This is a genomic window from Flavobacteriales bacterium (assembly GCA_016715895.1).
Lineage (GTDB): Bacteria > Bacteroidota > Bacteroidia > Flavobacteriales_F > PHOS-HE28 > PHOS-HE28.
On record JADJXH010000003.1, the window covers coordinates 739,239 to 853,380 of the forward strand.

Sequence of the window (114,142 nt, forward strand, 5' to 3'; positions counted from 1 at the left end):
GCGCAGTGAATGCGGGCTGACCGATCACCGCCCAGGTGGCTCCGCCGTCCGTGCTGCGCCACAGCTCGTCGGCCGCGCTCATCAGCACGATGTCCGGGTCCGTCGGATGGATGCGGACGGCGCTCACGGCGCCCACGAGCAGGTCCGGGGTCACATGCTCCCAGTTCACGCCCTGGTCGACGGTCTTGTACAGGCCGCCGGATTCGGTGCCGCAGAAGAGGATGTCGGGGTCGGTGAAGCTGCGGTCGTGACAGTACACATTGGCCTGTTCGCTCAGCGGTGTCAGGCTGCCATCGGCCTTGAAGTGGATGTCAGGCCCCACGAAGGTCCAGCCGGCCCCTCCCCCTTTGGCACCGCCTCGTTCCGCCCTGATCTGCGCCGTGCGTTCTTGGCGCTCCTCAGGCGACAGGTGCTCCACCCTGCCCTGGGCGTTCAGCCGGGCCTGGCCGGCGCTGACCCAGCGCTTCAAGTACTGGGTGTGCACGGTCTTCTCGACCGGATGGGTGGCGGACCAGTCCTCATAGGCGGCCAACACGGCATGCATGTCCGCATCGGATGCGTACATCAGCCGGGCCCAGTCCGGAAGGTCCGGATCATGGGTACGCAACGGTTTCAGGTGGCTTTGTGCCACAAGGGAGCCGGCCAGCAGAACGAGGAAGAGCGGCAGGCCGCAGGGAACGAAAGAGCGCATGGCCGAAGGTCGGGTCGCCGCCCGATCCCGGCAAGCGGCTCAGCAGGCCTTGAGGGTGTTCAGCAGCAGGCTGGTGATGGTCATGGGCCCCACGCCGCCGGGCACGGGTGCGATCCACGAACAGCGCGGGGCCACCGCGTCGAAGTCGACATCGCCGACCAGGCGGAAGCCGCTCTTCCGGGAGGCATCGGGGATGCGGTGGATGCCGACGTCCACCACGATGGCACCCTCCTTCACCATGTCGGCGGTGATGAACTCCGGCTTGCCGATGGCCACCACGAGGATGTCGGCCTGGCGGGTGATGGACGGCAGGTCGGTGGTGCGGCTGTGGGCCAGGGTGACGGTGCAGTTGCCGGGGTAGGCGTTGCGGCTCATGAGGATGCTCATGGGGGTGCCCACGATGTGGCTGCGGCCGATGACCACGCAATGGCGTCCTGCGGTCTCGATGTGGTAGTGCCGCAACAGCTCCACGATGCCGCTCGGGGTGGCGGGCAGGAAGCCGGGCTGGCTCAGCACCATGCGGCCGAGGTTCTCCGGATGGAAGCCGTCGACATCCTTCCTGGGATCGACCGCCAGGGTCACCTTGTCGGCGTCGATGTGGGCGGGAAGCGGCAGCTGCACGATGAAGCCGTCGAGCTCCTTGTCCTTGTTGAGCTGCTTCACGCGGTGCAACAGGTCCTCCTCGGTGATGGTCTCGGGAAGGGTGATGAGGGTGCTTCGAAAGCCGACTTCTTCGCAGGCCTTCACCTTGCTTTCCACGTAGGTGCGGCTCGCACCATCGCTGCCCACCAGCACGGCGGCGAGGTGCGGCGGGCGTCCCCGGCGGGCCTTGACGGCGGCGGCCTCTTCGGCGATCCGCGCGCGCAGGGCCTCGCTGCAGCGCCTGCCATCCAGCAACTGATGGGCCACCACCTCCGACATGCCACAAGGGTACGAGATCCCGGTAGTTCGCCGGAACGGACCCGGAGGGATGGCCTGGTCTATCGTAATAGCCGGAGCTGGAGAGGCGCCACGTCGCCGGCTCGGTGCACGCGCAGCACGTAGGCGCCAGGGGCCAGGGCCGTGGCGTCAAATCGCCAGCGGTCCGCGCCGTGTGGCATCATCGGGACGGGAAGGACACGACCGCTTCCGTCCACCACATCAAGGCTCAGCACGGGGGCCGTGCCCGGGCTCAGCACCAGGTCCACCGGACCGTCCGCCGGATTGGGCACCAGCACGGCCGTGGCGCTGTGTCGCAGGTCCACGGCCACCACGCTGCTCAAGGTGGAGCTGCCGTCCAGGTCGCTCTGGCGCAGGCGGTAGTACAACAGCACGGGCGGGGCCTCGGCGTCGAGCGCCTCGTAGTGCATGGTCGTCTGCGCATCACCCGCACCGGCCACGTGCGCCACCACGTTCCATTGCTCCAGGTCCTCGCTGCGTTCCACGGCAAAGCCCGCGTTGTCCTGCTCACTGGCCGTGGCCCAGGTCAGCCTCACGCGGGAGGGACCGATGGCCTCCGCGGTGAAGTGCAGCAGCTCCACGGGCAGCGGTGTGCTGAGGATGTTCGTCGTCCCCAGCGTGAACCGCCGGTTGTTCTGCAGCGCGCTCACCGCGGCGAAGCGGTACATCCCGCCCCCATCGTTGATCGCGCCGCTGATGGGCGTTTCATCGGCGAAGAGGCCATCGTTGTCGGTGTCGACCAGCAGGCGCAGTTCCGAGGTGGTCACGGAACCGAGACCGTTCAGGTCGAAGCTCATGTCCACGTTGCCCACGTTCACGGCGCTGCCGACCGCATCCACTTCGCTCACACGCCACACGCGCTGCCAGCGGCCCTGCACGCCGGTGGGCAGGTCGCCCACACCCCAGGTACCGAGAGCACCGCCATCATGGCCCCACAGCATGAACTCGTTGTCCTGAAGACCTGAATGGGCCGCCTTGTCGATGAGCACGATGCCACTTCCGCGACCGGCTGTCTGCAGGTCGCCCGCGTTCGTGCGCCCCAGGCCGGCCACATCATGGTCGTGGTCGCCATTGCCGGCGTCGTCCTCGTTGTAGATGTCGCCTGTGGCGAGGCTCCTGCCGTACTTGGCGGCCAGGTAGTTGTTCACGAGCAAGCGCTGTGTGGCGTTCAACCGAGCGTTGAAAGCGATCACCTCAGCGAGGTCGCCGTTCACCACGCGGCCGGTGGTGCCGCGCTCGTTGCCGATGTACAGCGGGTGGTTGTTCGTCTGCGGCGTCTTGCTCTCGTTGTCGGTGTGTATGCTCCCCGCGTTCTTGTACACATCACGCCCAACGGTGGTGTTGTAGCTGTACTCGATCACATCGAACGCGGTGGTGGTCACCTGCCCGCCGGCCGAGCTGGGGAAGGTGCGGGTGCCGTCCGTATAGTAGGTCGGGGTGTGCACATTGCCGTCCAGGTAGCTCAGCATCTCGTAGTTCTCCTGGGAGTCGTTCCCCTTCACCATCCAGGCGTTGTAGTCCTTCAGCAGGTCGGCCGTCACCACGATGAAGAAGTGCCAGGCCGTCAGGTCGATGCTGCTGTGGTCGGCCACCCAGAGCTGGTCGTCGCTGCCGTCGAAATCGAGCGAGGGGTACCCGTTCACCGAACCGGTCACGTAGGCCGGCGTGGCGGTGGGGATGGTTCCGGGCAACACGGCGTGGTTGGCGTTGCCGCTCTGGTCGTTCCATTGGCTCACCGCCCCGCTGCTGTGGGTGACGCCGGCATCGGCACGCAACCAGAGCACATTGGTGGCACTGGTGCCCACGCCGCCGGGACCGGTCTGGGCGCACAGCATGGTGCTGCACAGCAGGAAGGGAATGGTGATGGCGCGCATGGGTCGGCTTCTTCGCGGACCCTCCTACGCGCGATGGATGGGGCAGGTTATCCTGAGCGCGAGCCAGGAGGCCACACCCCCTGGGCGACCCACATGCTCCTCCAGGAAGACCTCCAGAGACAGACCTCGATCCCGGCGAATGCCCGGTCATGGCGGTCGTGGGTCACCATGCAGGTGCATCCGGCATCCGCCGCCGGGAAGCACCGGAGGCCATTCCGTTACCCTTGATGCGCAGGATCATCAAGGAGCTCCTCGCAGAGCCAGCATCGAAAAACGCTACAGAAGGCCGCGCTCCTTCAGCCCGGTGATATGCGACAGGTGGTGGCTGCTGTGCCACACGTACAGCTCCAACGCCTCGGCCAGGCTGATCTCGCGGTTCTGTTCGGGGTGCATGAAGATCCGGTCCCAGTCCGCATCAGCCATGGCCCGCATCAACACGGACCAGCGCGCATGCACCCCGCTGATGATGGACAGCGATGGTCCGATCGGCAAGGTGCGCGCATCCACGTGCTCCGCCCAGAGCGCCTCCTTGTAGGGTTTGATCACCGGACGGTCCTCGGTGAGCGCCAGTTTGAAGCGATGCAGCGACTGGGCATGGCTGTCCGCGATGTGGTGCACCAGCTGGCGGACGGTCCAGCCGCCAGGGCGGTAGGGCGTATCCAGGTCGGCGTCGGACCAGCCATCCAGCGCTGCCTCCAGGTCCACCGGGAACCGCTCGATGCGGGCGATCAGCTCCTCCCTGCGTTCAGGCGTGGAGGCCTTGGTGCCACGAGCGAAACGGCCCAGGGGGTACTTGAAGGCCTCGAGGGGATCGGTGGGGGCGGACATGGTGCAAAGGTGCGCTACCTCCGCACCACCATATGCTTCAGCAGGAAGTCCTCCGGGAGCAGAACCTCGTACTTGTAGCTGATCTCGTTATTCATCCTGTCCCAGGCGAAAAAGAGGCCCAAAGGGATGAATAAAATGATCAGCACGCTCAGCATCTGCTTCACCCGAACCATCAGATCCAGCCGGTCGGCCATCATCTGATCATCTCATTTTCTGATCATCTGATCACTATCTACTCATCCACGATCGCCTGCACCAATGATCACCGGCGCATCCCTTGCATCGCTTGCATCTGCTTCATCATGTTCTGCATCTTGCTCTTGTCCCCCATCATCTTCATCATCTTCCGCATCTCCTCGAACTGCTTCATCAGCTTGTTCACCTCCTCGATGCCACGGCCGCTGCCCATGGCCAGACGGGCGCGGCGCGAACCATTGATGAGGGACGGGTTCTTCCGCTCGGCCGGTGTCATGCTCTGGATGATGGCTTCGATCCCCTTGAAGGCGTCGTCCGGGATGTCGACGTTCTTCAGCGCCTTGCCGACGCCGGGGATCATGCCCATGAGGTCCTTCATGTTCCCCATCTTCTTGATCTGACCGATCTGCTCCAGGAAATCGTCGAAGCCGAACTGGTCCTTCGCGATCTTCTTGTTCAGCTCGCGCGCCGCCTTCTCGTCGAACTGCTCCTGCGCACGCTCCACCAGGCTCACCACGTCGCCCATGCCCAGGATGCGCCCTGCCATGCGGTCCGGGTGGAACTCGTCCAGCGCCTCCATCTTCTCGCCGGTGCCGATGAACTTGATCGGCTTGTCCACCACGCTGCGGATGCTGAGCGCCGCACCGCCGCGGGCATCGCCGTCGAGCTTGGTGAGCACCACGCCGTCGATGTTCAGGCGTTCGTTGAACGTCTTCGCCGTGTTCACCGCGTCCTGACCGGTCATGGCGTCCACCACGAACAGCGTCTCCTGCGGCTGGATGGCCTTCTTCACCCGGGTGATCTCGTCCATCATGGCCTCGTCCACCGCCAGGCGGCCGGCGGTGTCCACGATCACGGCGGTGAATCCGTGCTGCTTGGCGTAGGCGATGGCGTTCTGCGCGATGGCCACAGGGTCGGTGTTGGCCCGCTCGCTGTACACGGCGATGTCGAGCTGCTTGCCGAGCGTTTCCAGCTGGTCGATGGCCGCGGGGCGGTACACGTCGCAGGCCACCAGCAGGGGGCGCTTGCCCTTCTTGCGGATGTGGTTGGCCAGCTTGCCGCTGAAAGTGGTCTTGCCCGAACCCTGCAGGCCGCTCATGAGCACCACGGTGGGGTTGCCGCCCATGTTGATGCCGGCCGCCCGACCGCCCATGAGCTCGGCGAGCTCGTCGTGCGTGATCTTGGTGAGCAGTTGCCCAGGGCTGATGCTCGTCAGCACGTTCTGCCCCAAGGCCTTGGCCTTCACGCGGTCGGTGAAGTCCTTGGCGGTCTTGTAGTTCACGTCGGCATCGAGCAGCGCCCGGCGGATCTCCTTCACGGTCTCCGCCACGTTGATCTCGCTGATCTGGCCCTGGCCCTTGAGGACCTTGAACGCCCTTTCGAGCTTGTCACTGAGGTTCTCGAACATCGTTCATCCGGTAAGGACCGCGAAGGTAGGGGTGTGGTTGCAAGCCCCCATTCCAAGCCGGGGTAGGTTCGTTGCGTAGGTCAGGGTCCAAGTCTCCAAGCTCGCGTAACCTCTCCGGCACTTCAGCGTCCTTCCCTTCAAAGACCACGTTCATGGAACAGTTCCTGGCCCTCGCCCTGGTCCCTGTCTGGCTTGGCATTCCAGCCAAGACAGGTTCCGGAGAACGAGCACCAACGGGATCCCTGCCCGGCATCTATGGCGTTCGCGGCTGTGCTGAGGACGCCACCGGCGCGGCATGTGTCACGCTGACCATCAGCGCGGACGGCGGCTACACCTTTGTCGACGGCTCGGATCCATCAAACCCCATCGAACAGCACGGCCAATGGCGGGTGGAGGGTCGCACGCTTCGGCTGCGTTACGCCGACAACGAGCAGGTGTGGACGTTGGACAAGGACCAGCCCTGCCTGCGCGCGCGCTTCGGAATGCGCTTCGAGCGTCTGTGCCGTTTGGAGGAGTGCCCCTGAACGGTTCCGTGGAACGGCGCTGATCGATCTTTGTCCATGCGCACGCTGTTCGTTCCACTTGTGATGGCCGGCTTGGTGGCCTGCACATATTCGACCGATGCAGCGCTCGCCCCGCCAGAGCCGGTCCCAACCAGGGAACTGGCTCAGACCATCGCCGCCCTGGATAGCGCCCTCTTCGCCGCCTTCAACGCCCACGACGCCGCGCGGCTCGGCACCTGGTTCACACCGGACCTGGAGTTCTACCACGACAAGACCGGCCTCGCGGGCTACGACAGCACCATGGCCAACTTCCGCGGCCTCTTCGCGCGCAACGCGGATACCGGTCTTCGCCGCGAACTGGTTCCGGGCAGCTTGGAAGTGTATCCGCTCGGTGAGTTCGGTCTGCTCGAGGTGTGCAAGCACCGCTTTTGCCACACCGAGAACGGAAAGCAGGACTGCGGCACCTTCAGGAACATCATGATCTGGCGCAAAGAGGGCGACGGGTACAAGGTCTGCCGGGTGATCAGCTACGATCACTGAGCACGCTGCCTGCACCTGCATCTACATTTCGGCCATGCCCAAGTTCCTTCCAGCGCTCGATGAACGCCTGTCGGAGTTCATCCGGAGCCAGCGCATCTTCTTCACCGGCACGGCGCCGCACAAGGGCCGGTTGAACGTGTCGCCGAAAGGGCTCGACACCTTCCGTATCCTCTCCCCCACCCGCGTGGGCTACCTGGACCTGACAGGCAGCGGCAACGAAACGGCCGCGCACCTGCTGGAGAACGGCCGCATCACCTTCCTGTTCTGCGCGTTCGAGGGACCGCCCCTGATCGTACGGCTCTACGGCCAGGGACGAGCGGTACTTCCGCAACACACCGAATGGCAGGCACTGCGCCCCCACTTCGGCCCGCCGATGCAGGGTGAACGGCAGCTCATCATCGCAGAGCTGGAGAGGGTGCAGACCTCCTGCGGCTTCGGCATTCCACATTATTCCTTCCAGGAGGACCGGTCACAGCTTACGGAGTGGGCGGCCCACAAGGGGCCGGAAGGGCTGACGGCCTACCGCCGGGAGAAGAACATGCGCAGCATCGACGGGGCCTCCACGGGATGGGAAGGATGATCTGGCGAACGACCCGCGGTCTGCGCACAGCACGGCCGCACCTGCGGCTCATTCTCCTCGTCGTTTCCGTGTGGTGCACATCCGACCGATCCGACGGTCAGGTGCTGCTCGACACCCTCACCTGGACGGACAGCGTGCGCCACCGAACGGTCCCCGTGGCCTTCTACCATGTGGACCGCGACACCAAGGGTCTGCCGGTGGTGCTCTTCAGCCACGGGTACAACGAGAACCGGCCGGGCGCCTACCTGCGGTACAGCCATCTGGCCAGGGCCATGGCCCTCTCGGGCTGGTTCGTGGTGAGCGTACAGCACGAACTGCCCACGGACGAGCGCCTTCCCTTGGAGGGCGTGGCACAAGTGGTGCGCCGGCCGAGCTGGGAACGCGGTGTGGCCAACCTGCTCTTCGTGCTTGACCGGCTGCGGCGCTCACGTCCCGACCTGAACCTGGAGCGGCTGACGGTGATGGGCCACAGCCAGGGAGGGGACATCAGCATGCTGTTCGCCAAGGAGCACCCGGATCTGTTGGAGCGAGTGATCTCCCTGGACAACCGCCGCATGCCGCTGCCCCGCACGCACAGGCCTCAGGTGTGCAGCATCCGCAGCAGCGACCAGCCTGCGGATCAAGGTGTTCTTCCCGGTGCAGAGGAAGCACACGACCTGGACATGCGTGTGCTCATGTCCACCGTGCCGCACAACGCGATGGACGATGGTGCGTCCCCGGAGCAGCGCAAGGAGCTCACGGAGCTGATCACGAGACTGCTGAACAGCGAAGCCTCGGCCCGTTGACCCGTCGACCTTCGGTCAGCGCACCCTTCCTCCGGCCAGGCGCTTCGTGACCAAGGGCGGCCGCTTGTCCCGCAGGAACACCCACTTCGTCTCCGTGCTGTCCGCAGGGGAGAAGCGATACCCATCCCCGTCGTAAGCCTTGATGCGGTCGGCCTCCAGGATGCGGTGTTGCAGGATATAACGCGCCAGCGCACCGCGCTGGAACTTCACATACACCTGCAGGGACTTGTAGCCGCCCGGCGCCTTGTCCTTGAACTCGGGTGTGATCACACGGGCACCGAGCCTGCCGAGCCGCGCGGCCTTGCTGTACTCGGCGGAGGCCAGGTTCACCACCACATCGGAGCCGGACCGCTCCAGATCGGCCCTCAGGACCTCGGCGATGCGATCATTCCAATAGGCATACAGGTTCCTGGCCTTGCCGACACCGAAGGTTGTGCCCATCATCAGGCGGTAGTCCTGCATGAGGTCCAACGGCCGAAGGACGCCGTAGAGCCCGCTGAGGATGCGCAGATGGTGCTGCCCGAAGTCAAGGTCGGCTGCGGAGAGCGACCTTGCATCCAGGCCGCGGTACACCTCGCCGTTGAAGGTGAACACTGCGGGGCGGGCGTTCTTCGGGGTGAAGGGTGTCGACCAGCGCTCGTACCGCTGTCGGTTCAGCTCGCCCAACGCGGGGCTCAGGTCCATGAGGTCGGCGAGTTTCTTCGCGCTAAGCGTCCGCAGCTTGTTCACCAACGGGAGGGCGTGCTCCAGCAGCGCGGGTTGGGTGGCCCCTCGGATGACGGGTGTTTCCTTGGCGAGGTCCTTGGCGGGCGAAAGCAGTACGAGCATGCTGGCCAAAGTACGGCCCATGGCAGCGGTCGGCGAGGTCTCCAAGGCCGTCAGGGGGTCGGTTCCGAGGGTCGGTGTAACCTTTCGGGGGATCCGGCGACTATCTGTTCGGAACACCCCAGGACCGTGAGCGACGCGAAGCAGACCTCCTTCATGCAGGCCTACAAGGACTGCCACGGTCCGTTCCTTCGGTACTGTTCGGCCATCGCGTACGGGCGCATGGATGTGCAGGACCTGGTCCAGGACGTGTTGTTGTCCGCATACCAGCAGTTCGACCGTATCGAGCGGAAGGACCAGTTGCTGCACTACCTGGTACGGACCGCACGGAACCGTGCCGCCAGCGCGTGGAAGCTGGGCCGGCGATCGGCCGACCTGTGCGAACGGCAGGCGGCGCGCCTGCAGCAGCACGGTGCCACACCTGAGCAGCTGGTCGATGTGCAGTTGCTGTACAGGGCCTTGGACCAGCTGCCTGCGCAGCAGCGCGAGGCCCTGGTCCTGTTCGAGGTCTCCGGCCTCAGCATGGCCGAGATCGCGGTGATCCAGAACTGCGCGGAGGGTGCGGTCAAGACCCGCGTGAGCCGGGCCCGCGCCGCTCTGAGGGGCCGGTTGGACGGTCGTCCAAAACTCCCGGTGGCCGCAACCCTGCAATTGCTGATCCTTCTGCTCCCATGAACCCACGCGCCCACGACGGGATCGACCTGCACCTGCTGCGTGACCTTCCCGAGGAACTGAGCCTCGAGCAGGTGGAGCGATTCATCATAACCCTGCCACCCACCCAACCGCCCGGATCCGGGTCGGGGGGATCATTCTTCAAACTCAACTCCATCCTCATGAGCACTGCAGGCCTCCTCCTTGTCGGACTGAGCATTCATCTGTTCACCAGTGGCGGTGCGGCATCCCCATCGCCGAGCGCTCCGGCGGACCTGGTCTCGCCCGCCACGGTGTTCGATGCCCCGGCGACCGTGCTGCCCACCGAGGCCAAGCCGCAGCAACAACCTCGGCCTGCGCCGTCCGTGGCGCTCGCAGCGCCCGCCCCGACCCCCGAGGCTGATACGCCCCCTGATCCCGCTCCTGTTCCCGATCCCGTTCCTGCCTCCGCGCCCGCCCCTGTGCAGGGTCCGATCGCAACGGACCCGGCGGTCGTCATCGCGGAGCCCATCAAGGAAGGAGATGCCCGCCGATACGACCTGAGCGGGTTCACGGCGGTGCAGGTGCGCGGCAGCATGGACGTGGTGCTCGAGCAAGGTCCGTACGAAGTGGTGGCCGAGGGCGACGAGGATGTCCTGGACCGGCTGAGCATCCTGATGGAAGGGCAGGTGCTGCGCATCGCCAACGGCGGTAAGTCAAGCCGCAACGGCACTTGCAATGCGTCCGGAGCCCAGGTGCGCGTGCGGATGCCGCAGGTGTCGGAACTGGAGGTGTACGGCTCGGGTGGGATCACGGCCGGAGCCATGACCGCCAATGGGCCGCTGCGCTTGCTGCTGCAGGGCTCGGGCAGCCTTGTGATGGGCTCCGCCCTGGGGGCCGCTTCGCTGACGGTGGACCTGGCGGGCTCCGGCGATGTGCGATGCGGCGCCATGGACGTGAGCGGTACCACCGCGGTGAACCTGAGCGGAAGCGGCGATGTGGTCCTGGAAGGCCGCACAGCACGGCTGTCGATCGATCTGGCCGGTTCCGGCGATGTGGATGCGTCGGGTGTGGAAAGCACCGGGACCACGGCCACGCTGGTGGGATCGGGCGATATTCTTCTGGGCCGGACGGGACCGTTGGAGCAACGCATCACCGGTTCCGGTCGGATCGAAGTGCAAGGGAGCCCTGGCGGCCATGCGCCACAAGGGGAAGGTTCACGGTCCTACTAGGCCGCTGGCCACGCGTCCACCGCCGGGCTCCCCACACTTCCGGTGCGATCCCATCATCGCACGGGACCGAACGAAGGACCATTCCGGGCTCAACGACCGCGTTGGCAGGGCTGGCATGCGCCCCTGCGCCAAGGGTTCTCATTCCCCGACCCTACCATACCATCCGGTCCGATGCCATGAGCGGAAGGTTCCGGTGCACGGCTGAAGCCGCAGCTGCCGACCGCTCGTCCGACCCTCGCCACCCCTCGCCAACGCGCTGCAGGAGCGCACCCGGCTTCACCTGAACGGACCGGTCCGATCGGCAGGGGTCGGGGCGACGGGGCCGCCACGCACCCTCAGGAAGGATGGAGCAGGTCCTCGCCTGGGGCGCTCGCACGGGTTCCGCACGACCTCCCATCGCGCCCATGTTCGTCGATGAAATCGCAGGTCCGGTCGAACGGACGTATCCAACGGCGCCGGCCCGCGTACGACCGATCGAGCAGAAGCACATACGCGATGGGGGGATCACGACTCGGGAGCATGCTGGCGATGCGGTTCAGGACCGCGCTCGTGGCGACCACGCTGGCCGCGTCCTGCCCTGTAGCGGCCACGCACATCAGCGGCGGCGAGATCTTCTACGAGTGCCTCGGGAACAACCAGTACGAGGTGACGCTCATCGTCTACCGGGACTGTTTCGGGGTCCAACTGGACAATGAGGTCGACCTGGTCTTCGACAGTCCCTGCGACAGCTTCACCGTGACCCTGGACACTCCCAACCCGGTCGAGCTGTCACAACTCTGCGACCTCGAACTTCCGAACAGCACCTGCAACGGCGGCACGCTGCCGGGCATCGAGCAGTACACCTACACCACGGTGGTGACACTTCCGCCATGCGACCACTGGACGATGGGCTGGATCGGCCGGAACCGCAACGCCGCAGTGGCCAATCTGGTGAACCCGGATGATGAGGCGATGTACATCGCCACCACGCTCGACAATACGGTGGACCCTTGCGACAACAGCCCGGTGCTGACCAACATCGCCAGCCCTTACGTCTGCCTGAACTATCCGGTGACGTACAGCTACGGTGGCTATGACCCGGACGGCGACTCCCTCAGCTATGCCCTGGTGGATGCGCTGGACGAATTCGGTCAACCCATCGCCTACGTGGCGCCCTACACCGGTGCGCAGCCCATCAGTGGCATCACGATCGACCCCGTCACCGGCCTGCTGAGCTTCACCCCGATGCTGGCCGGCAACTGGGTGGTGGTGGTGGAAGTGAGCGAGTGGGACTCCCTGGGCAACCTCATCGGCACGGTGATGCGCGACATGCAGTTCATCGCGTATCCCTGCGCGAACGTTCCTCCGGACCCGGCCACTGGGACCATTGGCGGCTTCACCGGTGCGGCCGTGCAGACCGGCGCCAACAGTGTGGAGGTCTGTGAGTCAGGTTCGTTCTGCATGTCCTTCGACATCGCCGATATCAACGCGGCGAACGTGCTGGAAGCCACCACCAACCTTCAGCAGAACCTGCCCGGAGCCACCTTCTCCTACACGGGTACCAACCCGATCACGTGCACGGTCTGCTGGAACGGTCAGCCCGGCACCTCCGGGTTCTTTCCCTTCATCGTGCAGGTGAACGATGGTGCCTGCCCGATCCCGGCCGTACAGACCTACGTATACGCCATCACGGTACTGCCGGGCATGGCGATCACCGTGGATACGCAGGATGAGAGCTGTGCGGGGAACCTGGACGGACAGGTGACCGTGAACGTCACCGCCGGCACCGGACCGTTCCAATACACCTGGGCCGGTCTTCCGGACACCACCTCGACGATCCAGGTGGGCGCCGGTGTCTACGCCGTGACGGTCACCGACGCCAACGGGTGCATCTCCCAACCCACTTCGGCGGTGGTGAACGCACAGGCCCAGCCGAACCAGGCCAATGCGGGCGCCGATCAACTGGGCTGCCTGGGCGCGTTGCCGGTCACCCTGAGCGGCACGGTGACCAACGCCACCGGCGGCATTTGGAGCGGAGGTCAGGGCACCTTTGCCGGAACGGGCCTGAACGTGACGTACCAGCCCACGGCGGCCGAACTGGCCTCCGGCGGGGTCGACCTTCTGCTCACCACCACGGGCAACCCCTTGTGTGCGGCCGATGTGGACACGGTGCACGTGGTGCTGAGCGATGACCTGCTGAACGCCAGCGTGACGGGATCGGACGCCTTGTGCAACGCCACGGCCACGGGCACCGCGTCCTTCCAACCGGTGCTACCGGGCATGAGCTTCGTCTGGAACGCGCCTGGCGCGCCCACGACACCCCAGGTGAGCGGCCTTCCCGCGGGCACGTACGGAGTGACCGTGACCGACGCTGCCGGCTGCGATACGACCCTGAGCATCACCATCGGCCAGCCGGACGCGCTCATCCTGGGCGCACTGAGCGTGGTGGATGAACCGTGCGCCGGCCTGGGCGGTGGGAGCATCAGTGCCACCGTGAACGGCGGTACGGCCCCGTACACCTACGCGTGGAGCCAAGGGGCCACCACCCCGTCCGTGAACGTGGGCGTCGGCACCTATACGGTCATCATCACCGATGCCAACGGCTGCACCCCGGTGAGCGGTTCGGCCACGGTGAACGCCACCGCACAGCCCAACCAGGCCAACGCAGGCCCCGACCTCGTGGGCTGCCTGAACGAACTTCCGGTGACGCTCACCGGGACGGTGACCAACGCCACGGGAGGCACATGGAGCGGCGGCACCGGCACCTGGTTGAACAACGGGCTGACGGCCACCTACATGCCCAGTGCTGCAGAGGTGCAGCAGGGCGGTGCGGCCCTCCTCCTCACCACCACCGGCAACCCGGGCTGCCCGCCCGATGTCGACACCGCCGTGGTGATCATCAGCAAGAGCTTTCTGAACGCGGGCCTTTCCGCCACGGCCACGAGCTGCCACGACGGCGCCGATGGCACGGCCCTGTTCACACCGAATGACACCAGTTTCAGCTACCTGTGGAACGATCCCGGCGCACAGGCCAGCAACCCGGCCACCGGACTTGCGGCCGGCACCTATGCGGTCACGGTCACCGATGTGCTGGGCTGCGACACGACCATGAGCATCACGATCGCGGAGCCGGCACCGCTGCAGGCCACGCTGACCCAGAGCGGCGATCCGCTCTGCGCCGGCGGGAACAATGGATGGGCCACGGTGAGCGCATCCGGCGGAACACCGGGATACACGTACCAGTGGGACGCGGCGGCGAACAGCCAGATGGGCCCGACCGCCAATGGGCTCGGCGCAGGCACCTACGGGGTCACCGCCACCGATGCCAATGGATGCACCGTGCAGCTGAGCGCCCAGCTCGGGGCTCCGCCGCCGATCCAATTGACCGCCCAGGCACCGGACACGGTGTGCGTGAACGTGCCCGTACCCCTTACCGCACAGGCGTTCGGAGGAACGGGCAACCTCCTCATCAGCTGGAGCGGCATCGGCGTGGGCACCCAGTTAACGCATGCCTTCAGCACCTCGCAGAACGTGGTGGTGACCGTGGTGGACGCGAACGGATGCAGCGGGCCCACGGTGACCCTCCCGGTGACCGTGCTGGATCTGAACGACGCGCAGCTGATCACCGCCGGATCAGGCACGGTATGCCCGGGCGATACGACCACGGTCTCGGCGCAGGTGATGGGGTATCCCTCGTCCGTACAACTGAACTGGCCTCAACTGGGCGTGGCGGGGCCAGGCCCGCACAGCGTGGTGGTGAACACGGACATGACCCTGACGGTGACCGCCACGGACCAATGCGGCAACACGCTGCAGGCGGTGGTGCCGCTGCAGGTGGATGAACCACCGGTGTTCACCCTGCCGGCGATCTTCGCTGAAGGGTGCGCGCCATTGACGGTGCAGTTCCCGGACACCCTGGTGAGCGGCAACCTCACCTATCTGTGGGATTTCGGCGACGGTGCGACGTCCGCCGCTCCGGCGCCCGTTCATACGTTCCAGGCGGGCACCTTCGGCGTAAGCCTCACCGTGACCACGGCGCTGGGATGCAGCAGTACATCGCCCGCGCCGGGCCTGGTGATCGCGCACGCTCCGCCCACCGCCGCCTTCGCCGCGAGCACCACGAGCACGGACATCGACAACGCGCTGATCCACTTCACCGACGGCAGCACCGGTGCGATCACCAGTTACGCCTGGGACTTCGACGACGGCACCACGAGCGACCAGCAGGACGTGTCGCACCAGTTCATGGATGTGGGCCTCTTCAATGTGGCACTGGTGGTGATGGACGTGCAGGGATGCAGCGACACGGCGTGGGTGACGGTGGAGGTGACGCCGGACCACGAGGTGGTGATCCCCACGGGCTTCACCCCGAACCCCGGCGGTGGCGGTGGTGGCGGATACGATCCGAACGACCTGAGCAACGATGTGTTCTACCCCTTCGCCCGCTTCGTGGACGACTTCCGGATGCGGATCTACAACCGCTGGGGTGAGCTCATCTTCGAGAGCCTCGACATCCAGCGCGGCTGGGACGGCTACTACCGCGGCCAGCTCAGCCCACAGGACGTATACGTGTACCAGGTGTGGCTGCGCTTCGTGGACGGCAAGGAGCGGCAGCTCGTGGGCGACATCACCCTGTTCCGATAAGCGAAGCGCATGAAGCGAAGCCTACCCCTCCTGCTCGCGCTCGCACCGGCCGTGCTTTCCGCACAGGACCCGCAGCTGTCGCAGTTCTTCGCGGCACCGATGTACCTGAACCCGGCGTTGACCGGCAACACGTACCAGGACCGCATCGCCATGAACTACCGGAACCAATGGCCCAGCGCGGTGGTGAACGCCTTCCAGACCTATGCGGCGAGCTACGAGCACCGGTCTCAGAAGCTCAACAGCGGTTTCGGGGTGATGGCCATGCGGGATGTGGCGGGCGCGAACGGCCTGTCCTTCACGCAGGTGGCCGCCGCCTACAGCTATGAGGCCCGCATCAACCGAAAGCACGCGGTGCGCGGGGGGGTGCGCGCGGCCTGGACCAACCGCAGCTTCGACCCGAACAGCTTCCTCTTCGCCGACCAGGTGATCCGCGACAACGCGGCCACCAGCATCGAGAGCGGTTTCGTGCAGCAGGTGAGCTACATGGACCTGAGCGCTGGAGGCCTGTACTACAACGAGCGCTTCTGGGCCGGCTTCAGTGTGAACCACCTCAACAGGCCGCAGCAGTCGCTTTTCCTGAACGGTGATGCCCGGCTGCCCATGCGCACCAGTGTGCACACGGGCTACCGCTTCCCGTTGGACGGACAGCGTATGGCCTACAGCAGCACGGTGGGCACCTTTGCCACCCACTACAAGGCCCAGGGCAAGTGGGACCAGTTCGACGTGGGGTTCTACGTGGACCACGACAAACTGCTGGCGGGCATCTGGTACCGCGGCATCCCCGGGCTGAAGGCCTATGCCCCCGGATATCCGAACAACGACGCCGTGGTGCTGATGGCGGGCTACGAGACCCCGTTGCAGCTGCGCATCGTGTACAGTTACGATGTCACCATCAGCTGGCTCGACCGGTCCAGTGGTGGCGCGCATGAGGTAAGCCTCACCTACGAGTGGCCGCGCAAGACCAAGGCACGCAAGCACAAGATCGTGCCCTGCCCGAAGTTCTGACCAGCGCTACATACGTGCGGCCAGGGTCAGGTAGAAGGACCGGCCCATGCCCGGCATCAGGCCGGGGCCCGGATAACCGCCCGCGCGGCGCGTGGCATAGACCGCGTCCAGAAGGTTGTTGACCCCGGCCGACAGGGTCATGTGAGCGTCGAAGGTCCACGTCGCACTGGCATCCACGACGGAGTAACCCGGGATCCGGCCCGCCGTGGCGTTCGCGCTCGGTGCTTCCGTATTGGTCGCGTTGGTGTACACCGCATCGATCACGCTGCCTTTGGCGGCCAGTGAGAAGCGTCGGTGGCGGAAGGTGATGCCCGGCCTGAACAGATGGCGCGGCGCATACTCGACCTGGTTGCCGCGCACATCGAACGCCGCATCGCTGTCCATGGCCGGATCGTCCCACCGCACATAGCGGGCATCGACGAAGCCGTAAGCGAGGGCGATGGCCAGGCTCGATCGGCCATGACCGTTCGTGCCGCGGCAGAGCCCCAGAACGTCCACCTCGGCATAGGCTTCCACACCCTGGCTGCGCGAGGCGCCCAGGTTGGTGCGAACGTTCACCCCGTCGCGCACCACGGTCCCCACCCGATCATGGATGTGCAGCAGAAAGCCGCCGATGTCGAAGCTCACCGACGAGCCGAGGGAGCCACGGAAGCCGGCATCCACGTTGTACCCGCGCGTGTCGCGCAGATCCGGATCGATGAGGTCGGTGGTGGCGGATGGCGTGAGGTCGCCATAGAGCACGGGGCGATAGCCCTGGCTGACGTTGGCATAGCCTTGCATGGTGGCCGTGGCACGCACCTGCACGCCGAGGCCGAGCAGGGCGACCTGTCGGGCACGTTCGCCACTGTCCACAAGGCCCGTGGCGCTGATCCGCCCGTCGACCCGTGAGGCGATGTGTTCCACACGCACACCGGGCACCACCGCAATGCGGTCGGTGAAGGGCAGCATCACCTCGACGTGGGCCGCGGCATTCCGGGTCCCGAGATCCAGGTCGCGGCCGAAGTCGCCGACGATGTCCACATCGGCATCGGAGCCGGTGGTGCCCGTTCCGAGCTGCTGCCGATGGGCGACGGCCTGGAAGTAGCGCAGCCCTGCGGCCACATGGGCCTGTCTCCGGAGGAAGGGGAGACCGCGACGGATCCGGGCCTCCACCCCAGCGTTCGCATAGCGGTCCCGGTCCACCTGCCGCGGCGCGTAGGTCCCTGTCGCCCGGTCAACCGTATCAGGGATGTTCACGGCGCGCATGAAGCCGACGCTGTTGCGTTCGGCGAGCGTACCGAAGACCTTCACATCCATCACCGTACGGTCGTCCGGACGCCATTCGGCGGTGAGCGCGGCCACGTTCCACGGCAACAGCATCCAGTTGCGGGCCCGATCGGACGCACGTGGATCCACCTTCAACTGCGCATCGGTGAGGCCGCCGGGCTGCTGCTGCACCACATCGGACCTCGTGTAGGACAACCCGATGCGGAGGTTCCTGGTCACGGCATAGCGCAAGCCCGTATGGGCCGTGGTGGTGCGGTACCGGCTGTTGGCCCTCCAGCCCTCGGCCTGGCGGTGGTGCACGAAGGTGTAGTGCTCCACACGGCCCTTGGTGCCGCCGAGCGCCGCATAGGTATCCGTGAGTCCGAAGGAGCCGACCGTCTGGCGGAGCTCACCGGCCAAAGGCCGGTCAGGAGCGCCCCGCTTGAGCACGAAGTTGACCAGTCCGCCGAATTGCGGGCCGAAGGCCAGCGATGCGGCGCCGCGCACCACCTCGATGCGCTCAAGGGCCTCCATGGGCGGGGTGTAGTAGGCCTCCGGATAGCCGAAGGGGTCCGCGCTGATGTCGTGGCCGTCCTGCCGCAGGTTGAACTCCCAGCTCCGGTTGGGGCTGAGGCCGCGCGCCGCGATGCCGAGCTGGATGCCGCTGCCGTCGTTCTCCCACACGGTGATGCCAGGCACCTTGGCGAACACCTGGCGGCCGTGGTTGAGCGCGAGGTCGGCGTCCAGCGCCGCCGGTGCGATGATCTCTGTGCGCCTGGCCGCCAGAATGAGAGCGCCAAGCGTGTCGTCGGCGGGACGGATGCCCGTGCGGTGAACGCTCAGCACATCGAACGGTCGGAGCTCCAGGGTGCGCACGGTGTCCGGGTGTTGCGCGTGCACAGCGAATGGCAGCAACAAAGCCGCGGGCAGGGCGCGGAAAAGGTCCCGATCGATCATGGACGCAAAGCAGCCCTGGGTCGCGACGGCCCACAATACCATGATCGGGGGAGATGGTCTTCGCAGCAGAGACCGAAGCGGGCCGGGTCACATCCGCTCGGGCACCTCAATGCCCAGACACCACATCGCCCTCTTCGTCACGTTGGCCACCACCCGGCTCAGGTCAAGGCGGAAGGCGCGCTTGGCGGCATCCTCCTCCTTGATCACGGGCACGCTCTGGTAGAAGCTGTTGTAGGCCTTCACCAGTTCGTAGGTATGGTTGGCCAGGGCGGAGGGATCCAGCTTGGTGGCCGCCTCGTCCAGGACGGATGGCAGGTGGTGCAGCAGCTTGATCACCGTTCGTTCCTCGGGGAGAAGCGCCGATGTGCCCGTGTGCTCATCCCGCTGGGACGGGACAGGTCGTACCCAAGTGCCCATGCCTTCCGCTTTGCGCAGCAGGCTGCGGATGCGGGCATAGGTGTACTGGATGAAGGGACCCGTGTGTCCCTGCAGGTCGATGCTGGCGGCGGGATCGAAGAGCATGCGCTTCTTCGGGTCCACCTTGAGCAGGAAGTACTTGAGCGCGGCCAGGCCGATCATCTCGTACAGCGCCGCCTTGTCCGCCTCGGTGAAGTCGTCCAGCTTGCTGAGCTCCTCGCCCATGCGGCGTGCCTCGGTCACCACCTCGTCGATGAGGTCGTCGGCGTCGACCACGGTGCCTTCGCGGCTCTTCATCTTGCCGCTGGGCAGGTCCACCATGCCGTAGCTGAGGTGGAAGAGCTCATCCGCCCAGGCGAAGCCCAGCTTCTTGAGGATGATGAATAGGACCTTGAAGTGGTAGTCCTGTTCGTTGCCCACGGTGTAGATGAGCTTGCTGAGGCCGGGAAACTCCTCGAAGCGCTTGATGGCCGTGCCGATGTCCTGCGTCATGTACACGCTGGTGCCATCGCGGCGCAGCAGCACCTTCTCGTCGAGGCCCTCGGCGGTATTGTCCACCCACACGGCGCCGTCCTTCTCATAGAACACGCCCTTCTTCAGGCCCTCGAGCACATCGGCCTTGCCCAGCACGTAGGTCCGGCTCTCGTAGTAGTTGCGGTCGAAGTCCACTCCGGCGCGGGCGTAGGTGGCGTTGAAGCCTTCGTACACCCAGCCGTTCATGGTCTCCCACAGCGTGCGCACGGCGGGGTCATTGGCCTCCCATTGGCGGAGCATCTCCTGCGCCTCCAGTAGGATGGGCGCGGTCTTCTCCGCTTCCTCCTTGGTCTTCCCTCCTGCCACCAGCGCCTTGATCTCCGCCTTGTAGGCCTTGTCGAACTCCACGTAGTACTTGCCCACGAGCTTGTCGCCCTTCAGGCCGCTGCTCTGCGGGGTCTCGCCATGGCCGAACTTCTGCCAGGCCAGCATGCTCTTGCAGATGTGGATGCCGCGGTCGTTGATCACCTGCACCTTCACCACCTGATCGCCCGTGGCTTCCAGGATGCGGCTCACGCTCCAGCCCAGGAAGATGTTGCGCAGGTGCCCCAGATGCAGCGGCTTGTTGGTGTTGGGACTGGCGTACTCCACCATCACCTTCCGGCCCGTGGCGGGGAAGCTGAGGATGTCGCGCCCGCCCGCCTCCCGCACGAAGCCCGTCCAGTAGCTGTCAGCGATCACCAGGTTGAGGAATCCCTTGATGACATTGAAGCGGACCACGACGGGCTCTTCCCGCATCAGGAACCCTCCGAGCTCGTTGGCCAGGGGCTCGGGCCCTTTGCCGCTCAGCTTGGTGAAAGGGAACACGTTCATCGTCACATCCCCCTCGAACTCAGGGCGGGTGGACTGGAAGCCGACCTGGTGAAGGGGGATCTCCTTGTCGTACAGCTCTTTGAACGCACGCACCACGACCGGTCCGAGCCGCATCAGCAGGGGGTCCTTCGTCATGGCCGCGAAGATCGCGGTTGCCCGCTACGTGCCCAACAGTGGGAGGAAGTTCTCAGCCAGCATGCACCGCACGCTCCCTCCACCCACGGCCTCGATGGTGGGCACCGGAACGGGCACCAGCTGTCCATGGGCTTCCAACGGCCGCCGCTGGGATGGGGTGAGCGCCTCGAAGGCCGAGGTGGAGAGCAGGATGAACGCCCCCTTCGGTGAGCGCAGCTGCAGCAGGTTGCCGACATACCGGTGCATCTGATCCAGGGTGATCGGCACCAGCACCTTGCCCGCGCGCTCCAGTTCCGCCTGCACATCCTCACGATCCACCGGATAGGGCATCGCCTCCTGGCACACCACCGCGAAGCCTTCACCGATGCTCATCACCACATTGGTGTGGTACACGGGCTGGCCGGCAAGGGTGCCGTCCATGGTGGCCAGGAAGGGCACCTGATGACCATCCATGACACCGCACCACATATTCAGACCACGCTCACTGGTGCGCGGGGAGAGCGCCGCATAGGCCACGTTGCGCCCACGGTCGAGCACGAGGCTCCCGGTGCCTTCCAGGTAACGATGCGCCTGTTCCAACGCGCTGAGGTCGACCGACCGGTCCACGCGGAACCCTTCGCGCTCCAAGGTCCGGACCAAGGAAGGGTCGCGCTCCCTTCGACGGCTCGGCGTGCACATGGGGTACAGCACCACCGTTCCGTCGGCGTGGGTGCTGAACCAGTTGTTGGGGAACACGGCGTTGGGCGCCGTGGGATCCACAGGGTCGAGCACCGTGGTGCCGATGCCGCACCGGTCCAGCGCATCCAGCAGTCCATCGAACTCCTCTTCGGCCAGGCGCCGGAACTCAGGGTCGTTGACCACCTGCTGGAAGGCGTTGCTCTCCGCCGTCTCCGGGTCGGGAGCGAAGCCGGTGGGGCGCACCAGGATGACCGCGGAAGCGGCCTGCGGCCTGGGACCGGTCCTCCCCTGTTCCCGGGGCCCTCGGGTCATGTGCCCTGTGCTCATGCGTCGGTGAGCGCGCCTGCCCAGAGGTCAGCGTCCGCGCAGGATGGGGAAGAGCGGCTCCAGCACACCGAGCACGGCCTCGGCCATGGCGTTGTTGGTGTCCAGCGCCGGGTTGATCTCCACCACGTCCAGCGTGGCGGTCTTCTGATCGCGACAGAAACCGCTGAGCAGGGTGCTCGCTTCGTCAAGCGACAACCCGTGCGGAACGGGTGTGCCGGTGCCCACGGAGATCGAGGGATCGAGGCTGTCGACATCGAAGCTGATGTGCAGCCTGTCACAGGCGCTGAGGTGGGCCAGGGTCTCCCGGACCACGGCGTCGGCACCTCGTTGGCGCAGGTCATCCACGGTGATCACCTTGATGCCGTACTCCGTAATGATGGCCTGCTCCTCCGGTTCGTAGTCGCGCAGGGCGATGAAGACCAGGTCGCTGGGCAGCAGCTTGGGGCTGCTCACGCCGATCTTCCGCAGGCGGTCCCACGTGTCCATGGTGAACACGCGCGGACGGTTGCGGCCCTTCTTCTCGATGTGCATGAGCAGGGCCAGGGGCATGCCGTGCACGTTGCCGCTCGGTGTGGTCCACGGGCTGTGCAGGTCAGCGTGCGCATCGATCCAGACCACCCCGAGCCGGTCGTTGGGGAAGGCCATCTTGGTGCCGCTCACCGACCCGATGGCGATCGAATGATCGCCTCCGACGACGATGGGGAAGGTGTTGTTCCTCAGGTACCTGTACACCTCGTACGCCAGATCGCTCTCAAAGCGGATGAGGCCGTCGATGTGGTGGGCGTTCGGGGAGTTATCGTCCTCGTAGAGCACATCGTTCTCGTCGCGGAGGATGCTCTCCTCGGCATGGCCGAAGAGCTCGCTGCCCAGCTTCCAAGCGGCCACACGCAGCGCGGCCATGCCCATGCTGGCGCCTCGTTTGCCCGCACCGATCTCCGAGGCCGCTTCGATCAAACGCAGTTCCATGGGTGAATGGGGACGGCACCAAAGGTAGGCGCGTCGCTTAGGCCTCCTCCTCCACCGGCTCGAACGGTGCGCAGGCCGGCTCGTCCTCCACGGCCGCAGCCTCCTGCTCGATCACCACGGGTGCGGGTTCGGGAAGGCGCATCGCGAAGAGCTGCTCTTCATCGGTGAGGCAGAGCAGGAGCGTCAGGGTCTGTACGGGCCACATGTTCGGCGAACGGGATTTGAGGGGGGTGTCCAAGCGCCCAGCAGTCCGTTGCCTGCACGGCCGGAGCGGCGGCCATGCGGGGCAAAGATGACCGATGAACACACCCCTTGTCAAGATGAATGCCCGTTTTTCATCGACGAACCCCTCCTCCTCGCGACGAAGGACGATCCCCGGGTTCGCATCTTCGCGGCGATGCCACGCGCTCCCCTCCTCTTTCTGGCCACGATCTGTGCGGGTGCGGTACAGGCCCAGACCTGGCATGGCCCGCGGCTGGGCCTGGGCATGGCCACGGTGAACGCCGGGCAGTTCCTGGCGTGGACCGGCCTGCCCAAGTTCGGTCCCATCGGCGGCTACAGCTTCGACTTCAAGATGAACGGGCAGGTGAGCCTGATGGTGGAGCCAATGTACGTGGCCAAGGGCAGCCTGGTGCAGGCCGCGCAGTTCAGGCAGACCACCCGCACCACGCTGCACTACGTGGAGCTGCCCTTCGTGCTCAAGGTGTCGGTGAACAAGAACCCGCAGGGCCTCTTCCTAGGCGGCGGCCTGGTGCCGGGCTACCTGCTCAGCGGGCGCGAACAGGTGACCCAGGATGGCCAGGAGCTGATCGACCGCGGCATCAACACGGAGAACATCCGGCGCACGCAGTTCAGCATCTGCCTGGGCTTGGGCTGGGAGAAGGGTCCCTTCGAGCTCGAGGTGCGCGGCACCAACAGCATCACGCCGTTCGACACGGTGGTGCGGCGGCAGAACCTGGTGATCGGCCTTCACGCCACCTTCCGCTTCCGCCCCAAGCCGAAGGACGAGGCCCCGGAGGACGAGGAGGAACCCACCGAGGACGACTACTACGAGAAGGACGGCGGCAAGCGCAAGTGACCGGCCGCGATCTTCCGGATACCTTGCCGCGATGCCCTTCACCACCGCCTCCTCCCCCACGCGCGTTCCCTTCGCCGAGAACCCGCTGCTCAAAGCCTTCGCCGGTGCGTTCGCGCTGATCTGGGCGTGGACCTTCATCGGCACCACCGACCGCGCCAACTGGATCACCGAGAACGCGCTCACCATCCTGTTCGTGGGCGGCCTGGTCCTCACCCACCGCCGCTTCCGCTTCAGCGACCTCAGCTACACCCTGATGTTCGTGTACATCCTGCTGCACGTGTATGGCGCCATGTACACCTATGCGGAGAACCCGCTGGGCTACTGGCTGCAGGACCTCTTCGGCAGCGCGCGGAACCACTACGACCGCATCGTGCACTTCAGCTTCGGCTTCCTGCTGGCCTACCCGATGCGCGACCACTTCAGGAACCACTTCCAATGGCCGACCTGGGTGTGCTGGGTGCTGCCGGTGGAGATCACCATGAGCTTCAGCGCCGCCTACGAACTGATCGAGTGGGCCGTGGCCGATGTGTTCTTCCCCGCGCAGGGCCACGCCTACCTGGGCTCGCAGGGCGACATCTGGGATGCGCAGAAGGACATGGCCCTGGCCTTCAGCGGTGCGGTGCTGGCGATGGTGCTGTGGAGCGCCGCCAGGCGGCTGACCCAGAGCTCTCGAAAAGGGTGAAACTGAGCTTATAGCCTGAATACCATCCCCCCCAGCACGAGAACGATCACAAGCGCATGGATCGCAAGGAATGCGACACCAACGAGATTCCACCCGCGTCGATCGCCCCGCCGGATCGCGCTCATGGCTCTGCCCCCGGCCCAAGCGACCGATACGACACCAACCAGCAACTGGACGAATAGAAGGATCGGTTGGCCCACGAAATGCGCGGGGCCAAGGGCCGGTTCTCCGGTAGCTTCCGTGGTCCTGATGACCTCCTCCGCCGGAAGCCAGAACCCGAGATAGAGGACGAGCGACGTGAGCATGATCGACAGCACCGTGCTGAGCAGCACAGCCTTGAGAGGATGTAGGTCAGGTCGGAGGAGGCGCAACATCAGATGTACCGCCAACCCATGATTGGCCAGTAGGAATCCGGTGCCGAACAGGAACAACAGGATGAGGACGGCCAGCATGTGTCACACCTTCGTCCGCACCTGGTCCCAGCGTTTCACCTGCCACACCACGGTGCCGGTGGCCAGGTGGTTGCCACTGCGGTCATGGAGTTCCACGGTGCTGCTGTGCTCCACGGCCGCCTGATCCTGGAGCGGTCGCACCACCTCGTCGGCGATCGCTGCGGCGCTCGGCGCACAGCGGGCCACTGCGGCTTGCTTCGCCTGGTAGTGGTACTGCATGTGCAGGCTGCGCATGATCAGGCGGTACTGCCTGGGATCGAGCTGCTCCAGCACGCTAAGCCCGCTACACATCTCGGCGGCCGTGGCCAGGCAGCAGGCATGGATGCCCTTGATGTGGTTGCGGTTGATGCGCCAGTACGGGATGTGCACGCTGATCCCGCCTTCCGGAAGCGGCACCACCTTGAAGCCGTGCGGCCGGTTGAAGGGGATCATCCACGGCAGCAAGGCATTGAGCTTCCAGCGCGTGAACGCGGACGTGCGGGCCTGAGCGAGGAAGGTGGGCAGGTGCATGGCGACTAACGTGAGGGCAAGAGGGAATGGTGGAGGGGCGGGAAGGAAGAAGGAACAAGTAAGAAGAACCAAGGAACAAGAGGGCTCACGACACGGTGAAGACAGGATCGAGCACAGATGATGACTAAGCCTGAAGCCAACATGGAGTTATTGATCCGGCATCGATATAGCGGACGATCGGCACGATCTGTGGATCTTGCCGAGGCATGCGCGAGAACGACTCCAGGAAGCTGTCGATGCCCGAGCTCAATGAGCGTCGTAGGCAGGCGGTGCAATGCAGGCTCAAGGGCATGGGCCTGAAGGAAACGGCCGAACTCTGTGGCATGTCCCGCAACACGGTGAACGAAGCTTGGCAACGGTACAAGGCCGGTGGCTGGAAGGCCATTCGTGTGTGGAAGACCGGTCGCCCGGTGGGCAAGGGACGCATCCTGACAAGTGAGCAGGAGAAGGAGACACAACGGCTGATCCGTGACAGAACGCCCGATCAGTTGAAAATGCCTTATGCGTTGTGGAACCGGCAAGCGGTGCGCGAGCTGATCGAGCGGCGCTACGACCGCAAGCTGGCCATACGCAGTGTGGGGCTCTATCTGGAGCGCTGGGGATTTACGCCGCAGAAGCCACTGCGCAAGGCCTACGAGCAGCGACCGGAGGCGGTGCGCAAGTGGCTGCACGAGGATTATCCGGCCATCCGTGCACGTGCCAAGGCTGAAGGTGCCGTGATCCACTGGGGCGATGAGACCGGTCTGCGCAGTGATGACGTTCGCGGGCGCAGCTACTCCCTGCGAGGCCACACTCCCGTGGTCAGGGTGAACCACAACCGCCACGGCTGTTCGGTGATCTCCACGGTGACCAATCGCGGGGAAATGCGCTGGATGGTCTTCAAGGGCGCACTGAACAGCAGCATCCTGATCGGCTTTCTGAGAAGACTGGTCAAGGATAGCGACAACAAGGTGTTCCCTGATCTTGGACAACCTCAGGGTCCACCACAGCAAGCCGGTCAAGGAATGGCTCGAGGAGCATCTGGAGAGCATCGAGGTCTTCCACCTGCCGAGTTATTCGCCCGAACTCAACCCGGTGGAAGTAGCGAACGCAGCGCTGAAGGATGCCGTCACCAAGCACGCTCCAGCACGCAAGAAGGGGCAGCTTGAACTCTTCACATCACGCTTCCTGCGTTCCCTCCAGCGACACCCCAAGCGCATCATCGCACTGTTCCAGAAAGACACCGTTCGTTACGCAGCCTGAGTCCAGATCATGAATGCCGGATCAATAAAAGTGGTCAATTCCTGCGGGCGCTCCGCTCTTCAGCGGTTCGTACAGCAGTGGCGAAGATCGCGACCAATTCAGAAGCCTCCTGCCTGACGGTGGACACCCATGGGAGGTCCGGATGGAGGCGAGCTCCGTGAATGATGCGAAGTGCCATGTGGGCCTCGCGAAGCTCCTTGAACACGATCTTGATCTTGTTGGTGAAATCACGGTGGCTCGCGCCGCCTTGGCTCTCCGCATAGTTCAGGGCCGCAGACCCGCTCGCCCGTAGCAACTGGTCCGCATAGAACCGGCCGGCCGGGGTACCCGGCATCTTCTCGGTCACCAACACACCGGACACGGCGAACCTTTCCAGTCGGGTCTCCAGGTCTTTTTGTTTCTTCTCCATGGTCGATCACTTCATTTCCACCCTTCGCATCCGGTCCTGTGGTCCGATCCGATCGGGCAGCGAACGCATCAGGCCGGTCGTGGCGGTCAGTTCTTCGATCTTCCCCCTTTGTCCTTTGTCCTTGGTCCTTCCTTCTTCCTATGGTCCAAGGATCCGCGCGATATCCGGAGGAAAATAGGCCGGTCCCTTCATCACCTTGCCATCGTCACGGCGAATGGGTCGGCCGTCGGCGCCGAGCTTGCTCATGTTGCTGCGTTGGATCTCGCGGAACACCTCGTCGATCTTGTGCTCCAGCCCATGCTTGAGCAAGGTGCCGCAGAGGATGTAGAGGATGTCGCCGAGGGCATCGGCCACCTCCACCAGATCGCCGCGCAGGGCCGCCTCCAGGTACTCCTCGTTCTCCTCGCGGATCAGCTTGTAGCGCAACAGGGCGTCGCGGTCGCCGATGGCCGCTGTGGGTGCCTCGGCATTGGGGATGCCGAACGCGTCGTGGAAGCTGCGCACGTGGCCGATGGCCTCGGCGAGGGTGAGGGGAACGGAAGGGGTGCTCATGCGATCGAAGGTAGAGGCTCCGGCAGGACGGGTTCTTCACGAATGCGGAAACCACCCCGTACCCCTCCTTGTGCGGAGCAGCGAGCGATCGCTGCTCAGGAGGGGGCTTGATCCCGTGAACGCCCCTCCTGCGCGTGGAACGCTCCACGTCGACCCAACACGTCTTCGCGTGCCTGGCTTTGCAGGCGAAGCGATCTCCCCGGTAGAGATCGGATCACAGGCCAGGGAGATCGCCACGCATCCCTTCGGGCTGCTCGCGATGACGGCAAGGGAAGTGATCGCTGCTCAGGAGGGGCTATTGCATGAACGCCCCTCCTGCGCGTGGAAGGCTCCACGCGCCGGGCAAGGAGGGGTCAGGGGAGGTTTCACCTCAGTCATGCCGCATTCTTCATGAAAGCGGAAACCACCCCGTACCCCTCCTTGATGGGAGCAGCGAGCGATCGCTGCTCAGAAGGGGGCTTGAGCTGAGTGCTCATGCGCCCCAACGCCGAGGGCCGCCCCGCGATCGCGAAGCGGCCCCTGACCCATGTTGTGCACAAGCCTATCGTGCCACCTTCACCGCCTTCTTCACCACGAAGCTGTCGTTGAGGTACAGCGTGACGTGGTAGGTGCCGGGCGCGAGATCCGTGGTGGTCCAGTCGTGGGTGTAGGCACCGGCCTCACGCATGGCCTCCTCCAGCACCTCCAGCCGCTTGCCGCTGGCATCGCTCACCTCCAGCCGCGTGCGGCCCGGCGTGGCCAGTGTGTACCGCAGCTGCGTGTGGTCCGCCACCGGGTTGGGCACGATGAACAGATCGGTGCGCAGGGCCTCGCCTGCACCTGCGCCCGCCCCTGCCCCTGGGCTCATGCTGCGCCCATCCGTGCTGCCGTGGTCCGCGCAGCAGCTCGCCAGGTCCTGCTGCACGGCCGCCAGTTGGTCCTGCAAGGTGCTGATGGTGGTCTGCTGCTCCTTGAACGCCGCCACGAGCAACGGGATCATCGCCGTGTAATTGATGCCCTCCACATCCATTTCCGGATGCACCACATTGCCGAGGCTGTCCAGCTCAGCGGGGACTTTCGTGCTGCTCACGACGGCCGGGATCACCTGCGCCACTTCCTGCGCCATGAAGCCGTATTGCTGCCCGCTCGGGAGGTACAATCGCGGATACTGAGCGCTTTGGTAGGTGTACGTCCGTGGCGCCAGCTGTCCCAGCAGATCGGCCGCATCCGGTCCTTCGATGTCCTCCACATTGGTCTTGATGTCGGCGTCCGAGAAGATGAAGGTCCCGTTGTTCCACATGCTGCCGGTGACCTGAACGCGACCAGCGAAGTAGCCCGCCCAATGATTGGTGAGCGTATCGCCCACCTGGCCATACACTGCGATGTTGGTGCTTGAGGTCGCCCCATCCACTCGGCTCCACACCCCATGGTTCGTGGAGCTGCTGCCTGTGCTATACACGTAGGTCCGAACGCCGATGTTGTTCTGGCTCGTCCCGGTGCCTTGCACATAGGTCTCCACGCCGCGGTTCGTCGCCGAGGTGCCTGTTCCGTAAGCCTCGAACTGTCCACCCCAGTTCTCTGCACTGGCGGCATTGTCCGTAGCGCGCGAGAAGACACCTCTGTTCTCATCGACCACGCCACCGGAGGCTACTGATGCATCAAGCGACAACGCCCTGTTCTGACCCACCTCACCGGAAGGATTCGCGAAACCCTCCATCCCATAGTTGTCCACAGAAGTGACCCCACTTGGCGTGAATGCGGTGCCTTGGATCCCAACGTTCCGATCTTCTCCGTTGGCCGCCTCGGCACGCACACCGATACAAGAGGCACCTGCACCATTGGTTCCCGTTGGGATCTCCGTGCGCACGAAAATACCTCGGTTGGACAAGCCGGAATGCGGGGTGTTCTCAATGACGTTGAGCTTCGTTCCACCCGCCGGGCTGTTCGTGCCGATCCCGACGTTATCCTCTCCATCCGGGCAGTCCGGGTCCGACGCGCCCACCGCCGTCCACACGTGGTTGGGGTTCGGATTGGCGCCCATGGTCCATTCGCAATTATCCGGTAGCGCCGCGATGTTCTGCCAGCCCAGCACCCCATCCTCGTTCACCACCACGTACTTGTCCGCGGTGTCCATCACCGCCTCGTTCGGCAACTGGCGGATCCGCACCCGACCGTCCACCACGTCCACCCGCTCTTCGGGTTCAGTGATGGTCGGGTCGGATAGGTTGGCCGCGTAGAAGTCACCGATGCCCACATTCACCTCATCCGGCGTCACCGGATACAGCCGCATGCCTTCCAAACCTTCTTCGCTGTAGGCCCCGGAAGCGCTGGAGCTGCTGTAGCCGCTGGTGAACAGGAAGCGCAAGCGGTCCGGGCCGTACCAGGTGGCCGGGTTGTCGCTCCAGTGGATCACCATGTCCGTCTTGTCGCTGGCGTTCGCCTTCTGCCCCACGTAGCTGTGGTCGCCGTTGCCCGTGATCGTCATGCCCACCTTCATCCACGGGCGGTCGCTGTCGGACTGGGTGCTATTGGTGGCCGCCGCCAGATGCAGCAGGCTGTATGGCCCGTTGGCCCCGCTCAGGAAGTTGGCGATGTCCGGGCTCAGCAACATCCACCCGTTCGCCGTCTTGGCCCCAAAGCTGGAGTTCACCACGTAGCTCTCCGTCGGGTTCAGTTCCACCCGTTGGATGCTATCCGTCCAGAACTCGATCTCATGGTTGCCGTTGTGGCGGACCTCCAAGGGGAACGTGGTAAGCCCATCGCAGCCGACATAGTCTCCTACGAAGGGGTTGTTGCTTGCCGTTGACACCTGTGCCCGCCCGCTTTGCAGCGCAAGCACACCTAAGGCCAGCACTACCGGCCTGAAGAACTTCTTCTTGTTCATGGTCTTTCGAGTTTGTTGACAACTGAAAGACCGGACTTCAACTACTCGATCAACACGAACTTGAACGAATGACTTCCTCCCTTTGCCTGCAGCCTTAGCACATAGGATCCTCGCGGCCAGTTCCGCACATCGAGCCGTAGCATGTCGCTCCCGCTATGGCCCTGCCAGGTCAAACGCCCCAAGGCATCCACTACCCACACCTCCGCATCAATGCCGACACCGCGCAGCCAAACCTCGTCTTGCGCTGGGTTCGGGTAAGGTCGGGGCAGGGCGAACGGGTCATCTTGTGATCCGGCCAAGGCCAGCGGGCAGCCCAGCGGATCGGTGCTTACGCACACGTTGTCGATCAACGTGTACGCTTTCGGCAACCATGCGTACTGCGCAAAGTGCGCCGTATCCGTCAGCGCATTGCTGAAGTGGTTGCCCAGCATCACATACTGGTACGCACTATCGGCCACGAAGCTGCCGCTCACCAGCACCCAGTTCACCGTATCGGCGATCACCCAGGGGTGGTACACATGGGCGAAATTGCCCGGCACCGGCCAGGCATCACCGATGGACCAGGGGCGGGGCTGCATGGTGAAAAGCGCTCCGATATGGCTGGTTGCGATATAGGCCTGTGGATTCGGCTCAGTACCGTTCCATGCGGCATTGGCATAGAAGCTCACGTAGTAGGTCTGGCCGATCACCAAGGGCTGTAGCAATTCGGCCATGACATACTCCCGCAAACCGGTCGGCAATTGATAGGTCACCAAGCCCACGAAGTACTCACCGTCCTGCGGGTATTGGTAGGTGACGTAGCTCTGCGGGATGCCGTTGCCACTTCCATTGGGCAAGCAGCCTTGGTAGTAGTCCGGCGAGCCGCTGGCGGAGAACCAGCCTAGGGGGCCTTCGGTATCGGTGTAGAAGCCCAGCACGGCGAGACAGGTATCGTGATCCTCGAAAGATCCGTTCGCAACGAGATTGCCCTGCGCTTCGCAGCGGAGAGCAGCCATGAACCCCAAGCAGCCCAGCATCAAGCCGAAGCAGGTACCAGGCCACCTGAGGATCATCGCTTTGGAGGTCATTGTTCTGTTCGTGTTGACCGGGGTAGCTGGCCCGGTCCTCTTCCGCTCCGTTCAAGCCCTTGTCCGTCGCGGGTTGCGGCAAGGCTCCGCAGAACAGCCGTGTATGCACGGCCGGGTGCTGCCTGGTGGGCTCTGCGGTGGCATCCTATCTTCGCGCTAGTTCGTGTTCATCTTCTTTCGCGAGTTGGTGGGACATGAGTGACCAAAGCCCTCGGTGTTCAAGCGCCGGGGGCTTCTTCGTGGGGGCAGGGGAAGTCCCGCCTACCTTCATTGATCCATGTTGTGTCGGCCTCCAGCCTCCAGCCTCCGGCCGCAAGCCGCCAGCCTCCAGCCGCCAACCCCATGCGTGCAGCCCGCTGTGCGGTCTGCGCCGATCCTGATCGGAAGTAGTTGCTGCATGGCGGAACCAATGTAATTCAAGATCGACGCTTTGGTGCATGCTGTTGAAAATTTGCGGTTTTCGACGGTGCTAGGTTTACTAGCAGAAGGGCCATGATCAGCAAGGTCCACGTTCACCTTTTCCCGCAGACCTCTGTGCTCGAGGTTCGCTGAACTTCGGAATGATCCGCAGGAGAGCGCCCGTGGATCAGGGGGAGCGAGACGCATCCCTTCGTCTTACCCGCGACAACGAAAGGGTAAGGGCATCGCAGCTCAGGAGGAGGCTTGATGCCGTGAACTCCCCTCCTGCGCGTGGAACACTCCACACCTTCCCAACACGTCTTCGCGAGGCGGGCTTTGGCGCCAAAGCGATCTCCCTGGAAGTGCGCCGATCATTGGCCCGGGAGATCGCCACGCCGGCCCTGCGGGAACGGCTCGCGAGGACGGTCAGGGATGGATCACCCACATCCCATCGGGATGCTCGCGAGGACGTTGGGGAAGGAGACCGCCACGGCGCTCCACACACCACCTTCATCAGCGCATCGCAGAGGCGGGCTGGTGTCGATCATCGCGCTTGGCAGCATCCGCCTTCACGATTCCACTTGACGCGTCCGGAGGCTGTCTGGCCAGGCCCGGGATCCCGGGCCGAACGGTTAACACTCTTTAACTGCCGGTCGTCCCTGATGCCCAAGGGCTCCGGTGAATTTTGCGGCACACCTTTGCGGCCCACGCCATGGACACCCTCAGCACCTCCCCCGCTCCGGTCACGGCCGAGAGCATCCGCCAGTTGAACGACCGCATCCAGCATGCCAGCGCCTTCGTGGACCTGGTGGAGCGCGAACTGGAGAAGGTGATCGTGGGCCAGAAGGACATGGTGCAGAAGCTGCTGGTGGCGCTGCTGGCCGACGGGCACATCCTGCTGGAAGGCGTGCCCGGCCTGGCGAAGACGCTGGCCATCAAATCCCTCGCCCGCACCATCGACGTGGGCTTCAGCCGCATCCAGTTCACCCCGGACCTGCTGCCGGCCGACCTCATCGGCACCCTGATCTACAGCCAGAAGAACGAGGAGTTCAGCGTGAAGAAGGGTCCGATCTTCAGCAACTTCATCCTGGCCGACGAGATCAACCGCGCGCCGGCCAAGGTGCAGAGCGCCCTGCTGGAGGCGATGCAGGAAAGGCAGGTCACCATCGGCCAGCAGACCTTCACACTGCCGGAACCCTTCCTGGTGCTGGCCACCATGAACCCGATCGAACAGGAAGGCACCTACCCCCTGCCGGAGGCGCAGACCGACCGCTTCATGCTGAAGGTGGTGCTGGACTACCCGCACAAGGAGGAGGAGAAGCTGATCATCCGCCAGAACGTGCGGCCCGGCGCGCAGCCCGAACTGCACAAGGTGGTGCGGCCCGACGAGATCCTCACCGCCCGCCAGCTGGTGCGCGAGGTGTACATGGACGAGAAGATCGAGCAGTACATCGTGGACATCGTGCACGCCACGCGCAAGCCCGACCAGCACAAGCTGAGCGACCTGGTGAGCCTGATCGGCTTCGGTGCCAGCCCGCGCGCCAGCATCTACATGGCCCTCGCCGCCAAGGCCCTGGCCTTCACCAAGCGCCGCGGCTATGTGATCCCCGAGGACGTGCGCGCCGTGTGCCCCGATGTGCTGCGCCATCGCGTGGGGCTCACCTACGAGGCCGAGGCCGAGAACATCACCGTCGGCGAGCTCATCGACCGCGTGCTGAACACCGTGGAGGTCCCCTGACCATGTGGCCATGCGACCATGTGCCCAGGGTACAGCACGGTCACACATGGGCACATGCGCACATGAGCACATAGGCACATGAACACCGCCCAACACACCAAGGAGCTCCTGAAGAAGGTGCGGCTGATCGAGCTGAAGACACGCGGCTTGACCGACCACATCTTCAGCGGCGAGTACCACAGCGCCTTCAAGGGGCGGGGCATGGCCTTCAGCGAGGTGCGCGAGTACATGCCGGGCGACGAGGTGCGCACGATCGATTGGAACGTCACCGCGCGCCTGGACCATCCGTTCGTGAAGGTGTTCGAGGAGGAGCGTGAGCTGACGGTGATGCTGGTGGCCGATGTGAGCGGTTCGGCCGACTTCGGCAGCACCGGGCGCACCAAGCGCGAGCTGATCACCGAGGTGTGCGCCACGCTGGCCTTCAGCGCGATCAAGAACAACGACAAGGTGGGCCTGATCCTCTTCAGCGGCACGGTGGAGCGCTACATCCCGCCCAAGAAGGGCCGAAGCCACATCCTGCGGCTGGTGCGCGAGCTGATCGAGTTCACCCCGCAGCAGCGCGGCACCGACATCGCAGGCGCCCTGCGCTTCCTGAACAGCGTGATCAAGAAGCGCAGCATCGCCTTCCTGATCAGCGACCTGATGGGCAGCGGCTACGAGGATGCGCTGAAGATCGCCGACCGGCGGCACGACCTGGTGGTGCTGCGCACGGCCGACCCGCGTGAGGGCGAACTGCCCGACCTGGGCCTGGTGCTGGTGCAGGATCCCGAGACCGGTGAACGCCACTGGGTGGATACCGGCAGTGCCCGTGTGCGCAAGGCCTACCGCACCGAGGCGCTGAAACATGCCGCGCGCACCCGCGACCTGCTGCGCCGCTCCGGCATCGACCACGCCGTGATCGGCACGCGCGAGGGCTACGTCCGCCCCCTGATGGACCTCTTCCGCCAACGCGAACGCGCATGAGAGGTCCGATCATCACCCTGCTGCTGCTGATCGGCCTGCCCGGCGCCACCGCCCAGGCCCCGGCCGTGCGCGCCACGCTGGACAGCGCGGTGATCCGCATCGGCGAGCAGGTGGTGATCGACCTCGAAGCGTACTACCGCACCGACCGCGATGGCACCCTGGACGTGGCGTGGCCCGCCATTGGCGACACCCTGACCCGGCAGGTGGAGGTGGTGTGGGACAGCGGCGTGGACACCGCCCGCGCCGACGAGGCCGACCCCACCCTTCTGGTGCAGCGCCGCCACATCACCGTCACGGCCTGGGACAGCGGCTTCTGGGCCATCCCGCCCTTCCGCTTCCGCATCGGCACGGACACCCTGGAGACCGCGCCGCTGCTGCTGGAGGTGCGCACCGTGGCCGTGGACACCACGCAGGCCTTCCGCGACATCAAGGACATCTATGAGGCCCAGCCCTCGCTGCTGGCCTGGTTGGAGGAGCACTGGCCCTGGCTGGTGGGCCTCTGGGCCGCCTTCGGCCTGATCGGCGGTGGTGCCGCCCTGGTGCAGCGGTTGCGCCGGAAGCGCGTGCAGGACGAAGCCCCGCCTCCACCCCTTCCCCTGCACGAGGCCATGCTGCTGCGATTGGACGAACTGGAACGACAACGCCTGTGGCAGCAGGGCGAGGTGAAGGCGCATTACATCGCCCTCACCGACATCCTGCGCAGCTATGTGGAGGCCCGCCTGGAGGTGCCCGCGATGGAACGCACCACCGACGAGCTGGTGCAGGCCCTCCGCGTGACGGCCCTGCCCACTGCGCACCGCGAGCAGCTGGCGAACGTGCTGCGGCTGGCCGACCTGGTGAAGTTCGCCAAGCTGGCCCCGGCCCCGGCGGAGAACGAGGCCGCAGTACCCGCCGCCCGCCGCTTCATCCTGGACAGCACCGCGGCCCTGTCCACCACCCTCGAACCCGCCGATGCGCAGACCCGGTGACCTGAACAGCGGCCTGGCGTGGAGCCTGCTCGCGATGGGCGGCACGGCGGTGGCCGTGTACACCATGCTCCAGCGCTTCGAGCCCGCCCGGCCCGAGCTGCGCTGGCTGCTGCTGCTGCTGCCCGTGATCGCCGCCGTGCACCTGTGGCGGCGCAACGCCCAACGCGCCAGCCTCACCCTCAGCACCGCGCATGCCTTCCGCGCGCTGCCCACCGGATGGACCGTTCCCCTGCGCCACCTCCCCTTCGCCGCCTCGCTCCTCGGCCTGGGCCTGCTCCTCACCGCCCTCACCCGCCCGCAGAGCAGCGATGCCTGGCAGGACGTCGAGACCGAAGGCATCGACATCGTGATGGCGGTGGACATCTCGGCGAGCATGCTGGCCCGCGATCTGAAGCCCGACCGCCTGGAGGCCGCCAAACGCGTGGCCGCCGACTTCATCGACGCACGGCCCAACGACCGCATCGGGCTGGTGGTGTATGAGGGCGAGGCCTTCACGCAGTGCCCGCTCACCAGCGACCACGACGTGCTGAAGGACCTCTTCAAGCAGGCGCGCTCCGGCCTGATCGATGGTGGCACCGCCGTAGGCATGGGGCTGGCCACCGCCGTGAACCGCCTGCGCGAGAGCGACGCCCGCAGCCGCGTGGTGATCCTGCTCACCGACGGGGTGAACAACGCCGGCACCGTTCAACCCGAGGATGCCGCGCAGATCGCCGCCGAACTGGGCGTGCGCGTGTACACCATCGGCGTGGGCACGCGCGGCAAGGCCCTGAGCCCGGTGGCCATCTACCCCAACGGCCAGTACAAGTACGACCTGGTGGACGTGGAGATCGACGAGCGGATGCTGGAGCGCGTGGCCACCCTCACTGGAGGCCGCTACTTCAGGGCCACGGACGAGAAGTCGCTCGCCAAGATCTATAACGAGATCGACACGCTGGAGAAGACCCGCATCAAGGTGACCGAGCACAACCGCCGCAACGAGGAGTACTTCCCCTACGCGCTGGCCGGTGCCTGCCTGCTGCTTTTCGCCTTCATCACCGACCGCCACCTGCTGCGCACCACGCCATGAACCGCCTGCGCCTCTGGCCCGCCCTGCTGACGGTGCTCCTGCTGGAGCTGCTGCTCGCCGGTCTTCTGGCGGTGCTGTGGTTCACGCTGCTGCGCGGCGAGCCCGCCTTCCGCTTCGGGCGGCCACAGATGCTCTGGGGACTGGCCGTGGGGCCGGTGCTGGCCCTGCTCTTCGCCCTCGACCTCTGGCGCCGCCGCCGCGCGTTGCGGCGCTTCGCCCAAGGGCCCACCCTGCACCGCATGGTGCCCGCCGTGAGCTTCGGCCACGCCACGGTGCGCTTCCTGGCCTTCCGCCACGGCCTCGGCCTGGTGGCACTTGCCCTCGCCGCGCCCCAGTTCGGCACCCGGCTGGAAGAGGTGCGTGCGAAAGGCGTGGACGTGATGGTGGCCCTGGACGTGAGCAACAGCATGCTGTGCGAGGACCTGCGCCCGGACCGCATGGAGGCCGCGCGGCGTGCGCTGAGCCAGCTGGTGGACCGCCTGCGCGGCGACCGCCTGGGCATCGTGGTCTTCGCCGGTGAGGCCTTCGTGCAACTGCCCCTCACCTCGGACAAGAGCGCCGCCAAGCTCTTCCTCGCGAGCCTTGGGCCCGACCTCGTCCCCACGCAGGGCACCGCCATCGGCGCGGCGATCGAACTGGCCCGCAAAGGCTTCGGCGAAGAGGAGGGCGGCAGCCGCACGATCATCGTCATCACCGATGGCGAGAACCATGAGGACGATGCGGAAGGAGCGGCACGTGCGGCGGCCGAGGCGGGCATCACGGTGCACACCATCGGCATGGGCACTCCGCAGGGCGGCCCGCTGCCCATCAGGCGGCGCGGCCAGCTGGTGGGCTTCCGCAAGGACAAGGACGGAAGCACGGTGGTGAGCCGCTTGAACGAGACGATGCTCAAGGCCATCGCCGCCGAAGGCAAGGGCGCCTACGTGCGCGCCACCAGCGCCTCGGCCGGCATCACCGAGCTGGTGGACGAACTTCGCACCATGGACCAGCGCGACATCGGCACCTACCGCTTCGCCGGGCACGAGGACCGGTTCCAGCTGCCGCTGGCGGCCGGATGCGTGCTTCTGGTCATCGGCATGCTGTGGCCCGAACGGCGCCGCGTCCGCAACAGCCTCATCGAGCCCCGCCCATGAACCCGCGCACCCACATCCTCCTGCTGGCCATGTCGGTCGCTGGTGCCCAGGCCCAGGACCGCAAGGCCGATGCCGCCCTGAGCGAAGGCAATGCGTTGTACCGCCAGGGCGACCATGCCGGAGCTGCCGCCGCCTACCAGCGCGCCGGTACACTGGCACCCGCCGACCTGCGCCCCACCTTCAACCTGGGCGATGCGCTCTACCGCCAGGGCGACCCCGCTGCCGCCCAGCAGCAGTTCGAGCGCAGCGCACAGGAGTCCCGGGACCCGGCCGACCAGGCGCGCGCCTACCACAACCTGGGCAACAGCCACCTGGCGCAGCAGCGGCCGCAACAGGCCATCGAGGCCTACCGGCAGGCGCTGCGCCGCGACCCCAGCGACGAGGACACCCGCTACAACCTGGCCTATGCGCAACGGATGCTGAAGCAGCAGCAACAGCAGCAGAACAAGGACCAGCAGAAGCAGGAGGATCAGGAGAACAAGGACCAGGAGCAGCAACAGGGGCAGGACAAGAAAGACCAGGAGCAGCAGCAGGACCAGCAACAGGACCAGCAGCAGCAGAAGCCCGGGGAGGATGGGCGGCAGGAGCAGCAGCAACAGGCCCAACAGCCCCAACGGATGAGCCGCGAGGAGGCCGAACGCCTGCTGGACGCGCTGGACCGGCAGGAGCGCGATGTGCAGGACAAGGTGCGGCAGAAGCTGCGTGTGCCCGTGCGCGTACCGATCGAAAAGGACTGGTGATGATGCGACGCACCCTGCTCCTCCTCATCGCCGCCCTGGCCTGGCCGCTGCTCGCGGCCGCGCAGGAGATCACCTTCGAAGCCCGCGTGGACCGAAGCACCTTCGAGGTGGGCGCATCGATCCGCCTCACCATCACGCTGGCCAACGCGCAGGGCAGCTTCTCCAACCCCGACCTCGGCGGGCTCACCGTGGTGCAGGGGCCTTTCGAGAGCAGCAGCTTCAACTATGTGAACGGCCGGATGAGCAGCACGGTGAGCCGCACCTACGTGATCACCGCCACGAAGCCGGGCACCTACACCATCGGCCCGGCGGCGGCGCGTGTGGGCGGCGGAACCCTGCAGACCCAGCCCATCACCGTGAAGGTGGAGAAGGGCTCGGGCGCCACGAGCGACCGCCTGTTGAACGAAGGCCAGCAGCGCGACCGCGACCTCTTCGTCACCATCAGCCTCAACAAGAGCAAGGTGCATGTGGGCGAGCAGGTGGTGGCCACCTACACCCTCTTTTCGCGCTACCCCAACCTGGAGCTGAGCAAGTATGACCTGCCCGCCCTGAACGGCTTCTGGGCCGAGGAGATCGACCAGGGCGAGACCACCTGGCAGGACCAGCTGCGCACGGTGAACGGCCTGCAGTACCGCGTGGCCGTGCTCAAGAAGCAGATCCTGTTCCCGCAACGCGCCGGCACCCTCAGGATCGAGCCGCTGCGCATCACCTGCGTCGTGAACCGCTCCTTCTTCAACCGGGGTAGCCAGGTGGAGGCCATGAGCAACGCCACCGAGCTGCAGGTGCTGCCCCTTCCGCCCAACGCGCCGCCGGGCCTGCGGGGCGCCGTGGGGTCCTTCACCCTCACCGGCACCCTGGACCGGGACCAGCTGCGCGCCGATGAAGCGATGGAGCTCACGCTGACGGTGAACGGCAGCGGCAACCTGAAGCTCATCGAGGCGCCCGCGCTGGACCTGCCACCTGACGTGGAGCGGTACGACCCGAAGATCAACGACCGCATCAGCATCACCGGCAGCGGCATGAGCGGCAGCCGCAGCTTCACCTACCTGCTGATCCCCCGGCATGCCGGCGACCTGGTGCTAGGCCCCTTCACCCTGCCGTACTTCGATGTGGAGGCCGGCGAATACCGCACCCTTCAGGCCGGTCCCTTCACCGTGCAGGTGGCCCCGGGCAGCGGTGGCGGACAGGCGCAGCTCTCGCGCCCCAGCAAGGCCGACGTGGAGGTGCTGGACACGGACATCCGCTTCCTGCGCACCGGCGACCTGCACCTGCGCCGCGCCGGCCATCACCTGCTGGGCTCCTGGGCCTGGTGGTCGGGCATGGCGGCGCCCGTGGTGGCCTTCGGTCTGTTCGTGGCCTGGCGACGGCGCGAGGAGCGCCTGGCGGCCGACCCCGCAGGCCGACGCCGTCGCGAGGCCGACAAGGTGGCCCGGCGGCACTTCAAGGAGGCGCATGATGCATTGCAACGGAACGCCCGCGAACCGTTCTACACGGCGATGAACAAGGCGCTGCACGGCTACCTGGCGGACCGCTTCGGCCTGGGCGCCGCCGAGGTCAACGCGGCCGCGCTCACGCGCGCGCTCGGTGAACGCCCCGAGGCCGCCGCGCTCGCCCAACAGGTCACCGACCTCATCGCCGCCTGCGACATGGCCCGCTACGCCCCGCTCGAGGTGAAGCCCCGCCGGGCCATGTACGAGGAGGCCCTCACCCTGGTGCAACGTCTCGAACGCCCCTGACCATGCGCACCACCGCCCTCTCCCTCTGCCTGATCGCGGGAACGGCCCTGTCCGCGATGGACCGCACCACGGCGGATACGCTCGTGGCGCGTGCCACTTCGGCCTACACGCAGGGCGACCATGCCGGCGCGCTCGTGCTGTTCGACTCGGTGTATCACCACTGGCGGAGCGCCGGCCTCGCCTATGCGATCGGCAACTGCCACTTCAAGCTGGACCATGTGCCGGAGGCCATCGTGCACTACGAGCGTGCGCTCCTGCTGGAACCCGGTGCCGAGGATGTGAAGGCGAACCTCGAGCTGGCGCGGCAACGGACGATGGACCGGGTGAACGAGCTGCCGACCTTCCGGCTCGGCGGCTCCTGGGACCGCTGGCTTGGTGGTCGGGATGTGGACCAGTGGTCCCGGCGCGCGCTTTGGGGCTGGAGCCTGGCCTTCGTGATCGCCGCCCTCGCCCTGTTGCTGCACGGCTCGCTGCGTGCAGCGGGGCTCTCGCTCGCCGGCGCTTGCGCCGTGTTCGCCCTGCTGTCCGTGGGGCTTGCCGCGCGCAGGCTTCGCGCCGTGGAGCATCCTGCGGCCGCCATCGTGATGCAGCCGCGGGTGGATGTGCGCAGCGAACCGCGCGACGGAGCCACCACCCTGTTCATGCTCCACTCGGGCACCAAGGTGGGCCTGGGCGCGGAACGCTCCGGCTGGGTGGAGGTGACCCTGGCCAACGGCAACGTCGGCTGGATGCCGGCCGCCGCCCTTCAGGCCATCTGACCCCTTCTCAAGGCACCTGCGCCACGCGCACGGCCGTGGGCACCGTGCCGCCCACGGTGGTGAGGATCAGGTCACGGTCGTTGCTGCTGCCCACGTACTTCACGATGCCGTCCAGGTTGACGTCCTCGAGCCGGTAGCCGCTCACCGTGGCCGTCGGGACCGTGCTGCCCACGGCCACCAGCACCGGGTCGCGGTCATTGCCGGAGCCCGTGTAGCTCACCGTGCCATTGCGCGAAATGTCGCCGGCCCACAAGGCCCGCACGTTGCCGTTCACCCGCATGCCATTGGTGCCGTACAGCCCCACGCTGGTCAGCGTGAAGTCCATCACCTGGCCGTTCGAGGCGATCGTGCTGTTGATCATCGCCGACAGATGGTTCCGGTGGCGGATGACCAGCCGCTTGCCCACCGTGGTGGTGCCGAAGGTCACCTGCGTTCCCCCGTTCACGTCCACCACATTCCCGTCGGCCCGCAGCAGGGCCGCCCGCCGCTCGGCCACCGAGTAGGAGGCGTCGGCGTTGCGCAGTTCGAGCACCACCCAGTCCACCACGGCACTGCCGCCCGTGGCGTTCCACACGGCCGCGCTGGCGCTCGCACCGGCATTGGCCACGGAAAGGCCGAGCGCCGTGTAGGGCTCGGTCTGCGGCAACGCGCCCTGGGTGCGCAGCGTCGTGGCCATGGTGCCGGCGGTGTAGTTCATCGGCCCGTCCAGGAAGACCTTTGCGCCCACAGTGCCGGCGGTACCGCCCGTGGTGCTGGTGCGGTACACCACCTTGGAGGTGTACGGCTGAAGGGTCACCGTGGAGGCTTGCACCGTGCCGGTGACGTCCTTCCAGGTGCCGCTGAGGGGGAAGGCCTGTGCCGTGGCCTGGTCGTTCACCAGCAGCTTGTGCTCGATCGTCGGGTCGACGGCCGCCACGCTCACCCGGTGCAGTTGCACGTTGTCCATGTAGTAGAGCGGCTCGGTGTAGTGGTTCACGAAGCGCACCAGCGCCTGGTCGGTCAGGTTGCTCTGGAAGTAGAACTCCACCTCGCGCCGCTCGGGGCTGAAGGGGAAGTCGCGCCCGTAGATCTGGTTGGCGCTCGTCATCTGCGACATGCCCTTCACACCGGCGAACACCTCGCCATGGGCGGTGCTCTGCAGGCTGAAGCGCATGCGGTACCACTGGCCGTTCGTCACGGCGAACTGGTCCGGGTTCTGGATGCTGTATTCCCAATAGACGCTGTTGTTCGGGATGTAGGCCTTCAGGCAGCCATTGTCCAGACGGGTGAGGTCGTGGGTGGCCGTGGCGTTGGTGGGCCAGCCGCCCCAGCCCGTCACGTTGTTCGTGAAGGTGCCGTTCACCACCAGGTTGCCCGACAGCTCGGCCGTGGTGCTCCACGCGTTCTGGCGGAGCGGACTGCGCAGCGAGGCTGCGTCCTCCGCACGTTCCGTCTGCCACCGTTCCAGCGTGTAGAACTTGCGGACGCCGCCCTGGGTGTTGAACTGTTCGATGCTCAGCTCATTGAAGGGGTTGTAGTAGTAGTTGTTGCTGAACGCCCCGTAGTCCACCCAGCTGTTCGCGTTGTACACATGCAGCTGGCTCATGCACAGCTGGTCCTTGGTGAGGCAGTACAGCGTGTTGCCCGAATAGACCGTATTGAAGGCAGGGACGTGGTAGGGTGCGGTGGCTCCGGGGCCGTTGTAGTTGCTGTAGTCCGAGATGGACAGTTGCACCCCGTTATTGTACAGCACATTGTCCTTGATCTGGTTGCCGGTGCTCACCATGGTGTGGTCCACATGGATGCCGCTGCTGGCGCAATTGGCCACGGTGTTCTTTTCGATCAGGGTGTTCTTGATGCTGATGTTGCCGAAGTAGATGCCGTGGCAGATGGGGAAGAAGCTGGTGTGCTCCGGAGCGACGCTCTCGGTGTTGCCCACCATGTTCATCACGAGGTTGTTGCGCATGATGAGCCCGTCGGCGTTGTCGATCGCGATGCCGCCGCCGTCGTTCAGGATCGCCAGCGGCTGGGTCACCACATTGCGTTCGATCAGGGCGTTCTGCTCGATCACCATGCCGATGTATCCGACGTTGGAGACGACGTTGTCCGAGAACACCATGCCGCTGCCCGTGGAGCGGATGCCGAAGTAGCCCCAGTTGCTTTCGCCCAATCCGGGTTGAAGGGCCACATCGGTGATGGTGCTGTTGGAGAAGGTGCTGTTGTTGTCCAGGAGCATCACGGCGGTACCATAGGTGCGCGTGATGGTGAGGTGATGGAAGTTCTGCTGCGAACCTGTGCTGCGGATGGTCTGGTAGGTGTCGCTGAACGCGCAGTTGGCCACCTCCACGTTGTAGGTGCCGCTCATCCGCAGGGAGGCATCCGTGTGGTGCCGGAACTGGATGTTCTGGATCCGCCAGTTGTTGCGCTGCCAACCCATGTAGATGCCGTTGTCCAGCACGGCGGCCTCCACCAGGTTGCTGTTCGGGTTGGCGTTGGAGGGGCACCACAGGTACAGTTTGTTGGTGGCCTGATCGTAGAACCACTCCCCGGCCGCGTCCAGCAGGCTCAGTTTGTTCCGGAGGAAGTAGCCCCACTGCTGGGCGCCCATGGTGTTGCCCGTGCTCGTGTGCGTGAGCGTGGTGCCCGTGTGCGCGGTCACCCGTGCGGTGTCGTAGCTCCAGTTCGTGGTGCGCAGCACCATGGTGGCACCGGTGAAGTAGCCGCTCCCCTGCGTGAGGGCGGCATCCACCGTGCTTGTGCTGGCCGCGTTATCCGTGCGCAGCCAGCCCGTGTTCGGGTAGCGCGCCAGGGTCTGAAGGGTGCCGTTGAAGTAGACGTACTTCACATCCTGGCCCACCGTGGCCTGCCAGATGTTGCCGCTGTGCACCGTCCACCCGGTGACCGCCACGCTGCCGGTGATCACCGGATCGGCCCCGGTCCCGTAGGCGCCCACCACCATCGGGTTGCCGGACATCCCGCTGTCGGAGATGGTGAGCTTGCCGCGGTACACCCCGCCGCGCTGGAAGAGGACCTGATCACCCGGGTTCAGGCCGGTGCCGAGCTGGTTCACCCGGTCGATCGTGCGCCACGCGGTGGTAGTGGACGTTCCCGCGCTGGCGTCGTTGCCGGTCGGCGACACGTAGTAGGTGACGGCCAGGGCGTCCGCGGAGAAGGCGATGGCGATCGCCATGGCGATGGAGGTCAGGGTGCTGCGCATGGATCCCGGCTGGGTTTTGGTGGCGCGAAATTGCCCACCACCAGGCTTGCCTACGCCCCTGAAAGTCCCTCAGGATCTAACAATTCGACCAGTCACCCCTGGCACCCGACCGACCCGGGGTGGGCCCTGTTGAGCGGACCTGTGTTAAGCGCAGGTGAAGCGCCCGACCGGTGAGAGGGACGTCCGGATCGATCCACCGGGCATGCCGGCTTGGGTTGCTGCGATCCCGGTTGGATTCGAACCAACGACCACCAGCTTAGAAGGCAGGTGCTCTATCCAACTGAGCTACGGGACCGGAGGCTGCAAAGGTCGCATTCCTCCTGAGGTCGGTCAGCAGGGCGTACCAACGAACGATCCCGCCTCACGGCGGGATCGTCCCTTGTCGGGGTGGTGGATTGCCGCCTGCGGCGGCTTTCACAGGAGGGGGTGATCCAAGGGAGATCCCGGCGGCGCTGCGCGCCGCGGACCTTTCGTTGGTCCCGGTCCTGCGAGCGAGCTCGCGTCCCGGCACCAACGAAAGATCCCGCCTCACGGCGGGATCGTCCCTTGTCGGGGTGGTGTGATTCGAACACACGACCCCCTGGTCCCAAACCAGGTGCGCTAACCGGGCTGCGCTACACCCCGAACGATTTCTTTCATGCAAACCTACTGCTCCACGGTACGCAGCCCGAACACACGACCCTCCCGCCCCAAGGCGGGATGCGCTAACCGGGCTGCGCTACACCCCGAACGATTTCTTTCATGCAAACCTACTGCTCCACGGTACGCAGCCCGAACACACGACCCTCCCGCCCCAAGGCGGGATGCGCTAACCGGGCTGCGCTACACCCCGAACAATATCATCCATGCAAACCTACTGCTCCACTGTACGCAGCCCGAGCACACGACCCTCCCGCTCAAAGGCGGGATGCGCTAACCGGGCTGCGCTACACCCCGAAGGGCGCCAAAGGTAGCCGCCCATGCCGTCCCAAGCGGGGGAACACGGAAAAAGCCACACGCCACCGGCTGATCGGGCCGTCATGATGATGGCCTCCCTGTCCGCCCAGTGGCGAGGTGGGTGCTCATCCGTGCCGCTCCGGTGAGCGAGCTCACCGCGCGGCCCGGAACGAGAACGCCCCGCTTTCGCGGGGCGGCTTGGCGGAGAGGGGGGGATTCGAACCCCCGGTACCAGTAAACCCAGTACGGCAGTTTAGCAAACTGCTGGTTTAAGCCACTCACCCACCTCTCCAGGTGGCCCGGAACGAACGACCGGCCGGGACCGGGGCGGCAAAGATAGAAGCCCGACCCGATCCACCACGCCCCCGGTTACCTTTGCCGCCCCAAACGCATCCCATCCATGGCCCGTGAAGTCGTGATCGTGTCCGCAGTACGCACCCCCATCGGCAGCTTCGGCGGCGCTCTGGCCGAGGTACCCGCCACGCAGCTTGGCGCCACCGCCGTCAAGGCCGCGGTGGAGAAGGCCGGGATCAAGCCCGAGGACGTGAACGAGGTGATCATGGGCAGCGTGCTCCAGGCGAACCTCGGCCAGGCCCCCGCCCGCCAGGCCGCCCGTTTCGCCGGTCTGCCCAACGAGGTGGCCTGCACCACCGTGAACAAGGTGTGCGCCAGCGGCATGAAGGCGATCATGATGGCCGCCCAGGACATCGCCTTGGGTGGTGCCGATATCGTGGTGGCCGGCGGCATGGAGAGCATGAGCCAGACCCCCTACTATGTGGAGAAGGCCCGCTACGGCTACCGCTATGGCCACGGCCAGCTGATCGATGGCATCGTGAAGGACGGCCTCACGGACGTGTACCACCAGACCGCCATGGGCGTGAGCGCCGAGCTCTGCGCCAAGGAGCACAACATCAGCCGCGAGGAGCAGGACGCCTTCGCCATCGAGAGCTACAAGCGCAGCGCCGCCGCCTGGGCCGCGGGCAAGTTCAAGGACGAAGTGGTGCCGGTGACCGTGAAGACCCGCAAAGGCGATGTGGTGGTGAGCGAGGACGAGGAGTACAAGAACGTGAGCTTCGACAAGATCCCCGCGCTGAAGCCCGTGTTCCAGAAGGACGGTACGGTGACCGCGGCCAACGCCAGCACCATCAACGACGGTGCGGCCGCCCTGGTGCTCATGAGCGCGGACAAGGCCAAGGCCCTCGGTCTGAAGCCCCTGGCCCGGATCCTCAGCTACGCCGACGCCGAGCAGGCCCCCGAGTGGTTCACCACCACCCCCGCCAAGGCCCTGCCCCGCGCGGTGGAGAAGGCCGGCCTGAAGTTGAGCGACCTGCAGTTCGTGGAGCTCAACGAAGCCTTCAGCGTGGTGGGCATCGCGAACACCAGGCTCATGGGCCTCGACCCCGCCACGGTGAACGTGAACGGCGGCGCGGTGAGCCTGGGTCACCCCCTGGGCTGCAGCGGTGCCCGCATCATCGTGACGCTCGTGAACGTGCTGCGGCAGAACGGTGCGAAGGTCGGCGGTGCCGGCATCTGCAACGGCGGCGGCGGCGCGAGCGCGCTGGTGATCGAAGCCCTCTGACCCGCCCGCCGGCTCGCCCGCGTTGCGTGTTCAGCGCGTTACGTGTTGCGAGTTCCGGAGAACGCAACACGTAACGCGTCAATCCCTCAACGCGCAACAGCCCATGCCCTCCGTCATCTGCCCCCTCTCCATCGTCCCGGTGCGCAAGGACCCCAGCGACCGCGCCGAGATGGTGACCCAGTGGCTCTTCGGTGAAACGGCCGAGGTGCTGGAGCGCACGGAGAAGTGGAGCCGCCTCTGCTTCGACCACGATGGGTACGAAGGCTGGGTGGACAACAAGCAGCTGCTCCCCTGCGACACGCCCAACACCGAGCCCGATCTCCGCGTGCTGGACAACACCTCCATCGTGGACCTCGGTGAGCGGCAGGTGATGCTGCCTTACGGTGCTGTGCTCCCCTTCTACCAGAACGGCAGCATCCTCTTCCAGGACCGACGCGTGCCGGTGAACGCGGTGACCAACAGCCTCGATGGCAGCGGCGACCGTGGCGAGCTGGTGGAGACCTACATGCACCCCTTCCTGGGCGCGCCCTACCTCTGGGGCGGCCGCACGCCCTGGGGCGTGGATTGCAGCGGCTTCACGCAGGCCATCTTCATGTTCATGGGCATCTACCTCCAGCGCGATGCCCATCAACAGGCCGAGGAAGGCGATCCCGTGGAGTTCGTGGCACTGGCCGAGCCCGGCGACCTCGCGTTCTTCGACAACGAGGAGGGCCGCATCATCCACGTCGGCATCGTGCTCAGCGACCGCCGCATCGTGCACGCCAGCGGCCGCGTGCGCATCGATACCCTCGACCAGGAAGGCATCTTCAACGCGGAAGAGAAGCGCTACACCCACAAGCTGCGGCTGGTGAAGCGTGTGGCGTGAGCAGACCGACCACCAAACACCCCACCTCAGAACCCTGTTCCCATGAACCGCATCCTCCTCCCCCTCCTCCTTGTCCTCACCACCACGCTCGACCTTTCCGCACAACAGTTCAAGGTCATCACCATCGTGGAAAGCATCATTCCGATGGGCATCGGCCGGTCGCGCATGATCGAAAGCACCACGGACATGGACGCCGACGCCGCCACCACCGAGCGCACGGACGGCAAGAAGAGCGACCAGGGCGACATCGACCGCGGCGACCTGAAGATCGACCGCTTCAAGGAGACCAAGCTCCTGAACTTCTTCAGCGCCGGGGGCATCAACTTCCAGAACATCGCCAGCAACGATGCGCTGATCACCGACCGCATCAACAAGCTCGCCGCGGAAGGCTGGGTGCTGATGCACGTGGCCAGCGGCGTGGAGAGCGATGCCGGTGACAAGGACGGCCAGGGCATCTTCATCACCCGGCTGTTCTTCCGGAAGGGCTGATCGCGGGCCTTACCGCAGCAGCGTGATGTACCCGGTCCTGACCACCGGCTCCCCGTCGCTCCTGCGCTGTTCCACGATGAAGTAGTAAGTGCCATCCGGTACGGGCACTCCTGTGCGGAAGTGGGTACCGTCCCAACCCAGGCGGTCCAGGGCACCGTCATGCACCAGCGCTCCAAAGCGATCCAGGATGCGGGCCTCCACAGGCTGCCCACCGACCCCGATCAAGTGCCAGAGGTCGTTGACGCCATCACCATTGGGGCTGAACACGGAGGGGGGCTCCCCTTCGCACTCGATCGTGAAGACCTCGACGGCATCGAATACCGTGCAGCCATTGGCATCCACCGCCTCCACGCTATATACCCCCGAAGTACCGACAATGATGGATGAGCTGGAGATGCCCGTGTTCCACAGCGGTGAACCGGCCCAGGGGGGCACCGTGAGCTCCACGAACAACCCCAGGCAGATCGTCGTGTCCGGTCCTAGGTCCATCGGTTGGGCCTGAACCAGAACCAGCGTCCACTCCAGCGTATCGCCGATGCAGGAGCCGATGGCCGGTACCACGGCGTACACGCCGCTGTCCGTCGGTGACGCGGTCGGATCGGACCAGGTCGGCCCGACCCAGCTGTTCCCTTGCGGGCCGGTCCAAGTACCTGTGATACCCGGATCACCGACCAGTTCGAGGGTGAACGGTTCGCCCAGGCAGACCGCAACGGGTGCATCGATGGGGCCTCGCGGCACGGGTAGTACGACAGCCGTCACCGGGATCGGGGCCACGCCCCCGCACACGGTGTCCTGTGGTTGAACGAGAACGGTCGTGGTCGTGGTCAGGGCCGGCAACACCAGCTGCGGACCGGTACCCAGCAACGAATCGAGCCCCGGGTCGGCGTACCATAAGAAGGCACCGGAGCCGCTCACGGTAAGCGTGGCATCGGCACCCGCACAGACCGTATCGCCCATCGCGGTCGGCGGAATGGTCAGATGTTCGACCACCCACACGGTGTCCGACGTCGCCGTGCATCCGCTCGCATCGATCACGGTCAGAACATATCCGCCCGCCGCTGTGACCGTCAGTTGGGAGCCGTACACCGTACCGGGCTCCCAGATGTAGATGGCCTGACCCGGGGCAGCCTCCAGGACCACCGTTGCGCCCGGACAAAGCGGCACCGTGTCCGGTCCGAGCACAATGGCCTCCGGAACCCCGGCGATGACGTCCACGCTCAGCACGGTGGTGATGCCACAGGCGGACACCGAGCACGAATAGGTGCCAGGCTGATCGACCACCTGCACCAGGTTGTTCCCGGAGAGCGGTGCGTCCCAGACCAGCGAGTTGTAGCCGGTGGTCACGACCTGCAAGGTGACCTCATCGTTCGGATCGCTCGCGCAGAGCACACCGTCAGGGGTGACGTTGAGGAAGGGTGTGGCATAGCCTGTGATCAGGATGGGGTCGGATGCCAGAAAGCAGCCCAGTGTATCGATCATGGTCATGTAGTACTCGCCAGGCACGCTCGTGTACACGAAGGGCAGACCGTTGGGCTGTGGGCCCATCGGTCCGTACCAGATGTGATCCGTACCGGGCACCGGTGTGCTGATGAGCGCGGAATCGCCAGGGCAGATCACCCCATCGGGCGGGAACACCTGAAGCTCCGGAACACCGGGATTGATGAGCACCTTGTTGATGGTGATGTTCTCCGTGCATCCGGTGGTCGTGTCCACGGCGGTGGCTTGGAAGCTGTGGTAGCCTGCCATCGGCACCCAGGCCGAATCCCCGTGCAGGATCACCGCCCATGAGGCGGTGACGGATGTGCATCCCACGCATTGCAATGTCCACAACGCGGTATCGCCCTCGCAAGCGATCCCCGGGCCCGATACCGTAAAGCTCAGCGGTACCGCAGGGTGTACGATAACGACCACCGAGTCGATCGCCGTCCAGTACAACGTATCCGGCGCACAGGTCCCGTTGGTGAGCCGCCATTCCAGGACGTGGACATAAGTGCCGCTTGAGTCGACCGCGAACGTCCGTGTGTCGGTCCAGAATGAATAGGACGTGCTCCAGGGACCTCCGTTCAGCCGCACATGAAGATCCATCCAGTCCTCCGGGGTGTAGGGAACGCCGTTCACCGACCATGCGATGGACCATCCCAGGCTCCCGCTCTGCTCCGGACAGATCCACAAGGTGTCCGCCCCGTAGCTCGTCGTGATCGTGGCATCGATCTGGGGCAGACTGTCGTTCGGCCAGATCCGTACGAACACCTGGTTCACATTGGTGCAGCCCTCCAACGTGGTGGCCGTGACCCGATACCAACCTGATGTGTCGGCCACCACGGATGTGCCGGGTGTGACGCTTGAATCCGGGACGTACAGCCAGTGGTAGTCCGCCCAGGTGACCGGGTTCGCCACCCACAACAAGGCCGTATCTGGCTCGCAGATCACGATCATCTGCGGGTATTCGGCCGCCGTGTTCACCACCACATCGTCCGAAATGAGCGGAACCGGCGGAACAGGATCGACGGTCACATGGATGCTGTCCGTCCACACGATGCAACCATTGCGCCAACTGACCTGGACAACGTACCATCCGCTGTTGGTGACCATGGTGTCCAGGTCGGTGCCACCATCGGGCCATAACACCTCGATCTCGGGGCCCAAGGTCAGCGCGTTCGGCCAATAATTGGGGCGCACCGGAAGCTTCGGCATCAAGTAGGCCGTTCCGCAGGCTCGGATCGAATCGGCGCACGCATAGTCAGACCACATGCAGGCCTCCAACACAGGGAAGGCGCACACCGTGTCCTCCCTCAGCCAAGGGTCATACGGTGATCGCCCTTCGACGAAACCCTTGGCGATGAACCCATCCTTGAGACCGAGCGACACGACACCGGTGTAGCTCGCCATCAGACTGTCCTGGCAGGATTGGATGAAGTTGCCTCCTACTTGGAGGTACTGGCCGAACGGCGGCGGTGTGGTCGGAAAAGGCGATTGGTCCGCCGGGAACACCAGCCCGCGCTCGAACGAACCACTGAACACGAGCGCACCATCGGGCTGCAGGGTCACCTGCCCGGCCAGTTTCTCCTGAGGACCGCCGAACTGCTGCGCATCGATCGGGGCGAGGCTGTCCAACGTGAACCGTTCGACGAACAGGTCCTCATCACCAACCGCGAGGAAACGGCCCGCACCGTGAACGGCCGCTTTTTCGCTCCAACTGCAGGAGAACTGCCCAAGCACCACGATGGTATCGTTGCGTTCCACCACACTGCGTGCGCTGATGAGCTCATCGGAACCGCTGCGCGCATGACGCACATAGTGGCCCGAGGTATCCACCTCAAGCAGGTAGAACGCGTGGTCCGTCAAGGACGCCACCATGTCGGGCACGCTGTCCAGGAAGATCATCGTGCCTCGCAGGTCACCGGTGATCAACAGATGGCCATCGCCGGCCATCTGCATGTCGCGCACATGGTTGTACACCGCGCCACCGAAACGCCGGAACCACATCTCGTTGCCGGCGGGATCAAGCTTCAGCAGGAAGGACGCATTGTACATGGCGTTGTCATGCACCTGGTCGAAAGCGATGGTGTCGCTGAACTGTCCGCAGATGTAAATGGCGCCTGCGGCATCCGTGGCCAGGTCGATGGCGCGGTCCGTGAACTCGGCGGCACCTTGTTGGAGCCAGAGCAGGCTCCCCTGTCCTGAATAGGACGCCACTACGATGTCCATGCTGTGCACCGTGGACAGAGGCTCCAAGGTGCTGACCAGGGAAACCCCGTCCCACGTGGCCGTGCCCTTGAACTCCCCGGCGAGGGTGACCTGCCCTGTGGGCGCATAGCCCACGGCGTAGGGCCGGTCAGCTCCATCCGGACCGCCGCCATGCCGGACCCAGTTCGTCGTGCCGCTGGAACCATCGAGCTCAGCGATGAACATGTCCGGCGTTCCTCCCGCGCTCTGCAGAGGGGAGCCCAGCACATCAGCCTGCCCCATGAACTCTCCCACCACGGCAAGTTCACCCGCCCCGCTGAGCGCTAGCTTCACGCCGCGGTCGATGCCCGGGCCGCCGCCTTGCCTCCACCACAGCAGCCCGCCGTTGGGGTCGAGCTTTGCGACGAAAAGGTCCGTGCCTCCGACCGCCGTGAAGCCCTGGCCATCGAACACGATGGACCCGCTGAACTCTCCCGTGATGTATAGATCACCTGTTGCATCGCTCAGGATATCCGCCACATGGTCGTTCCCCGTTCCCCCTAAGCTCCATGCCCAGTGAGGCTGGGCGAACATCGTGACGGACGATGCGGAGAACATCACGATAAGCCAGCCTCGCACGCATGGTCCGGTCATGACCGTGGGGATATACCCAAAGATATCCGGGCTCACCGAGACGCTGCCTATGGTTGAAAAAGAACCGTCCGGTCAGCGGCCCTCTGAGAACATCATTCAGGGCACTTGCGCCTTCGCTTCGGCGACGGCGTGCTTCGCAGGGGTCCTTCAAGCCGATGCTTCGTTGCAGGAGGGCTTACAGAGCGCCTGACCACGCTCGGTTCAAGCGCCGACCCCTGTTCGAGAAATAATGCGGGCTCGCCTCCGAACACATGTTGAGATGGCCTTTCGGCAACCGCATCCGCAGATCCAAGATCGCGCCTCCGCCAGATGGAACACGTACACCTTAACGCAACAACTGCAGCGATCCCTGCTGGCTGTGCCGCTCACCTATATAACTGTCCACGTCCAGGATGTAGAAATAGGTGCCCTCCGGGACCGGCTCACCACTGAACCCGCTGCGTCCGTTCCATTCCACGTGCGCCGCGCTGCCCAGGTATACGCGCTGCCCCCACCGGTTGAAGACCTCGAAGGTCAGCGTACCGCCCCAAGGCGCGTCCAGCACCACCGCATCGTTGACCCCGTCCCCATTGGGGCTGAAGACGTTCGGCACGATGAGGTCGCACAGGTCGAAGTTCACCTGCACGGAACCGCTGGTCCTGCAGCCGTCGCTCCCGATCGCCTGCATGCTGTAGGTCCCCGGAACGCTCACCAGCAGGCTGTCCCCTTCGGGGCCGTGGGCCCAGGTGATCTCGTTGAAGCCAGGTCCCAGCACGATCCACACCGGGGTGCCCGAACAGCCTGTGATCGGGGCGAAGTCGATGATGCTGCCGGGGATCACCACCAGTTCACCGGAAGCTGCAGGTCCTGTGCATCCGTTCGCGGTGAGCACACACGTGTACAGGCCAGCGTCCTCGATGGCCACGGGATCGATCAGGATGCCGGGCCCGGTCGCGGATCCCCCCGGGGTCGTCCATCCATAGGTGGCGCCGGCCGGACCCGAAGCGTTCAGCACGGCGGTCTCCCCGGCACAGAAGACCCACGGCGTGTCCAGCACCGCTGAAGGCGGAACGCTCAGCGCCTGAACCGATACGGGCACCGGGGCCGTTGTGCAACCGCCCTCCTGCTGTCCCACATACACCACGAGGCCACCGCTCGGGACGGTGACCATGAGGGAGGGGCCGGTGCCCAGCACCTGCTGGCCCGAAGCATCCGCGTACCAGGTGAGCACGCCGGAGCCTTGCGCCAGGAGGTCGACGACATCGCCCGGGCAGGCCGCCGTATCCGCCGCGCCCACCGGATCCGTGATGGTCGCGGCCTCCACCACCACCGTATCGGACGCGGCCGAGCATCCACCCGCATCGAAGACCACGGCCGACCAACTGCCGGGCTGGCTCACCCAGATGGTCTCACCGATGAGACCTCCGGGCCACCACACCGCACCACCACCCAAGGGGACCACCGCGAGCTGCACGCTGTCGCCAGGGCAGAGCGTGAACGGACCCGGTGTGAGCACTTGCGCCACGGGCGGCACCCCGCTGATCTCCACCTGCAGAATGGTCGTGATGCCGCACGAGGTGACCTCCACGCTGTAGAGGCCGGGCTGATGGACCACCTGCAGCGGATCGTTCCCGCTCAAGGGCGCCCCCCAGGTGATGCTGTTCACGGCGTCCGCGGCCACCTGTAGAAGCACGCTGTCCGCGGGACCGCATAGCGTGGAGTCCGGATGCAGGTTGAGGAAGGGGGGGGCATAGGGGAAGACCTCCGCCGGGGGCGATTGGACCGCACATCCCTGGTCCGTCATCACATCACAGTAGTAAAGCCCGGGATCGGTCGCATAGGTGATCATGGTGGTGTCCGGAAGCGCGCCGTTGGGGCCGAACCAGCTGTACACCCCGGGCACGGTGCCGATGAGCGTCACCCCACTGTCCGGACAGAGCACTTCAGGCACCACAAGGATCTCCGGCAAGGGAGGGCCATCGAGGAACACATCGGCGTAGGCCTGGCTCGGGCATCCGTTGCTGTCCACGGCCGTCACCTGCACCGCGTAGTACCCGAGCTGCGACACCTGCGCACTGTCCTGATCGATCGCCAGGAATTGCTGGCCGATCCACAACCAATCGAAGCAGGTGGGGCAATCGGCCACCAGCCACGCCGACTGGCCCGGGCAGAGGAAGGGCGGTGCCGTCAGGGTCAGTTGAGGTGGCCCCGGATCGGCGAAGGTGAGGTGGATGCTGTCGGTGAACAGGAACGCCAGGGTGTCCGGGCACGGATAGTTCGTGACGAACACGCTGGTGTGCAGCACGAACCAACCGTTCTGCTGCGGTGGGAAGAGCCCGGTGCTCACATCCGTGGTATCCAACAGCTCCAACTGCAGGAAACCGAGCGTGGACAAGGTGTAGTTCAGCGTTGGATCGAAGGGGAACGGTTGGCCGTTCTCCGTCCATGTGAAGTTCAGCCCGAGGTCGAGCAGCCCGATCCCGCAGAGCACCAGGCTGTCGTTGCCGTCCAGGTCCTGCGGGAACTCGTGCTGCAGGTCCAGCACCAACGCCGGCAGCGGATCGTAGGCCACAACGACCACGTTCACGGAGTTCTCCGCCTCGCACCCGTTCGGCAGCTCCACATGAAAGGTCCACATGCCTGCCGTATCGGTGACGAAGGATTGCTGCTGGATCACCGTGTCCCCATCGGTCCAGTAGCTGAACGGGCCGCCCGTGTAGTTGTCGCAGGTCAGCGTCACGCTGTCCCCCGGACACAGCTCAACGTCGTTATCGGCAGGAAAGGCCGTTATGTTGTACCCCTTGGAATCCGTGATCAATGGGACATCCGGGAAGACCAGCACCTCGGCGAACACGGTCTCACCCAGTGTGAAGCAGCCATTGGAGAAGCTCACCGACAGCGACACAGGGCCGGACGCTCCGACGAAGGTGCTGTCCGTCGTGCTGCCCGTGCTCCATTGGAACTGCACCGGCGGACCGATATCGTACGAACCGTCCAGGTCGTCGACAGTGACACTGAAGGTGGTATCGATGCCCAACCAGAACGGACCGCATTGCGTGTGCGCCGTGAAGCAGGTGTCCGTCATCCGGGCGTACAACGGATCGAAATCGCCGACGCACAAGGACCCCGCGCTGCGGTCGCAGCCCCCCCCGACCCGTTCCCAGATGTCATAGGGCGATCGGCCGCTGACAAAGCCCCGTGTGATGAACCCGTCCAACAGCCCGGCACTGGCCTCGCCCGCATACAGGTCATAGTGGATATCCCCGCAATAGCCCGGGGATTGCGGAGAAACGACCAGCCCCGCGGGCGAGGTGAGCGAAGCATCGAACGTGGAGTCTCCAGGGATGACCAGCACCTGGTCGAAGGACCCGCTGAAGACCAGCTCTCCATCGGGTTGGGCCACGATCCCGCCTGCGCGCTTCTCCCCTGCCCCACCGAACTGCTGGGCGTCGATGAAGGAGAGGTCACCCACCCGATGCCGCGCGATGAAGAGGTCCGGTGCACCCACGGCGAGGAACACCCCGCTACCATACGCCTGGGCCAGATCGGTGAACTGGCAGGTGAACGTGCCGTACGCGGCGATGGTATCGGCCGAGAGCGCCAGCCGCACGGGCTCCACATCGCTCTGCGAACCCCTGCTCGCGGCCCCGATGAACTGGCCTTGCGCATCGGCGCGCAGGATGAAGTAGCTCTCCGGATCAAGCTCGGTCACCTGGTCCGGGCTTCCATCCTCGAAGCTCATCACGCCCTGCAATTCGCCCAGCAGGAATAGACCATCGCCCGCCCTCCAGCGCAGGTCCGCACCGCGGTTCACCGCCGCTCCTCCGCAGCGCCGGAACCACAGGTCCTGCCCGGCACCGTCCACCTTCAATAGGAAGATCGCATCATCCCAGGTGTTCAGGTACGACTGATCGAAGGCGATGGTGTCGCTGAACTGGCCGAGGACATACGCTGCGCCCGCCGCATCATGCACCACGGCCGTGGCCGCATCATCCGCCGGGGCCACCCCCTGCTTGGTCCACAGCGGCGTCCCTGCGGCGGTCATCGCCGCGATGAACACGTCGGTGCCGGGCAGCAGGGTGTTCGGATCGATGGTGCTCTGGATCGTTGTGCCGTTGAACGTGAAGGACTCGCGGAACTCCCCCACCACGATCACATCACCGTTCGGAGCCACCGAAACGCCGGCGGGCCGATCATAGCCGGTGAAGCCGCCACCGGCTGTCACCCACTGCTGCTGTCCTGTGGCCGCGTCGAGACTCGCCACGAACAGGTCCACTGAGCCACCTTGTGAACTGAGCAGGCTCCCCTGGAACTCGGCCGTGGCCATGAACTGCCCCACCACGACCAACCGGCCGTTCGCTCCCAGCGCGAGCCGGAGCCCACGGTCCAGGCCGGGGCCTCCTGCCTGTTGCACCCAGATCGGAACGCCGTTGGGATCGAGCCGGGCGATGAACGCATCGGTCGATCCGGCCGCGAGCAGGGTCTGTCCGCCTAGGGTGGCCGCACCGCTGAACTCACCGGTGACGAACAGGTCACCGTTGGGCGCCACCACCACGTCCGCCACATGCTCCACGCTCGGCGACGCGATCGTGCGCGACCAATGCGTCTGCGCGCCGGACCTGATGTGCAGCCCGCACAATGCGCAGATGATCAGGACCCGCTGAATGCGCCTCATCCACCCGAAGGTACTCCTGGCGTTCAAGCTGACCAAGGCGAATAAGCCGACCGGAGGGCGCCCGGAAGCACTGGAAACGAAGCGGATGAAGGTCCAGGAAGCAGCCCTGCGGCTCCATCGCGAACTCCCGTGCTCCGTGTACACGGCGAGGATGGCGCTGGAGACGCATGGACCGATCGGTCGCCGAAGCGACGGACACCTTGGAAGTGATCGCGCAGGACGGACCGGGGGGCAACCTTGCCGTGTTGTTCGCCGTACGAAGGCCACCTGTCATTGCTTCAGTGCGACCCATGGACCTGTTTGGACGACCGTATTCCGTGATGCTGCTTGCCGTTGCCCTTCTGGGCAACGGCTGCAGCCGGAACCTGCTCGAGGAGCGTGTGGCGGAAGGGGTCATCGAGTATGCATTGACCTTTCCGGACTACGACCCCAACGGCCTGATGGCCGGCATGTTACCGGAAAGGACGACCGTGACCTTCACCCAGGACAAGCAGGTGGCCGAGCTCAGCGCCGGCATGGGCGTGTTCCGCACGGCCATCGTGACGGACAACAGCCGGAAGCAGATGGACTACCACCTGAGCCTGCTGAGCAAGAAGCTGGTAAGCCGGTTGCAGCCTCGCGACATGCTGACCTTCAACAAGGAGAAGCCGGCCCTCACGATCCTTTACACGAATGAGGTGGATACGATCGCCGGATACCCGTGCAAGAAGGCCGTGGCCGTGTTCGGGGGCATCGACAAGCCGGAGATCGAGCTGTACTACACCGACCGCATCCGCATCGAGGACCCCAACTGGTACGGTCCGTTCCAGGAGATACCCGGGGTGCTGCTGCGCTACGAGATGGTCCAATACGGAATGCGCATGCGGCTGGACGCCGTGGCCGTGACCCCCGGCAAGGTGGACGCTGCGCGCTTCGCCCAGAAAGAGGGCTACCAGGAGGTGCCGCCGGCCGTGCTGGACCATGAACTGCAGGAGGTGCTGGGCACCTTCAGCCTCTGAGGCCCAGCGGCTTCGGGTTTTCCTTCGGAACTGTTGATAATAGCCGGACGCCGCGGTCCGTTGGGGGGAATACCCCCCGGTACTTTTGAACGACCCGCGCTCCAGCCCGCGCGGGCCCGATGCCCGTGGCCAACGAACGCAAGAACAGGGTGAGGTCCTCCGAGGACGATGCCCCTGTGGAGACCCCGAAACGCGCCACCAAGCGCAACAAGCCGCGTGATGCCGGACCGGGCTGGTGGTCCCGCACCAGGGCCTTCGTGGCCGACCGGCGCACCCACAAGGTGTTCGGCCTCTTCCTGGTGCTGCTGAGCGGTTACCTGCTGGTGGCCTTCGTGAGCTACCTGTTCACCTGGCGCGCGGACCAGGACCTCACCAACCGGTCATGGGGCGCCCTGTTGAGCCGCGAGGTGGAGGCCGACAACTGGCTGGGCAAGCTGGGTGCCTTGGTCAGCCACCAGTTCATCCGCAGCTGGTTCGGTGTGGCAGCCTTCGTCTTCGTGCTGTGGAGCTTCCTGGGCGGTCTGCGCATCCTGGTGGGCAGCTGGCTGCTGCCGGTGCGTCGCACCCTCACCTGGAGCGCGGTGACCCTCTTCTGGCTGCCAGCAGCCCTGGCCTTCGCGTTCCGCAGTGGCGAGCTCGCGTTCCTGGGCGGTGCGCTCGGCTACACGGTGAACGGCCACCTCACCGGCCTGCTGGGCAATTTCGGCGCTGCAGCCTTGCTGCTGTTCAGCCTGGGGGCCGTCCTCACCGCGGTATTCGATCCCAACTTCAGCTGGCTCGCCACCCTGATGCAGCGTCGGACCGCAGCTCCGGTGGAGCGTGCGGTGACCGAGGAACCGGTGGAGATCAAGGCCAACCGCGTGCGGACGGAGACCGTGTCGGAGCCGGCCGCCCCGGCCACGGAACCGGTGGCCGAGGTCATGGGGACGGATCGACCGGACGAAGCGGAGGTCGAGGAACTGGAAGAGGTCGTGGAAGAGCCCGAGCCGACGCTGGAGGAGGAGATCGGGATGGAGGTGGAGGGCCTGGAGCCCGCGGCCGGCCTGGAGCTGGATGTGACCCCATCTCCGCCGGATGAGCTGCCTGCCGACCCCATCCTGCCCGCCGTGCCCATCGCGGTGGACGGCATGAGCGTGGTGGCCGCGGCCGAGGATAAGGTGCTCACCGAGGACCAGATCGAGGCCAAGCTGCAGGAGTTCGGCGAGTACGACCCCACGCTGGACCTCAGTAGCTACGAGCTACCGCCGCTGGACCTGCTGGTGGACCATGGCACGGGTGAGGTGACGGTGACCAAGGAGGAACTGGAGGCCAACAAGGACCGGATCGTCGCCACCCTCGGGCATTACAACATCGGCATCGACAAGATCAAGGCGACCATCGGCCCCACGGTCACGCTGTACGAGATCATCCCGCAGGCCGGGGTGCGCATCAGCAAGATCAAGAACCTGGAGGACGACATCGCGCTGAGCCTGGCCGCCCTGGGCATCCGCATCATCGCACCCATCCCCGGCAAGGGCACCATCGGCATCGAGGTGCCCAACAGCAGGCCGCAGGTGGTGGGCATGCGTGCGGTGGTGGCCAGCGAGAAGTTCCAGAACACCAGCATGGACCTGCCGATCGTGCTGGGCAAGACCATCAGCAACGAGACCTTCGTCACGGACCTCAGCAAGATGCCGCACCTGCTGATGGCCGGTGCCACGGGCCAGGGCAAATCGGTGGGTCTGAACGCGATCCTGGTCAGCCTGCTGTACAAGAAGCACCCCAGCCAGATCAAGTTCGTGCTGGTGGACCCGAAGAAGGTGGAGCTCACCCTCTTCAACAAGATCGAGCGGCACTTCCTGGCCAAGCTGCCCGGCGAGGGCGAGGCCATCATCACCGACACCAAGAAGGTGGTGGCCACGCTGAACAGCCTGTGCATCGAGATGGACGAGCGCTACGAGCTGCTCAAGGACGCGCAGGTGCGCAACATCAAAGAGTACAACAGCAAGTTCATCCAGCGCCGGCTGAACCCGGAGAACGGCCACCGCTACCTCCCCTACATCGTGCTGGTGGTGGACGAGTTCGCCGACCTGATCATGACCGCGGGCCGCGAGGTGGAGACGCCCATCGCGCGCCTGGCCCAGCTGGCGCGTGCCATCGGCATCCACCTGATCATCGCCACGCAGCGACCGAGCGTGAACATCATCACGGGCACCATCAAGGCCAACTTCCCGGCGCGCATCGCCTTCCGGGTGACGAGCAAGGTGGACAGCCGCACGATCCTGGACAGCGGCGGGGCCGAGCAGCTCATCGGCCGGGGCGACATGCTGCTGAGCACGGGCAACGACCTCATCCGCATCCAGTGCGCCTTTGTGGACACGCCGGAGGTGGACAAGATCTGCGACTTCATCGGTGCGCAGCGCGGCTACCCCGACGCGCTCATCCTGCCCGAGGTGCCCACGGAAGAGGGCGGCGAACTGGATGTGGACGACGGCGAGCGCGACAGCATGTTCGAGGAGGCCGCCCGCCTGGTGGTGCAGACCCAGCAGGGCTCCACCTCCCTCATCCAACGCAAGCTGAAGCTGGGCTACAACCGCGCCGGCCGCATCGTGGACCAGCTGGAGGCCGCCGGCGTGCTGGGGCCCTTCGAGGGCAGCAAGGCCCGCCGCGTGATGATCCCCAACGAGGCCGCGTTGGCCGCGCACCTGAACCAGGGGGTGGCGGCAGGGCCGGGGGTGGGGGGATTCTGAACGAACTCATCATTGCAGCTACCCCCTGATGTCCAAGTTGCTCCTGTGTGTGCTCTTGGTCTTGGTTATCGCAGGGAGCGTCTTCATGTTGTATCGCGCCAAGGACAAGCCGGCACGATTGAGGATGGTGCTCTATACGAAACTGGGATGGGCCACGCTCGGCGCAATAACGTTGCTTTGGTTGATCCTGAGTGGCCGGCTTGTTCTGTGAACTACTCGAACGACTGTCTCAACGTGCAGCGGCGGTTCCGGGGGTGGGGATGACGCTGGAACCAGATGGGCTCCCCTACCCTGTCAATGGCCGCGAGTCTTGGACACGATGCAGAAGCGTAGCTCTTCAGTGTGGCATGACATCGGATTATCTTTCGAGCATGGCAACGAAGACCAAGCGCCCCCCCAAAGGCAAGCGTGCTGCACGCAGCAAGGCTATCGCACCCAAGAAGGCGGTGAAGACCCGCAAGGCGACAACCTTCGCAAAGCCCTACGACGCCAAGAAGTACGCGGGAAGCGTGCCTGCCTTTGCCAGCTTGGTGGCCGAGGACATGAAGCAGTGGCGTGATGACCGTTGAACGGCTGCTGGTAGATACCAACGTGCTCGTCTACCACTTAGGGGGACGAGCCGATGCGACCCGAGCACTACAGGATGTCGAGGTGCATATCTCGTTCGTAACCGAGATCGAACTGCAGAGCAAAGCAACGCTGAGCGCCAAGGACCTGCTGAGCATTCAGGCGGCCATGGCGAACTTCCGGATCAGCGACGTGAACCCGTCCATCAAACAGATGGCTGCCGCACTGAGGCGCAAGCACGGTCTGAAATTCGCCGATGCGCTGGTGGCCGCCACTGCCCTGCATTTGAACCTTCCATTGCTTACTGCGGATGGTGGTTTCGAACGGCTGAAAGGGGAGATGGAGATCCGGTCGCTCTGACCCTGGTCACCGGCGCCACACGAGACCATGATCGCCTCCCGCTTGGTAGCCGCATGACCGGGTGGTTGTTCCCCATACGCCACCAATCGCCACATCATGCCCAAGATGCCGAGTAGATGGTGTTGTTGTGGCGGCGGGGCCGGGCGTGGGGGGATTCTGAATCAGGAGCCGCAGAGGCGCCAAGGCGCAGAGAACGCGTGGTCGGCTGACGGGATCCGTTCCAGAGGTGGGGATGACGCTGGAACCAGATGGGCCTCCCCCACCCTTCACCTGACCCACCATCCGCGAACGTTCACAGCTTCACGAACCGGACGACCCCTTGTTGCCCACCCTGCTCCATGGTAATGAAATAGAAACCAGGCTCAAGATCGGTAAGGTCCATGGTGGTGGTGATGCGTAGGGCACGAACCAGGGATCCGGCGGCATCATGGATGCGCACCTCGATCGGCGCCGAAGCAGGGGCTTGCACGGTCACCAGTCCGGTGGAAGGGTTCGGGATCACGGTGAAGGTGGATGGACCAGCCTGTTCCGGTACCGCGGTCGCCGGCTGACAGGCGGCCTGGAGCGCGTCATAGGCCTGTTGCTCGGACGTGTTCAGTCCGCCAAGGAGCAGGTCCGTGCTCTCCCAGGGATCGTTCAGCAGGTCGAAGAACTGTTGGGTGCCGTCATCGAGGTCGATCAGTTTCCAGCGCTCATCGCGGATGGCATGCCCGCTCACCGCACCCTGGGATACGTTGGCGAAGAGGCAGCTGCGCACGGTCTGACCGGTTTGGGTGAACAGCGGCACAAGGCTCCGGCTGTCCTCATAGGCGGGAAGCGCATGGCCCGTGAGCTCCACGATGGTGGCGAAGAGGTCCGTGGTGTTCACCAAGGCCGCTTCGCGTTCGCCTGCCCTGGTGATCCCTGGGCCGGCGATGACGAGCGGAACGCGTACACCGCCCTCATAGAGCGTACCCTTGGCATGGTTCGGCGGGTAAGGGACCTGGATGACGTCCGGGCTGGTGCCATTATCGCCGATGAAAAGCACGACGGTATTGGCCAACTCCGCGGCTGTCAGGGACGCAAGCAGCCGGTCCACCTCATGGTCCACGCTTTCCACCATGGCCAGGTAGTAAGGCATGGGGTTCGCCGCAATGCTGTCCGGGTGGACGGGCAAGGGGCCCTGCTGATGCAGGAACAGCGGCGGCCGGTGCAGCGGGGTATGCGGTGCATTGTAGGCCAGCCAGCAGAACCAAGGCGTGGTCTGTTGGTCGATCCAGTCGATGGCGCGGTCGGTGAGCGCCGTGGTGACATAGTCCGTGGAGGGCGATGTGACCCCGTCCACGGTCAGCGACCAGGACGTGTAGCTGCTCACCGCACCGCTCAGGATCCCTGCGAAGTGCGGCACCCCCATGATGTTCGGGTAGGTGGGATCGGGCTGTTGGCCGCCCAGATGCCACTTGCCGATGATGCACGAGGCATAACCGCTGTTCAGGTCCGAGAGGTGCCGATGAAGCGTGGTCTCTCCTGCCGGCAGCAGGGACAGGTCGCCCGGATTGAGCACACCGGTGCGGAAACCGTACCGGCCTGTGATGATCGTGCTGCGTGTGGGCGAGCACAGCGGGTCGGCCCACACGTTGTCGAAGGTGAGGCCCTGAGCCATGAGCGCCTCCAGGTTGGGCATGGCCGCCTTGTCAACCCATGGTGCGTAACCGGGAACGGGATCGAGCCCCAGGTCATCCGCGATCACCAACAGGATATTGGGTTGCTGGGCGTTGACGGACAGGACAACGGCCCAGAGGGTGCTTGCAAGGAGGTGGCGCATCGCAGGGAAGGACAGGCGAACAAGGTCGGGGTTTGATCCGTGGGTGTCATCCTGCCCGTGCGGTCCCCTACCCCACCAACCGCCACACCATCCCCACGAGCACCGCGCCCATGATCACTGAGTAGATGGTCTTGTTGTGGCGGGCGAGCCACTCGGGCAGGTAGATGTCGAAGTTGGCGCGCTGGGAGTCGGAGTAACGACGGGCCACCACGGGGTGGCTCGAAGTACCTCGCTCCGGCGGCGCGATCCAACGCGTCCGCACGTTGCTATTGCTTGCCCTCGTTCGCCCATACTTCGTTCTGGCTCAGCCGGATACTTAGTTCCAGTATCCTTGCTTCGCCACGCCTTGTCTGGGCGAACGATCGCTTCGCGCGCCATCCGTTCGAGGTACTTCGAGCCACCCCACGGTGAGCGGGCAGCTCAAGCGGAAGAGGAGCAGTGCGATGATCTCCAGCCCCACCAGCCCCAGGCCCATCCAGAACCAGCGGTCGATGCGGTCGGCGATGACGGCGTAGAGGAGGTAGTAGATGACCGCACTGAGCACCACCCAGATGACGGTGTGTACGGCCTTGATCGCGATCAACGCTGCCCGCGCTTGCATGGCCCGAAGGTGGGCACGGGTGGCCCCCACGGCCCTGATGACGATCACCCACCAACGCCAGCGGCCCCCGAACTGGTCGGAGGCCGCTGACCCTGGGTCGCCGTTCGATCAGAACACCACGGCCTTGCTGCGGCGGGGGGGCGTCAGTCGGCGGGTATGCTCCACGGCCACACAACCGCCCTGCGCATCAAAGGCCAGGCGCCCCACGGGACCGGCATAGGCCAGGCCGCCCATGCGCTTCTCGAGTTCGAGCACCACGCCCATGCGGAGCTGCCGCGGTCCTTTTCCATCGGGTCCGCGCTCGGCGTGATGGGTGTCCACCACCACCTCCTTGCTGAGGTGGCCGGGATGCTCGAAGCGCACCAACACCTCCGCATCGGCGGGCAGCAGCACATCAAAGCGACCGGTGCGCGATACGGGGGCGGTGTGCACGGAGCCCCCCACCTGCACCTCCACGGTGGCTTGGTCGAAACTGAGGGCCTCCACATGGAGCCAGCCGATGAGCTCCACCGTGGTGCTCGCGAGCGGGGCCGGGGGTGGATCGGCCTGGGCGGCGGAGAAGGGCAGCAGGCAGGCGGCGAGCGCGGGCAGGAGGTGGTTGCGGTGTTGCATGGGGTCGGGTGTTGATCGGGGATACGGGCACCGGGACACGCGGTGGCGTTCCTTCGACCAACGGCGCTCGCGCGTCGACAGGACGTCCGGCCCACGCGTGGAACTTCCACCGATCCTTGCCATCTTTCGGGACAACCGCCCGAACATGGCATCCCCTGACAACGAGATCAAAAAGAACGGTGGCCTGCTGATCGCCGGCGGCCTCTTCATCGGCATGGGCGTCGGCTTCCTGCTGAACAAGCTGACGGCCGGACTCTTCATCGGTCTCGGTGCCGGTCTGGTGGCCGCGGCCATCTACCAGGCGCGGGCCAAGCGCGGATCCTGAACGGCGGCGGTTGAACGTTCGGCGTATGGCAGGCCCGGTCCATCGGTCCACACGCCGTGGGCGAAGCTCCACCGGTTCCTTTGCACCGCGGTATTAGTAGAGCAAAGGCGCCGTCGCGCATGAAGAAGCGCGGGGTCCAGAAGACCGGAAGCCTGCTCGGCGTGGTCTCGCGGATGCCCTCTACCCCTCTCCTGGCCTTCGGCCGGCTGGGCGGCCGGCCCGCTCCCACTGGACCTCACCGCGATCACGTTCTACTTCCGCCAGGATATCCACGAAGGCAGGAACGGCGCCCCGAAGGCGCCGTTCTCATGCGGTGCATCCGATCGGCTCATTGGCCGGAGGCCATCTTCAGACCATCCTCGATCATGCCGAAGAACTGGTCCATCTTGGGCAGGATGACGATGCGGATGCGGCGGTTGCGTGAGCGCCCCTCGGGCGTGTCGTTGCCCACCAGCGGCAGGTACTCACTGCGGCCGGCGGCGGTGATGCGGGCGGGGTCCACCTTGTAGTCGTCCTGCAGCACCCGGGTGATGGTGACCGCGCGGGACACGCTGAGGTCCCAATTGTCCTTGAAACACTCGCGGCTGATGGGCACATTGTCGGTGTGGCCCTCCACCAGCACCTCCTGGTCGGGCTTGTCGTTGAGCACCGTGGCCACCTTGCCGAGCACCTCGCGGGCGCGGGCCGAGAGCTCGGTGCTGCCGGTGCGGAACATCATCTTGTCGCTGAGCTCGATGAAGACGACGCTCTTCTCCACGTTCACCACCACATCCGTGTCGTTGAGGTTGCCCAGGGAGCTCTTGAGGCTGACGACCAGGGCCAGGGTGACGCTGTCCTTCTTGGTCAGTGCGTCCTGCAGGGTGCGGATCCGAAGGTCCTGTTCCTTGATCTGCTCCAGCGACTTCTCCAGGTTGGCGGCCTCCTGCTTGCTGAGGGTGGCCATCTGGTCCACGTTGTTGAGCAGGGCGGCGTTGGTGTTGTTCAACTGGGCCACCTGGTCCTTGAGGTGCTCGTTCTTGTTCTGCAGCTCGGCCAGGCGCGCTTCCAGCACGGCCTTCTCGCTCCGGCACCCGTCGAGCCCGCGGTTGCACTCGTCGAGCTTGTTCTTGAGGGTCTCGTTGGAGAGGGTGAGGGCGGTGTACTTCTTCTTGGATACGCAGCTGGTGGAGCCCAGCAGGAGCGCGCCGAGGGCGGCGGTGATGAGGGTGGCTCGCGTCATGGTGAAGGGGTGGATGGGTCAAAGCTAGAGGGCGCGCGAAGAAGGATCCGGGAAAAGACCACGCCCCGTCCACAGGCACCTGTTCACGGTCCGGCGCAGGGGAACCGGCAACGGAGGGTCGGGGTGCCCTTCTTTGCGGCCATGGCGTTGAGCCGTTTCTGGACCTGGATGCTGCTGCTGAGCATCGCCTACATCATGGCCATGCTGTTCAGCGGCCGCCAATACGGGCTGGGGGCGCTGGTGAACGGCAGGCAGGGCGAGCCGATGCTGGTGAACGAGCTGGACACCCATGCGCTCGCAGGCACGGCGCTGCTGGCGGAGCTGCGAGCTGCCGGTACCACCGGCGTGCAGCGGGGCGACACCCTGTACACCGTGAACGGTGCGGGCGTGGTGAAGGTGAGCGTGGGCACGGTGCCGGCGGACGGCCTCTTCCCCACCTGCCGCAACACGCTCACCGACCTGTGGCTGCCGCTGATCGGCTACCTCACCTTCTTCTGCGGGCTGCTGAACCTGCTGGTGGACGCGCGCGCCATGGAGAAGGTGGCGCGGGTGCTGTCGCCCGTGTTCCACCGCATCTTCCCCGACCTGCGGAAGGACCACCCGGCCTACGGGTTCATGACCTTGAACTTCGCGGCCAACTTCCTGGGCCTGGACAGCGCGGCCACGCCCTTCGGCCTGAAGGCCATGGAGAGCATGCAGGCGGACAACCCCGACAAGGACCGGGCGACCAACGGCCAGATCATGTTCCTGTGCCTGCATGCGGCGGGCCTCACGCTGCTGCCCACGAGCATCATCGGCTACCGGGCGGCCATGGGCGCGGCCAACCCGGCGGACATCATGATCCCGCTGATCATCACCTCGTTCGTGGGGACATTGGCCGCGCTGTTCCTCGTGGCCTTCAAGCAGCGCATCAACCTGTTCAACCTGCCGGTGATGGCCTTCGTGCTGGGCATCAGCGTCATCATCGGCGTGCTGATGGCCTACATCACAAGCCTGACGGGCGTGCACAAGTTCCACTTCACGGACAACCTCAGCAACGGCATGCTCCTGGGCATCATCGGGCTTATCGTGGGCTTCGCCCTGTGGAAGGAGAAGCACTTCACCGAACAGGGCACCAACATGTTCGATTCCTTCGTGCACGGAGCGAAGGACGGCTTCACCACGGGCCTGCGGGTGCTGCCGTACATGATCGCCATGCTGGCGGCGCTCAGCATCTTCCGCAACAGCGGGCTGATGGGCATCGTGATGGACGGGCTCTCGGCCGCGATGGCCGCGGTGGGCGTGGACAAGGCGGTGATCGACGCGGTGCCCGTGGCGCTGATGCGCCCCTTCAGCGCGGGCGGCTCGCGCGGCTTCCTGCTGGACGCCATGAAGACCTACGGACCGGACAGCCTCACCGGCCAGCTGGTCTGCCTGTTCCAAGGCGCCGCCGAGACCACCTTCTATGTGGTGGCCCTGTACTTCGGCAGCGTCAGCGTGAAGGACAGCAGGTACACGCTGTGGGTGATGCTGCTCGCCGACCTGGTCTGTGTGGTGACGGCGGTGTTCGTGTGCAGCATCTACTTCGGGTGACCGGGCGGAGCCGGTGAAGCGCTTTCTTTGCGGCCCACTCACACCCATGGGCAAGCCATACGCAGAGGACAAGATCGAGCGGCGCCGTTCCAAGATCCACGGCAACGGCGTGTTCGCCATCGCCCCCATCCGCAAAGGGGAGCTGATCGTGCAGTACAAGGGCAAAATGGTGACGCACGCGGAGGCCGACCGGCAGCACGGGGGGGATGTGACCAGCGGCCACACCTTCCTGTTCACGCTGAACGAGAAGTACATCCTCGACGCGAACGTGCGGGGCAACATCGCGCGCTGGTTGAACCACAGCTGCGCGCCGAACTGCGAAGCGCTGGTGCACGAGGACGAGGGGGGCGACCCGAAGAAGGACAAGGTGATCATCGAGGCGCTCCGGGCGATCAAACCCGGCGAGGAGCTCACCTACGACTACGGCATCGTCCTGGAGGAGCGGCACACCAACGCGTTGAAGCGGATCTGGGCCTGTCGATGCGGCTCGCCGAAGTGCACAGGCACCATGCTCAAGCCGAAGCGCTGACGGCCGGGCGTCATCCTGGCACGGCACTTGCCAAGGGGGTCGGCGTACTTTCGCGCCCCATGAGAACCCTGCTGACCCTGTTGACCATCGGCCTGCTGGCCGCTCCCCCTGCCCACGCCCAGGACGACCCCCGCAGCAAGGCGGTGATGGACCGCCTGATCGCCAAGAACAAGGGGTACACGAGCTTCGAGGCCGACTTCAGCAGCCGCCTGGTGAACAAGGCCGGCAAGCTGGATGTGAAGCAGGAGGGCACCGTGAAGGTGAAGGGCAAGAAGTTCAACCTGGTGCTGGACAAGAACACGGTGATCAGCGACGGTGTCACCCTGTGGACCTACAACAAGGAGGCCAACGAAGTTTCGCTGAACAGCGCCGCGGAGATGGACCAGGAGCTCGACCCCAGCAAGCTGTTCACGATGTACGAAACCGGCTTCAAGAGCCAGTTCGTCAGTGAAGCCCCCGACGCGGCCGGTGCGGTGGTCCAGACCGTGAAGCTGTTCCCCATCGATCCGACGAAGAAGCCGTTCCACACCGTGGTGCTTGTGGTGGACAAAGCCAAGGTGGAGCCCCGCAGCGTGCAGGTGCTCTACAAGGATGGGAACGAGGTCACCTACACGCTGAAGCGGTTCGCGCCGAACGTGGACCTGGCCGACGCGCTGTTCACCTTCGATAAGGCGAAGCACCCCGGCGTGGAGGTGAACGACCTGCGTTGATCCTCAGCGCGCGCGGACCGGTCGTCGGGCGGGGATGGCGGCCTCACGCCGGATGCGTTCCAGCTCGGAGGGCGGGACCCTGTGCTCGGGCCCGGGTTCAAGAGGGGGCACCCAGCGCTCCGGATGCCCCAGGTCCGGCTGGATGGCAGCCAGATCCTCATCGGGCGGGAACAGGTAACGAGCAGGCCGCCCATTGTGGCGGATGATGATCTCCGAGGTGACGCGCACGTTCGGAAAGCCGCGCCTGGCCATCTCCTCCTTCATCCAACGAGCGAAGCGCACCGCCACCCGGGGGTCGTAGGCGCTCACGTTCGCCTGCATGTTGTTGATGAAGCGATCAAGCGCCACAGGTCGCTTGTTGCCCTGCTCATCGTGCACGAAATAGGCGATGCGCAAGGGGTCGCGGGTGGACACCTTCATCCGCCAGCTGAACCGCTGGCCGATGCTCGTCCAGTCCACATCCCCGGGCAGCAGCAGCCAGCGTAGCGGGAACAGCAGCTGGAAGGTGAAGTACCCGGCGAGCAGCGCCAGCACGGTACCACGGACCGCAGGTGATGCCGGAGCGGAAGGCGCGCCGCCCGAACGCACTCCTCTGCGGTCCAGGAAGGCGGCCACCTCCTCGGGGTCGAAGAACAGGATGGTGGCGGCGATCATGAAGAAGGGGAAGACGCCAATATCGTCGAAGAGCAGGTGGTTGGTGAGGTTGAAGAGCAGCACGAAGGGCAGGATGTACCGACGGGAGCGCTTCCACCAGAGCAGGGGGCCGACGGCCAGGTCGAACAGGAGTCCGCCGTAGGTGAAGAAGGCCACGACCGGCATGGAGGTGAGCAGCCCCTCCAACGCCCCACCGCGGGCGGCGGCCTCCAGGGCCGAGCGCATGGGCTGCATGTGAACGAGCCAATCCGGGTTCATCTTGGCGATGCCGCCGTAGAAGTACACGATGACCACCTGCAGCCGGAGGGCCCACCAGCACCATCGGGGCACGGTCGTGCTGGTCATCCTTGCCTTGAAGAGCAGGCGGTCCAGGCTCCACGCGCGATGCGCGGGGATCAACGTGAACAGGAACGCAAGCAGGGCGAAGAGGTAGAAGTGGTTGTTGTAGATGCAGCGATCGAGCAGCAGCACGTACGTGAAGCCCGCGAAGAACAGGACGGTGGCCACGCGATAGAGGAGACCGGCCGCGATCGCGAGCCTGCTGAACGCCATTGTGGCCAGGATGGCGTCCATGGCGGCCTTGCCGAATGGCCGCACCCAGGTGAAGCCCTCATAGGGGAACAGCACCTTCGGCCCCACCAGGCCCATGTCCACCAGCCGGATGCTGTGGTAATAGGACATCTCGTAGAAGAGCAGCCCGCCCATCAGGATGCGGAGCAAGGCCAGCGCACGGGCATCCGTGTGCTCGAAGAGTCGGTCGGTCCAGCGGGAAATGGCGGTCATGGCGCATCCAAGATGCACGATCCGTCCCGAACCACCACGGTGCGCATGGGAACCCGCACCTTTGCAGGATGGAGGAAGGAAGGCACCTGACCATCGGCGCGCGGCTCGACGGAGCCCCTTACACCACCCGCCTGACCATGCGGGGCCACACGCTGGTGGCCGACGAACCGCGGGAGGACGGCGGGCTGGACGAAGGTCCGCGGCCGCATGAGCTGCTCTGCAGCGCGCTGGCCAGCTGCACGCTGATCACCATGCGGATGTACGCCGACCGCAAGGGTTGGCCGCTCACGGCCTTGAGCGTGGAGACGCGGATGGACCGCACCTCGGCGCAGGGCGCGGTGGACACGCAGCTGCACTTGGACATCCGCATCGAGGGCGGGCTGGATCCGGACCAGCGCGCGCGGCTGATGCAGATCGCCACCCGATGCCCGGTGCACCGCACCCTGCTGAACCCGATCCACATCCACATCGCCGAACGACCATGAGCGACAAGGAGCACACCTACACCAACGGCGAGGTCACCATCGTGTGGAAGGCGTCGTTGTGCACGCATTCGCGCCGCTGCTGGACCGGCCTGCCGGAGGTCTTCAAGCCCGGGGAGCGGCCGTGGATCAAGCCCGATGGCGCGGAGACCGCGCGCATCGTCGCCCAGGTGCGGCAATGCCCCAGCGGAGCCCTGAGCCTGCGCGACGAGGCCCCGACGGCGACACCGGCCGCAGCAGCCACATCCGGGGTCTCCATCGAGCTGAGCCCGAACGGTCCGCTGCTGGTGCATGGCAAGGTGGTGGTGAAGCATCCGGACGGTCGCACGGAGGAGCGCGCCGAGCGCTGCGCGCTGTGCCGGTGCGGCCACTCGGGAAACAAGCCGTGGTGCGACGGGTCGCACCGCGCGCAGGGCTTCATCGGTTGAGCATGGACGTGCGGCACTACCTGGAACGCATCGGTTCACGCGGGATCGACCGCCCCGACCTGGAGAACCTGCGGCACCTGCACCGGGCGCATCTGCTGGCCGTGCCCTTCGAGAACCTGCACATCCGGGCGCGCATCCCCATCGAGCTCGATGTGGAGCGCCTCTTCGACAAGGTGGTGCGGCAGCGCCGGGGCGGCTTCTGCTACGAGCTGAACGGGCTCTTCGCCGAACTGCTGGAACGGCTCGGCTACACGCTGGCACGCGTGCAGGGCCAGGTGTACGAACAGCGCCGCCAGCGCTTCGGCCCACCCTTCGACCACATGGCGCTGCTGGTGACCGTGGGCGAGGACCGCTACCTGGCCGATGTGGGCTTCGGCGACCTGTTCATGGACCCGCTGCCACTGCGGGTGGATGAGCCCCTGGTGGACAACGGGCGCACCTTCCGCTTCCACCACGATGGCTCTGGACAGCTGGTGCTGAAGCGCACGAACGGCCGCGGCGATGTGCCGGTGTACCGCTTCAGCACGGACGACCATCCCTTCGCGGACTTCGCCCCGATGTGCCGGCACCACCAGACCTCGCCGCACAGCCACTTCACCCAACGCACGGTGGTGAGCCTGGCCCGGGACGACGGGCGCGTCACCCTCACGGAGCGACGCACCATCCTCACGCGCAACGGTTCGCGCGAGGAACGCAGCCACGACGAGACCGGGTTCCGCGAGGCGCTGTGGACGCATTTCGGGATGACGGTGCCGGAAGCCTTCCTCTGAGCAAGAGGGCGTCGGCTACTTTTGCCCGCCTTATCCCACCCCATGGAGATCATCCAGGAGTTCTGGTATTTCATCACGCACCTCAACGAGACCCTGCCGGTCTTCATCCACGATCACGGCGCATGGATCTACGCCCTGTTGTTCGGGATCATCTTCGTGGAGACCGGTCTGGTGGTGATGCCTTTCCTGCCGGGCGATTCGCTCCTCTTTGTGGCGGGCACGCTGGCCGCAGGCGGCATGCTGGACCTGGGCCTTCTCATCGCCCTGCTCTTTGTGGCGGCGGTGCTGGGCGACAACATCAACTACGCTGTGGGCCGCTGGTTCGGGGAACACGTGGTGGGCTGGAAGCTCTTCGGCCGGGCCTTGGTGCGACCCAAGGACCTGGACAAGACGCACGCCTATTTCGAGAAGTACGGGGTGAAGACGATCATCATCGCGCGGTTCATCCCCATCGTGCGCACCATCACCCCCTTCGTGGCCGGCGTGGGTGCCATGGACTACCGGCGGAAGTTCCTGCCCTACGATGTGCTGGGCGGCGCGCTGTGGATCGGCCTGTTGACGCTGCTGGGCTACCTCTTCGGCAACCTGCCCTTCGTGCAGAAGCACTACGAAACGGTGATCCTGGGCATCATCGGGTTGAGCGTTCTGCCCATGGTGGTGGAACTGATCCGCCAGCGGCTCAATAACCCGGCCGGTTGAGCGTTGAGCACCGCGTGGCACAGTACGGGTTGATCGGCCGCTCGCTCGGCCATTCGCGCTCTCCGGAGCTTTTCGCGTCCATCTTCGCCCGCGAAGGCCAGCCCGACGCGCAGTACGAGTTGTTCGAGCTGGACCAGGTGGATGAACTGCCCGGGCTCCTCGCAGCGCGCCCCGCGCTCCGCGGCTTGAACGTCACCATCCCCTACAAACAGGCGGTGATCCCGCTCCTGCACGGGCTGAGCGCCGAGGCGTCGGCCGTGGGCGCGGTGAACTGCATCCGGATCCGGAATGGTCATTGGATCGGCCACAACACGGACATCGATGGGTTCCGGGCCTTGATCGGTCCGCACCTGGGCACGGTGCTGGGACATGGCGGCACCGTACGGCCGCGTGCGTTGGTGCTCGGCAGCGGCGGTGCGAGCCGGGCCGTGGCCTACGTGCTGCGCGAACTCGGTCTACGGTTCCGGGTGGTGAGCCGCAGCCGCGAGCGGGGTGACCTCACCTGGGATCTGGTGGACCGCACCGTGGTGGGTGTGTGCCGCTTGATCATCAACACCACGCCGCTGGGCATGTGGCCAAAGGAGGACGAAGCCCCTGCCCTGCCCTACGAGGCGCTCACGGAGCAACACCACCTCATTGACCTGGTGTACAATCCGGAGGAGACTCTTTTTCTGCGGCGCGGCCGGGAGGCCGGCGCGGCGGTGGAGAACGGTATGGTGATGCTGCGGGAGCAGGCGGAGGCGGCGTGGCGGTTCTGGGGTGGAGCCTGAACGCAGTAAACGTATGCATGGCCATACATATGTCCAGAAAAAGGATTTCATAAGTCCCTCACGTTCATGGTGTTGCAGAAACAGCCCTTCGGTCGGTGCGACTGATTATTGCGCTATTAATTTGATAATCAAGGCCTTGAATGTATGTATGGCCATACATACTTCCTGAGCCCTCCACTCCAAGGCTGATCAGGAACCAACACGTGGCCATCTCCGATCAGATAACCGACCCGTTGCCTGACCAACCCAACATCGCCACTGCGCCTGGCCCGACCCACCTCATGGCGTGTTGCTTCCAATAGCCTGACCGCCCGCATCTCCACCCCCACGCCCACCCCCTATTTTCGCGCCCGATGTTCTCAAAGGCCTGCGAATACGGCATCCGCGCCGCAGTGTGCATCGCAGGTTGCGGCCGGGATGGTGAGCGGTTGAGCCTCAAGGCCATCGCCGAACGAACGGACAGTCCCGAGGCCTTCACGGCCAAGATCCTTCAAAAGCTCGTGCATTCTGGGCTCGTGCGCTCCGTCAAAGGTCCTGGTGGAGGATTCAGCATCTCGGAACCCGATGCACGCCGCATCCGGCTCAGCCAGATCGTCGCCTGCATCGACGGCGATGCGATCTACCGCGGTTGCGCCCTGGGACTTCCCCAGTGCAACGCCCGGAAACCCTGCCCGCTTCACGACAGTTTCCTGCAGGTGCGCGAGGATCTGCGGCACGTGCTGGAGAACACCAGCCTGCATGACCTGGTGATCGGTCTGCAGGAGGGACGCACCGTGCTCAAGCGCTGACGCGCGGATCGGTATGCGCCTCCTTCCCGGCCACGACCACCTGCCGCATCAGGGGGATCGCGACCAACATCAGCCCACCGGCAACGGCCGCACCGGCCAGCACGAACACGACGAGCACGGACATCACCGGCCGCATGATCTCCGCGTGGTCGGTCATGCCCAGGCCCACGGAACGCCAGCCCTTCAGCAGACCGGCCACGATCAGCGCCGACCACAGGACGTGGAGGGCGATGACCGCGATGCGCAGGCCTGCCCGGGGCCAGCGGCCGGCACGAACACCTTCGAACCCCGACCAATGGGCGATGCAGCCCAGCAGGATGAACGTATTGATGCCGATCGTGGCACCCATGGCGTGGGCCACCGTGATGTGCGTGCCGTGGGTGTACCGGTTGATCGCCGGCACCGACATCAGCAGGGCCAGCATCAGGTTCAGCAGCACCCAATGTTCGGCGGCGCGCAGACAGCGCTGGCTGAAGGTCGTATCGGAGGGGCCGGTCCGCGACCTCCGCAGGCCGCGCAGGATGTCGAACAGGATCAGCCATTCGGCCATGCTGATGGCATAGGCGGCATGCCGCACCCAACCGGCCGTGGGTGCATTGTAGAGGTGGTGCCCCCAGTTGAACATCAGGTTGGCCAGGCCCAGGAACCAGAACGCGTGCGCCTTCCCGCTGCGCGCCAAGGCCTCGTTGCCCGAGACGCGCACGGCGAGGTAGAGCGAGGTGCCGTAGATGAGCTGGTTCCAGGCCCCGACCATGCTGCCGTTGCTCTTCCATTGCACGGTGAGGTCGCGCAGGTAGCTGGCGCGGACCGAAGGCAGGAGCCACAGGTTCTGTTCGATGAAGGTGAACAGGAAGAAGACCACTCCTGTGGTCCACATCCACAGGTACATCGGTGCCCCGCGGCCGTGTCCCCGCAGCATCCTGAGGTGGTCGACCAGCACCAGCAGCCACGCAAGTCCGATCGGCAGGGCGAGCCACGGTGGGAACTCCCAGTACTCGCGACCACCGAACCTTCCGAGCACATAGGAAACGAGGGCTGCGAGCAACGCTCCGACCCAGAGGATCACGAACCCGTGCAGGAACCTGCGATCGGGCGTCGCGCCGACCACCTCCGAGCGCGCGGTCAGCATCACGGCCAGCGCCCCCGTGACGATCCAGAACAGGGCCGTGGTGGTGTGCAACGGCCTCAACCGTACGAACGGCAGCACTTCGGCGAGCCCGGGCACGACGAACGCCAAGCCCGCCAGTACGCCCAGCAGCAATGCGGCGATCAGAAGACCGAGCGCGATGGCCGTGATGCAGCGGACGGGCCCGTTCATGGTCGATCGATGGGGATCACGTACGTCCCGGTCCAATGCACCGCCTCCGCCGGCACCTGCGAGGTGCCGTGGCGGTCCACCCAGCGCAGGTAGGCCATGAGGTCGGTGATGGCACTGTCCGGGAGGGCATGCGCGGGCATGCGGCCGGTGCCGTACCGGATGAAGGTCCTCAACCGGGCGTCATCGCGAACGCGAACGATGTTGGTGAGGTCCGGTCCCATGTACCCTCCAAGGCCGAACAACTGATGGCAGGCCTGGCAGTTGTGCGCCTGCCAAAGACCTCGTCCACGCATCGCCGCCTGATCCGGAACGCTCCGGCGTCCGTCGAAGAGCCCGGCATAGATCGCCACGGTGTTCGCCACGAAGGCGAGCACCAACAGCACGAGCACCCCGGAGCGCCAGCGCGGAAAGGGTGCTTCGGACCTGCCCTTCATCACGATGCGAAGACACGGCTCATGTTCCCTGGAACGAATGATGCCCGTCATGTTATTCGGACATACCTGTCTGTTATTTCAGCCCCCACCGAACCACGTCCCATGCTGCGTCCGTCGCTCCTGCTATCCACCTGCGCGCTCCCGATCGTCCTGTTGGCCCAGACGATGAACCCCATGGCCGTTCCGCCCGCCTTGGAACTGGACACCTTCGATCTGGACGTGGATGAGCATGTGGTGAGCTTCTACCCCGGGGTGAACACCAGCACCTACGGGGCCAGCGCCCCCTATCTGGGCCCCACACTGATCCTGCACCAAGGCGACACCGCCCGCATCCGGGTTCACAACCACCTGAACCAGGTGACGAGCATGCACTGGCATGGCATGCGTGTGCCGGGCTGGGCCGATGGAGGGCCGCCCCGTGAGGTCCTTCCGGGTGAAACGTGGTCCGTGGAGTTCCCGGTACGGCATCCGGCGGCCACCTTCTGGTACCATCCGCACCCGGACGGGCTCACGGCGGAGCAGGCCAATCAAGGAGTGGCCGGTGCCATCGTGGTGCGCGACACGGTCGAGGCGGCCCTTGCACTGCCCCGCACCTACGGGGTGGACGACCTGCCGGTGGTGATCCAGGACCGGCGGTTCGCCCCCAACGGCAACTTCGTCTTCGCCGCTTATGGTGACTCGGTGCTGGTGAACGGAACCCCGCACGCGTATGTGGACTGCCCGGCGCAGGTGGTGCGGCTGCGGCTGCTGAACGGCAGCAACGCCCGGGTCTACCAGCTCGGCTTCGATGACGGGCGCACGTTCCACGTGATCGCCAGTGACGGCGGATTGCTGAGCGCACCGGTGCCGACGGACCGCCTACCCTTGAGCAACGGCGAGCGGGCCGAGGTGCTGTTGGACCTCACCGGCATGGAGGGCGACAGTCTGCACCTGATGAGCTTCGGCAGCGAACTGCCCGTCACCGTACCGGGTGCCAACAACCCGATCTGGGAAACGAGCGTGCTGAACGGCGTGGACTTCCAGGTGCTTCGGATCCGCGTGGGCCCGCCCACACCGGGCGCGGTGACCACGATCCCCGGTACGCTGGTGACGCTGACACCGCCTGACGAAGCCGACGCGGTGCGCACACGAACGAAGATCCTGGCGGGCATGGGCATGGTGGGCATGGGCATGTTCACCATCAACGGGCTCATGTTCAACCCGGCGGTGGTGAACGACACCATGCTCCTGGGCACCACCGAAGTATGGGAGATCGAGAACATCAGCAACATGGCCCACCCCATGCATCTGCACGGCGGCTCGTTCCACGTGCTGGACCGCGATGGTGCACCGCCTCCCCTGTGGGAACGGGGACCGAAGGACGTGGTGCTGGTGGATGCCGGGGCCAGTGTGCGCATCATCATGCGGTTCGAGGACCTGAGCGACGGATGGCCGTACATGTACCACTGCCACAACCTGATGCACGAGGACAACATGATGATGCTGCAGTACATCGTGGTGGACCTCAATACCGACCTGCCCGCCCTCGAAGCCGGGCCGGCAACGCTGTTCCCGATCCCGAGCGCCGGCGCGGTGAACTACACATGCCCCTTCGTGCCGGAGGCGTTGCGCATCACCGACGCCACCGGGCGGACCGTGCATACGGAAGGCGCGCTGCCCGCACAGGGAACCCTTGACCTGGCCCTGCCACCGGGCTCCTACTTGGCCACGTTCAGCACCGATCAACGCCGGAGCACGGCCCGGTTGGTCATTCGCTGAACGACGGGGTTCGCCGGCCGGCCCCTTCGCGCGGTGCGGCCGCGAAGTGGGAACACCACGTCCAGTGTACGGTCAATTGTTGAGCGCGCCCTGCTCGATCCAGGCCCGGATGGTGCCCAGTTCCTCGCTGCTCAGGACCGTGCCGTCGGGTGGCATGCCCAGCCCATACACATCGGTGAAGTTCACCTTGTTCCAAAGCACACTGGCATCCGGGTCGCCCGGCACGATCCTCAGCGCCGGTGCATGACCGACGCTCACCACGTTCACCAAGTTGCCATGGGCTTCCGCCACGGATAGGTCCATACCGCCCATGGGTGGGTGGCAGGTCCAGCAATGGGCCGTGAAGATGGGCAGCACTTCGGTGCTGAAATAGGCCGTATCGATGGGCTCGCCAAGCGGCTTCGGCACGGGCAGATGGAGCGGCCCCTCGTCCTTGGTGCAGGCGGAGAACAGAAGGGCCAGCGCGAGAGCGAACGGCGTGCGGTCCATGGTTCAGGGCCTGGGAAGCTTGGGGGCCTTGGGCTTCACCAACAAGGTGCGGGCGATGTTGAAGCCGAGATGGAAGAGGCCCTCATCATACCGCGATGCGGGCATGGTGTACGCACGCTGCTCCAGGATCTCCTGCCCGCTGGAGAGCACGATCTGGAAGACGTGCCCCTGCGTGGCCACCTCATAAGCGATGGCCAGGGGCTCCAGATGAGCATCGGGCCGTCGGCCCCTGAGGATCGGTGCGACCTCCACCAGGATCGAGCCCTTGGTACTGACCTTGAACCGCCCCGACACCGCGAGCGCCAGTGTGAGGTTGGGCTCCCCGATGGCCACCAGGTTGCGATGGATGGCCACCGGGGCCAATTGGAGGGAAAGCCACCGATCGAAGCGCCGGGCCACGATGAACTGCGCGTTGTAGGACAGGCGGTGCTCGAACCGGTACGCGAAGGGGGTGGTGCCGTCCGCAAAGAAGTCGCGGTCGCCCACCGTGGGAAAGTCGTCGCTCATGAGCGCCGCATTGGCCAGCACCGTCAGCGACACCGGCATTTCATCCTCCACGGTCTGCTTCAGTACGCGGAACTTGGCGCCCAGGTCCCACATCTTCCGGTTCTTCGAGCGGCCCAGTTCGAGCTGGGCGTGATCGAAGGGTGCGTACAGGAAGGAGAATCGGATGTTGGCCGGCAGGTCGAGCCCGGCGAACTGCTTCCAGGCCTGTTCATCGGTGCCCACCGTACCGAACCGGTGCTGGATCATGAACCCGAAGGAGCGCTTGCGCGGCACCACCTCCACGCTGTGGGCGTTCACCACCTGGGTGCCGGCGAAGGTGCCGGTGACGAGCTCCTGCTGTGCTTCATCCTGTGCGCAAAGGGCCCATGCGCCCAGCAGGGCGATGGTGGCCAGGGATGATCGGAGGACCGGCATGTTCATGGTTGCGCGAGGGTCCGGATGTAGTGCGCCAGTGCCCAGCGGTCCTCGCGGCTGAGCACTTGCTCGTAGGAGGCCATCTCCCCGCGGCCGTGCGTGATCTTCCAGTACAGCGCGCCATTGCTCTGCCGCTGCACCGATGCGGACCCAAGGTCGGCCGGCCTCACCTTGAGCACGGTGGCGTTCGGCCCATCACCGTGTCCTTCCATGCCGTGGCAGGTCCAGCACAACGAGCGGAACACCTTGCCCCCGCGCATGGCCGCCTTGGGATCGTCGACCATCGGGTCCTTCATGCGATCGGCCTCCGGCGGTGCCGCCCACGGCTCACCGATCCGGTCCATGGACACCATCAGGAGGGCCAGCAGCAGAATGAGGAGCGGTCGTTTCATGGTCGAGCTTGTTCGGTGGTCGCCCGCAACTTCGCCAGGGCCTGTTGGACGTGTGCGTCCGCCGGATCGAGCCGGGCGGCGGCCATCAGCTGCTCCTCGGCCTGGATCGTCCAACCGGAGCGTGCGTGCAGCACACCCAGGGTATAGCGGAGCCGACCATCGGTAGGCCGAAGGACCGTGAGCCGCTCCAGGTGCGGTACTGCGCGATCGGGCCGCCCCTGCTGCAGATGGAGGGCGCCCAGGTTGTTGCGCAACATGTCCTCCGGACCACCCTGGCGCAGGGCCTCGTCGAAATGCCGGATCGCATCGTCGATGCGGCCGGAGCGGTGCGCCAAGGCGCCGGCAGCGACCAGCAGGCCCGCATCGCCCGGCGCCCGTTCGAGGCCCGCAGCATAGGACCGTTGTGCAGCCTCCAAGTCTCCCTGGGTCTCCTGGGCAGCCCCCAAGGCCACTGCCGAACGCGCCAGCATCGACTGGCCTGTGGTGCCCGACCGGACCGCCCCAAGGGTCAGGTTCTCGGACCAGAGGCGCATGGCCGTCGTTCGATCACCTGCGGCGGCCTTCAGCTCGCCCAAGCGGAATCGCGCTTCGGCATGGCCCGGGTCATCGCTCAGGATCCCCTCGAGCAGCTCGGACGAGCGGAGCGCATCGCCCTGCAACCGGTACAAGGACGCCAACTCGAAGCGCCGGTCCGACGGTTCGATGAGACCTGCACGCAAGGCCGTGGCATAATGGTCGACCGCGCTCCGAAGGAGGTCCGGGTCCGACGCATTGGCGGCCACCCGCTCGTACATCGCCTTGCCGGCCAGGGTGTGGTACTGCACGTAGGCGCTGTGCGTGAAGAAGCAACCCAGGGCCACAACGGCGGCGGCGACGACGGTACCGGCCGGGCTCAACGAACGGTCCATCTTCAGGGTGAGGCCCCGGAACCGCACCGCTCCCTTCCGCAGAAGACGCCGACCAAGCACGAACAGCCAGGCCGTACATACCGCCAAGCCCACGGCGAGCAGAAAGGGCACCGTGTCGTACAGCCCTCGGTACACGGGCATGGCCACCAGGAAGATGGTCGCCAGGAGGACATCCTCCCCCACCGTGTTGCTGAACCGGCCTCCATAGGCTCCCATCGGGTGGCCCTTGCGGAAGAGCGGCGGCGGTCGGAAGCCGAAGCGAACCGCCCTCTCCGGGCACGCGGTGACACAATCGAGGTCCTTCAAGCACCGGGGATTGGTGACCATGCCATGCATGGCGAGTTCGCGATGCACCAGGATGTCCGATGAACAGGCCTTTGTGCAGAGCCCGCACTGGCTGCAATCCTTGGTAAGCACGATGCGGCCGGGCGCCAGCTGGTCAGCGATGCCGAAGAGGGCACCGTACGGGCAGGCCTGGAAACAGAAGCCCCGGCTGCCCAGCAGGTACACGATGAGGAACCCGCACACGAAGAAGGTGAACACGGCCACACCCGGCGGCGGCAGGTTGCGCCACAGATCATCGGTGGTGAAGGACGACCAGCGAGAGCCGCCGGCCTCCACCACGCGGATGGCTTCGGGACCCACGCCGTGCCAGAGGTGCAGCAGTTGGGGCCAGACGAACAGGTAGAACATCACCCCGATGGGCGCCCAGATGAGCGTGCGCGAACGGATGGGCTGCCGCTTGACGCGCAGCTTGTCCATGATCCAGCCGGCCGCATCCTGAAGGGCCAGGATGTGACAGCCCCAGGAGCAGAAGAAGCGGCCGAAGACCAGGGTGGCCACCATCACCACGGCCATCAGCACGAACCCGGCCGTGACGATGCCCTGGTGGATGGTATAGAGCACCTCGTTGAACTCGACCGGGGCCAGGGTGCGCCCCTTGAGCTTCCAGTGCACAAAGTGCGCGACGAAGAGCAGGTGCGCGCCGACCAGGGTGGCAACGCGCCAGTTGGCGTAGTTGGTCCTTCCCGCTCCGGCCATGTCGGTGTGTTCAGTGGATCGCGATACGGCGCGTGAACACGCGGCCATCAACGCGCAGGGAGAGCACATAGACCCCGGAAGGCAGATGACCCGGATCCATGCGGCGGATCACCCGCCCCACCGGCGCATCGAAGTGCTCGGCATGCACGCGGCGGCCCGTCAGGTCCATCAGGTCCGCCTCCACGTCGGTGGGCCGGAGCAGATGCAGCACCACCTCGAAGTGTCCGACGTTGGGGTTGGGGTACACCTCGAAGCCTCGCAGGGACAGCGGTTCGTCGATGCCGGTGCAGACCTCCACGGTGACGGGCACAGGGGTCAGCGCACTCAGGCAGCTTCCCCCGCCCACCTCCACCTCCCAGTCGTAGAAGTACGGATACTCAGTGCCGCCCCCGGACGAACCGGTGATGGTGGCCACTGTGCCGACGGCGTACGGGTAGCTGACGCCACCGGTGCTGCGCCACAGGTCGGTGGTGCCGCTCACATTGATCGAATAGTTGTTGCCCGGCAGGATGTCCCAATCGAGGTCCACCCGCGATCCGCCGACCGGCACCAGCAGCGAGCGCGAGGCGCGCAACACCCCGATGCCGTCCACCAGCTCGATGGTCCGGATGGCCGCACTGCCGGCGTAGACCTTCACGGAGGCGAGCCGGAACGAAGCCAGGGCGTCGAACTTGAGGGAACGCCCTCCGGCATGATAACCGCCGCCACCTGCATTGTTCGGCTTCCCGCCATAGATGGTGGAGCCCTGCGAGCCCAAGCGGTCGGCCACCTGGTAGGTGGTGCTGGCATAGAGGACCGGCGTGGTGAACGTGGCACCGCTCCCGAGCGGGTTGCCGAACTGGTCGAACCACTGCGGGTCCATTCCCGATGCGGTGAGCACGGCCTGCTCCCCTTCGCAGATGATGCCCCCCGCGGCGGTGGGCGCCGACGGCTGCGGCAGGGCGGTGACGGTGAAGGGCGCCGATGTGGCCGTGCCGCAATAGCTCGTGACCGTGACGGTATAGGTGCCCGGACCGACCGTGATCCGGCTCGTGGTGGCACCGGTGGACCATTGGTAGGAGGTGCCGGGGGTGGCATAGAGCTCGACCTGGTCCCCCAGGCACACAAAGGCCTGCTCATCGCAATGGATCTGCGCGACCGGGGCCGTGGGCGTCTGTTGGGTCAGCGTGTAGGGCACGGCGGTCCAGTTGTTCGTCTCGTCCGCCTCCACCACCACATCCAGCGGATCGGACTCCATCACGATCCAGTACGCCCCGTTGCAGGTACCACTGGGGATGTCGATCCACATGCCGTCGAGGTATTCGCTGTACACATCGGTGTACCCCGATGAGATGCCCTGCCGGGTCATGCTGCACCCATAGGACCCGCCCAGCCCGAGGTTGGGGAGATCCGAGCCGGTGAGGGTGGTGCCCGCGTTGTACACCGTATTGTCGTCCTTGCAGTGATGGAGGGCCGCACCGGCGTTGCAGCTATGGTAGTCCATCAGGCAGTACCCGAGCTTGTAACCCTGGCCCACGATGGGCCACAGGCGCGGATCGCTGACACCCGCCTCCTGCATGCGCAGGCTGAAGATGCCCCACTGGTCGTAGTGGGTATGCCCGTGGGTGGGGTGGTAGGTCATGCCCTGCGGCATCACCCGCTCGGTGGAGGTCATCACCGCCCCGTTCTTGTGGAAGATGCGCTGGGTGGTGAGCTGCTTGGCGGTTCCGCCGTCGGGACAGGCGAACTGTTGCTGGGCCGACGGGTCGTAGACCATGAAGGTGTCCACCCCGCACACGAAGCGCCGGTAGCCGTTCAGGTCCACACCGCGCACCTCCAACGGACCGTATCCGATGTTCGGTGTCGAGCTGGTGATGTAGATGCGCCCGGGATCCTCGTTGGGGCCGCTGAGGTAATTGAGCGCGGCGTGCCAGGAGGTGGTCATGTCCGGCAGCAGATCGCAATCCGTCCCCTGCCCTGGCGGGCACTGGCACGAAGTGGCATTGCTCGTGGTGCATTGCGCATCCGCCCCGATCGGGCAGAGGAGCAACAGGGCGAACGGGAGTAGCGGACGTTGGTGCATCGGGGATGGTTTGGCTAGGGCCAAGGTGCGCCCGATCCCTGTCCATTAATATGATATGTATCATGTTTTACATCACCGCCTCCCCACCGGGCATCCCACCGCGGCCGACACCTCGTGCCATTGCCCCCCGCGCGATAAGCCGGCCAACGCACCCTCGCATGATCCGGGGACGGAAGGCCCGTACCGTCCGGCGGGAGCGGAACGATGCGGGCCCGGGCGCTGCCACCTGAACACGCTCCCGTGCACACCCTCACCGGTCCTGAACGGATCGCTCCCGGAAGCGGATGCACGGTTTGGCGAACAGTATGATTCATATCATAGTTTTACCCTCAACGATCCCGCCACTTTGCGGTCATGGACACACGCACCCCGCACCCTCGTCTCCCGGAGATCGTTCTCCTTCTCGCCCTGCCCCTGCTTGTGGCTCTTTCGGGCTGCGCCAAGGAAGATGAGGACCCGCCCGGCACAGCGGATCCGGTGCAGCCGGCGACCATCACGCTTCGGCTGGAACACCACGCCGACGGTGTTCCCCTGTTGTTCGACACGGTGCTCTATGCCACCGCGGCGGGCCATACCTATTCCGTGAGCCGCCTGGAGTACTACATCACCGCGATCGAACTGTTGACCGCGGACAGCACCGATGTGGAGCCGGTGGTCGCCGGTCCGTTCCTGGTCAATGCGCGCAACACGACCACCTTCGACCTGGGCCCGCTTCCCCCAGGCAACTACACGGGAGTGAGGCTCCGGCTGGGCCTGACCCCGGACCTGAACCTCACCGGTGCCCTGCCCAACACGCTGGAGAACGTGAACATGGCCTGGCCCGACGGCATGGGCGGTGGGTATCACTTCATGAAGTTCGAGGGGCACTTCCTGAACGGAGGCGTTCCCACCGGCTACGCCATTCACCTGGGGCGGAACGAGAACCTGCCGACCTGCCATGCGCAGGGGGGCCTCCTGCTGGACGGCTCGGCGCGCACCCTGGTCGCGCGCTTCAACATGAACGAGGTCTTCCGCACCCCGCACACCTACGACCTGTCTACCGGAAGCTATTCGATGGGAAGCATGATGCTGATGGGGCTCCTGCGCGACAACTGCGCCGACGTCTTCACCGTGGCCATCGAGCCATGAGGGCCTTGGCCACCATCGGCGGGGTGGCGGCGGTGGTGCTCCTTGGCGCCACGGGATGTCGTCGCGATGCGTCAGAGGACCCGGTTTCCGATGCTCCGACCACCACGCCCTACGCGTTGGAGCACCCCTCCTACTTCCCGGTGCCGGTGATCCCGGCCTCCGCTCCCTTGACGGTGGAAGGCATCGCTCTGGGCCGACGGCTGTACTACGACACGTACCTCTCGCGCAACGGGCCGTTCGAAGGCCTTGCGTGCGCCAGTTGCCATGACCAGAGCCGCTCCTTCACGGTGCCCACGTCAGGGACGAACGTGCTGGCCCATGTGAACCTGGCCTGGAGCTCGAACTTCCTGTGGAACGGCAAGGTGACCGGCACGCTGGAGGACGTGATGCGTTTCGAGGTGGAGGAGTTCTTCCAGGTGGATGTGGCCGAGCTGAACGCACACGCGGAATATCCGTTGCTCTTCCAGAAGGTCTTCGGCGCCGGCGACATCACGGGCGATCGCGTGGTCGGCGCCCTGGCCCAATGGTTCCGACGCCTGACCTCCACCAACAGCAGGCTCGACAAGCACCTGCGGGGCGAGATCATCCTCACCCCATCAGAGATGAACGGCGCCATGCTCTTCCTTTCGGAGAAGGGCGATTGCTTCCACTGCCACCCCACGCCCCTGATGACCGACAACGGCTTCCACAACAACGGGCTCTCCTCGACCTTCGCCGGCCTCGATGTGGGACGTTACGCCATTACGGGCGCCCCGATGGACCTCGGCGCCTTCAAGAGCCCCACCCTGCGCAACATCGCGCTGACGGCGCCATACATGCACGATGGCCGCTTCCAGACGCTGGAGGATGTGGTGGAATTCTACAACAGCGGGGTACAGCACTCGGCAAGCCTCGACCCCCTGATGACCAAGCCGGGGCCGAGCCTCACCCTGGGGCTGACCCCGCAGGAGAAGGCGGACCTGGTGAGCTTCCTGCATGCGCTCACGGACGACACCTTCATCACGGACCCCGCGTTGGGGAGCCCGTTCTGAGCGGTGCGTCCGATTCGGTCGCCCACCTACATTCGCCCCCGATGGGCGAGGGCATGAACGGAGACCATCAGCGCCTGGATGAGCTGATCAAGGCGCATTGCAGTGCGGAATGGCGCAGGCGGTTGCGCGACCACAACATCCAGGTGGGCTATGCGAAGGGAGAGGCGGTCTTCAGCAGCGGCCAGAAGGCCGATCGGATGTTTATGGTCCATCACGGCAGGGTGAAGGTGGTGGCGGACATCGGCAAGGGCCAGGGCCGCATCATCCGTCTGGCCGGCGACGGGGAGATGCTCGGGCACCGAGCCCTGGGCCAGAAGCCCACGTATACGGCCGGCGCCATCGCCCTGGTGCCCACCGTGATGAACGTGATCCCGATGGCGCTCTTTCTGGAGACCTTGCGTGAGAACCCGCGGTTCTGCTACCACTTCCTGCTGCGGTTCGCGGCGGAAATGCGGCTGCTGGACCAGCATCTGCGCGACCTGCGGACCATGGACGTGGCGCAGCGTGTGGTGAGGGTCCTGCTGATCTGCCGCGACACCTTCGGCATGGATGCCCGGGATCGCCGACAGCTGGCCTACACCCTGCCGCGACGCGACATCGCCTCCATGGCGGACACCACCTACGAATCCGTGGTGCGCAGCCTCTCCAGCCTGCAGCAGGAAGGGCTCATCGAACTGGTCGGCAAGAACGTACGCCTGTGCAAGCCCATGGCGTTGGAGAAGCTGTTGGGCCGGGGGGTGGCGGGATGATCCGCCCCGTGCCGGTGTTCACCCGCGTGAGGGGGCGAAGCGGCAGCTTGCCGCAGGGCCGGCCCGGCAGCGCACGCGGCGAGGAGGCTGCGAGGAACGAGCAGACCCCGGAGCCGGAGCCACACCCGCAGAGCCGAGGGCGCTAAAGCGGATGACCCGGCCTGTGCGTTGGCAAGGAGCGTGAGCTAAGGGACACGCCCTACCCTAGATCTGCTCGAAATGCGCGGTGAAGTGCCTGAGGAAACGCGGCTCCTTGATGATGCGGCAGCCGCGCACCTGCTCGCGGGTGCGCATGATCTCCTCGAAGGTCTCGGCCACGTATTCCATGTGGCTCTGGGTGTATACGCGGCGCGGGATGGCCAGGCGCACCAGTTCCATGGGCGAGGGCTTCAGTGAACCATCGGGCAGGTAGGTGCCGAACATGACCGAGCCGATCTCCACGCTGCGGATGCCGCCCAGCCGGTAGAGCTCGCACACCAGCGCCTGGCCGGGGTAATGCTGCGGCGGGATGTGCGGATAGAGGGACTTGGCATCGATGTACACCGCGTGGCCCGCTGCGGAGCGAAATGGCGGTACCCCCATGGAAGCAACTGCTCGCCCTGCCAAGTGGTGCTGGGGTTGCGGTAGTCCTGGCAGTGGGCATCAGGCCGATGCCGCCCAGGTGACCAATGTCACTGTACAGGTATGTTAGTGTTCACTTACTTTGTGCCGTTCAAACAGATCACGATCATGAACGGACAACGGAACATCGCCATCGGCTTCCTCACCATGGGGGCCTTCATGCTCTACGGCTTCCTGCTCATCTACCTGCGCGACTTCGCCCCCGACAAGCAGGCGTGGGTGGACAGCTACAGTGTGGGCAAGCACTTCGAGGCACGCCTGGCCCATGTGCATGGCAACCTCTTCGCCTTCCTCAATGTGGTGATGGGCTACCTGCTGCTCCACTTCGGCGAACGGCTGCGATGGTCCGCGCTCACGTCCTGGCTGGGGCTCATCGGCCTCCTGATGCCCCTCGGCATCCTCGCTGAAGTTTATCTGGGTGCACCTCCCGTGTTCGTCCTCATCGGCGCGCTGGCCATGACCGCTTCGGTCTTCCTGCTCGGCACAGCCTTCTTCAACCTCAAGCCACACCATGGACATTAAGCCGCGCCAACTGGAGATCATCGAAGCCGCCGGACAACTGGTGACCGAAGATGGTTTCGCAGCGCTCACCACCAAACGCTTGGCCGAACGCATGCACTTCACAGAAGCGGCGCTCTACCGGCACTTCAAGAGCAAGGAGGAGATCCTGGTGACCATGTTGAACCACCTTGCCGAGAACATCGATGAGCGGCTTGGGCATTTGGCCGACGAGCATGCGGACCCGGTGGAGCGCGTCCGGGCCATGTTCGACAGCCAGTTCACCTACTTCCAGAAGAACCCGCAATACCTGATGGCCATTTTCGCCACGGGAATGCTGGAAGCCTCACACGGCATCGATACCGGCATCGAGCGCATCATGGTGGTAAAGCGCCGCCACCTGCTAAACGCCATCAAAGACGGGCAACGATCGGGTGTCTTCACCTCGGACCACTCGGCCGAAACGCTCGGTCACATCCTCATGGGCACCTTCCGCCTGCACATGCTGCAATGGCGCATGAGCGGCCGCTCCTTCGATGTGCGCCGGAAAGGCATGTCCCTCATCGCTGCCACCCTGAACCTCATCACCCGCTGAGCCGCCATGGGAATCAGTAAGCTTACACGCATCGCCCTCGGCCTAGTGGTCATCGCGTTCGGCGCGCTCACACTCTTCCTGAGCGCCTCCGTGCTGCTGGACCTCTTCGGTATCCGCGAACGCGAGTCGCCTTATGTGCCTGCGGTGGTGATCGCCAACCTGTTCGCGTCCCTTCTGTACCTACCTGCCGGTGCAGGCCTGCTGATGAAGCGACGCTGGTCCGCCCCGCTGTTAGCTACCGCTGTGGGCGTACTGCTCGTGGGCGCCTTGCTCCTCGCCTTGCACATCACGGAAGGCGGTGCATACCGTACGGCCACCATTGGGGCGCTCACGTTCCGGACGCTGCTCACATGGGCCTTCCACCTCCTGGCGCGCCGGGCCTTGCGCTACACTGAACAACCTGCTGAACCTACGCACGCATGAACCGCATCTTACTTCCCCTCCTCCTCCTGGCGATCGCCGCGTTCTATGGCAGCTGTGGTGAACACACCCACGAGGCCGCTGCACACGCCGACCACACGACCAGCCCAGCGGACAGCACCCCGGCTACGGACCACGACGCACTGCCCCCCGTTACCCTCAACAACGGCCTGCGCTGGCAAGCCAATCCGGAGACCACCGCGGGCATTGCCAACATGGTGGGCATACTCGCTGCCTACGATCCATCGACCGGTGACCCCAAGGCGCTGAAGGCCGCACTGGAGGAGGAGTTCGGGCTCATTTTCGAGCGTTGCACCATGACCGGCGAAGCGCACAACCAGTTGCACAACTACTTACTACCCATCCACCACCAGCTGCGCGAGTTTGAGGCCACCGACGTACAACGCAACGCCTTGGGCGAGCACTTGGCAGCGTACGGCAACTACTTTGAATGATGCGCCTGGTCAGCTCCATACGGCCCTTCCCGGGCGCGGCGATGTTAGCCTGGTCACTCGTTGCCACTGCACAGCAACCCACCTCCGTGCTGTCGCTGCAGGCGTGCATCGACCAGGCGCTGGTCAACGACCAACGTGTGCGCGCTGCGGAGATCGACCAACGCATGGCCGGGGCGCGGGTGGACGAGCAACGCGCCGGCCTGTTGCCCAAGGTGCGGGCGCTGGCGGATATGCGGCACTATGCGCAGTTGCCCTATCAACTGCTTCCCTCTTCCTTCTTCGGTGGTCCCGAAGGCGTGTACCGCGAGATCCAGTTCGGCACACCGGACAACATTTCCATGAACGTGCAGGCCCAGTTGCCTTTGGTGGATGTAGGTAGCTGGGAGAGCATCCATGTGGCGCGCGAGGCGGAACGCCTGGCTGGCATCCAACGCGAACGCGGCCGCGAAGAGGTGGTGCTGGATGTGAGCAATGCGTACTACAATGCCCAGGTGCTCCAGGCACGCCGCACGTTCCTGGACAGCAACCTGCAGAGCACCGAGGCCATGCTCCGGAACGTGGAACTGCTCCACGCGCAACTGCTGGCGCGGGGCACCGATGTAGATCGGCTACGACTGCAACGCGACCAATTGCGCACCCAGCTTGAACGCGTGGGGGCCCAACAGGAACAGGTGCTCGACCTCATGCGCCTGATGATGGGCCTCCCGCCCGATGCGCCGTTGGCCACAGAACCTGCTTCGCCGTCCGCGAACCCTGCACCGGCAACACCAAGACCCACCGCCGGACTGCGCCTCGCCGAACAGACCATGCTGCTCCGTCATGCGGAGATCCGCCTGTTGAAACGATCGCGCCTGCCTTCCCTCCAAGGCTATGGTTTGCTGGGCAACACCGGCTTCGGCCCCATCGGCAGCGAGGGTCGCTACGACTTCTATCCCGTAAGCTACTTCGGAGCCACCCTGCAAGTGCCTCTCTTCAATGGCACGGTGATCACCCGCAAGGTGGCACAGAAGGAACTGGAGTTGGAACGCGCCGGTCTGCTGCGCGATGCGGTGGCCGACCGTGAAGGCTTGGAACAACGACGCGCCGCGCGTGACGAGGCCCTTGCCTTCCGTACGCTCGCTGATGCGGAAGCGCAGCTCACACTGGCTGACCGCATCCGCCGCAGCACTCTGCTGCAACATGCGGAAGGGGTGGCAACGCTCACCGACCTGCTGCTGGCCGACCAGGCCGTGCGTGAAGGCCAACAGCTGTACATCGATGCCTTGGTGCAACTGCGCAAGGCCCAACTGGAACTGGCGCGCCTCAACGGCACGCTGCTGAACGAACGCCCATGAAACGCTGGATGCTCTGGATCGGATTGATCGCCTTGCTGGCGCTCACCGTGGTGAAACTGGCCCTGAACAAGCGGACGGTGATCGAACGCGTGTACCGGCACGACAAGCACGCCCCCGTGCATGTAACTGTTGAAGCCGTGCTGGCAGGGAGAGGTGGGCAAGGGCCGCGATATGGCGGCACCATTGTGCCGGTGCGCGAAGGACGCGTAATGGCCGAGGTGCCAGGTCGCGTGCTACACGTTGCCGTCCGCGAGGGTCAGCAGGTGCGCAAGGGCGACCTGCTCGCACAGCTCGACGGTGAATTGCTGCGCCTACAGCAAGAAGCGGCACTGGTCCAGGTGGCGGCGCTTGAAAAGGACCTAGCGCGCTATCGCGTGCTCACCGCCGCTGATGCGGTGCAAGGAGTTCAGCTGGAGAAGACCGAACAGGCCCTGCACAGTGCGCGCATCCAACTGGCAAACGTTACCGAGCAGCTCCAACGCACCACCATCCGCGCGCCCTTCGATGGCGAGGTGACCCAACTGTTGGTGCAGGAGGGTTCGGTGGTGGCGCCGTCCATGCCCGTGGCCACGCTCAGTGACCCGCGCGAGTTGGAGGTGCTGCTCCACGTCAACGAGAAGGATGTCGCCCAGTTCCAGCATGGACAGACCGTGCAGGTGACCATGGGTGATCGGTCCACACCATTCACCGGTACGGTACACAGCATCGGCCGGCGAGGCGATGTGGCGAACCGTTTCCCCGTGCGCATCGCACTGTCGGCCGACACCCGCATCGTGGCCGGGATGTCCACAACGGTGATACTGCCCAACTCCACAACAGTTGATCAGGTTACCATTCCGGCCCGTGCTCTTTTGGGCTCCGCCATCGAACCGGAGGTGTATGTGGTGCGCGACAGTGTGGCCCGCCGCATGCCCATTGCGGTGGCCACCGCCGGCGATGGAAGGATGATCGTGCAGCGGGGGCTTACGGCAGGCGACCTCGTTGTGACCAGCGGTGCCGTGAGCCTGCACGATGGCGCCCGTGTGACCTACCGATGAACAACGCGCATCCCGCAAGGCCATGAACCTTACCCGCATCGCCATCGAGCGCCCGTCGCTCATCATCGTCCTCTTTGGTGTGCTCTTCCTCGGCGGCATCGTGGCCTACAAGGGCCTGGGCGTGGAAATGATGCCCGACTTCAGCCAGCCGGTGATCACCATCCGCACCATGTACCCGGGGGCCGCGCCCGAGGAAGTGGCCAACAGCGTGACCCGGCCGGTGGAGGATGCTCTGAGCGCCTTGGAACGGGTGGACTTCATCAGCAGCCGATCCCTGGCCAACGCCTCCATAGTCATTGTCAACTTCAAGTACGGCGCCGACCTGGACCTGGCCATGCAGGATGCCCAACGCCGCATCGACAATATCCGGAAAGACCTCCCCGAAGGCCTTCAGCCACCGGTGATGTCGAAGGTCTCCCCGAACGACCTGCCCATCATGAGCCTCAGTGTGCTCAGCGACAGGTCTGCCCCGGAATTCCACCAGCACCTGGTGGACCAGCTGCTGCCCCGTATCCAGCAACTGAAGGGCGTGGCGGAGATCACCCTGTTGGGCGGTGAACAGCGCGAGGTGCAAGTAAAGGTTGACCAGGAACGCCTGTTGTTGCACAAGGTGGCTCTGCCGCAGGTGAGCGAGGCCATTCTTCGCGCCGGGCGGGAAGTGCCGGCAGGTGCTGTGCGCACCACGGATGGACAGCTCACCGTGAAGCTCGCTGGCAAGCTGCACACTGTGCAGGATGTGGAGGAAGTGGTGATATCCATGCCCGCCCCGGGGTCCGTGGTGCGCGTGAAGGACGTGGCCATGGTGGTGGATGGCGTGGCCGACCCCACTTCGGTGAGCCGCTACAACGGTCGTGAAGGCATCGGCCTGCTCATCAAGAAACAGGGCGATGCGAACGCGGTGGACGTGAGCGCCGCCGTGCGCGCGGAACTGGCTCGCATCGAAGCCGAGGAAGCCGCCTTCGGCACGCGCTTCATCATCGCATCGGACAGCACCGACACCACCATGGAGGCGGTGAACGCCGTGCTCTTCGACCTGGGCCTGGCCATCGTGCTCGTCAGCATCGTCATGCTCCTGTTCCTGCGCAGCCTGCGCAACTCGCTCATCGTACTGGTGGCCATCCCGGCCTCGCTCGTGAGCGCATTCGTGGCCATGGGCCTCTTCGGCTACACACTCAATCTGATGACGCTGCTGGCCATGTCGCTCATCATCGGCATCCTGGTGGATGACAGCATCGTGATCCTGGAGAACATCCAGCGCTACCTGGACAAGGGTCTGGATAAGCGCCAGGCCGCACTCATCGGCCGCGCGGAGATCGGCTTCTCGGCCTTGTCCATCACCCTCGTGGATGTGGTGGTCTTTCTCCCCATCATCTTCGTGCAGGTCTTCGTGGCCGACCTGCTCAAGCAGTTCAGCGTGGTGGTGGTGGTCTCCACCCTTATGAGCCTCTTCGTCAGTTTCACGCTCACTCCATGGCTGGCCTCGCGCATGGGCCAGCGCGAGGACCTGAAGCCCACCACCAGTTGGGCCCGCGCCCTGCTCCGCTTCGAGCATGGCCTGGACCAACTGAACGAATGGTATGCCCGTCAGCTCCGCTGGGTGTTGACGCACCGGGCCGCCTTCCTTGGCATCGTGCTGCTACTATTCGCGGCCATGGGAGCCATCATCAAGCAAGGCATCATGACCAAGGAGCTCATCGCCACCGGCGACCAAGGCATCTTCCGCCTCACCTTGGAATACGACAAACAAGTGCCTTTGCAGGAGAACAACCTGCGCAGCCGCGCGCTGGAGGAGCATATGTTGCAACGGCCCGAGGTGGCCAATGTCTTCAGCAACGTAGGTGGCCCCAGCACCGGCATCGGCAGCATGGGCGTGGGTGCCGAATACCGCAGTGAGCTCACCATCGACCTGGTGCCTAAGGCCCAGCGCGACGGCCGCAGTACCGAAGCCACCATGATGATGCTTCGCGAAGATCTGCTTCAGCACTTCCCTGGTGTGGACATCACGATGGCCACCATCGGCCTGGTGCCGCGCAGCGCCCCGGTGGAGATCACCCTGAGCGGCGCTAACAGGGACCTGGTGATGCGCACGGCCCACATCCTGAAGGACACCCTCGCTGGCATACCCGGCGCCAACAACGTGCGCCTGAGCATCGAAAGCGGCGCTCCTGAGCTGCAGGTACACCTGGACCGCGACCGCATGGCGCAGCTAGGCCTTGGCACCGCTGCCGTGGGCGCCACCCTGCGCAATGCCCTCGCCGGCAACGATGATGCGCGCCTCTTCCAGGATGGCACTGAGTACCCCATCCGCGTTCGCGTGGACGACATTCAACGGCGCGATGCGCAGGACATGGAGCGCCTCCTCTTCGTGAACGCGGCCGGTATGCCCGTGCGGCTGGCGCAGTTCGCCACCGTGGAACGTCACGAACCGCCTGCCATGGTGGAGCGCCTGGACCGCATGAGCGCCGTGACCCTCACCGCCGATGCCCTGGGTCGAGGTTCGGGCAGCGTGGCCGATGATGTGGTGGCCTACCTGGGCAACAATCCCTTGCCCGAAGAGGTGCGCCTCACCTGGGGCAGCGATGTGAAGCGGCAGAACGACAGCTTCGGCGCACTGGGCGGCGCACTGCTCATCTCCTTCATCCTCGTCTACCTAGTGATGGTGGCCCTCTATGACAGCTTCCTCTACCCTTTCGTGGTGCTCTTCAGCATCCCCGTGGCCGTCATCGGTGCCTTCCTCGCGCTCAATCTCAGCCTGTCTTCGCTCAGCCTGTTCACGCTGCTGGGGCTCATCATGCTGCTGGGCCTGGTGGCCAAGAACGCCATCCTCATCGTGGACCGTACCAACCAGCTGAAGGCCGAGGGCATGCACTACGTGGAAGCGCTGGTGGAGGCCGGCCGCACCCGCCTGCGCCCCATCCTCATGACCACCATCGCCATGGTCTTCGGAATGCTGCCCATCGCACTGGCCACCGGCACCGGCAGCGAATGGAAGAACGGCCTGGCCTGGGTCATCATCGGCGGCCTCACCAGCAGCATGCTGCTCACCGTGTACCTGGTTCCGGTGATGTACCACCTGCTGGAAGGAGCGAAGAACACCGTGGCAGGCTGGCGCATCGCCTCATCGAACAGGTCGGCAGCCGCCCCCTGAACAACGATCGATCATCGAACAACAACACCTCAAGACCATGTCCACCACTACGACGAACCCCACCCTGCGCGCCGCGATCAAATTCCGCCACCTGTCCGATGCCATCCGAAGCGATCGGGCCATGATCGACCAGGCCCGGGAACGCATGGCCGGGAAACTGAAGCAGGCGGAAGAACTCGCCGCGCTCCATGGGGATGCCGCCTTCCGCGCGGCGTTCGACGCACAGCTCCAGCTGCTCCGCCTTCCACAGCAGCAGGTCATGGACCTGTTGAAGAATGCTGCGGATCTCCTCATGGACGGCGCTTCACCCGAGGTGAACTGGCCGTTGATGCAGGAACAGCTCCAACTGGTCTCCACACACTTCAGGGACATGGCCTCGCTCCCCCTTGGCGCCGCTGACAGTGCCGAACAAGGCGATTGGCATACCCTGTGGCAGGTGATGGCAGCTGATCTGGAGGCGATCCGCGGCATCTGCACTGCCGCTTACTTCAAAGCGCATCTCCTCGCCGAGCTGGGTGCCGCAAAGGCGGACGAGCTCACCGCCACCATCCTCAAATACATCCCCCACAAGTACTCCATCGCCGAGGCCGAACGCTACGAGCGCGACTACCTCGAAGCCATGCAGGCCATCAAGGAGGAAGCCGGCAAGCAGGCGAACCTTTGGGACCGTGTGCTCAACGTTATCGCAGGAGCCATTCCCTTCGAGCAGTCGCCTGCCGAACGTGTGATGATGCAGCGCTGGGTGAATGGCGAGAAAGGCGAGCTGTGACCCGAAGGGGACCAAGGCGCGCTATATCTCCTCGAAATGCGCCGTGAAGTGCCGTAGGAAACGCGGCTCCTTGATGATGCGGTAGCCGCGCACCTGCTCGCGGGTGCGCATGATCTCCTCGAAGGTCTCGGCCACGTATTCCATGTGGCTCTGGGTGTATACGCGGCGCGGAATGGCCAGGCGCACCAGTTCCATGGGCGAGGGCTTCAGTGAACCATCGGGCAGATAGGTGCCGAACATGACCGAGCCGATCTCCACGCTGCGGATGCCGCCCAGCCGGTAGAGCTCGCACACGAGCGCCTGGCCAGGGTACTGTTCCGGCGGGATGTGCGGGTAGAGCGCTTTGGCATCGATGTACACCGCGTGGCCCCCGACGGGACGCATCAGCGGAACGCCCAGTTCATGCAGCTGGCGGCCCACGAAGGTGGTGCTCTTGATGCGGTAGTCCAGGTAGTGGGGATCGAAGACCTCCTGCAGGCCGATGGCGATGGCCTCCATGTCGCGCCCGCTGAGGCCGCCGTAGGTGGTGAAGCCCTCGGTGATGATGAGCAGGTTAATGCAGGCCTCGGCCAGCGCCGCATCACGCAGGGCGAGGAAGCCGCCCATGTTCACGAGGGCATCCTTCTTGGCGCTCATGATGGCCCCATCGGCCAGGGCGAACAGGCGTTGCGCGATCTGGCGGTAGGTAAGCCCCTCCATGCCCTCCTCGCGGTCCTTGATGAACCAACTGTTCTCCGCGATGCGGCAGCAGTCCAGCAGGAAGGGCACCCCATGGCGCTTGCAGATGGCGGCCACGCCCTCGGCATTGGCCTTGCTCACCGGTTGTCCGCCGCCGCTGTTGTTGGTGACGGTGAGGATGACGGCGCCGACATGGCCCTTGTGCTCCTTGAGCAGGTGGTCCAGCTGAGCCACGTCCATGTTGCCCTTGAAGGGGTGCATGAGCGCGGGGTCGCGTCCTTCGGCGATGGGGATGTCGATGGCGGTAGCGCCGGTGAACTCGATGTTGGCGCGGGTGGTGTCGAAGTGGGTGTTGCTGATGAAGACCTTGCCCGGACCGCCCAGATGGCCGTAAAGGATGCGCTCGGCGGCGCGGCCCTGGTGGGTGGGCAGCACGTGCTCCATGCCGGTGAGGTCCTGCACCTCGGCGAGCATGCGTTCCCAGCTGCGCGAACCGGCGTAGGCCTCGTCGCCCTCCATCATGCCGGCCCATTGGTGCGCGCTCATGGCGCTGGTCCCGCTGTCGGTCATCAGGTCGATGATGACATCGCGCGAGCGGAGCAGGAACGGGTTGTAGTGGGCCTCCTTGAGATACCCCACGCGCTGCTCCTCGGTGCTGAGACCGATGGGTTCCACGCTCTTGATGCGGAAGGGTTCGATGATGGTGCGGTGCTTCATGGGCGGATGTCCGGGCCGGGAGGTACGGACCGTAGCGGACAAAACTGTCCGTTGTTTGCGGCACCTCGCATGACGAGCATCACCCCACCAAGGACCAGGGGGCGGAACTGACGCTGCTCACCTTTGGCGAACAGGGCGGCCATGTACTTTCGCGCGCCGATCGTCCCCTCATGTTCTCCAAGGCCTGTGAATACGGCATCCGCGCCGCCATGTGCATCGCCTCCTGCGGCCGCATGGGCGAGCGGCTGGGGTTGCATGAAGTGGCGGAACGCACCGGGTCACCGGAGGCCTTCACGGCCAAGGTGCTCCGAAAGATGGTGGAGGGCGGGCTGATCGATTCGCAGCGCGGGCCCAACGGCGGCTTCCTCATCACCCCCGACCAGGCGAAGAGGATCCGCCTCAGCCGCATCGTGGACCTCATCGACGGCGACTCCGTCTACAAGGGCTGCGGCCTGGGCCTTGATGCCTGCGATGCCCGCAAGCCCTGCCCGCTGCACGACCAGTTCGCCAAGGTGCGCGCCGACCTGCGCCGCATGCTGGAGGGCACCACCCTGCACGACGTGGTGGACGGAGTCCCTCTTGATAAGATCATCCTGAAGCGCTGAGCCGGCCTCCCGGTGGGAGCACCGGCATCCGAGCACGGTCTATTTATCGACCTTTTTATCTGTTTTTTCTGTTTTATGGATACTTTTGTCCAGTTCTAACCCTCAAGCCTCCCTCCCCGAACCACACCTGACGTCATGCACGAGCGCACGTTCCCGTTCCGGTCCAAGGCCATGCCGCTGGCGGTGAGCATGGCCATGATCGCTCCCACGCCGCTCCTTGCACAAAGCGGCACCGCCGGCTGGCTCTCCAGCCCGGGGGTGGTGGGCACCCTGGTTCTGCTGGGCATCGTGCTCCTGGTGGCCGCCCTGGTGGTGAGCGCGAAGGTGGACCGGTTGCTGCGTTCACTTCGCCGCAAGGGTGCCGGGGACGGCGCGATGGCCCGGCTCGGCGAGCGCGGCCTGGTGAGCACCTACAGCAACGAACCCGACAACCCCCTGGTGGATGAGAAGAAGCCCCAGGAGATGGTGATGGAGGTGCAGCCCGGACTGCGCCGGATGATCGTGTGGTACCTGGGCTGTGCGGTGAGCTGGCTGGTGATCGGCACCCTGATCGGCCAGTACGTGGGCATGAAGTTCGTGTGGCCCGACATGGACCAGCAGTCCTGGCTGTCTTTCGGCCGTCTGCGACCGGTGCACACCAACACCGTGTTCTGGGGTTGGGCCTCGCTGGCCATGATCGGCCTGGGCTACTTCGTGGTGGCGCGCACCTCGGCCGCCGCCATCCCCAGCCTGCGCCGCGGCTGGCGCGCGCTGGGCTGGATGAACCTGGGCATCCTCTCCGGCAACCTCTTCCTGATGGCCGGCATCAACAACGGCGGCGGCGAGTACCGCGAGTACATCTGGCCGGCCGTGCTGCCCTTCGCCTGGGGGCTCTTCCTCACCTTCCGCAACTTCTATGGCACGGTGAAGCGCCGCACCATCGGCGAGATCTACATCAGCAACTGGTACATGCTGGCCGCGCTCGTCTGGACGCTGGTGCTGGTGACCATCGGCTACCTGCCCTGGTACCAGAACGGCCTGGGCGAGACCGTGATCCAGGGCTACTACATGCACCAGGGCGTGGGCATGTGGTTCATGACCTTCACCCTCGGCCTGCTCTACTACTACCTGCCCTCGGCCTTCAACCGGCCCATCTACTCCTACTCCCTCGGCGTGCTGGCCTTCTGGACGCAGATGCTCTTCTACACCCTCATCGGCACGCACCACTTCGTGTTCGCGCCGCTGCCGTGGTGGCTGCAGACGGTGGCCATCGTGTTCAGCGCGGGCATGTTCATCCCCGTGGTGGCGGGCACCACCAACTTCCTGATGACCATGCGCGGCAGCTGGTCGGCGATCGGCCGCAGCTACGTGCTGCCCTTCTTTCTGGTGGCCGTGGTCTTCTACTTCGTGGGCAGCACGCAGGGCAGCTTCCAGGCCTTCCGCTTCACCAACCACCTCTGGCACTTCACGGACTTCAACGTGGCGCACTCGCACATGACCATGTACGGTATCATCACCTTCGCGCTGTGGGCCTGCATGTACGCCATCGTGCCGCGGCTCACGGGGCGTGAACCGGCGCAGCTGCTGGTGGGCGCCCACTTCTGGCTGGCCTTCATCGGCCTCTTCGCCTACATGATCAGCATGATGGCCGGCGGCACGCTGAAAGGCTTGATGTGGCTGGAGGGCCGTCCCTTCATCGATGGGGTGACCGGCTCACGGCCCTACTGGATCTGGCGGGCCATCGGTGGCTCGCTGATGTTCGTCTCCCACCTCCTCTTCGCGTGGAACTTCATCACCATGGTGCGCCGACCTGCGGCGGACCCGGCAACCACAGCGGCCCCCACCCCCACCATCGCCTGACGCCATGCTCAACTTCCACAAGGACCACCAGAACCTGGTCAATGTCGCGCTCGTGGTGTTCGTGCTGCTGAGCATCGGCGTGGCCGTGATCCCCGCCAACGAGCTGGCCCTGAACAACTCGCCCCTGCCCGACCTGCCACCGATGACCGCGAGCGAACGACGCGGGCTGGAAGTGTACGTGGCCGAGGGCTGCGGCACCTGCCACACGCAGCAGGTGCGCAACATCGAGATGGACCGCATGTGGGGCGAGCGGCCGAGCATCCCCAGCGACTACCACTACAGCAAGCAGCGCCTGGACCTGTGGCGGCAATCGCCCTCCCTGCTGGGCAGTGAGCGCACCGGTCCGGACCTCACCAACACCGGCCGGCGACAACCCGGTGCGCAATGGCACCTGCTGCACCTCTACGATCCGCGCATGGTGGTGAAGGGCTCCATCATGCCGCGCCACCCCTGGCTCTTCGAGGAGACCGACACACCCGCGGAGAATGCGGTGGTGGTGCCCGTGCCCAAGGAGCGCCTGCGCGACAGCAGCAAGGTGATGGTGGCCTCCCGGCGCGCACAGGACCTGGTGGCCTACCTGCTCACCCTGAAGCAGGCGCCCCTGCCCGGCGGCGGTGATCCGTTCCTGCCCTCGCCTGGGGCGCGCAATGAGGCGGGAGCGAACCCAAGCGCCGGCGACCTGCCCAACGGCGCCGACCTCTTCGTGCAGACCTGCTCCGCCTGCCATGGTGCCGAGGGCAAGGGCCTGGCCGGCGCCTTCCCACCCCTGGCCGGCAGCCCGGTGGTGAACGACCCCGATCCCACGCTGATGCTCTCCATCATCCTGAGTGGCTATGATGCGCGGGCGGAGTACGGCGTGATGCCCGCGCAGGCCGAGCAATTGTCCGACGCGGAGATCGCGGCCATCGCCAACCACCTGCGCAGCGCCTTCGGCAACGATGCACCCGCCACCACCGTCGATGCGGTGCGCACGGTGCGCGCAACGGTGGCCCCGGCAACGGCTCTTGTGCCATGAAGGAACGCGCGCTCCTCACCCTCCTGTTCATCACCACCGGCGTGGTCGTGTGGGCCTGTGATGTGTGCCAGAAGAACCAGCCCGCCCCGCTGCGCGGCATCACCCATGGCACGGGCCCACAGGGCCAGTGGGACCTGGCCATGGTGTGGGGCGCGGGGATCATCGTGACCATCACCCTGGTCCTCGCCCTGCGCATGCTGCTGAGGCCGGGGGAAGGGCATGCCGGGCACATCAAGCGCATCATCCTCCACGACCCATCCATCCCCCATGGAACCTGAACGCCTTGTCCGCCTCTACATCGATGATGACCGGGAGCCCTTCGCCGAGTTCGAGCCGCCGGTGAGGTTCGTGCTGGACACCACCCGGCTGCCCGACGGGCCGCACACCCTGCGTGTGGTGGCGCGCTCCACCAGCGGCGTGGAGGGGGTGCGCCATGTGCCCTTCGAGGTGCGCAATGGGCCGGACATCGCCGTGGTGGGCCTCGATGATGGCGATGTGGTGGACGGCCGCATGCCCATCACCATCAACGCCTATGGCAGCGAGCGCGCCGACCGGTTCCTGGTCACCGGCTCGGAAACGCCCAAAGGCATCCCCGCCTGGGTATGGGCCCTGCTCATCACCTTCCTCGGCTTCGCCCTGTTCTACTTCATCCAATACTGGCACGTACCGCCCGCAGCATGATGCCCGCACCGCGCGCGGACATCCGGCACCACGACCACATCGTGCTGTTGGTGGACACCTTCTATGGAAAGGTCCGCAACGACGAGCTGCTCGGCGCCATCTTCAACGGCATCATCGGCGACCGCTGGCCCGAGCACCTGGAGAAGATGCACCGCTTCTGGGGCACCGTGCTGATCAACGAGGGATCGTACACGGGCACCCCGTTGCGGCCCCATCTGCACATGCCCATCGGTGCGGCGCATTTCGCACGGTGGCTCCAACTCTTCCATGCCACGGTGGACGAGCTCTTCGAAGGTCCCGTGGCGCAACTGGCCCACCGCAACGCCGACCGCATGGCGGACATGTTCCAGGAGCGCATCGAGCGGTACCGGACGCGTCCGCAGGACTTCATCCAGTGAGCTACCGGCTGCACCACCCCATCGCCCTCATCTGTGTGTTCGTGTGGGTGGGCTTCGTGTGCGCCATCAGCTTCATGGAGGCCTGGCTGAAGTTCCACGCCCACGGCGTCACCCTGCCGATCGGGCTCGGCATCGGCAGGCTCGTGTTCCAGGCCTTGAACCTCGTGGAATGGGCGATGGCCCTGGCCGTGCTCGCCGACCTGCTGTGGCGCAGGGAGGCCTGGCCTCCCCGCGGGCTCATCGTGCTGCCCGTGCTCATCCTCATCATCCAAAGCCTCTGGCTGCTGCCGGCCCTCGACGAACGGGCGCTGCTCGCCATCCATGGTCACCTGCCGGGCCCATCGCACCTGCATCTGATCTACGTGGCCGGCGAGGTGGTGAAGGTGGCTTCGCTGATCATCCTCGGCACCCGGCTGGTCCGTGTCACCGCCGTGCAAGGATGACGCACGTCATTCATTTCTGGATATTATTGTCCTTTTATTCGCGTCATACCTGAAAGCACCTGCACACCATGTCCATCCCCTTCACCCTCGACCGGACCGTAGGCTCCATCGTGGCCGATGACTACCGCACCGCCGCCGTCTTCAACGCCCATGGCATCGATTTCTGCTGCAAGGGCGGCCGAACCATTGCCGAGGTATGCCGGGCCAAGGCCATTGAACCGGCCACTCTGGAGGCCGAGCTCCGCCAGGCCATTGAGCGCGATGGCGGCACGGGGGACGATGTGAAGCAATGGCCCCTGAGCCGCTTGATCGAGCACATCGAGCGCGTGCATCACCGCTACGTGGAGTCCCGCTCCACCACCCTGATGCAATTCCTCCACAAGCTCTGCAGCGTGCATGGGGACCGCCACCCGGAGCTCTTCGCCATCCGCGAGGAGTTCCACGCCTGCGCGCAGGCCATGGCCGCCCACATGAAGAAGGAGGAACTGATCCTCTTCCCCTTCATCAACCAGCTGGAGAAGGCCCGGCTGCACGACCTTCCCGCCCCCACCCCGCACTTCGGCACCGTGGAGAACCCCATCGCCATGATGGAGCACGAGCACGATGCCGAGGGAGAGCGCTTCCGCCGCATCGCCGAACTGAGCGGCAACTACACCAACCCACCGGATGGCTGCACGACCTATGGCACGGCCTACGCCATGCTGCGGGAGTTCGAGGAGGACCTGCACCGCCATGTCCACCTGGAGAACAACATCCTCTTCCCGCGCGCCAAGGCGCTGGAGAAGGAAATGCGCCATGCCACCGCTTGAACGGCACGCCCTGCTGCGGCCGGTGAGCCGGGAGCACCATGAAGGGCTCCTCTTCTGCTGGCGGATCCGGCGTGCCCTGGCCGATGGGAGCGACCTCATCGCGCAGATGCGGAGCGGCAACGCGTTCTACCACCGCCATCTCCTGCCCCACTTCGCCATCGAGGAGGAGGCCGTGTTCCCGGTACTGGGCGCGGGCGACCCCTTGGTGAAGCGCGCCATCAGCGAACACCGAAGGCTCACGCGCCTCTTCCTCTCCACGGACGATCCGTTGCGCGACCTCTCCCGGATCGAGGACGAGCTGTCAGCGCACATCCGCTTCGAGGAGCGGGTGCTCTTCCCCCGCATCCAGGCCTTGGCCACGGAAGAGCAGCTGGAGCGCATCGACCGGTTGCACGGGTTGCTGGCCGGGGGCTGAGCGCCTTGGTGCCCGCCTACCTTTGCACCATGGGTGGAACGGCGACACCGCTCAGCCTTGCGGACGGTCCGGACGAGCGATTGCGCGAGCGCATCAAGGAACTGGGCTGCCTCTATGCTGTGGCGCGCATCGCACAGACCCAGGAGCTGGGCCTGGAACCGATGCTGGTGGCCACCGTGCGGACCATTCCCCAGGGCTGGCAGTGGCCCGATGAACTGTGGGTGTCCCTGGAACTGGACGGCCACAGCTACGGGATCGAACACTCCGAGGGCCCGGCGCTCCAACAGCCCATCGGCATAGACGGCGAAACACGGGGCACCCTGCGCGTGGGGTATCCCCCGGCACGGGCCCATGGCACCACACCCCTGTTCCTGCCGGAGGAGGAGCTGCTGCTGGAGAAGCTTGCCACGGAGGTGGCCACCATGGTGGATCGCCAGGAGAAACGTGAGCGCCAGCGCCTCTTCGAGGCACGCATGCTGCAGCAGGACCGCTTGAACGTGCTTGGCGAGCTCACCGCGGGCATCGCCCACGAACTGAACACGCCGTTGGGCAACGTGCTGGGCTATGCCGAGCTGCTCATGGCCGGTGAACGGGACCCCGCGCGCCGCGAGGACCTGCAGCGGATCATCGACTCGGCCCTCACCGGCCGCGAGGTGGTGAAGCGACTGATGTACTTCAGTTGCGAGATGCCCAGCCAGTTCCGCGAGCAGGACCTGAACACCGTGGTGGAGGGCGTGCTGCGCCTGCTGCGGCGCCAAGTGGACGAGGCCAGTCTGGAGCTGCGGACCGACCTCACCGCTCCCCTGCCGCCGGTGCGGCTGGACCGCGTGCAGTTCGAGCAGGTGCTCACCAACCTGGTGCTGAACGCCGTGGCGGCCACACCAGCGGGTGGTCGACTGCACATCGCCACGGAAATGGCGGACGGACGAGTACAACTGCGCGTGAGCGACACCGGGCACGGCATCGCCCAGGAGCATCTGCGGAAGATCTTCCAGCCCTTCTTCACCACCAAGCCGCCGGGCGTGGGCACGGGCCTGGGCCTCTCGGTGGTGCACGGCATCATCAAGGGTCATGGCGGCGACATCCGTGTGGAGAGCACGCCGGGCGAAGGCGCCACCTTCATCATCACCCTGCCCGCCGCATGAACGCGACCAGCTCCCCTTCCGTCCTGCTGGTGGACGATGCCCGCGACATGCTGGAGCTGCTGCGCCGCAGCATGAACGCCATGGGCCTCACGCCGTTCACCGCCAACAACGTGGTGGATGCGATCGACGTGCTGCAACATGGTCCGGTGGACCTGGTGATCACCGACCTGAACATGCCCGAGGTGAGCGGCATCCAGCTGGTGCGGTACATGGGCGAGCACTTCCCGGACATCCCCGTGCTGGTGATCACCGGCTACCCCAAACTGGAGGATGCCGTGCAGGTGATGAAGCTGGGCGCGGTGGAGTACATCGTGAAGCCCTTCACCCAGGAGGAACTGCGGGAGGCGGTGGAGCGCGTGCTGAGCTCCCTGGCCGCGCGCACGCCCGAAGCCCCCGCGCCGGAGGAGGTGCGTGAAAGCTTCCACGGCATCCTGGGCCGGTCGCCCGCCATGCAGGAGGTGTACCGCATCATTGAACGCACGCGGAACAACCGCGCCACCGTGCTGGTGACCGGCGAAAGCGGAACGGGCAAGGAGATGGTGGCGCGCGCCATCCACTACAACAGCGCCTTCGCCGCCGCACCCTTCATCGCGGTGAACTGCGGCGCCATCCCGGACCAGTTGCTGGAGAGCGAGCTCTTCGGTCACATGAAGGGCGCCTTCACCGGGGCCACCACCAGCAGGGTCGGCTTCTTCCAGGCCGCGGACGGCGGCACCCTCTTCCTGGACGAGATCGGCAACGCCTCGCCCGCCGTGCAGGCCAAGTTGCTCCGTGCCATCCAGGACAAGGAGATCACCATGCTGGGCGCCACCAAGCCGCAGCACGTGAACGTTCGCCTGATCTCCGCCGCCAACAACGACCTGCTCGCGATGATCCGCCAAGGCACCTTCCGCGAGGACCTCTACTACCGCCTCAACCTGATCAACATCCACCTGCCGCCCCTGCGGGAGCGTGTGGAGGACATCCCCCTGCTGGTGGAGCACTTCAACCACAAGTTCAGCCGGGAACTGGGCAAGAAGCCCCTGCGCATCCCAGCGCGGATCCTGGAGACCTTCGCCGGCTACCCGTGGCCCGGCAACGTACGCGAGCTGGAACACCTGGTGCACCGGCTGGTGATCCTGAAGGACGGGGCCGTGGACATGGACGACCTGCCCGCGCACATGAAGATGCCGACACCGCAGACCACGGCGTCAACCGCGCTGGTGAGCCTGGCCGAGCTGGAGCGGCAGCACATCCTGCGCGTGCTGGAGTCCACCGGCCAGAACAAGACCCGGGCCGCCGAGGTGCTGGGCATCGACCGCAAGACCCTTCGCGAGAAGCTGAAGGGGCTGGGGTGATCCGCCCCGACCGGGGTATTCCTCCCCGGAGCGGAACGCCCCGCCGCCATGGCACTACCGTAGCGCCGAAGATGCCGCGCACACGATAAGCTGCTGCGTTCCAGTGGAACGCGCATGACCGCACACGCCGGTGCCGGTGGATGATGGCTGAGCGGCACAGGCCTTGGCAAGGGAGGCGCGCAAGCCTCACACATGCCTCCGAACAAGATCACCACCCCGACCACGCTCTGCTCGAACTGTCTACATCACGACAGCTGCATGTTCGAAAAGCAGGCGACCGCTCCCGTGTTGCAGTGTGAGCTGCATGCACTTCCTCTTGTGCCGGAGCGCCCGGCCAGGACCCCGGATCCGATCTCGAACGGTACGAGCGGCGGGGGCCTTTGCGCCACCTGCGACCACCGCGTCCACTGCGCGCTGCGCACACCGGACCGCATCGTACTGCACTGCGAGCACTACCAATAGGAACCACTGAACGAACAACAGACCATGCAACCCAGCACTGCGGTGAAGACCGCTGAAAATCGACAAGGCATGTACAAGGTCGTGATGGACCAGTTCGAACATGCCGCCGACATCATGGGCCTGGACCCGGGTGTACGGAAGATCCTGGCCAAGACCAACAGCGAGATCGTGGTCCACTTCCCCGTGAAGCTGGACAACGGCACCATCGAGGTCTTCACAGGCTACCGCGTACAGCACAACAACGCGCTGGGGCCCTACAAGGGCGGCCTGCGCTACCACCAGACCGTGGACCTCGACTCCGCCCGTGCGCTGGCCATCTGGATGACGTGGAAGACCGCGCTCGCAGGCCTGCCATATGGCGGTGGCAAAGGCGGCGTGGCGATCAATCCCAAGCTCTATTCGAAGAGCGAACTGGAGCGCATCACACGCCGCTTCACCTATGCGCTGGGGGATAACATCGGCCCCGACCTGGACATCCCGGCGCCCGATGTGAACACCAATCCGCAGATCATGGCCTGGATCGCGGACACCTACTCCAGCACCAAGTCGCCCGCCACGCGCTTCGCCAACCTGCATGTGGTGACCGGCAAGCCGCTGGGTGCCGGCGGACTGGAGGGCCGCGACCGGTCCACCGGGTTCGGTGTGGTGGCCACGTTGAAGGCCTGGTCCAAGCGCACGGGCAAGCCCCTGAAGGGCATGCGCTTCATCGTGCAGGGCTTCGGCAACGTGGGCTACTGGACCTCGCACTTCCTGGCCAAGGAAGGGGCCGTGCTCATCGCCGTGCAGGACGCCAGTGCCACCATCCACAACGGGAACGGCATCGATCCCGAGGACCTGATCCGCCACGTGGAGGCCAACAACCGGAGCATCTCCGGCTACGCCAAGGCCGGCACCATGGCACCCGAGGAGTTCTTCGGCCTGCCGTGCGACATCGTGGTGCCCGCCGCCCTGGGCAACCAGATCACTGCGGCCAATGCGGGAAGCATCAAGGCCCAGGTGGTGGCCGAAGGCGCCAATGGCCCCACGGACACCGAAGGCGAGGCCATCCTGCGCGCCAATGGCGTGGACATCATCCCCGACATCCTCTGCAACAGCGGCGGCGTGATCGGCAGCTACTACGAGTGGTTGCAGAACAAGCGCAGCGAGATCTGGAAGATCGACCAGGTGCTGGGCATGATCCAGGAGAAGATCGACACCGCCTTCGAACAGGTGGTGGACACGGCCCAGGAGTTCAAGGTGAACTGGCGCGACAGCGCCTACATCGTGGCCCTGCGGCGCCTGGAGAAGACCTACAAGGAACGCGGCATCTTCCCATAGCATGCAGCACCTGGGTGTTCTGAAGGAAAGCGAGCGCCGCCGCTTGGTGGCGCTCGCCCCCGCGGGGGTGAAGCGCTTGTCGGCCCAGTTGCGCGTGAGCGTGCAGCGCGGCGCCGGCAGGGCGGCGGGCTACTCCGACGAGGCCTATGCGCAGGCAGGCGCCACACTGGTGGAGCACCGCGAGGAGATCCTGCGCGGATGCGACCTGGTGCTGGGGCACGACAGCCATTACCGCGGCGAGGACATCGGCGGACCGAAGACCTTCATCGGTTTCCTCAACGTGCTGAACGAGCGCGATGTGGTGGGCCACTACCGCAGGCCCGGCATCACGCTCCACAGCCTCGACCTCATCCCGCGCACCACCCTGGCGCAGGCCATGGACGTGCTCTCGTCGGTGGCCTCCATCAGCGGCTACCAGGCCGTGCTGCTCGCCGCCGAGCGCTCCCTGGCCACCGTGCCGATGATCACCAGCGCCGGTGGCACACTGCGTCCGGCGCGCTTCCTGATCATGGGTGCCGGTGTGGCGGGCCTGCAGGCCATCGCCACCGGGCGTCGTCTGGGCGCCATCGTGCGTGCCTATGATGTGCGTTCGGCCTCCCGCACCGAGGTGGAGAGCCTCGGCGCCACCTTCATCGAGGTGGAGGGCGCCGTGGAGGACCGCAAGGCGGGCGGCTATGCCGTGGAGCAGACACCCGAGCACCTGGAGCGCATCCGGCAGGTGATCCATGCGGAGGCCGCGCAGGCCGATGTGATCATCACCACCGCCAGGATCCCCGGGCGCAAGGCCCCGTTGCTCATCACCGAGGACATGGTGCGCGGCATGAAGCCCGGCGCCGTGGTGGTGGATCTGGCCGCGGCCACCGGTGGCAACTGCGCGCTCACCGAGCCCGACTCCACCGTGATGTACGAGGAGGTGACCATCCTGGGCCCCACCGCCATCGAATGCGGCTGCGCCCATTCCACTTCCTTCCTGCTCTCCAACAACTACACCACCTTCATCGAGCACCTGCTGAAGAACGCGGGCAACCCGGCCGACGAGATCCTCAAGGCCACGCGCGTCGTGGAGGACGGCACGGTGGTGAACGAACGCTACCTGGCCCTGGCCGCAACCGCCTGAACCCATGAACGAACTCCACTACCAGCTCACCACCATCGACGGCGCGTTCGTGCTCGCCTTGAGCCTGCTGCTGGGCTTCGAGGTGATCCGCAACGTGCCTGCGGTCCTGCACACCCCCCTCATGTCCGGCTCCAACGCCATCAGCGGCATCATTCTCTTCGGAGGCATCACCCAGCTGCTTGCCGCCGGGCCGGGAGAGACCCTGGTGGTGGTGCTCTCCTCGCTGACCATCCTGCTTGGTGCGGTGAACATGGCCGGCGGCTTCTTCGTCACCCATCGCATGCTGGACATGTTCCGCGCCACGAGCAAGCGTAATACCGAGCACTGACCGTGGGCATCCTATACCTCCTTGCCACCCTGGGCCTGGTGCAGGGCCTGAAGCTCATGGGCGAGCCTTCGCGCGCGCGCACCGGCAACCTGCTGGCCGCCGCAAGCGCATTGCTGGCCTTGGTGGCCGTTACCTGGGCCTCCTACCGGCCGGAGAGCGTGGGCGCACACCTCATCCTGCTGCTACTGCTGCTTGTGGCCGCAACGGTGATCGGCCGTGTGTGGAGCTACCGCGTGCCCATGACCTCCATGCCGCAACTGGTTTCCATTTTCAACGCACTGGGGGGCCTCAGCGCCGTGCTGCTGGGTGTGAACCAAGTGCTTGCCATGGGCATCCTGCCCGCGAACCGCTTCGGATCCACCGTTCTCATGCTCGGTGTGGCCCTCGGCGGGCTGGCCTTCACCGGCAGCATGGTGGCCTACCTGAAGCTGGACGGCCGCAAGCTTCCACGCGGCAACCGCCTCCATAGGCTTGGTGCGCGCATGCTGCTGCTGGGCATGCTGCTGGCACTGGCGCTGCTGTGGGTGCTGCCCGATGCCTTCGGGTCCCTCGCCCTGTTGCTGATGCTGGTGGCCGTTGCCTCCTTGGTCTACGGCATCCTGTTCACCCTTCCCATCGGCGGTGCCGACATGCCGGTGCTCATCGCCCTGCTCAACGCGCTCACCGGAGTGGCCACCCTGCTGGCCGGCCTCATCTTCAAGGACCCGGTGATGCTCATCGGTGGTATCCTGGTGGGCGCCACCGGCCTGATCCTCACCGTGCAGATGAGCAAGGCCATGAACCGCACGCTGCGCAGCGTGCTGGCCGGTTCCATCAAGAGCGCCCGCGGTGGCGCTGCGGAAACCGAGGAGCAGGTGCGCCCGGTTACCGCGGTTGAGACCGCTTCCATGCTCGCCTTCGGTAAACACATCGCCATCGTGCCCGGCTATGGCATGGCCGTGAGCCAGGCCCAGCAGGCCGTGTACGAAATGCAGGGCCTGTTGCAGCGCATGGGTGCGGGTGTGCACTACATCATCCACCCGGTGGCGGGCCGCATGCCCGGTCATATGAACGTACTGCTCGCAGAGGCCAACGTGCCCTATGCCAGCATCCACGGCATGGAGGAGGTCAATGATCACATGGACCGCTACGATGTGGTGCTCGTGATCGGCGCCAATGACGTGGTGAACCCCGCTGCTGAGTCCGATCCGGATTCCAGCATCCACGGAATGCCCATCATCCGCGCCTACAAGGCCAAGCAGGTGGTGGTGTTCAAGCGCGGCATGGCCAAAGGCTATTCCGGCGAACGCAACCTCCTCTTCGAACGACCCAACTGCCGCGTGCTCTTCGGCGATGCCAAGGAGAGCGTGAAGGCCATCATCGACGAACTCAAACGCATCTGACCATGGAGAACCCCCGCCTGATCGTTTCCGAGAAGGAGCGCGACCTGATGCGCTCCTGGATCATCGGCCACACCGCACCCGACATCCAGGTACGCAACAGCCTTGACCGGCTCTACAAGGAACTAGGCACCGCCGACGTGCGCAAGGAAGAGGACATGCCCCATGATGTGGTGCGCGTGTGCAGCATCGTGGACGTGGGCATGCCCGCCGGCCGCAAGAACGGCCTGCAACTGGTGATGCACGCCGATGCCGACCTCAAGCAGAACAAGCTCTCGGTGCTGTCCGTCCTCGGCTCCGCACTGATCGGCTACCGCCAAGGCGCCACCATCATGTGGAAGCTGCCGCAAGGCGACCAGACCATCACGCTCGAGAAGGTTGACAACTCCCGCTGCGATGTGGAAGCCTTGAGGGAGTAACATCCACGGAGGACCGCATCATCGAACAGACCAGTTGGAGGGAGCGTTGCTGCCACGGCAGCAATGCTCCCTCCTCCACATCATTCCTTCCCCACATCTTGAACTCACGCTTCCTTCCATCATCCATCCTGCCCGGCATCCTCTTCGCTGTGGTGCTTGCCACGTCAGGCTGCTCCCCGTCAGCACCGCCGCCCGCACCGGACCGCTTCCCCGTGACCGCCCCCCTGGTGGGCGACACCGCGATCGCGAAGGACTACGTTGCCGAGGTCCACAGCGTGCAGTTCGTGGAGGTGCGCAGCCACATCGGGGGCTACATCGAACGGATCCACGTGGATGAAGGACAGCTGGTGAACGCCGGACAACCGCTCTTCGACGTGAGCAGCGCGGACCGCGGCCTGGAACTGCAACGCGCCATCGCCGCGCTGAAAGTGGTGCAGGCCGAGCTCGCCGCCGCCGAGGTGGAGCTCCGCAACACCGCCGCCCTGGTGCAGCAGAACATCTCCTCACAGGCCGAACTGGACCTGACCCGCGCCCGCGTGGACGCCCTGCGCGCCCGGGTGGAGGAGTCCGCCTCCGCGCGTGATCAAGCCGCGCTGAACCTGTCCTACTCGCTCATCAAGGCCCCCTACCGCGGCAAGATCAACCGCATCCCGTTCAAGACCGGCAGCATCGTGCAGGAGGCCGATGTGCTCACCACCATCACCGACAACAGCGAGATGTTCGCCTACTTCCACTTGTCGGAGCTGGATTACCTGCAGCTGCGCGACCTGTTCCGCGACACCACCCTGCGCCGGGTGACCCTGCTGCTGTCCAGCGGCGAGACCTATGAACACCAGGGCCGCATCGAGGTGGCCGAGACCGAGTTCGACCGCGCGACCGGCAACATCGCCATCCGCGCGCGCTTCCCCAATCCCGACGGTGTATTGAAGCACGGCGCCAACGCCAACATCGTGGTGCGCCGTCCGCTGAAGGATGCCCTGATGGTGCCGCAGCGCTCCACCTTCGAGGTGCAGGACAAACTGTACGTGATGGTGGTGAGGCCGGACAGCACCGTGGAGCAGCGCAGCATCACCACCTCATTCCGCCTGCCCGACCTCTACGTGGTGCAGAGCGGCCTGAAGCCCGATGAACGCATCGTGTTCGAGGGCGTGCAACGGCTGCGGCACGATGACCGCATCGTGCCCGCACCGGTGGGCCGGAAGGAGGTGTTGAACAAGATCGGCAACCACTGACCCTGCCGCCATGTTCGCCCGCTTCATCCACCGGCCGGTCCTTTCCATCGTCGTCTCGGTCATCATCGTGGTGCTGGGCCTCATCGGCCTGCAGCAGCTGCCCATCACGCAGTTCCCCGACATCGCACCGCCCGAGGTGAACGTGACCACCAACTACACCGGGGCCAACGCCGAGACCAGCGTGAAGGCCGTGGTGACCACGCTGGAGCGTGCCATCAACGGCGTGCCGGGCATGCAGTACATGAACAGCGTGAGCGGCAACGATGGCGAGAGCATCATCCAGATCATCTTCAAGCCCGGCATCGACCCCGATCTCGCCGCCGTGAACGTGCAGAACCGGGTGAGCACCACCCTGGACGAACTGCCCGAGGAGGTGACCAAGAGCGGGGTGGCGGTGGAGAAGGTGCAGAACAGCATGCTGCTCTACATCAACGTGCTGAGCACCGACCCTACGCACGACGAGAAGTTCCTCTACAATTACGCGGATATCAACGTCCTCAAGGAGATCAAGCGGATCGAGGGCGTGGGTTTCGCCGACATCCTGGGCGTGCGCGAATACGCCATGCGCGTGTGGCTGAAGCCCGACCGCATGCGCTACTACGGCATCGATGCACAGGACGTGGTGGACCGCCTGCGCCAGCAGAACGTGGAGGCCGCGCCCGGCAAGATCGGGGAGAGCTCCGGCAAACGGGCGCGCACCCTGCAGTACGTGCTGCGCTACACGGGCAAGTTCAACACCCCGGAGGAGTATGCCAACATCGTGGTGCGCGCCACCGACGAGGGCGAGCTCGTGCGCCTGAAGGACATCGCCGACGTGGAATTCGACTCGCAGGACTACAACGTGCTGAGCAAGGAGAACGGACGGCCCTCCGCCGCCATCATGCTGAAGCAGCGCCCCGGCACCAACGCCAAGGAGGTGATCGACGACATCAAGGCCACCATGGCGCGCATCGAGGCAACGTCGTTCCCTCCGGGCATGACCTACACCTTCAGCTACGACGTGAGCCAATTCCTGGACGCCTCGATCAGCAGCGTGCTCTGGACCCTGCTCGAGGCCTTCATCCTGGTGGCCCTCGTGGTCTACATCTTCCTGCAGGACCTGCGCAGCACGCTCATCCCCATCATCGCCATCCCGGTGTCGCTGGTGGGCACCTTCTTCTTTATGGACGTGCTCGGCTTCTCGCTGAACCTGATCACCCTCTTCGCCCTAGTGCTGGCCATCGGCATCGTGGTGGACAACGCCATCGTGGTGATCGAGGCCGTGCACGCCAAGATGGAGCGGACGGGCCTCGTTCCGCGGGAAGCCACGGAAGCCGCGATGAAGGAGATCAGCGGGGCCATCATCGCCATCACCCTGGTGATGTCCGCCGTGTTCATCCCCGTCTCGTTCATGGAAGGCCCCTCCGGCATCTTCTACCGCGAGTTCAGCCTCACCATGGCCATCTCCATCGTGCTCAGCGGCATCACGGCGCTCACCCTCACACCGGCGCTGTGCGCCTCCTTCCTGAAGAAGGTGGACCACCACGCCCCGCGCCCCGGCCGTCTGGGCCGCTTCTTCACCGGCTTCAACACCTGGTACGACGGTCTCGGCGCCCGGTACAAGACCCTGGTGGGGGCCATCGCCAACCGGCGCACGGTGACCTGGGGCCTGCTGATCGGCTTCTCGGTGGCGGCCGGCCTCACGGGCTCGCTCGTGCCCACGGGCTTCATTCCCAACGAGGACCAGGGCACCATCTACGCCAACATCAACGCACCGAACGGCGCCACCATCGACCGCACCGAACGCGTGGCCGACGAGATCCAGCAGGTGGCCGACAGCCTGGACGCCGTGGACAACGTGAGCAGCCTGGCCGGCTACAGCCTGCTCTCCGAAGGCACCGGCGCCACCTACGGCATGAACCTGATCAGCCTGAAGAACTGGGAGGACCGCGCGCAAAGCGACCAGGAGGTGATCGCCGAGCTGATCGAACGCACCAAGCACATCAAGGACGGTGAGATCGAGTTCTTCACCCCGCCGCCCGTGCCCGGCTATGGCAACTCCAGCGGCTTCGAGCTGCGCCTGCTCGACCAGTCCGGAAGCGACGACCTCAACGCACTGCAGCAGGTGGCCAATGACCTGGTGCGCGCGCTGAACCAGCGGCCCGAGATCAACAACGCCTTCACCACCTTCAAC

Annotated in this window: 102 protein-coding genes, 3 tRNA genes and 1 pseudogene (2 of these 106 only partly in view); 67 read left to right on the top strand and 39 right to left on the bottom strand. The window is 65.3% G+C overall.

Going from position 1 to position 114,142, the window contains the following annotated elements:
* The 6 genes from IPM49_03415 to ffh form a co-directional block, all read right to left on the bottom strand.
* Positions 1 to 691, bottom strand: the 5' end (the start) of a protein-coding gene (locus IPM49_03415) for a PKD domain-containing protein (protein ID MBK9273574.1). It extends 2,795 nt beyond the left edge of the window; the window shows 691 of its 3,486 coding nt (coding positions 1-691); the start codon lies at positions 689 to 691; its stop codon lies off the left edge, out of view.
* Between the two features lie 39 nt (positions 692 to 730).
* The gene (gene folD, locus IPM49_03420; GenBank protein MBK9273575.1) at positions 731 to 1,612 is read right to left on the bottom strand and encodes a bifunctional methylenetetrahydrofolate dehydrogenase/methenyltetrahydrofolate cyclohydrolase FolD; all 882 of its coding nucleotides are present in this window, start codon (positions 1,610 to 1,612) and stop codon (positions 731 to 733) included.
* 59 nt (positions 1,613 to 1,671) lie between these two features.
* Positions 1,672 to 3,504 carry a hypothetical protein gene (locus IPM49_03425; GenBank protein MBK9273576.1) on the bottom strand — a complete coding sequence of 611 codons (1,833 nt, stop codon included), beginning with the start codon at positions 3,502 to 3,504 and terminating at the stop codon, positions 1,672 to 1,674.
* A 276-nt stretch (positions 3,505 to 3,780) separates the two neighbouring features.
* Positions 3,781 to 4,332 carry a putative metal-dependent hydrolase gene (locus IPM49_03430; protein MBK9273577.1) on the bottom strand — a complete coding sequence of 184 codons (552 nt, stop codon included), beginning with the start codon at positions 4,330 to 4,332 and terminating at the stop codon, positions 3,781 to 3,783.
* Positions 4,333 to 4,346: 14 nt separating this feature from the next.
* Positions 4,347 to 4,526, bottom strand: a complete 180-nt coding sequence (locus IPM49_03435) for a hypothetical protein (protein ID MBK9273578.1) — start codon at positions 4,524 to 4,526, stop codon at positions 4,347 to 4,349.
* A gap of 68 nt (positions 4,527 to 4,594) precedes the next feature.
* Positions 4,595 to 5,935 (bottom strand): signal recognition particle protein, encoded by a 1,341-nt coding sequence (ffh, locus tag IPM49_03440; protein ID MBK9273579.1) that lies wholly within the window; start codon positions 5,933 to 5,935, stop codon positions 4,595 to 4,597.
* A gap of 152 nt (positions 5,936 to 6,087) precedes the next feature.
* Between ffh and IPM49_03445 the strand changes: the two genes are divergently transcribed.
* The 4 genes from IPM49_03445 to IPM49_03460 are packed head-to-tail and all read left to right on the top strand — an operon-like array spanning position 6,088 to position 8,343.
* On the top strand, positions 6,088 to 6,459 hold the full coding sequence (locus IPM49_03445) for a hypothetical protein (GenBank protein MBK9273580.1): 372 nt from the start codon (positions 6,088 to 6,090) through the stop codon (positions 6,457 to 6,459).
* Positions 6,460 to 6,495: 36 nt separating this feature from the next.
* Positions 6,496 to 6,978, top strand: coding sequence for a nuclear transport factor 2 family protein (locus IPM49_03450; GenBank protein ID MBK9273581.1), 483 nt, complete (start codon positions 6,496 to 6,498; stop codon positions 6,976 to 6,978).
* Positions 6,979 to 7,012: 34 nt separating this feature from the next.
* On the top strand, positions 7,013 to 7,558 hold the full coding sequence (locus tag IPM49_03455) for a pyridoxamine 5'-phosphate oxidase family protein (protein MBK9273582.1): 546 nt from the start codon (positions 7,013 to 7,015) through the stop codon (positions 7,556 to 7,558).
* The gene (locus IPM49_03460; protein ID MBK9273583.1) at positions 7,555 to 8,343 is read left to right on the top strand and encodes an alpha/beta fold hydrolase; all 789 of its coding nucleotides are present in this window, start codon (positions 7,555 to 7,557) and stop codon (positions 8,341 to 8,343) included. Before IPM49_03455 ends, IPM49_03460 begins: the two co-directional genes overlap by 4 nt.
* Positions 8,344 to 8,358: 15 nt before the next feature.
* Here IPM49_03460 and yaaA read toward each other — a convergent pair whose 3' ends face one another.
* Positions 8,359 to 9,171 carry a peroxide stress protein YaaA gene (yaaA, locus tag IPM49_03465; protein MBK9273584.1) on the bottom strand — a complete coding sequence of 271 codons (813 nt, stop codon included), beginning with the start codon at positions 9,169 to 9,171 and terminating at the stop codon, positions 8,359 to 8,361.
* A 126-nt stretch (positions 9,172 to 9,297) separates the two neighbouring features.
* Here yaaA and IPM49_03470 point away from each other — a divergent pair, with 126 nt between their 5' ends.
* The 4 genes from IPM49_03470 (at position 9,298) to IPM49_03485 (ending at position 16,658) form a co-directional block, all read left to right on the top strand.
* Complete coding sequence (locus tag IPM49_03470) at positions 9,298 to 9,843, top strand: RNA polymerase sigma factor (GenBank protein ID MBK9273585.1); 546 nt, start codon at positions 9,298 to 9,300, stop codon at positions 9,841 to 9,843.
* Complete coding sequence (locus tag IPM49_03475) at positions 9,840 to 11,030, top strand: DUF2807 domain-containing protein (protein ID MBK9273586.1); 1,191 nt, start codon at positions 9,840 to 9,842, stop codon at positions 11,028 to 11,030. Before IPM49_03470 ends, IPM49_03475 begins: the two co-directional genes overlap by 4 nt.
* Before the next feature lie 528 nt (positions 11,031 to 11,558).
* Positions 11,559 to 15,653: a PKD domain-containing protein gene (locus IPM49_03480; protein MBK9273587.1), complete on the top strand. Its 4,095-nt coding sequence runs from the start codon at positions 11,559 to 11,561 to the stop codon at positions 15,651 to 15,653.
* A gap of 9 nt (positions 15,654 to 15,662) precedes the next feature.
* Complete coding sequence (locus IPM49_03485) at positions 15,663 to 16,658, top strand: type IX secretion system membrane protein PorP/SprF (GenBank protein MBK9273588.1); 996 nt, start codon at positions 15,663 to 15,665, stop codon at positions 16,656 to 16,658.
* A 6-nt stretch (positions 16,659 to 16,664) separates the two neighbouring features.
* On the opposite strand, the gene IPM49_03490 is transcribed toward IPM49_03485, so the two are convergent.
* The 5 genes from IPM49_03490 to IPM49_03510 all read right to left on the bottom strand — a co-directional run bounded on the left by IPM49_03490 (position 16,665) and on the right by IPM49_03510 (position 22,935).
* Positions 16,665 to 18,860, bottom strand: coding sequence for a TonB-dependent receptor (locus IPM49_03490; protein ID MBK9273589.1), 2,196 nt, complete (start codon positions 18,858 to 18,860; stop codon positions 16,665 to 16,667).
* Positions 18,861 to 18,947: 87 nt separating this feature from the next.
* Complete coding sequence (locus IPM49_03495; GenBank protein MBK9273590.1) at positions 18,948 to 20,738, bottom strand: arginine--tRNA ligase; 1,791 nt, start codon at positions 20,736 to 20,738, stop codon at positions 18,948 to 18,950.
* 45 nt (positions 20,739 to 20,783) lie between these two features.
* Positions 20,784 to 21,749 (bottom strand): amidinotransferase, encoded by a 966-nt coding sequence (locus IPM49_03500; GenBank protein MBK9273591.1) that lies wholly within the window; start codon positions 21,747 to 21,749, stop codon positions 20,784 to 20,786.
* Positions 21,750 to 21,791: 42 nt separating this feature from the next.
* Complete coding sequence (locus IPM49_03505; GenBank protein MBK9273592.1) at positions 21,792 to 22,730, bottom strand: arginase; 939 nt, start codon at positions 22,728 to 22,730, stop codon at positions 21,792 to 21,794.
* 37 nt (positions 22,731 to 22,767) lie between these two features.
* The gene (locus IPM49_03510) at positions 22,768 to 22,935 is read right to left on the bottom strand and encodes a hypothetical protein (GenBank protein ID MBK9273593.1); all 168 of its coding nucleotides are present in this window, start codon (positions 22,933 to 22,935) and stop codon (positions 22,768 to 22,770) included.
* Between the two features lie 192 nt (positions 22,936 to 23,127).
* On the opposite strand from IPM49_03510, the gene IPM49_03515 reads away from it, so the two are divergent.
* Both IPM49_03515 and IPM49_03520 read left to right on the top strand, forming a co-directional pair.
* The gene (locus IPM49_03515) at positions 23,128 to 23,808 is read left to right on the top strand and encodes a PorT family protein (GenBank protein ID MBK9273594.1); all 681 of its coding nucleotides are present in this window, start codon (positions 23,128 to 23,130) and stop codon (positions 23,806 to 23,808) included.
* A gap of 31 nt (positions 23,809 to 23,839) precedes the next feature.
* A complete protein-coding gene (locus IPM49_03520; protein ID MBK9273595.1) occupies positions 23,840 to 24,490 on the top strand; it encodes a DUF2238 domain-containing protein in 651 nt (216 codons plus the stop codon).
* Between the two features lie 8 nt (positions 24,491 to 24,498).
* On the opposite strand, the gene IPM49_03525 is transcribed toward IPM49_03520, so the two are convergent.
* Both IPM49_03525 and IPM49_03530 read right to left on the bottom strand, forming a co-directional pair.
* Complete coding sequence (locus tag IPM49_03525) at positions 24,499 to 24,942, bottom strand: hypothetical protein (protein ID MBK9273596.1); 444 nt, start codon at positions 24,940 to 24,942, stop codon at positions 24,499 to 24,501.
* Between the two features lie 3 nt (positions 24,943 to 24,945).
* Entirely contained in the window at positions 24,946 to 25,452 is a 507-nt protein-coding gene (locus IPM49_03530; protein MBK9273597.1) for a DUF4442 domain-containing protein, read from the bottom strand.
* A gap of 206 nt (positions 25,453 to 25,658) precedes the next feature.
* On the opposite strand from IPM49_03530, the pseudogene IPM49_03535 reads away from it, so the two are divergent.
* Positions 25,659 to 26,694 (top strand): annotated as a pseudogene (locus tag IPM49_03535) (IS630 family transposase).
* Between the two features lie 34 nt (positions 26,695 to 26,728).
* Here IPM49_03535 and IPM49_03540 read toward each other — a convergent pair.
* The 4 genes from IPM49_03540 to IPM49_03555 all read right to left on the bottom strand — a co-directional run bounded on the left by IPM49_03540 (position 26,729) and on the right by IPM49_03555 (position 31,513).
* Positions 26,729 to 27,103 (bottom strand): four helix bundle protein, encoded by a 375-nt coding sequence (locus tag IPM49_03540; protein ID MBK9273598.1) that lies wholly within the window; start codon positions 27,101 to 27,103, stop codon positions 26,729 to 26,731.
* Between the two features lie 138 nt (positions 27,104 to 27,241).
* Positions 27,242 to 27,655 (bottom strand): nucleoside triphosphate pyrophosphohydrolase family protein, encoded by a 414-nt coding sequence (locus IPM49_03545; protein MBK9273599.1) that lies wholly within the window; start codon positions 27,653 to 27,655, stop codon positions 27,242 to 27,244.
* Between the two features lie 541 nt (positions 27,656 to 28,196).
* Entirely contained in the window at positions 28,197 to 30,518 is a 2,322-nt protein-coding gene (locus IPM49_03550) for a tail fiber domain-containing protein (GenBank protein ID MBK9273600.1), read from the bottom strand.
* Between the two features lie 41 nt (positions 30,519 to 30,559).
* Positions 30,560 to 31,513 (bottom strand): T9SS type A sorting domain-containing protein, encoded by a 954-nt coding sequence (locus tag IPM49_03555; protein MBK9273601.1) that lies wholly within the window; start codon positions 31,511 to 31,513, stop codon positions 30,560 to 30,562.
* Between the two features lie 1,183 nt (positions 31,514 to 32,696).
* Between IPM49_03555 and IPM49_03560 the strand changes: the two genes are divergently transcribed.
* From IPM49_03560 to IPM49_03595, 8 genes are all read left to right on the top strand, one after another.
* Complete coding sequence (locus IPM49_03560) at positions 32,697 to 33,722, top strand: MoxR family ATPase (protein MBK9273602.1); 1,026 nt, start codon at positions 32,697 to 32,699, stop codon at positions 33,720 to 33,722.
* 78 nt (positions 33,723 to 33,800) lie between these two features.
* Positions 33,801 to 34,685: a DUF58 domain-containing protein gene (locus IPM49_03565; protein ID MBK9273603.1), complete on the top strand. Its 885-nt coding sequence runs from the start codon at positions 33,801 to 33,803 to the stop codon at positions 34,683 to 34,685.
* Positions 34,682 to 35,653 carry a hypothetical protein gene (locus IPM49_03570; GenBank protein ID MBK9273604.1) on the top strand — a complete coding sequence of 324 codons (972 nt, stop codon included), beginning with the start codon at positions 34,682 to 34,684 and terminating at the stop codon, positions 35,651 to 35,653. Before IPM49_03565 ends, IPM49_03570 begins: the two co-directional genes overlap by 4 nt.
* Positions 35,654 to 35,717: 64 nt before the next feature.
* Complete coding sequence (locus IPM49_03575; protein ID MBK9273605.1) at positions 35,718 to 36,719, top strand: VWA domain-containing protein; 1,002 nt, start codon at positions 35,718 to 35,720, stop codon at positions 36,717 to 36,719.
* A complete protein-coding gene (locus IPM49_03580) occupies positions 36,716 to 37,852 on the top strand; it encodes a VWA domain-containing protein (protein MBK9273606.1) in 1,137 nt (378 codons plus the stop codon). The genes IPM49_03575 and IPM49_03580 overlap by 4 nt, the downstream gene beginning before the upstream one ends.
* Positions 37,849 to 38,592 (top strand): tetratricopeptide repeat protein, encoded by a 744-nt coding sequence (locus IPM49_03585; GenBank protein MBK9273607.1) that lies wholly within the window; start codon positions 37,849 to 37,851, stop codon positions 38,590 to 38,592. The genes IPM49_03580 and IPM49_03585 overlap by 4 nt, the downstream gene beginning before the upstream one ends.
* Complete coding sequence (locus IPM49_03590) at positions 38,592 to 40,328, top strand: protein BatD (GenBank protein ID MBK9273608.1); 1,737 nt, start codon at positions 38,592 to 38,594, stop codon at positions 40,326 to 40,328. The genes IPM49_03585 and IPM49_03590 overlap by 1 nt, the downstream gene beginning before the upstream one ends.
* Positions 40,329 to 40,330: 2 nt before the next feature.
* The gene (locus tag IPM49_03595; GenBank protein ID MBK9273609.1) at positions 40,331 to 41,086 is read left to right on the top strand and encodes a tetratricopeptide repeat protein; all 756 of its coding nucleotides are present in this window, start codon (positions 40,331 to 40,333) and stop codon (positions 41,084 to 41,086) included.
* Positions 41,087 to 41,093: 7 nt separating this feature from the next.
* Here the strand turns inward: IPM49_03595 and IPM49_03600 are convergent, their stop codons facing one another.
* The 4 genes from IPM49_03600 to IPM49_03615 all read right to left on the bottom strand — a co-directional run bounded on the left by IPM49_03600 (position 41,094) and on the right by IPM49_03615 (position 45,510).
* Complete coding sequence (locus IPM49_03600) at positions 41,094 to 44,282, bottom strand: right-handed parallel beta-helix repeat-containing protein (protein MBK9273610.1); 3,189 nt, start codon at positions 44,280 to 44,282, stop codon at positions 41,094 to 41,096.
* Positions 44,283 to 44,503: 221 nt separating this feature from the next.
* A tRNA-Arg gene (locus IPM49_03605) sits at positions 44,504 to 44,577 on the bottom strand.
* Positions 44,578 to 44,831: 254 nt separating this feature from the next.
* Positions 44,832 to 44,906 (bottom strand) — tRNA-Pro (locus tag IPM49_03610).
* A gap of 511 nt (positions 44,907 to 45,417) precedes the next feature.
* A tRNA-Ser gene (locus IPM49_03615) sits at positions 45,418 to 45,510 on the bottom strand.
* Between the two features lie 108 nt (positions 45,511 to 45,618).
* Between IPM49_03615 and IPM49_03620 the strand changes: the two genes are divergently transcribed.
* The 3 genes from IPM49_03620 to IPM49_03630 all read left to right on the top strand — a co-directional run bounded on the left by IPM49_03620 (position 45,619) and on the right by IPM49_03630 (position 48,151).
* Positions 45,619 to 46,797 carry an acetyl-CoA C-acyltransferase gene (locus IPM49_03620; protein MBK9273611.1) on the top strand — a complete coding sequence of 393 codons (1,179 nt, stop codon included), beginning with the start codon at positions 45,619 to 45,621 and terminating at the stop codon, positions 46,795 to 46,797.
* 103 nt (positions 46,798 to 46,900) lie between these two features.
* The gene (locus IPM49_03625; protein MBK9273612.1) at positions 46,901 to 47,662 is read left to right on the top strand and encodes a C40 family peptidase; all 762 of its coding nucleotides are present in this window, start codon (positions 46,901 to 46,903) and stop codon (positions 47,660 to 47,662) included.
* Between the two features lie 42 nt (positions 47,663 to 47,704).
* The gene (locus IPM49_03630; GenBank protein ID MBK9273613.1) at positions 47,705 to 48,151 is read left to right on the top strand and encodes a hypothetical protein; all 447 of its coding nucleotides are present in this window, start codon (positions 47,705 to 47,707) and stop codon (positions 48,149 to 48,151) included.
* A gap of 9 nt (positions 48,152 to 48,160) precedes the next feature.
* On the opposite strand, the gene IPM49_03635 is transcribed toward IPM49_03630, so the two are convergent.
* Both IPM49_03635 and IPM49_03640 read right to left on the bottom strand, forming a co-directional pair.
* Positions 48,161 to 52,411 (bottom strand): gliding motility-associated C-terminal domain-containing protein, encoded by a 4,251-nt coding sequence (locus IPM49_03635; protein MBK9273614.1) that lies wholly within the window; start codon positions 52,409 to 52,411, stop codon positions 48,161 to 48,163.
* A 385-nt stretch (positions 52,412 to 52,796) separates the two neighbouring features.
* The gene (locus tag IPM49_03640; GenBank protein MBK9273615.1) at positions 52,797 to 57,125 is read right to left on the bottom strand and encodes a gliding motility-associated C-terminal domain-containing protein; all 4,329 of its coding nucleotides are present in this window, start codon (positions 57,123 to 57,125) and stop codon (positions 52,797 to 52,799) included.
* Between the two features lie 320 nt (positions 57,126 to 57,445).
* Here IPM49_03640 and IPM49_03645 point away from each other — a divergent pair, with 320 nt between their 5' ends.
* From IPM49_03645 to IPM49_03660, 4 genes are all read left to right on the top strand, one after another.
* Entirely contained in the window at positions 57,446 to 58,123 is a 678-nt protein-coding gene (locus IPM49_03645; GenBank protein MBK9273616.1) for a hypothetical protein, read from the top strand.
* Between the two features lie 119 nt (positions 58,124 to 58,242).
* Positions 58,243 to 60,852, top strand: coding sequence for a DNA translocase FtsK (locus IPM49_03650; protein ID MBK9273617.1), 2,610 nt, complete (start codon positions 58,243 to 58,245; stop codon positions 60,850 to 60,852).
* A gap of 371 nt (positions 60,853 to 61,223) precedes the next feature.
* A complete protein-coding gene (locus tag IPM49_03655) occupies positions 61,224 to 61,421 on the top strand; it encodes a hypothetical protein (GenBank protein ID MBK9273618.1) in 198 nt (65 codons plus the stop codon).
* Positions 61,411 to 61,779: a type II toxin-antitoxin system VapC family toxin gene (locus IPM49_03660; GenBank protein ID MBK9273619.1), complete on the top strand. Its 369-nt coding sequence runs from the start codon at positions 61,411 to 61,413 to the stop codon at positions 61,777 to 61,779. Before IPM49_03655 ends, IPM49_03660 begins: the two co-directional genes overlap by 11 nt.
* 292 nt (positions 61,780 to 62,071) lie before the next feature.
* On the opposite strand, the gene IPM49_03665 is transcribed toward IPM49_03660, so the two are convergent.
* The 4 genes from IPM49_03665 to IPM49_03680 all read right to left on the bottom strand — a co-directional run bounded on the left by IPM49_03665 (position 62,072) and on the right by IPM49_03680 (position 64,796).
* Positions 62,072 to 63,583, bottom strand: a complete 1,512-nt coding sequence (locus IPM49_03665) for a sulfatase-like hydrolase/transferase (protein ID MBK9273620.1) — start codon at positions 63,581 to 63,583, stop codon at positions 62,072 to 62,074.
* A 67-nt stretch (positions 63,584 to 63,650) separates the two neighbouring features.
* Positions 63,651 to 63,845, bottom strand: a complete 195-nt coding sequence (locus IPM49_03670; GenBank protein MBK9273621.1) for a hypothetical protein — start codon at positions 63,843 to 63,845, stop codon at positions 63,651 to 63,653.
* 54 nt (positions 63,846 to 63,899) lie between these two features.
* Positions 63,900 to 64,184, bottom strand: coding sequence for a hypothetical protein (locus IPM49_03675; protein ID MBK9273622.1), 285 nt, complete (start codon positions 64,182 to 64,184; stop codon positions 63,900 to 63,902).
* 108 nt (positions 64,185 to 64,292) lie between these two features.
* A complete protein-coding gene (locus tag IPM49_03680) occupies positions 64,293 to 64,796 on the bottom strand; it encodes a hypothetical protein (protein MBK9273623.1) in 504 nt (167 codons plus the stop codon).
* Between the two features lie 145 nt (positions 64,797 to 64,941).
* On the opposite strand from IPM49_03680, the gene IPM49_03685 reads away from it, so the two are divergent.
* Positions 64,942 to 65,121, top strand: coding sequence for a hypothetical protein (locus IPM49_03685; GenBank protein ID MBK9273624.1), 180 nt, complete (start codon positions 64,942 to 64,944; stop codon positions 65,119 to 65,121).
* A gap of 328 nt (positions 65,122 to 65,449) precedes the next feature.
* Here the strand turns inward: IPM49_03685 and IPM49_03690 are convergent, their stop codons facing one another.
* Entirely contained in the window at positions 65,450 to 66,340 is an 891-nt protein-coding gene (locus IPM49_03690) for a flagellar motor protein MotB (protein MBK9273625.1), read from the bottom strand.
* Between the two features lie 141 nt (positions 66,341 to 66,481).
* On the opposite strand from IPM49_03690, the gene IPM49_03695 reads away from it, so the two are divergent.
* Genes IPM49_03695 through IPM49_03705 form a run of 3 tightly spaced genes read left to right on the top strand, consistent with a single transcriptional unit; the run spans position 66,482 to position 69,151 of the window.
* Entirely contained in the window at positions 66,482 to 67,912 is a 1,431-nt protein-coding gene (locus IPM49_03695; protein ID MBK9273626.1) for a spore maturation protein, read from the top strand.
* Between the two features lie 46 nt (positions 67,913 to 67,958).
* Entirely contained in the window at positions 67,959 to 68,441 is a 483-nt protein-coding gene (locus IPM49_03700) for an SET domain-containing protein-lysine N-methyltransferase (GenBank protein ID MBK9273627.1), read from the top strand.
* Positions 68,442 to 68,500: 59 nt separating this feature from the next.
* Positions 68,501 to 69,151 (top strand): outer membrane lipoprotein carrier protein LolA, encoded by a 651-nt coding sequence (locus IPM49_03705; protein ID MBK9273628.1) that lies wholly within the window; start codon positions 68,501 to 68,503, stop codon positions 69,149 to 69,151.
* Between the two features lie 3 nt (positions 69,152 to 69,154).
* Here the strand turns inward: IPM49_03705 and IPM49_03710 are convergent, their stop codons facing one another.
* The gene (locus IPM49_03710) at positions 69,155 to 70,588 is read right to left on the bottom strand and encodes an HTTM domain-containing protein (GenBank protein ID MBK9273629.1); all 1,434 of its coding nucleotides are present in this window, start codon (positions 70,586 to 70,588) and stop codon (positions 69,155 to 69,157) included.
* A 68-nt stretch (positions 70,589 to 70,656) separates the two neighbouring features.
* Between IPM49_03710 and IPM49_03715 the strand changes: the two genes are divergently transcribed.
* From IPM49_03715 to IPM49_03740, 6 genes are all read left to right on the top strand, one after another.
* Positions 70,657 to 71,073 carry an OsmC family protein gene (locus IPM49_03715; GenBank protein MBK9273630.1) on the top strand — a complete coding sequence of 139 codons (417 nt, stop codon included), beginning with the start codon at positions 70,657 to 70,659 and terminating at the stop codon, positions 71,071 to 71,073.
* Complete coding sequence (locus IPM49_03720) at positions 71,070 to 71,498, top strand: (4Fe-4S)-binding protein (GenBank protein MBK9273631.1); 429 nt, start codon at positions 71,070 to 71,072, stop codon at positions 71,496 to 71,498. Before IPM49_03715 ends, IPM49_03720 begins: the two co-directional genes overlap by 4 nt.
* A gap of 2 nt (positions 71,499 to 71,500) precedes the next feature.
* Positions 71,501 to 72,268, top strand: coding sequence for an arylamine N-acetyltransferase (locus IPM49_03725; GenBank protein MBK9273632.1), 768 nt, complete (start codon positions 71,501 to 71,503; stop codon positions 72,266 to 72,268).
* 42 nt (positions 72,269 to 72,310) lie between these two features.
* Entirely contained in the window at positions 72,311 to 72,967 is a 657-nt protein-coding gene (locus IPM49_03730) for a VTT domain-containing protein (protein MBK9273633.1), read from the top strand.
* 14 nt (positions 72,968 to 72,981) lie between these two features.
* A complete protein-coding gene (locus IPM49_03735; GenBank protein MBK9273634.1) occupies positions 72,982 to 73,737 on the top strand; it encodes a shikimate dehydrogenase in 756 nt (251 codons plus the stop codon).
* Between the two features lie 353 nt (positions 73,738 to 74,090).
* Complete coding sequence (locus IPM49_03740) at positions 74,091 to 74,525, top strand: Rrf2 family transcriptional regulator (protein ID MBK9273635.1); 435 nt, start codon at positions 74,091 to 74,093, stop codon at positions 74,523 to 74,525.
* Here the strand turns inward: IPM49_03740 and IPM49_03745 are convergent.
* Together IPM49_03745 and IPM49_03750 are read right to left on the bottom strand one after the other, a co-directional pair.
* On the bottom strand, positions 74,515 to 75,843 hold the full coding sequence (locus IPM49_03745; protein MBK9273636.1) for a cbb3-type cytochrome c oxidase subunit I: 1,329 nt from the start codon (positions 75,841 to 75,843) through the stop codon (positions 74,515 to 74,517). The genes IPM49_03740 and IPM49_03745 overlap by 11 nt on opposite strands.
* Complete coding sequence (locus IPM49_03750; GenBank protein MBK9273637.1) at positions 75,840 to 76,277, bottom strand: cytochrome c; 438 nt, start codon at positions 76,275 to 76,277, stop codon at positions 75,840 to 75,842. The genes IPM49_03745 and IPM49_03750 overlap by 4 nt, the downstream gene beginning before the upstream one ends.
* A gap of 102 nt (positions 76,278 to 76,379) precedes the next feature.
* Here IPM49_03750 and IPM49_03755 point away from each other — a divergent pair, with 102 nt between their 5' ends.
* The gene (locus IPM49_03755; GenBank protein ID MBK9273638.1) at positions 76,380 to 78,035 is read left to right on the top strand and encodes a multicopper oxidase domain-containing protein; all 1,656 of its coding nucleotides are present in this window, start codon (positions 76,380 to 76,382) and stop codon (positions 78,033 to 78,035) included.
* Between the two features lie 72 nt (positions 78,036 to 78,107).
* On the opposite strand, the gene IPM49_03760 is transcribed toward IPM49_03755, so the two are convergent.
* Genes IPM49_03760 through IPM49_03780 form a run of 5 tightly spaced genes read right to left on the bottom strand, consistent with a single transcriptional unit; the run spans position 78,108 to position 83,848 of the window.
* A complete protein-coding gene (locus IPM49_03760; GenBank protein MBK9273639.1) occupies positions 78,108 to 78,524 on the bottom strand; it encodes a hypothetical protein in 417 nt (138 codons plus the stop codon).
* A gap of 3 nt (positions 78,525 to 78,527) precedes the next feature.
* Complete coding sequence (locus tag IPM49_03765; GenBank protein ID MBK9273640.1) at positions 78,528 to 79,451, bottom strand: hypothetical protein; 924 nt, start codon at positions 79,449 to 79,451, stop codon at positions 78,528 to 78,530.
* Entirely contained in the window at positions 79,448 to 79,837 is a 390-nt protein-coding gene (locus tag IPM49_03770) for a cytochrome c (GenBank protein ID MBK9273641.1), read from the bottom strand. Before IPM49_03770 ends, IPM49_03765 begins: the two co-directional genes overlap by 4 nt.
* A complete protein-coding gene (locus IPM49_03775) occupies positions 79,834 to 81,786 on the bottom strand; it encodes a tetratricopeptide repeat protein (GenBank protein ID MBK9273642.1) in 1,953 nt (650 codons plus the stop codon). The genes IPM49_03770 and IPM49_03775 overlap by 4 nt, the downstream gene beginning before the upstream one ends.
* Positions 81,787 to 81,796: 10 nt before the next feature.
* Complete coding sequence (locus IPM49_03780) at positions 81,797 to 83,848, bottom strand: T9SS type A sorting domain-containing protein (protein ID MBK9273643.1); 2,052 nt, start codon at positions 83,846 to 83,848, stop codon at positions 81,797 to 81,799.
* A gap of 354 nt (positions 83,849 to 84,202) precedes the next feature.
* Here IPM49_03780 and IPM49_03785 point away from each other — a divergent pair, with 354 nt between their 5' ends.
* Genes IPM49_03785 through IPM49_03795 form a run of 3 tightly spaced genes read left to right on the top strand, consistent with a single transcriptional unit; the run spans position 84,203 to position 86,756 of the window.
* The gene (locus IPM49_03785) at positions 84,203 to 84,976 is read left to right on the top strand and encodes a hypothetical protein (GenBank protein MBK9273644.1); all 774 of its coding nucleotides are present in this window, start codon (positions 84,203 to 84,205) and stop codon (positions 84,974 to 84,976) included.
* Complete coding sequence (locus IPM49_03790; protein ID MBK9273645.1) at positions 84,973 to 86,007, top strand: c-type cytochrome; 1,035 nt, start codon at positions 84,973 to 84,975, stop codon at positions 86,005 to 86,007. Before IPM49_03785 ends, IPM49_03790 begins: the two co-directional genes overlap by 4 nt.
* Before the next feature lie 41 nt (positions 86,008 to 86,048).
* Entirely contained in the window at positions 86,049 to 86,756 is a 708-nt protein-coding gene (locus IPM49_03795; GenBank protein MBK9273646.1) for a Crp/Fnr family transcriptional regulator, read from the top strand.
* Between the two features lie 204 nt (positions 86,757 to 86,960).
* Here IPM49_03795 and IPM49_03800 read toward each other — a convergent pair whose 3' ends face one another.
* The gene (locus IPM49_03800; protein MBK9273647.1) at positions 86,961 to 87,338 is read right to left on the bottom strand and encodes a hypothetical protein; all 378 of its coding nucleotides are present in this window, start codon (positions 87,336 to 87,338) and stop codon (positions 86,961 to 86,963) included.
* A 147-nt stretch (positions 87,339 to 87,485) separates the two neighbouring features.
* Here IPM49_03800 and IPM49_03805 point away from each other — a divergent pair, with 147 nt between their 5' ends.
* From IPM49_03805 to IPM49_03840, 8 genes are all read left to right on the top strand, one after another.
* Positions 87,486 to 87,899, top strand: a complete 414-nt coding sequence (locus tag IPM49_03805; protein MBK9273648.1) for a hypothetical protein — start codon at positions 87,486 to 87,488, stop codon at positions 87,897 to 87,899.
* On the top strand, positions 87,889 to 88,470 hold the full coding sequence (locus tag IPM49_03810; protein ID MBK9273649.1) for a TetR/AcrR family transcriptional regulator: 582 nt from the start codon (positions 87,889 to 87,891) through the stop codon (positions 88,468 to 88,470). Before IPM49_03805 ends, IPM49_03810 begins: the two co-directional genes overlap by 11 nt.
* 6 nt (positions 88,471 to 88,476) lie before the next feature.
* On the top strand, positions 88,477 to 88,893 hold the full coding sequence (locus IPM49_03815; protein ID MBK9273650.1) for a hypothetical protein: 417 nt from the start codon (positions 88,477 to 88,479) through the stop codon (positions 88,891 to 88,893).
* Positions 88,890 to 89,345: a hypothetical protein gene (locus tag IPM49_03820; GenBank protein MBK9273651.1), complete on the top strand. Its 456-nt coding sequence runs from the start codon at positions 88,890 to 88,892 to the stop codon at positions 89,343 to 89,345. Before IPM49_03815 ends, IPM49_03820 begins: the two co-directional genes overlap by 4 nt.
* Positions 89,342 to 90,679, top strand: a complete 1,338-nt coding sequence (locus IPM49_03825) for a TolC family protein (GenBank protein MBK9273652.1) — start codon at positions 89,342 to 89,344, stop codon at positions 90,677 to 90,679. Before IPM49_03820 ends, IPM49_03825 begins: the two co-directional genes overlap by 4 nt.
* A complete protein-coding gene (locus IPM49_03830) occupies positions 90,676 to 91,716 on the top strand; it encodes an efflux RND transporter periplasmic adaptor subunit (protein MBK9273653.1) in 1,041 nt (346 codons plus the stop codon). The genes IPM49_03825 and IPM49_03830 overlap by 4 nt, the downstream gene beginning before the upstream one ends.
* A 22-nt stretch (positions 91,717 to 91,738) precedes the next feature.
* Positions 91,739 to 94,864, top strand: coding sequence for an efflux RND transporter permease subunit (locus tag IPM49_03835; protein ID MBK9273654.1), 3,126 nt, complete (start codon positions 91,739 to 91,741; stop codon positions 94,862 to 94,864).
* Positions 94,865 to 94,985: 121 nt separating this feature from the next.
* The gene (locus IPM49_03840; GenBank protein ID MBK9273655.1) at positions 94,986 to 95,633 is read left to right on the top strand and encodes a hypothetical protein; all 648 of its coding nucleotides are present in this window, start codon (positions 94,986 to 94,988) and stop codon (positions 95,631 to 95,633) included.
* Between the two features lie 21 nt (positions 95,634 to 95,654).
* Here IPM49_03840 and IPM49_03845 read toward each other — a convergent pair whose 3' ends face one another.
* Positions 95,655 to 97,028 carry a tryptophanase gene (locus IPM49_03845; GenBank protein MBK9273656.1) on the bottom strand — a complete coding sequence of 458 codons (1,374 nt, stop codon included), beginning with the start codon at positions 97,026 to 97,028 and terminating at the stop codon, positions 95,655 to 95,657.
* A gap of 170 nt (positions 97,029 to 97,198) precedes the next feature.
* Between IPM49_03845 and IPM49_03850 the strand changes: the two genes are divergently transcribed.
* The 19 genes from IPM49_03850 to IPM49_03940 all read left to right on the top strand — a co-directional run.
* Positions 97,199 to 97,633, top strand: coding sequence for an Rrf2 family transcriptional regulator (locus IPM49_03850; GenBank protein ID MBK9273657.1), 435 nt, complete (start codon positions 97,199 to 97,201; stop codon positions 97,631 to 97,633).
* A gap of 171 nt (positions 97,634 to 97,804) precedes the next feature.
* On the top strand, positions 97,805 to 99,472 hold the full coding sequence (locus IPM49_03855; protein ID MBK9273658.1) for a cbb3-type cytochrome c oxidase subunit I: 1,668 nt from the start codon (positions 97,805 to 97,807) through the stop codon (positions 99,470 to 99,472).
* A 4-nt stretch (positions 99,473 to 99,476) separates the two neighbouring features.
* Positions 99,477 to 100,487 (top strand): cbb3-type cytochrome c oxidase subunit II, encoded by a 1,011-nt coding sequence (locus tag IPM49_03860; protein MBK9273659.1) that lies wholly within the window; start codon positions 99,477 to 99,479, stop codon positions 100,485 to 100,487.
* Positions 100,484 to 100,765: a hypothetical protein gene (locus tag IPM49_03865; protein ID MBK9273660.1), complete on the top strand. Its 282-nt coding sequence runs from the start codon at positions 100,484 to 100,486 to the stop codon at positions 100,763 to 100,765. Before IPM49_03860 ends, IPM49_03865 begins: the two co-directional genes overlap by 4 nt.
* Positions 100,755 to 101,168, top strand: a complete 414-nt coding sequence (locus IPM49_03870) for a cytochrome C (protein ID MBK9273661.1) — start codon at positions 100,755 to 100,757, stop codon at positions 101,166 to 101,168. Before IPM49_03865 ends, IPM49_03870 begins: the two co-directional genes overlap by 11 nt.
* Positions 101,168 to 101,566 (top strand): group III truncated hemoglobin, encoded by a 399-nt coding sequence (locus IPM49_03875; GenBank protein MBK9273662.1) that lies wholly within the window; start codon positions 101,168 to 101,170, stop codon positions 101,564 to 101,566. Before IPM49_03870 ends, IPM49_03875 begins: the two co-directional genes overlap by 1 nt.
* Positions 101,567 to 101,574: 8 nt before the next feature.
* Positions 101,575 to 102,009, top strand: coding sequence for a hypothetical protein (locus IPM49_03880; GenBank protein MBK9273663.1), 435 nt, complete (start codon positions 101,575 to 101,577; stop codon positions 102,007 to 102,009).
* A gap of 68 nt (positions 102,010 to 102,077) precedes the next feature.
* A complete protein-coding gene (ric, locus tag IPM49_03885; protein ID MBK9273664.1) occupies positions 102,078 to 102,818 on the top strand; it encodes an iron-sulfur cluster repair di-iron protein in 741 nt (246 codons plus the stop codon).
* Complete coding sequence (locus IPM49_03890) at positions 102,805 to 103,233, top strand: hemerythrin domain-containing protein (protein ID MBK9273665.1); 429 nt, start codon at positions 102,805 to 102,807, stop codon at positions 103,231 to 103,233. Before ric ends, IPM49_03890 begins: the two co-directional genes overlap by 14 nt.
* Positions 103,234 to 103,262: 29 nt before the next feature.
* Entirely contained in the window at positions 103,263 to 104,378 is a 1,116-nt protein-coding gene (locus IPM49_03895) for a sensor histidine kinase (GenBank protein ID MBK9273666.1), read from the top strand.
* Positions 104,375 to 105,715: a sigma-54-dependent Fis family transcriptional regulator gene (locus IPM49_03900; protein ID MBK9273667.1), complete on the top strand. Its 1,341-nt coding sequence runs from the start codon at positions 104,375 to 104,377 to the stop codon at positions 105,713 to 105,715. The genes IPM49_03895 and IPM49_03900 overlap by 4 nt, the downstream gene beginning before the upstream one ends.
* A 192-nt stretch (positions 105,716 to 105,907) precedes the next feature.
* Complete coding sequence (locus tag IPM49_03905; protein ID MBK9273668.1) at positions 105,908 to 106,177, top strand: hypothetical protein; 270 nt, start codon at positions 105,908 to 105,910, stop codon at positions 106,175 to 106,177.
* 84 nt (positions 106,178 to 106,261) lie between these two features.
* Entirely contained in the window at positions 106,262 to 107,494 is a 1,233-nt protein-coding gene (locus IPM49_03910) for a Glu/Leu/Phe/Val dehydrogenase (GenBank protein MBK9273669.1), read from the top strand.
* 1 nt (position 107,495) lies between these two features.
* Positions 107,496 to 108,611 carry an NAD(P) transhydrogenase subunit alpha gene (locus IPM49_03915; GenBank protein ID MBK9273670.1) on the top strand — a complete coding sequence of 372 codons (1,116 nt, stop codon included), beginning with the start codon at positions 107,496 to 107,498 and terminating at the stop codon, positions 108,609 to 108,611.
* 4 nt (positions 108,612 to 108,615) lie between these two features.
* On the top strand, positions 108,616 to 108,939 hold the full coding sequence (locus IPM49_03920) for an NAD(P) transhydrogenase subunit alpha (protein MBK9273671.1): 324 nt from the start codon (positions 108,616 to 108,618) through the stop codon (positions 108,937 to 108,939).
* Positions 108,936 to 110,321 (top strand): NAD(P)(+) transhydrogenase (Re/Si-specific) subunit beta, encoded by a 1,386-nt coding sequence (locus IPM49_03925; GenBank protein ID MBK9273672.1) that lies wholly within the window; start codon positions 108,936 to 108,938, stop codon positions 110,319 to 110,321. The genes IPM49_03920 and IPM49_03925 overlap by 4 nt, the downstream gene beginning before the upstream one ends.
* Positions 110,322 to 110,323: 2 nt before the next feature.
* Positions 110,324 to 110,737, top strand: a complete 414-nt coding sequence (locus IPM49_03930) for a GreA/GreB family elongation factor (GenBank protein ID MBK9273673.1) — start codon at positions 110,324 to 110,326, stop codon at positions 110,735 to 110,737.
* A 212-nt stretch (positions 110,738 to 110,949) separates the two neighbouring features.
* The gene (locus IPM49_03935; GenBank protein MBK9273674.1) at positions 110,950 to 111,969 is read left to right on the top strand and encodes an efflux RND transporter periplasmic adaptor subunit; all 1,020 of its coding nucleotides are present in this window, start codon (positions 110,950 to 110,952) and stop codon (positions 111,967 to 111,969) included.
* Between the two features lie 10 nt (positions 111,970 to 111,979).
* Positions 111,980 to 114,142 carry the 5' portion of an efflux RND transporter permease subunit gene (locus tag IPM49_03940; GenBank protein MBK9273675.1) on the top strand. The gene runs 993 nt beyond the window's last position, so the window shows 2,163 of its 3,156 coding nt (coding positions 1-2,163); its start codon is at positions 111,980 to 111,982; its stop codon lies off the right edge, out of view.

What these genes read in the sequence shown, in the direction of transcription:
- folD (MBK9273575.1), bottom strand. Translation starts at nt 1,612, where the DNA reads ATGTCGGAGGTGGTGGCCCATCAGTTGCTGGATGGCAGGCGCTGCAGC.
- IPM49_03425 (MBK9273576.1), bottom strand. Translation starts at nt 3,504, where the DNA reads ATGCGCGCCATCACCATTCCCTTCCTGCTGTGCAGCACCATGCTGTGC.
- IPM49_03430 (MBK9273577.1), bottom strand. Translation starts at nt 4,332, where the DNA reads ATGTCCGCCCCCACCGATCCCCTCGAGGCCTTCAAGTACCCCCTGGGC.
- IPM49_03435 (MBK9273578.1), bottom strand. Translation starts at nt 4,526, where the DNA reads ATGGCCGACCGGCTGGATCTGATGGTTCGGGTGAAGCAGATGCTGAGC.
- ffh (MBK9273579.1), bottom strand. Translation starts at nt 5,935, where the DNA reads ATGTTCGAGAACCTCAGTGACAAGCTCGAAAGGGCGTTCAAGGTCCTC.
- IPM49_03445 (MBK9273580.1), top strand. Translation starts at nt 6,088, where the DNA reads ATGGAACAGTTCCTGGCCCTCGCCCTGGTCCCTGTCTGGCTTGGCATT.
- IPM49_03450 (MBK9273581.1), top strand. Translation starts at nt 6,496, where the DNA reads ATGCGCACGCTGTTCGTTCCACTTGTGATGGCCGGCTTGGTGGCCTGC.
- IPM49_03455 (MBK9273582.1), top strand. Translation starts at nt 7,013, where the DNA reads ATGCCCAAGTTCCTTCCAGCGCTCGATGAACGCCTGTCGGAGTTCATC.
- IPM49_03460 (MBK9273583.1), top strand. Translation starts at nt 7,555, where the DNA reads ATGATCTGGCGAACGACCCGCGGTCTGCGCACAGCACGGCCGCACCTG.
- yaaA (MBK9273584.1), bottom strand. Translation starts at nt 9,171, where the DNA reads ATGCTCGTACTGCTTTCGCCCGCCAAGGACCTCGCCAAGGAAACACCC.
- IPM49_03475 (MBK9273586.1), top strand. Translation starts at nt 9,840, where the DNA reads ATGAACCCACGCGCCCACGACGGGATCGACCTGCACCTGCTGCGTGAC.
- IPM49_03480 (MBK9273587.1), top strand. Translation starts at nt 11,559, where the DNA reads ATGCGGTTCAGGACCGCGCTCGTGGCGACCACGCTGGCCGCGTCCTGC.
- IPM49_03485 (MBK9273588.1), top strand. Translation starts at nt 15,663, where the DNA reads ATGAAGCGAAGCCTACCCCTCCTGCTCGCGCTCGCACCGGCCGTGCTT.
- IPM49_03490 (MBK9273589.1), bottom strand. Translation starts at nt 18,860, where the DNA reads ATGATCGATCGGGACCTTTTCCGCGCCCTGCCCGCGGCTTTGTTGCTG.
- IPM49_03495 (MBK9273590.1), bottom strand. Translation starts at nt 20,738, where the DNA reads ATGCGGCTCGGACCGGTCGTGGTGCGTGCGTTCAAAGAGCTGTACGAC.
- IPM49_03500 (MBK9273591.1), bottom strand. Translation starts at nt 21,749, where the DNA reads ATGACCCGAGGGCCCCGGGAACAGGGGAGGACCGGTCCCAGGCCGCAG.
- IPM49_03505 (MBK9273592.1), bottom strand. Translation starts at nt 22,730, where the DNA reads ATGGAACTGCGTTTGATCGAAGCGGCCTCGGAGATCGGTGCGGGCAAA.
- IPM49_03510 (MBK9273593.1), bottom strand. Translation starts at nt 22,935, where the DNA reads ATGTGGCCCGTACAGACCCTGACGCTCCTGCTCTGCCTCACCGATGAA.
- IPM49_03515 (MBK9273594.1), top strand. Translation starts at nt 23,128, where the DNA reads ATGCCACGCGCTCCCCTCCTCTTTCTGGCCACGATCTGTGCGGGTGCG.
- IPM49_03520 (MBK9273595.1), top strand. Translation starts at nt 23,840, where the DNA reads ATGCCCTTCACCACCGCCTCCTCCCCCACGCGCGTTCCCTTCGCCGAG.
- IPM49_03525 (MBK9273596.1), bottom strand. Translation starts at nt 24,942, where the DNA reads ATGCTGGCCGTCCTCATCCTGTTGTTCCTGTTCGGCACCGGATTCCTA.
- IPM49_03530 (MBK9273597.1), bottom strand. Translation starts at nt 25,452, where the DNA reads ATGCACCTGCCCACCTTCCTCGCTCAGGCCCGCACGTCCGCGTTCACG.
- IPM49_03540 (MBK9273598.1), bottom strand. Translation starts at nt 27,103, where the DNA reads ATGGAGAAGAAACAAAAAGACCTGGAGACCCGACTGGAAAGGTTCGCC.
- IPM49_03545 (MBK9273599.1), bottom strand. Translation starts at nt 27,655, where the DNA reads ATGAGCACCCCTTCCGTTCCCCTCACCCTCGCCGAGGCCATCGGCCAC.
- IPM49_03550 (MBK9273600.1), bottom strand. Translation starts at nt 30,518, where the DNA reads ATGAACAAGAAGAAGTTCTTCAGGCCGGTAGTGCTGGCCTTAGGTGTG.
- IPM49_03555 (MBK9273601.1), bottom strand. Translation starts at nt 31,513, where the DNA reads ATGGCTGCTCTCCGCTGCGAAGCGCAGGGCAATCTCGTTGCGAACGGA.
- IPM49_03560 (MBK9273602.1), top strand. Translation starts at nt 32,697, where the DNA reads ATGGACACCCTCAGCACCTCCCCCGCTCCGGTCACGGCCGAGAGCATC.
- IPM49_03565 (MBK9273603.1), top strand. Translation starts at nt 33,801, where the DNA reads ATGAACACCGCCCAACACACCAAGGAGCTCCTGAAGAAGGTGCGGCTG.
- IPM49_03570 (MBK9273604.1), top strand. Translation starts at nt 34,682, where the DNA reads ATGAGAGGTCCGATCATCACCCTGCTGCTGCTGATCGGCCTGCCCGGC.
- IPM49_03575 (MBK9273605.1), top strand. Translation starts at nt 35,718, where the DNA reads ATGCTCCAGCGCTTCGAGCCCGCCCGGCCCGAGCTGCGCTGGCTGCTG.
- IPM49_03580 (MBK9273606.1), top strand. Translation starts at nt 36,716, where the DNA reads ATGAACCGCCTGCGCCTCTGGCCCGCCCTGCTGACGGTGCTCCTGCTG.
- IPM49_03585 (MBK9273607.1), top strand. Translation starts at nt 37,849, where the DNA reads ATGAACCCGCGCACCCACATCCTCCTGCTGGCCATGTCGGTCGCTGGT.
- IPM49_03590 (MBK9273608.1), top strand. Translation starts at nt 38,592, where the DNA reads ATGATGCGACGCACCCTGCTCCTCCTCATCGCCGCCCTGGCCTGGCCG.
- IPM49_03595 (MBK9273609.1), top strand. Translation starts at nt 40,331, where the DNA reads ATGCGCACCACCGCCCTCTCCCTCTGCCTGATCGCGGGAACGGCCCTG.
- IPM49_03600 (MBK9273610.1), bottom strand. Translation starts at nt 44,282, where the DNA reads ATGCGCAGCACCCTGACCTCCATCGCCATGGCGATCGCCATCGCCTTC.
- IPM49_03620 (MBK9273611.1), top strand. Translation starts at nt 45,619, where the DNA reads ATGGCCCGTGAAGTCGTGATCGTGTCCGCAGTACGCACCCCCATCGGC.
- IPM49_03625 (MBK9273612.1), top strand. Translation starts at nt 46,901, where the DNA reads ATGCCCTCCGTCATCTGCCCCCTCTCCATCGTCCCGGTGCGCAAGGAC.
- IPM49_03630 (MBK9273613.1), top strand. Translation starts at nt 47,705, where the DNA reads ATGAACCGCATCCTCCTCCCCCTCCTCCTTGTCCTCACCACCACGCTC.
- IPM49_03635 (MBK9273614.1), bottom strand. Translation starts at nt 52,411, where the DNA reads ATGTTCGCCCAGCCTCACTGGGCATGGAGCTTAGGGGGAACGGGGAAC.
- IPM49_03640 (MBK9273615.1), bottom strand. Translation starts at nt 57,125, where the DNA reads ATGAGGCGCATTCAGCGGGTCCTGATCATCTGCGCATTGTGCGGGCTG.
- IPM49_03645 (MBK9273616.1), top strand. Translation starts at nt 57,446, where the DNA reads ATGCTGCTTGCCGTTGCCCTTCTGGGCAACGGCTGCAGCCGGAACCTG.
- IPM49_03650 (MBK9273617.1), top strand. Translation starts at nt 58,243, where the DNA reads ATGCCCGTGGCCAACGAACGCAAGAACAGGGTGAGGTCCTCCGAGGAC.
- IPM49_03655 (MBK9273618.1), top strand. Translation starts at nt 61,224, where the DNA reads ATGGCAACGAAGACCAAGCGCCCCCCCAAAGGCAAGCGTGCTGCACGC.
- IPM49_03660 (MBK9273619.1), top strand. Translation starts at nt 61,411, where the DNA reads ATGACCGTTGAACGGCTGCTGGTAGATACCAACGTGCTCGTCTACCAC.
- IPM49_03665 (MBK9273620.1), bottom strand. Translation starts at nt 63,583, where the DNA reads ATGCGCCACCTCCTTGCAAGCACCCTCTGGGCCGTTGTCCTGTCCGTC.
- IPM49_03675 (MBK9273622.1), bottom strand. Translation starts at nt 64,184, where the DNA reads ATGCAAGCGCGGGCAGCGTTGATCGCGATCAAGGCCGTACACACCGTC.
- IPM49_03680 (MBK9273623.1), bottom strand. Translation starts at nt 64,796, where the DNA reads ATGCAACACCGCAACCACCTCCTGCCCGCGCTCGCCGCCTGCCTGCTG.
- IPM49_03685 (MBK9273624.1), top strand. Translation starts at nt 64,942, where the DNA reads ATGGCATCCCCTGACAACGAGATCAAAAAGAACGGTGGCCTGCTGATC.
- IPM49_03690 (MBK9273625.1), bottom strand. Translation starts at nt 66,340, where the DNA reads ATGACGCGAGCCACCCTCATCACCGCCGCCCTCGGCGCGCTCCTGCTG.
- IPM49_03695 (MBK9273626.1), top strand. Translation starts at nt 66,482, where the DNA reads ATGGCGTTGAGCCGTTTCTGGACCTGGATGCTGCTGCTGAGCATCGCC.
- IPM49_03700 (MBK9273627.1), top strand. Translation starts at nt 67,959, where the DNA reads ATGGGCAAGCCATACGCAGAGGACAAGATCGAGCGGCGCCGTTCCAAG.
- IPM49_03705 (MBK9273628.1), top strand. Translation starts at nt 68,501, where the DNA reads ATGAGAACCCTGCTGACCCTGTTGACCATCGGCCTGCTGGCCGCTCCC.
- IPM49_03710 (MBK9273629.1), bottom strand. Translation starts at nt 70,588, where the DNA reads ATGACCGCCATTTCCCGCTGGACCGACCGACTCTTCGAGCACACGGAT.
- IPM49_03715 (MBK9273630.1), top strand. Translation starts at nt 70,657, where the DNA reads ATGGAGGAAGGAAGGCACCTGACCATCGGCGCGCGGCTCGACGGAGCC.
- IPM49_03720 (MBK9273631.1), top strand. Translation starts at nt 71,070, where the DNA reads ATGAGCGACAAGGAGCACACCTACACCAACGGCGAGGTCACCATCGTG.
- IPM49_03725 (MBK9273632.1), top strand. Translation starts at nt 71,501, where the DNA reads ATGGACGTGCGGCACTACCTGGAACGCATCGGTTCACGCGGGATCGAC.
- IPM49_03730 (MBK9273633.1), top strand. Translation starts at nt 72,311, where the DNA reads ATGGAGATCATCCAGGAGTTCTGGTATTTCATCACGCACCTCAACGAG.
- IPM49_03740 (MBK9273635.1), top strand. Translation starts at nt 74,091, where the DNA reads ATGTTCTCAAAGGCCTGCGAATACGGCATCCGCGCCGCAGTGTGCATC.
- IPM49_03745 (MBK9273636.1), bottom strand. Translation starts at nt 75,843, where the DNA reads ATGAACGGGCCCGTCCGCTGCATCACGGCCATCGCGCTCGGTCTTCTG.
- IPM49_03750 (MBK9273637.1), bottom strand. Translation starts at nt 76,277, where the DNA reads ATGAAGGGCAGGTCCGAAGCACCCTTTCCGCGCTGGCGCTCCGGGGTG.
- IPM49_03755 (MBK9273638.1), top strand. Translation starts at nt 76,380, where the DNA reads ATGCTGCGTCCGTCGCTCCTGCTATCCACCTGCGCGCTCCCGATCGTC.
- IPM49_03760 (MBK9273639.1), bottom strand. Translation starts at nt 78,524, where the DNA reads ATGGACCGCACGCCGTTCGCTCTCGCGCTGGCCCTTCTGTTCTCCGCC.
- IPM49_03765 (MBK9273640.1), bottom strand. Translation starts at nt 79,451, where the DNA reads ATGAACATGCCGGTCCTCCGATCATCCCTGGCCACCATCGCCCTGCTG.
- IPM49_03770 (MBK9273641.1), bottom strand. Translation starts at nt 79,837, where the DNA reads ATGAAACGACCGCTCCTCATTCTGCTGCTGGCCCTCCTGATGGTGTCC.
- IPM49_03775 (MBK9273642.1), bottom strand. Translation starts at nt 81,786, where the DNA reads ATGGCCGGAGCGGGAAGGACCAACTACGCCAACTGGCGCGTTGCCACC.
- IPM49_03780 (MBK9273643.1), bottom strand. Translation starts at nt 83,848, where the DNA reads ATGCACCAACGTCCGCTACTCCCGTTCGCCCTGTTGCTCCTCTGCCCG.
- IPM49_03785 (MBK9273644.1), top strand. Translation starts at nt 84,203, where the DNA reads ATGGACACACGCACCCCGCACCCTCGTCTCCCGGAGATCGTTCTCCTT.
- IPM49_03790 (MBK9273645.1), top strand. Translation starts at nt 84,973, where the DNA reads ATGAGGGCCTTGGCCACCATCGGCGGGGTGGCGGCGGTGGTGCTCCTT.
- IPM49_03795 (MBK9273646.1), top strand. Translation starts at nt 86,049, where the DNA reads ATGGGCGAGGGCATGAACGGAGACCATCAGCGCCTGGATGAGCTGATC.
- IPM49_03800 (MBK9273647.1), bottom strand. Translation starts at nt 87,338, where the DNA reads ATGGGGGTACCGCCATTTCGCTCCGCAGCGGGCCACGCGGTGTACATC.
- IPM49_03805 (MBK9273648.1), top strand. Translation starts at nt 87,486, where the DNA reads ATGAACGGACAACGGAACATCGCCATCGGCTTCCTCACCATGGGGGCC.
- IPM49_03810 (MBK9273649.1), top strand. Translation starts at nt 87,889, where the DNA reads ATGGACATTAAGCCGCGCCAACTGGAGATCATCGAAGCCGCCGGACAA.
- IPM49_03815 (MBK9273650.1), top strand. Translation starts at nt 88,477, where the DNA reads ATGGGAATCAGTAAGCTTACACGCATCGCCCTCGGCCTAGTGGTCATC.
- IPM49_03820 (MBK9273651.1), top strand. Translation starts at nt 88,890, where the DNA reads ATGAACCGCATCTTACTTCCCCTCCTCCTCCTGGCGATCGCCGCGTTC.
- IPM49_03825 (MBK9273652.1), top strand. Translation starts at nt 89,342, where the DNA reads ATGATGCGCCTGGTCAGCTCCATACGGCCCTTCCCGGGCGCGGCGATG.
- IPM49_03830 (MBK9273653.1), top strand. Translation starts at nt 90,676, where the DNA reads ATGAAACGCTGGATGCTCTGGATCGGATTGATCGCCTTGCTGGCGCTC.
- IPM49_03835 (MBK9273654.1), top strand. Translation starts at nt 91,739, where the DNA reads ATGAACCTTACCCGCATCGCCATCGAGCGCCCGTCGCTCATCATCGTC.
- IPM49_03840 (MBK9273655.1), top strand. Translation starts at nt 94,986, where the DNA reads ATGATCGACCAGGCCCGGGAACGCATGGCCGGGAAACTGAAGCAGGCG.
- IPM49_03845 (MBK9273656.1), bottom strand. Translation starts at nt 97,028, where the DNA reads ATGAAGCACCGCACCATCATCGAACCCTTCCGCATCAAGAGCGTGGAA.
- IPM49_03850 (MBK9273657.1), top strand. Translation starts at nt 97,199, where the DNA reads ATGTTCTCCAAGGCCTGTGAATACGGCATCCGCGCCGCCATGTGCATC.
- IPM49_03855 (MBK9273658.1), top strand. Translation starts at nt 97,805, where the DNA reads ATGCCGCTGGCGGTGAGCATGGCCATGATCGCTCCCACGCCGCTCCTT.
- IPM49_03860 (MBK9273659.1), top strand. Translation starts at nt 99,477, where the DNA reads ATGCTCAACTTCCACAAGGACCACCAGAACCTGGTCAATGTCGCGCTC.
- IPM49_03865 (MBK9273660.1), top strand. Translation starts at nt 100,484, where the DNA reads ATGAAGGAACGCGCGCTCCTCACCCTCCTGTTCATCACCACCGGCGTG.
- IPM49_03870 (MBK9273661.1), top strand. Translation starts at nt 100,755, where the DNA reads ATGGAACCTGAACGCCTTGTCCGCCTCTACATCGATGATGACCGGGAG.
- IPM49_03875 (MBK9273662.1), top strand. Translation starts at nt 101,168, where the DNA reads ATGCCCGCACCGCGCGCGGACATCCGGCACCACGACCACATCGTGCTG.
- ric (MBK9273664.1), top strand. Translation starts at nt 102,078, where the DNA reads ATGTCCATCCCCTTCACCCTCGACCGGACCGTAGGCTCCATCGTGGCC.
- IPM49_03890 (MBK9273665.1), top strand. Translation starts at nt 102,805, where the DNA reads ATGCCACCGCTTGAACGGCACGCCCTGCTGCGGCCGGTGAGCCGGGAG.
- IPM49_03895 (MBK9273666.1), top strand. Translation starts at nt 103,263, where the DNA reads ATGGGTGGAACGGCGACACCGCTCAGCCTTGCGGACGGTCCGGACGAG.
- IPM49_03900 (MBK9273667.1), top strand. Translation starts at nt 104,375, where the DNA reads ATGAACGCGACCAGCTCCCCTTCCGTCCTGCTGGTGGACGATGCCCGC.
- IPM49_03905 (MBK9273668.1), top strand. Translation starts at nt 105,908, where the DNA reads ATGCCTCCGAACAAGATCACCACCCCGACCACGCTCTGCTCGAACTGT.
- IPM49_03910 (MBK9273669.1), top strand. Translation starts at nt 106,262, where the DNA reads ATGGACCAGTTCGAACATGCCGCCGACATCATGGGCCTGGACCCGGGT.
- IPM49_03915 (MBK9273670.1), top strand. Translation starts at nt 107,496, where the DNA reads ATGCAGCACCTGGGTGTTCTGAAGGAAAGCGAGCGCCGCCGCTTGGTG.
- IPM49_03920 (MBK9273671.1), top strand. Translation starts at nt 108,616, where the DNA reads ATGAACGAACTCCACTACCAGCTCACCACCATCGACGGCGCGTTCGTG.
- IPM49_03930 (MBK9273673.1), top strand. Translation starts at nt 110,324, where the DNA reads ATGGAGAACCCCCGCCTGATCGTTTCCGAGAAGGAGCGCGACCTGATG.